The organism is Mycobacteroides franklinii, assembly GCF_002013895.1.
Lineage (GTDB): Bacteria > Actinomycetota > Actinomycetes > Mycobacteriales > Mycobacteriaceae > Mycobacterium > Mycobacterium franklinii.
The window spans coordinates 1-81,092 of sequence record NZ_MAFQ01000019.1 but is presented as its reverse complement, the minus strand read 5'-3'; the positions used below and the strand labels follow the sequence as shown (position 1 = coordinate 81,092).

The 81,092-nt window shown below is 63.8% G+C and carries 80 protein-coding genes, 1 tRNA gene and 1 pseudogene; 30 read left to right on the top strand and 52 right to left on the bottom strand.

Annotated elements, in window-relative coordinates; all coding sequences use genetic code 11:
• The coding region (locus B4393_RS25110; RefSeq protein WP_236743247.1) for an S-adenosylmethionine-binding domain-containing protein at positions 1 to 236 on the bottom strand (236 nt) is incomplete at its 3' end.
• Between the two features lie 116 nt (positions 237 to 352).
• Between B4393_RS25110 and B4393_RS25105 the strand changes: the two genes are divergently transcribed.
• The 3 genes from B4393_RS25105 to B4393_RS25095 are packed head-to-tail and all read left to right on the top strand — an operon-like array spanning position 353 to position 2,399.
• Positions 353 to 667, top strand: a complete 315-nt coding sequence (locus B4393_RS25105) for a hypothetical protein (protein WP_078336427.1) — start codon at positions 353 to 355, stop codon at positions 665 to 667.
• On the top strand, positions 664 to 2,007 hold the full coding sequence (locus tag B4393_RS25100; protein WP_078336426.1) for a WXG100 family type VII secretion target: 1,344 nt from the start codon (positions 664 to 666) through the stop codon (positions 2,005 to 2,007). The genes B4393_RS25105 and B4393_RS25100 overlap by 4 nt, the downstream gene beginning before the upstream one ends.
• A complete protein-coding gene (locus B4393_RS25095; protein WP_078336425.1) occupies positions 2,004 to 2,399 on the top strand; it encodes a hypothetical protein in 396 nt (131 codons plus the stop codon). Before B4393_RS25100 ends, B4393_RS25095 begins: the two co-directional genes overlap by 4 nt.
• Here the strand turns inward: B4393_RS25095 and B4393_RS25090 are convergent.
• From B4393_RS25090 to B4393_RS28500, 10 genes are all read right to left on the bottom strand, one after another.
• A complete protein-coding gene (locus B4393_RS25090; RefSeq protein WP_078336424.1) occupies positions 2,396 to 3,340 on the bottom strand; it encodes a DNA adenine methylase in 945 nt (314 codons plus the stop codon). The two genes, B4393_RS25095 and B4393_RS25090, sit on opposite strands and share 4 nt — an antisense overlap.
• Positions 3,341 to 3,351: 11 nt before the next feature.
• Complete coding sequence (locus tag B4393_RS25085) at positions 3,352 to 3,891, bottom strand: hypothetical protein (protein WP_078336423.1); 540 nt, start codon at positions 3,889 to 3,891, stop codon at positions 3,352 to 3,354.
• Positions 3,892 to 3,894: 3 nt separating this feature from the next.
• Positions 3,895 to 4,449 carry a recombinase family protein gene (locus tag B4393_RS25080; protein WP_078336422.1) on the bottom strand — a complete coding sequence of 185 codons (555 nt, stop codon included), beginning with the start codon at positions 4,447 to 4,449 and terminating at the stop codon, positions 3,895 to 3,897.
• A gap of 198 nt (positions 4,450 to 4,647) precedes the next feature.
• Positions 4,648 to 4,965 carry a hypothetical protein gene (locus B4393_RS25075; RefSeq protein ID WP_236743246.1) on the bottom strand — a complete coding sequence of 106 codons (318 nt, stop codon included), beginning with the start codon at positions 4,963 to 4,965 and terminating at the stop codon, positions 4,648 to 4,650.
• A gap of 110 nt (positions 4,966 to 5,075) precedes the next feature.
• On the bottom strand, positions 5,076 to 5,201 hold the full coding sequence (locus B4393_RS28330) for a hypothetical protein (protein ID WP_269087576.1): 126 nt from the start codon (positions 5,199 to 5,201) through the stop codon (positions 5,076 to 5,078).
• Between the two features lie 359 nt (positions 5,202 to 5,560).
• Positions 5,561 to 5,872: a hypothetical protein gene (locus B4393_RS25070; RefSeq protein ID WP_079628497.1), complete on the bottom strand. Its 312-nt coding sequence runs from the start codon at positions 5,870 to 5,872 to the stop codon at positions 5,561 to 5,563.
• The gene (locus tag B4393_RS25065) at positions 5,853 to 6,098 is read right to left on the bottom strand and encodes a hypothetical protein (protein WP_234821310.1); all 246 of its coding nucleotides are present in this window, start codon (positions 6,096 to 6,098) and stop codon (positions 5,853 to 5,855) included. Before B4393_RS25065 ends, B4393_RS25070 begins: the two co-directional genes overlap by 20 nt.
• A 139-nt stretch (positions 6,099 to 6,237) precedes the next feature.
• Positions 6,238 to 6,960, bottom strand: a complete 723-nt coding sequence (locus B4393_RS25060) for a hypothetical protein (RefSeq protein ID WP_078336420.1) — start codon at positions 6,958 to 6,960, stop codon at positions 6,238 to 6,240.
• A gap of 122 nt (positions 6,961 to 7,082) precedes the next feature.
• Positions 7,083 to 7,412 carry a hypothetical protein gene (locus tag B4393_RS25055; protein ID WP_078336419.1) on the bottom strand — a complete coding sequence of 110 codons (330 nt, stop codon included), beginning with the start codon at positions 7,410 to 7,412 and terminating at the stop codon, positions 7,083 to 7,085.
• Positions 7,412 to 7,603 carry a helix-turn-helix transcriptional regulator gene (locus B4393_RS28500; RefSeq protein WP_078336418.1) on the bottom strand — a complete coding sequence of 64 codons (192 nt, stop codon included), beginning with the start codon at positions 7,601 to 7,603 and terminating at the stop codon, positions 7,412 to 7,414. The genes B4393_RS25055 and B4393_RS28500 overlap by 1 nt, the downstream gene beginning before the upstream one ends.
• Positions 7,604 to 7,734: 131 nt before the next feature.
• Here B4393_RS28500 and B4393_RS25045 point away from each other — a divergent pair, with 131 nt between their 5' ends.
• Positions 7,735 to 8,292 carry a hypothetical protein gene (locus tag B4393_RS25045; RefSeq protein WP_078336417.1) on the top strand — a complete coding sequence of 186 codons (558 nt, stop codon included), beginning with the start codon at positions 7,735 to 7,737 and terminating at the stop codon, positions 8,290 to 8,292.
• On the top strand, positions 8,285 to 9,514 hold the full coding sequence (locus B4393_RS25040; protein ID WP_078314901.1) for a site-specific integrase: 1,230 nt from the start codon (positions 8,285 to 8,287) through the stop codon (positions 9,512 to 9,514). Before B4393_RS25045 ends, B4393_RS25040 begins: the two co-directional genes overlap by 8 nt.
• Before the next feature lie 67 nt (positions 9,515 to 9,581).
• On the opposite strand, the gene B4393_RS25035 is transcribed toward B4393_RS25040, so the two are convergent.
• From B4393_RS25035 to B4393_RS25025, 3 genes are all read right to left on the bottom strand, one after another.
• Positions 9,582 to 9,655: transfer RNA gene (locus tag B4393_RS25035), tRNA-Met, on the bottom strand.
• Positions 9,656 to 9,787: 132 nt separating this feature from the next.
• Entirely contained in the window at positions 9,788 to 12,757 is a 2,970-nt protein-coding gene (locus B4393_RS25030) for a UPF0182 family protein (RefSeq protein WP_078336416.1), read from the bottom strand.
• Between the two features lie 128 nt (positions 12,758 to 12,885).
• Complete coding sequence (locus B4393_RS25025; RefSeq protein WP_078336415.1) at positions 12,886 to 13,920, bottom strand: YlbL family protein; 1,035 nt, start codon at positions 13,918 to 13,920, stop codon at positions 12,886 to 12,888.
• Between the two features lie 62 nt (positions 13,921 to 13,982).
• Here B4393_RS25025 and B4393_RS25020 point away from each other — a divergent pair, with 62 nt between their 5' ends.
• From B4393_RS25020 to B4393_RS24995, 6 genes are all read left to right on the top strand, one after another.
• Positions 13,983 to 14,399, top strand: coding sequence for a thiol-disulfide oxidoreductase DCC family protein (locus B4393_RS25020; protein WP_078336414.1), 417 nt, complete (start codon positions 13,983 to 13,985; stop codon positions 14,397 to 14,399).
• 93 nt (positions 14,400 to 14,492) lie between these two features.
• Complete coding sequence (locus B4393_RS25015; protein WP_078336413.1) at positions 14,493 to 15,866, top strand: zinc-dependent metalloprotease; 1,374 nt, start codon at positions 14,493 to 14,495, stop codon at positions 15,864 to 15,866.
• A gap of 90 nt (positions 15,867 to 15,956) precedes the next feature.
• Positions 15,957 to 16,829, top strand: a complete 873-nt coding sequence (locus B4393_RS25010) for a hypothetical protein (RefSeq protein ID WP_078336412.1) — start codon at positions 15,957 to 15,959, stop codon at positions 16,827 to 16,829.
• A 55-nt stretch (positions 16,830 to 16,884) separates the two neighbouring features.
• A complete protein-coding gene (locus B4393_RS25005; protein ID WP_078336411.1) occupies positions 16,885 to 18,234 on the top strand; it encodes an ABC1 kinase family protein in 1,350 nt (449 codons plus the stop codon).
• 56 nt (positions 18,235 to 18,290) lie between these two features.
• Positions 18,291 to 19,622, top strand: coding sequence for an ABC1 kinase family protein (locus B4393_RS25000; protein WP_078336410.1), 1,332 nt, complete (start codon positions 18,291 to 18,293; stop codon positions 19,620 to 19,622).
• Positions 19,623 to 19,685: 63 nt separating this feature from the next.
• Positions 19,686 to 21,035: an ABC1 kinase family protein gene (locus B4393_RS24995; RefSeq protein WP_078336409.1), complete on the top strand. Its 1,350-nt coding sequence runs from the start codon at positions 19,686 to 19,688 to the stop codon at positions 21,033 to 21,035.
• 76 nt (positions 21,036 to 21,111) lie between these two features.
• On the opposite strand, the gene B4393_RS24990 is transcribed toward B4393_RS24995, so the two are convergent.
• From B4393_RS24990 to B4393_RS24975, 4 genes are all read right to left on the bottom strand, one after another.
• Entirely contained in the window at positions 21,112 to 21,396 is a 285-nt protein-coding gene (locus B4393_RS24990; RefSeq protein WP_070938755.1) for a WhiB family transcriptional regulator, read from the bottom strand.
• 169 nt (positions 21,397 to 21,565) lie between these two features.
• Positions 21,566 to 21,781: a hypothetical protein gene (locus B4393_RS24985; RefSeq protein WP_078336432.1), complete on the bottom strand. Its 216-nt coding sequence runs from the start codon at positions 21,779 to 21,781 to the stop codon at positions 21,566 to 21,568.
• A gap of 161 nt (positions 21,782 to 21,942) precedes the next feature.
• Positions 21,943 to 22,767, bottom strand: a complete 825-nt coding sequence (locus B4393_RS24980; RefSeq protein ID WP_078336408.1) for a dienelactone hydrolase family protein — start codon at positions 22,765 to 22,767, stop codon at positions 21,943 to 21,945.
• A gap of 55 nt (positions 22,768 to 22,822) precedes the next feature.
• Positions 22,823 to 24,892, bottom strand: coding sequence for an ATP-dependent DNA helicase UvrD2 (locus B4393_RS24975; protein WP_078336407.1), 2,070 nt, complete (start codon positions 24,890 to 24,892; stop codon positions 22,823 to 22,825).
• 90 nt (positions 24,893 to 24,982) lie between these two features.
• On the opposite strand from B4393_RS24975, the gene B4393_RS24970 reads away from it, so the two are divergent.
• On the top strand, positions 24,983 to 25,255 hold the full coding sequence (locus B4393_RS24970; protein ID WP_078336406.1) for a mycoredoxin: 273 nt from the start codon (positions 24,983 to 24,985) through the stop codon (positions 25,253 to 25,255).
• 3 nt (positions 25,256 to 25,258) lie between these two features.
• On the opposite strand, the gene nudC is transcribed toward B4393_RS24970, so the two are convergent.
• From nudC to B4393_RS24950, 4 genes are all read right to left on the bottom strand, one after another.
• Positions 25,259 to 26,191 carry an NAD(+) diphosphatase gene (nudC, locus tag B4393_RS24965; RefSeq protein ID WP_078336405.1) on the bottom strand — a complete coding sequence of 311 codons (933 nt, stop codon included), beginning with the start codon at positions 26,189 to 26,191 and terminating at the stop codon, positions 25,259 to 25,261.
• Between the two features lies 1 nt (position 26,192).
• Positions 26,193 to 27,278, bottom strand: a complete 1,086-nt coding sequence (locus B4393_RS24960; RefSeq protein ID WP_070938750.1) for a potassium channel family protein — start codon at positions 27,276 to 27,278, stop codon at positions 26,193 to 26,195.
• Positions 27,279 to 27,383: 105 nt separating this feature from the next.
• Positions 27,384 to 30,623: an ATP-dependent helicase gene (locus B4393_RS24955; protein ID WP_078336404.1), complete on the bottom strand. Its 3,240-nt coding sequence runs from the start codon at positions 30,621 to 30,623 to the stop codon at positions 27,384 to 27,386.
• The gene (locus B4393_RS24950; RefSeq protein ID WP_078336403.1) at positions 30,620 to 33,796 is read right to left on the bottom strand and encodes an ATP-dependent DNA helicase; all 3,177 of its coding nucleotides are present in this window, start codon (positions 33,794 to 33,796) and stop codon (positions 30,620 to 30,622) included. Before B4393_RS24950 ends, B4393_RS24955 begins: the two co-directional genes overlap by 4 nt.
• A gap of 90 nt (positions 33,797 to 33,886) precedes the next feature.
• Between B4393_RS24950 and B4393_RS24945 the strand changes: the two genes are divergently transcribed.
• Entirely contained in the window at positions 33,887 to 34,669 is a 783-nt protein-coding gene (locus B4393_RS24945; RefSeq protein ID WP_078336402.1) for an alpha/beta fold hydrolase, read from the top strand.
• A gap of 2 nt (positions 34,670 to 34,671) precedes the next feature.
• The gene (locus B4393_RS24940) at positions 34,672 to 34,968 is read left to right on the top strand and encodes an MGMT family protein (RefSeq protein ID WP_070938746.1); all 297 of its coding nucleotides are present in this window, start codon (positions 34,672 to 34,674) and stop codon (positions 34,966 to 34,968) included.
• On the opposite strand, the gene B4393_RS24935 is transcribed toward B4393_RS24940, so the two are convergent.
• The 8 genes from B4393_RS24935 to B4393_RS24900 form a co-directional block, all read right to left on the bottom strand.
• Complete coding sequence (locus B4393_RS24935; RefSeq protein ID WP_078336401.1) at positions 34,942 to 35,640, bottom strand: sirohydrochlorin chelatase; 699 nt, start codon at positions 35,638 to 35,640, stop codon at positions 34,942 to 34,944. The genes B4393_RS24940 and B4393_RS24935 overlap by 27 nt on opposite strands.
• Entirely contained in the window at positions 35,633 to 36,835 is a 1,203-nt protein-coding gene (locus B4393_RS24930) for a uroporphyrinogen-III synthase (RefSeq protein ID WP_078336400.1), read from the bottom strand. Before B4393_RS24930 ends, B4393_RS24935 begins: the two co-directional genes overlap by 8 nt.
• Complete coding sequence (gene nirD, locus B4393_RS24925; RefSeq protein WP_070938743.1) at positions 36,777 to 37,130, bottom strand: nitrite reductase small subunit NirD; 354 nt, start codon at positions 37,128 to 37,130, stop codon at positions 36,777 to 36,779. Before nirD ends, B4393_RS24930 begins: the two co-directional genes overlap by 59 nt.
• A gap of 129 nt (positions 37,131 to 37,259) precedes the next feature.
• The gene (nirB, locus tag B4393_RS24920; RefSeq protein ID WP_078336431.1) at positions 37,260 to 39,773 is read right to left on the bottom strand and encodes a nitrite reductase large subunit NirB; all 2,514 of its coding nucleotides are present in this window, start codon (positions 39,771 to 39,773) and stop codon (positions 37,260 to 37,262) included.
• Positions 39,774 to 39,778: 5 nt separating this feature from the next.
• A complete protein-coding gene (locus B4393_RS24915) occupies positions 39,779 to 41,230 on the bottom strand; it encodes a nitrate/nitrite transporter (RefSeq protein ID WP_078336399.1) in 1,452 nt (483 codons plus the stop codon).
• A gap of 139 nt (positions 41,231 to 41,369) precedes the next feature.
• A complete protein-coding gene (locus tag B4393_RS24910; protein WP_070938740.1) occupies positions 41,370 to 42,224 on the bottom strand; it encodes a TIGR02569 family protein in 855 nt (284 codons plus the stop codon).
• A gap of 111 nt (positions 42,225 to 42,335) precedes the next feature.
• On the bottom strand, positions 42,336 to 43,502 hold the full coding sequence (gene moeZ, locus B4393_RS24905; protein ID WP_191988874.1) for an adenylyltransferase/sulfurtransferase MoeZ: 1,167 nt from the start codon (positions 43,500 to 43,502) through the stop codon (positions 42,336 to 42,338).
• A 93-nt stretch (positions 43,503 to 43,595) separates the two neighbouring features.
• A complete protein-coding gene (locus B4393_RS24900) occupies positions 43,596 to 44,639 on the bottom strand; it encodes a DUF3152 domain-containing protein (protein WP_078336430.1) in 1,044 nt (347 codons plus the stop codon).
• A gap of 210 nt (positions 44,640 to 44,849) precedes the next feature.
• Here B4393_RS24900 and B4393_RS24895 point away from each other — a divergent pair, with 210 nt between their 5' ends.
• Positions 44,850 to 45,536: a TetR/AcrR family transcriptional regulator gene (locus tag B4393_RS24895; RefSeq protein WP_070938738.1), complete on the top strand. Its 687-nt coding sequence runs from the start codon at positions 44,850 to 44,852 to the stop codon at positions 45,534 to 45,536.
• Here the strand turns inward: B4393_RS24895 and B4393_RS24890 are convergent.
• Positions 45,533 to 45,757, bottom strand: coding sequence for a DUF3107 domain-containing protein (locus tag B4393_RS24890; RefSeq protein ID WP_070938737.1), 225 nt, complete (start codon positions 45,755 to 45,757; stop codon positions 45,533 to 45,535). The genes B4393_RS24895 and B4393_RS24890 overlap by 4 nt on opposite strands.
• A 156-nt stretch (positions 45,758 to 45,913) precedes the next feature.
• Between B4393_RS24890 and B4393_RS24885 the strand changes: the two genes are divergently transcribed.
• Positions 45,914 to 46,645 (top strand): MmpS family transport accessory protein, encoded by a 732-nt coding sequence (locus B4393_RS24885; protein ID WP_070938736.1) that lies wholly within the window; start codon positions 45,914 to 45,916, stop codon positions 46,643 to 46,645.
• Positions 46,646 to 46,660: 15 nt separating this feature from the next.
• Here B4393_RS24885 and B4393_RS24880 read toward each other — a convergent pair whose 3' ends face one another.
• Positions 46,661 to 47,305, bottom strand: a complete 645-nt coding sequence (locus tag B4393_RS24880) for a hypothetical protein (protein ID WP_078336397.1) — start codon at positions 47,303 to 47,305, stop codon at positions 46,661 to 46,663.
• Between the two features lie 9 nt (positions 47,306 to 47,314).
• Positions 47,315 to 48,022: a ferritin-like fold-containing protein gene (locus tag B4393_RS24875; RefSeq protein WP_078336396.1), complete on the bottom strand. Its 708-nt coding sequence runs from the start codon at positions 48,020 to 48,022 to the stop codon at positions 47,315 to 47,317.
• A gap of 266 nt (positions 48,023 to 48,288) precedes the next feature.
• Between B4393_RS24875 and B4393_RS24870 the strand changes: the two genes are divergently transcribed.
• A complete protein-coding gene (locus B4393_RS24870; protein WP_078336395.1) occupies positions 48,289 to 49,746 on the top strand; it encodes a DEAD/DEAH box helicase in 1,458 nt (485 codons plus the stop codon).
• On the top strand, positions 49,743 to 50,963 hold the full coding sequence (locus B4393_RS24865) for an Rv3212 family protein (RefSeq protein WP_078336394.1): 1,221 nt from the start codon (positions 49,743 to 49,745) through the stop codon (positions 50,961 to 50,963). Before B4393_RS24870 ends, B4393_RS24865 begins: the two co-directional genes overlap by 4 nt.
• On the opposite strand, the gene B4393_RS24860 is transcribed toward B4393_RS24865, so the two are convergent.
• Complete coding sequence (locus tag B4393_RS24860) at positions 50,940 to 51,890, bottom strand: gamma-glutamyl-gamma-aminobutyrate hydrolase family protein (protein WP_078336393.1); 951 nt, start codon at positions 51,888 to 51,890, stop codon at positions 50,940 to 50,942. The genes B4393_RS24865 and B4393_RS24860 overlap by 24 nt on opposite strands.
• Before the next feature lie 330 nt (positions 51,891 to 52,220).
• Entirely contained in the window at positions 52,221 to 53,009 is a 789-nt protein-coding gene (locus B4393_RS24850; protein ID WP_078336391.1) for a ParA family protein, read from the bottom strand.
• A gap of 102 nt (positions 53,010 to 53,111) precedes the next feature.
• Between B4393_RS24850 and B4393_RS24845 the strand changes: the two genes are divergently transcribed.
• The 3 genes from B4393_RS24845 to B4393_RS24835 are packed head-to-tail and all read left to right on the top strand — an operon-like array spanning position 53,112 to position 55,345.
• Positions 53,112 to 53,756 (top strand): acid phosphatase, encoded by a 645-nt coding sequence (locus tag B4393_RS24845; protein WP_269087575.1) that lies wholly within the window; start codon positions 53,112 to 53,114, stop codon positions 53,754 to 53,756.
• A gap of 1 nt (position 53,757) precedes the next feature.
• The gene (locus B4393_RS24840; RefSeq protein ID WP_078336389.1) at positions 53,758 to 54,867 is read left to right on the top strand and encodes an isochorismate synthase; all 1,110 of its coding nucleotides are present in this window, start codon (positions 53,758 to 53,760) and stop codon (positions 54,865 to 54,867) included.
• Entirely contained in the window at positions 54,860 to 55,345 is a 486-nt protein-coding gene (locus B4393_RS24835; protein WP_078336388.1) for a GNAT family N-acetyltransferase, read from the top strand. The genes B4393_RS24840 and B4393_RS24835 overlap by 8 nt, the downstream gene beginning before the upstream one ends.
• A gap of 2 nt (positions 55,346 to 55,347) precedes the next feature.
• On the opposite strand, the gene B4393_RS24830 is transcribed toward B4393_RS24835, so the two are convergent.
• Positions 55,348 to 55,755 (bottom strand): hypothetical protein, encoded by a 408-nt coding sequence (locus B4393_RS24830; RefSeq protein ID WP_078336387.1) that lies wholly within the window; start codon positions 55,753 to 55,755, stop codon positions 55,348 to 55,350.
• Positions 55,756 to 55,831: 76 nt separating this feature from the next.
• Between B4393_RS24830 and B4393_RS24825 the strand changes: the two are divergent.
• Both B4393_RS24825 and B4393_RS24820 read left to right on the top strand, forming a co-directional pair.
• Positions 55,832 to 56,584, top strand: a pseudogene (locus tag B4393_RS24825) (diacylglycerol/lipid kinase family protein); the annotation flags it as partial.
• A 21-nt stretch (positions 56,585 to 56,605) separates the two neighbouring features.
• Positions 56,606 to 58,045 carry a recombinase family protein gene (locus B4393_RS24820; protein ID WP_023870415.1) on the top strand — a complete coding sequence of 480 codons (1,440 nt, stop codon included), beginning with the start codon at positions 56,606 to 56,608 and terminating at the stop codon, positions 58,043 to 58,045.
• Between the two features lie 238 nt (positions 58,046 to 58,283).
• On the opposite strand, the gene B4393_RS24815 is transcribed toward B4393_RS24820, so the two are convergent.
• The 4 genes from B4393_RS24815 to B4393_RS24800 form a co-directional block, all read right to left on the bottom strand.
• Positions 58,284 to 58,778: a hypothetical protein gene (locus B4393_RS24815; RefSeq protein WP_023870416.1), complete on the bottom strand. Its 495-nt coding sequence runs from the start codon at positions 58,776 to 58,778 to the stop codon at positions 58,284 to 58,286.
• Positions 58,779 to 58,797: 19 nt separating this feature from the next.
• A complete protein-coding gene (locus B4393_RS24810) occupies positions 58,798 to 59,898 on the bottom strand; it encodes a helix-turn-helix domain-containing protein (protein ID WP_023870417.1) in 1,101 nt (366 codons plus the stop codon).
• Between the two features lie 147 nt (positions 59,899 to 60,045).
• Positions 60,046 to 61,635: an SIR2 family protein gene (locus B4393_RS24805; RefSeq protein WP_033720768.1), complete on the bottom strand. Its 1,590-nt coding sequence runs from the start codon at positions 61,633 to 61,635 to the stop codon at positions 60,046 to 60,048.
• A gap of 145 nt (positions 61,636 to 61,780) precedes the next feature.
• Positions 61,781 to 61,984 (bottom strand): three-helix bundle dimerization domain-containing protein, encoded by a 204-nt coding sequence (locus B4393_RS24800; protein ID WP_078336429.1) that lies wholly within the window; start codon positions 61,982 to 61,984, stop codon positions 61,781 to 61,783.
• Between the two features lie 131 nt (positions 61,985 to 62,115).
• Between B4393_RS24800 and B4393_RS24795 the strand changes: the two genes are divergently transcribed.
• Positions 62,116 to 62,478 (top strand): hypothetical protein, encoded by a 363-nt coding sequence (locus B4393_RS24795; RefSeq protein WP_023870420.1) that lies wholly within the window; start codon positions 62,116 to 62,118, stop codon positions 62,476 to 62,478.
• Positions 62,479 to 62,871: 393 nt separating this feature from the next.
• Here B4393_RS24795 and B4393_RS27900 read toward each other — a convergent pair whose 3' ends face one another.
• The 4 genes from B4393_RS27900 to B4393_RS24780 form a co-directional block, all read right to left on the bottom strand.
• The gene (locus B4393_RS27900) at positions 62,872 to 63,036 is read right to left on the bottom strand and encodes a hypothetical protein (protein ID WP_023870421.1); all 165 of its coding nucleotides are present in this window, start codon (positions 63,034 to 63,036) and stop codon (positions 62,872 to 62,874) included.
• Positions 63,029 to 64,570, bottom strand: coding sequence for a replication initiator (locus B4393_RS24790; protein ID WP_074243904.1), 1,542 nt, complete (start codon positions 64,568 to 64,570; stop codon positions 63,029 to 63,031). Before B4393_RS24790 ends, B4393_RS27900 begins: the two co-directional genes overlap by 8 nt.
• Complete coding sequence (locus B4393_RS24785) at positions 64,527 to 65,981, bottom strand: FtsK/SpoIIIE domain-containing protein (protein WP_033720764.1); 1,455 nt, start codon at positions 65,979 to 65,981, stop codon at positions 64,527 to 64,529. Before B4393_RS24785 ends, B4393_RS24790 begins: the two co-directional genes overlap by 44 nt.
• 94 nt (positions 65,982 to 66,075) lie before the next feature.
• Positions 66,076 to 66,420, bottom strand: coding sequence for a hypothetical protein (locus B4393_RS24780; protein ID WP_023870424.1), 345 nt, complete (start codon positions 66,418 to 66,420; stop codon positions 66,076 to 66,078).
• A gap of 255 nt (positions 66,421 to 66,675) precedes the next feature.
• On the opposite strand from B4393_RS24780, the gene B4393_RS24775 reads away from it, so the two are divergent.
• Both B4393_RS24775 and B4393_RS24770 read left to right on the top strand, forming a co-directional pair.
• Positions 66,676 to 67,476 (top strand): XRE family transcriptional regulator, encoded by an 801-nt coding sequence (locus B4393_RS24775; protein WP_033720763.1) that lies wholly within the window; start codon positions 66,676 to 66,678, stop codon positions 67,474 to 67,476.
• Positions 67,477 to 67,484: 8 nt separating this feature from the next.
• Positions 67,485 to 67,952 (top strand): NUDIX hydrolase, encoded by a 468-nt coding sequence (locus tag B4393_RS24770; RefSeq protein WP_023870426.1) that lies wholly within the window; start codon positions 67,485 to 67,487, stop codon positions 67,950 to 67,952.
• 20 nt (positions 67,953 to 67,972) lie between these two features.
• Here the strand turns inward: B4393_RS24770 and B4393_RS24765 are convergent, their stop codons facing one another.
• Positions 67,973 to 68,506, bottom strand: coding sequence for an HD domain-containing protein (locus B4393_RS24765; protein ID WP_031354460.1), 534 nt, complete (start codon positions 68,504 to 68,506; stop codon positions 67,973 to 67,975).
• Between the two features lie 559 nt (positions 68,507 to 69,065).
• Between B4393_RS24765 and B4393_RS24760 the strand changes: the two genes are divergently transcribed.
• Together B4393_RS24760 and B4393_RS24755 are read left to right on the top strand one after the other, a co-directional pair.
• Entirely contained in the window at positions 69,066 to 69,707 is a 642-nt protein-coding gene (locus B4393_RS24760; RefSeq protein WP_031354461.1) for an RNA polymerase sigma factor, read from the top strand.
• The gene (locus B4393_RS24755) at positions 69,704 to 69,937 is read left to right on the top strand and encodes a zf-HC2 domain-containing protein (RefSeq protein WP_023870429.1); all 234 of its coding nucleotides are present in this window, start codon (positions 69,704 to 69,706) and stop codon (positions 69,935 to 69,937) included. The genes B4393_RS24760 and B4393_RS24755 overlap by 4 nt, the downstream gene beginning before the upstream one ends.
• Positions 69,938 to 70,759: 822 nt before the next feature.
• Here the strand turns inward: B4393_RS24755 and B4393_RS24750 are convergent.
• From B4393_RS24750 to B4393_RS24740, 3 genes are all read right to left on the bottom strand, one after another.
• Entirely contained in the window at positions 70,760 to 71,077 is a 318-nt protein-coding gene (locus B4393_RS24750) for an OsmC family protein (protein ID WP_236724510.1), read from the bottom strand.
• Between the two features lie 159 nt (positions 71,078 to 71,236).
• On the bottom strand, positions 71,237 to 72,469 hold the full coding sequence (locus tag B4393_RS24745; RefSeq protein ID WP_078336428.1) for an IS256 family transposase: 1,233 nt from the start codon (positions 72,467 to 72,469) through the stop codon (positions 71,237 to 71,239).
• A gap of 107 nt (positions 72,470 to 72,576) precedes the next feature.
• On the bottom strand, positions 72,577 to 73,464 hold the full coding sequence (locus tag B4393_RS24740) for an alpha/beta fold hydrolase (RefSeq protein WP_078336385.1): 888 nt from the start codon (positions 73,462 to 73,464) through the stop codon (positions 72,577 to 72,579).
• Positions 73,465 to 73,781: 317 nt separating this feature from the next.
• Between B4393_RS24740 and B4393_RS24735 the strand changes: the two genes are divergently transcribed.
• The gene (locus tag B4393_RS24735) at positions 73,782 to 74,528 is read left to right on the top strand and encodes an SDR family NAD(P)-dependent oxidoreductase (RefSeq protein ID WP_023870431.1); all 747 of its coding nucleotides are present in this window, start codon (positions 73,782 to 73,784) and stop codon (positions 74,526 to 74,528) included.
• 103 nt (positions 74,529 to 74,631) lie between these two features.
• A complete protein-coding gene (locus B4393_RS24730) occupies positions 74,632 to 75,474 on the top strand; it encodes an LLM class F420-dependent oxidoreductase (protein ID WP_225341763.1) in 843 nt (280 codons plus the stop codon).
• A 1,475-nt stretch (positions 75,475 to 76,949) separates the two neighbouring features.
• Here the strand turns inward: B4393_RS24730 and B4393_RS24725 are convergent.
• From B4393_RS24725 to B4393_RS24710, 4 genes are all read right to left on the bottom strand, one after another.
• Positions 76,950 to 77,738 carry an HAD-IIA family hydrolase gene (locus B4393_RS24725; RefSeq protein WP_031354504.1) on the bottom strand — a complete coding sequence of 263 codons (789 nt, stop codon included), beginning with the start codon at positions 77,736 to 77,738 and terminating at the stop codon, positions 76,950 to 76,952.
• A gap of 313 nt (positions 77,739 to 78,051) precedes the next feature.
• Positions 78,052 to 78,399: an ArsR/SmtB family transcription factor gene (locus B4393_RS24720; RefSeq protein WP_196760141.1), complete on the bottom strand. Its 348-nt coding sequence runs from the start codon at positions 78,397 to 78,399 to the stop codon at positions 78,052 to 78,054.
• A 389-nt stretch (positions 78,400 to 78,788) separates the two neighbouring features.
• Positions 78,789 to 79,913: an alkene reductase gene (locus tag B4393_RS24715; RefSeq protein ID WP_016343720.1), complete on the bottom strand. Its 1,125-nt coding sequence runs from the start codon at positions 79,911 to 79,913 to the stop codon at positions 78,789 to 78,791.
• A gap of 61 nt (positions 79,914 to 79,974) precedes the next feature.
• A partial coding sequence (locus B4393_RS24710; RefSeq protein WP_033720756.1) for an aldehyde dehydrogenase family protein occupies positions 79,975 to 81,092 on the bottom strand: 1,118 nt, incomplete at its 5' end.

The window sequence follows — 81,092 nt, the reverse complement described above, 5'->3', positions numbered from 1 at the left end:
TGCTGCATGACTTTTAGCCCATCGGGCAACATCGCGCTAGGCACCCACAGATAGAGATGCGCGTCCTGCGCGAGGATGGATTGCACGGGCATATCGCAGATGTCGTCGAGCGCCATGGTGGCGTAACGCGGTCTGAGCCCGCTCTCTGGCGACATGCCCGAGCGCCGATTCCCGAACCGCCAGGGCGGGTCGGCCAGCACGCATTTGAAGCCGTCTGGGGTGGTGGGGAGGTGCATGGGGCTAGTTTTCCTGGCGACGATCCCAACGCGGGAGCACGACACACTGCACCAAAAATCGGCCACGGCGTATAGTCCCAGCTTAGTCACACTTCGACCGTCCAGGGGAAAACCAAATGCCTGCTGACAAACTCAGTGTCGTTCCAGCGGATCTCCATGCGTCGGCGGATCACCTCGATATGCACCATGCCGACATCACGCGGAAGCATGCCGCCGCAAACGCCGATATTGAGGATGCTGCACTTGGTTGGATTGGTTCGTCGGGTGCCGCGCTGAAGGCGTTAATCCCCGTGCTGAAAGCGCAGACCAAGGGCCTGACCGACGACTTGGCGGACCACAGTTATGGATTCCGCACTATCGGGCATAACTACTACAACATGGACGAAGACCAGGCCGAGTACATCATGAAGTACGGCATGAGACTCCGGTGACCATTACCTGGGGTGACATCGGCGAGTGGGACGAGAACACCATCAGCGATGTCGCAGCCGGGTTGCGCTCCCGCTCAAAGTCGATACAAGAGGTCAAGGACGGCCTCAAGAACCTTCCGATGATAGCGACGTGGGAAGGCCAAGGAGCAACGGCGGCAAACCAATCGCTGGACAAGATCGCCAAGAACATTATTGAGCAGTCCGCCGCTCACGACGAGTCCGCTGCCGCCATGGAGAAGTCGGCGTTGGAGGTATCCCTCGTCAAGCGGATGAAACAGGCCGCAGAAGACGAAGCCAAGACCGGTCATTTCCTGATAGACCCGCAGACAGGAGCGGTTAGCGCTGACCCTAATTTCGAGAAGCAGAATCCAGACGCCAAGGCGGACATCGAGTCCAAGGTGCGAATGGCACTACAGGCTGCCGATGTGGCAGATGGGGATTTACGTCACGCCGTCAACCTGGCATCCGGCGCGGAAGCAGCATCAGGGCACAAGTACAACGATGAGTCATTCTCATGGACGAACAAGGCCGAGACGGACCGTCAGGCGTTTGAGCATATGTTTGGCCGCGCACCTACTACCCCTGCCGATTTCGCAACCGCCGCAGCACTCAACCCGAACAGCTACGACCCCAAGAACGGCATCGCACAGCCCGAGGTGCGGGTGGCCAAGATTGAACCTCATCCGGGATGGGGCACTGTCCGTACCAATTTCTTTATCCCGCAACGTGAGGTCGCCTACCCGAGCCTATCGAAGGCACAGGGTCACAACCTGGGCGACAATCGCGGATTCGACCCGTATGCCGATCCCGAGCACTCGCGGGTATCGGTACTGGTGGACTACGAGAACGGCGTCATCGTTACTCGTCAGAATCCGTCCGTGGACTCGGTGAGCGGCGAAGCCATGGCAGGGCACCCGTGGGTCACCGCAGGACAGAACACCAACGGCGCGGTCGCTATTGCCTACAGCACCGCCGACCCGTTCTCGCCGGGTGGTGAGGGGCTCGCCAAAGTGACCGGGTACTCGGTGCACGGCCAAGTAGTGATCCAAGGTGGGCCTGATGGAGCGAAGATTGGAGGCAACGTCACACAGTTCCCCGCTGTGGAGGTCTATCACGACAGCCCGAAGGGAGTGACCGATACGGTGTTCACCAACATGCCCGCCAACACAACGTCCTACGGGCCGATGGTGGGTTTGTTGAACACGCAGGGAATTGGCGACGGCGAGCTGTACCGAACCATGGCCAACACGCCGTTGGTGCCACTGGGTACCGTGAATGCGCCGCCAGTGATCACGCCGACAATGCCGGAGCCTCTACACCTACCGGTGGGCGAACGATGACCCGGGAACGCATCAGTGCCTACCTGGGCTACATTCCCGTGGCAGCGGCGCTGCTGTGCATCGTCTACTACCTCGTGTTCACATGTGCGATGCTCTTCAGCTCGGACAGTGGCACTCTCAAGGATCGTGGCGGCGCGGCCCTCGCACTGCTCTGGTTCACGCCGTTCACGCTTGCAGGAAGCTGGTATCTGACGATTCCCGTTGTGCTCGTGCTTGCACTCGGCCTGATGTGGGTGCACGCCAAATTGCCTGGCCGCCTCGCTAACTGGCGTCCACACGGCATCTGGCAGAGCGTGCTGTTCTATGTCCCAGCCGCATACGGCGCGATGGCCGCTTTGGCGCTTGCGGTGCTCACCCTGATTGCCATCCCTAGCACCCTTGCAAGCTACTAACTCTTCCGTGCCCGATGCGCAGCCACGCGGCATGCCCCACTGCACCACGTTCCGCGCGGTCCCCTGCGGGGTCGCGGAACCACCCGTCCGCAGCGTCCGCACAGAGCCTGAAAACCCGTTACATTTGCCTCATTTTCACCCCCGATGTAACGGGTTTTGAGCGCCCGATTGGACCATAAAACTTCCGTCCGCTCGACGCCCTGGACACTGCCCTGCGCGGTCTGTGCGGACAGCTCGACACGGAACCAGTCCCCGTACATCTCGTCATACAACGGACTGTGATACCCCGACAACACGACGGTCGCGCGACACCCCCGCAGCACCTCCCCAAGCTCACGGTGAGCCTTCACACCAGTCATCTCGACCTTGTAGTTGTGTCGCCGCACCGAGCCCAGATAGGGCGGGTCGCAGTACAGCAGCGTGGTCTCGTCGGACCCGTATTTCTCGATAATCTCCACGGCGGGCAGGGATTCCAGGCTTACGTCGCGGATGCGTTCAGACACTGTCTCGATGCGCTGTACATATGAGCGCAACATCCTCCCGTCCACCACCGTGCTCCTCGCGTGCCGCCAACCCGTGTTCGCCAGCGTCCCAGTTCGCCCCTGCACCAGGGCAGACCACACCAGCCGCGCACGCTCCAAATCACTTGAGTCAGAAGGAATGTGCTTAGCGAGGTTGCGTTCCACGCGAGAGTGCGGAGTCAGCATACACACCCGCGCAAGCTCTGTCGGGTTGTCCCGCAACACCTTCCAGAACGTCATCAGATTATGGTCGAGGTCGTTGACCACCTCGTGACGTGCGGGTCGCTTCGCCAGCAGGACAGCCAGGCTCCCCGCGAACGGCTCTACATAACGCCGATGGTCGGGGAACATCGACACGATGCGAGGAGCCAACGAGGTCTTCGCGCCGTAGTACGCGACGGGTGGTTTCACAGCGGTCATGCCCCCGCATATTACCGGAACTCGTTGGGAATACTGGGATTTCCGCACCCGCAATCCACCGAGCGCTCACCAGCGACTTTGTGTTCGTGACACACCACGTACCACGGAGTGTCCGCCTGGTCGGACTCACTCAACCCGTCCCACCAGTCCATCCACTCGTCCACCTGATCCACGGGAATCACGTGGACTTGTCCCACAGGCAGTGGGTGAGGAGTCTCTTCCTGCTCACCCGCGAGGATCCTCGCCACCTCGGATTCTGACATGGGTGACCAAGCCATCGAGTCCATCGACAACAACTCGTCGCTCATTAACAGCTCGTCGATGCGCGCAACGATGTCGTCGGACTGGCCGGGGTTCTCTCCTGCGAGCCACTTCTCAGCCTCGGCAGCCGCCCACCGCAGCTCGGCAGCTGACTCGTAATCCCCACGCTCCGAGCACCATTGCGCGACCTTCCGTGCCAGGTCAGGCGTGAGGGTCTGCTCTCTCATCGTGCGGAACAGCGACCAGCCGCCCGTGACGACGACCCACTCACCGACCACCGCCGCCCTCACGGGTCAGCCCGCCTCCCCCAACACTCGATATAGCGTGCTCCGTCCGACTCCGAGTGTCCGAGCCACGTCACCGACTCGATGTCCAGCGGACACAAGCGTTTTCGCCTGCTCGACCTGTCCCGCTGACATCGCCGTTGGACGCCCAATCTTGGCTCCCCGCAACCGAGCCGCAGCCAAACCAGCTTGGGTTCGTTCGATAATCAGGCTTCTCTCGAACTCCGCGAGAGCCCCGAACACGCTGAGCACGAGTCGTCCCGACGCCGAGCTGGTGTCGATGCTCTCGGTGAGGCTTCGAAGGTGAACTCCCCTGGCGGACAAGGACTCCATAAGTTCCAGGAGATTCTTGAGGGAGCGGGCTAGTCTGTCCAATCTCCACACGACGAGGGTGTCACCCTCGCGCAACACTTCCAGACAGCGGTCAAGTTCGGGTCGGCTCGACACCGACCCGCTGATCCCCTCGTCCGTGAAGATGCGTTCCACCCCGGCCGCGTGAAGTGCGTCGAGCTGCAAGCCCACGGACTGCTCGACGGTGGAAACCCGCGCATAGCCAATTAGCATGCCCTGAAACCCTCCGAACCCCGACTTATGGGAATCACTCTGTGGGACAAGGTTTCGGGACGGTGAATGTCATGGTCGGAGTAACACGACCTCTCGACGGCGAGCTGTCCTGGAACCGAACGGTTCTGAGACATCACGAGACTGGTGTAGAGGGCGGCAATGGTGAGTCGCTCGTCGGGGGTCAATGGGGCTTCGGCGTCAGGCATCGGACTCCACTCCCTCGACGTACTGATTCACCAATCTCGCCCAGCACCAACGCAACTCCCCCACCGCCGCTTCCCGTGCGACATCGGCGCACATGACCAGCACGGGATCCTGGGAGTCGGTGGTGTGACGGGACTGGATGACCTTGGCAGCACCGAGTACGCGAGACCACCCGACTGTCAGTTCCATCCACGCCTCGGGATGGTCGGATGCCGAGCACCGTTGGGCGTCGGGGCCATGGGCGTGTTGCGGCTCATCGAACAGTTCGGCGAGAGCCATCAGACGGGTTCGGGCTGTGGGTGTTTCGGACATACCTTGACGCTAGAACCACTGGGCGGGAAGGGCAATCGAGGATGGTGCACGTCCCCGGGCATGAAGAAACCCCCGGAGAAAAGTGGGCTCCGGGGGTTTCTAGTGGACGATCACGCGGCGAGATGGCGCAGCTCGAAATCGACTCCCATCCGCATCAAGGCTTCGACCAGACGGACGAGGACCGCGTTGGGCTGCTCGCACGCCGAACACGATGTTCCGCAGGTGTTTTCGGGCATCAGTGCGCTCCCTCTGCGAGTTCCTCTTCCCATCGACTCAAATCTTCAAGCTCCTCGTCCAATCGACATTCGGAACATACGATCGTTGAGTCGGCAACTTCCACCATGTCTCTCTCGTCACATTCGTCACCGCACCTTGGACAGTTCCGCATCGCACGACATTCGGAACATACGATCGTTGAGTCGGCAACTTCCACCATGTCTCTCTCGTCACATTCGTCACCGCACCTTGGACATTCCAGCATCACATTTCTCCTTTCTTCTTGTGCACCAACCTTTTTCGGTACACCCCGTGGATGCTGGGGTCACGAACCCCTTGTGCCGCACCCCGTTGTCGAGTCGGCAACACCCTCCCCCTCTCAATCCATGGACAGGAAGGCATCGACCGCCTGCGACCACGCCTCGCGCGTGTGCGCCTCGGCAGCGTCGGTGATTCGCCGACCGGCGGCGAGAACCCCGGCGTCCCCACCATCTCGTACCACCGAGCGGCGGACATGGCTCAAGAACAGCAGCTCGTCGATCAGCTCCCGGTGGCGCTGGGTCAGCACGTCCCAGCCCTCCGGAGCACCGTGGAGCTGGGGTAGGTCGGCTGGCTCAAAACCCCGGCCGGGGAGCGTCAGTGCAGCGAGTAGGTCGCTCCTCGTCGGCACCTCAGAGACGGTGGCGGTCATTCGATTTCCTTTCTTCCTGTGCGCCAACGGTTGCTGGCACATCGACTCCCATTTCATCGAGCACCTCGACCAGCTTGCCGTCTGCGGTATCGGCACCGGCAGGTCGTCCAGCGCCACCTAATCGCTTAGGCACCCACGGCGCGGTGGGGTACCAGCCTTCCGCGTCGAGCTGTCGGTCGAGCGGCTTCCCACACGTGATGCAGGTGTTATCATCTTTCTCGGTCATCTCGTTCCTTTCTTGACCTAACCCCGCCCTGCAACGGCGGGGTTTTCTTTTGTGCGCCAACGGTTGCCGACGCATCGCGGGTGTCGAGGTCGCGAACCCCGCGTGCCACACCCGATGGGTCGGCAGCACCCTGCCCCGGTCAGGCCGAGACCTGCACGGTTTCGAGAGCCTGATCCACCAGCCGCTGAGCCTCCGGCCCCGTCGTCGTGCGGGTCAACGAGCTGGCCAGCGCCCCGATCACCGCGAGAGTGTCCGGACGCGAGGTGTTGCGCAACGAGGTACACCTCCTCCAGCGCCGCAGAGCGTCGAACACGTACCCGGTGCGAGCCGACTTGCGCTTCACGGCAGCCCGCAGGTGCGCGGGCGTCACGTCCGACAGCAGGTCGATGTCCTCTTGCGGCGCGAGGTGCTTCAGAAGACGCTCATGCCCGTGTGCTCCGGCAAGCTCGTACCCGCCCTGATGGGAACGCATCACACGTTCAGCCCGCTCCTCGTCGCGTCCCCGGTACAACACTTCAGCCAAGCTGCCCGCTTTGCGCAGCACGTCGCGGATGTCGCTGCTGTAAGCATCACCCGAGACGAAATACCTTGCAGTGCTGGGTGTTCTGCCGTTGCTCGCATATTTGTTGTCTACCCATTTGCGATACTCGACAGCAACGTACTCGTGCGCATTCTTGCCCTGCTGCTCCAACAAGTCTTCGATGATGGCGCTAGCTTCACTGCGCGTGAAGTCGCCGTGCGCGGCGTTCCAGCCGCTCAGCCGCACGCGCGTGATGCCCACAACATCTGAAATATGCTGGCAGTTAGCGAGCTTCAAGATGTACGCCTTCTGCGCGTCCGTCGCCGGTGTCGTGTCGGTCATGTGTGCTACCTTCTTTCTTGAGAGAGTTGATTACTTCTGGAGCCCGCCGCTAGCGCGGCGGGTTTTCTCATTGGGGCGGTGCCCCGTCCCCCGATCCCGCGCCGTTGCGGGGTCGGGAAGTCTTAGAAAATCAAGTTGGCTGGCGGGTTCAGCGCCATTCGAATCCTGTCGAGCAGGGCCTCTTCGACACGGGCGCTGGACGGCACTGTGCCGCGCAACCACGCCTCCAAGGCCGTGCGGTAGACGAACTCAACCTCACCCAGCGTGGCTTCGTGAACTTGCAAGGTGCCCAGCACTTCTCGCACTGCTGGAACTGCGGCAGCCCAGAGGCTCAAGGAGTCGCCGTACGGGTCGGCGGAGGTGCCGGGATTCTCGGCCCGCGCGGACACGATCAGCTCGTGGAGCCGAGTGGTCGCGATGTCGAGGTCGAGGGAGTTGGGCTGGTTGGGCATCAGACCACCCCCTCAAACACCGACCGCTCGTACGCCTCGACATCGGCCAAGCGATACATAACTCGCTTGCCGAACCGTCGGCCTGCGGGTCCGCGCCCCTGGACAGACCAGTTATCAAGTGTCCGTGGGCTCATGTTCCACCGTTCGGCCAGCTCAGAGCGGGTAACAAACGGGGTCTCTGGTACTTCCATCGTCCTCAGCCTTTGTGTTGTCACACTATTTTAGTGTCTATTGCCGTGTATACACACCACACTACCATGTGACTTCACGTCGTCAACCCCCATTCGCACGTAAATTCACAACATGCGGTACTCTGCTGTTCATGTCGTGGCAACAGGAGCAGACGAACCGAGTTGGACAGGCGGTCCGCGCGCTGCGCGGAACTCGCAGCGTTGCGTGGCTCAGCGATGAAACAGAAAAACTCGGATGCAGGGTGACTAAAGCCCTCATTACCGACATGGAAATCGGACGCAGAAAATACGTCGCCGTGCACGAAATATCGCTTCTCGCAGCGGTTCTCGGGGTCACACCCGCTGTTCTGCTGACCTGGGGAGACATGCCAGACGGCGAGGTGGAGGTGCTTCCCGACCGTCGTGCACGCGCCGAACTCGTGGCCGACTGGTGGGGTGGTGAGTTGATGGGCGACTTGATACCCGCTGGCAAGGGGCTCCCCCGTGATCAGGACACCAGTGAACTAATGCACCTCACCCGGCAGCGACGCGACACCAAGAAGCTGCTCTTCCGCGCTCAGCTACGGACGATTGAAGACACCACCCCGCTGGACAAGCGGCTCATGGCGGAACTCCGGGAACGACTGGAGAGCTTGGAGAAGCGCATCGGGGAGCTGCACGACAAGATAAACGGGAAGGCTGATGGCTAGACCGAGACTCAAGATTGGCACGCGCGGGAATATCAAGAGGACGCAGCTCGCCACGAACACCTGGAAAGCGCACTGCTACTACAGGGGTCTCGACGGCGAACGGAAGCAAGCAGAACGCTCAACACCTGTAGGCGCTAAGGACAAACACGGCGCTGCGGCTGAGGCGGCGTTGGAGGAATACCTCCGGGAACTACTCGGCGGCGGCTCGGGCGGTGACGGCGAAGAGTCCAGTCGCGGCACCCTCGTCTCAGTCCTGCTGGAACGTCACCTGCAGGCCCTGATGGCGGCGGAGAAGGCACCGCGCACCATCGACACGTACAAGCTGCGGGTGAAGCACTGGAACTCGGTGGCGAGCGGCATCACCGTGGGCGACTGCACACCAGGGCGGCTGAACCGCCACATCGAACAAGTGCGGAAAGCACATGGGGACACCGACGCCAAGCAACTCCGCTCGTTGCTCGGTTTCGCCCTTGACTACGCGGTAAACGACGGTGTGCTCGACGCGAACCCCGCACGGGCGACGAAGACCCCGCCGACCAAGAAGAAGCCGAAGGACAACGGGGCGCAGCCCATCGACCAGACCGTTCTCCCCGTGGTGTTGAAAGCACTGCTGGAATCGGAGGTGTGCCGAAAGAAGGACGTTACCGACCCCATTCTGATGCACCTGGCGACGGGGCTGCGCGTGTCCGAAGTCCTCGGCTTTCTGTGGGCAGAGTTCGACCCCGACGCGGCGACCATCACCAGCACAGGGCGTATCGTCCGCCAGGGCGGCGTCGGCCTGCTGCGAACACCGACTGAGAGCAGCTCCAAGGGCACCCCCGACGTGATCCACCTGCCGCCGTTCGCCGTGGCTGCGCTGCTCACCCGTTCCCAGGATGAGCGCCCTAACAAGCTCGGCTTAATCTTCCCATCCTCGGTGGGCACGATGCGAGACCCGAACGGGTTCGCGCGCCAGTGGCGTGAAGTGCGCGGCGAGCTGGAGCACCTCGCGGACACGACGGGGCACAGCTTCCGTAAGACGCTCTCCGACCTCGCAGCGGACAAATCAGGCGACCCCCGTGTGGCGGCTGACGTGCTCGGACACCGCGACGTGGCTACGACGCTTCGGCATTACCTATCGCGTGGACGCCAGCACCCCGAGGTGGCTCAGTGGATTGAGAAGGCGGTCACCGGAGAAAGCGCCACAACTTCGGAAGTCGGCGTAGACGTAAGTACCGAGTAAATAACGGATGGGGTTCTTGAAAATGAAGCAGGTCAGAGGGAAAATACCCTCTGACCTGCTTACCTAGTAGCGGGGACAGGATTTGAACCTGCGACCTCTGGGTTATGAGCCCAGCGAGCTACCGAGCTGCTCCACCCCGCGGTGGTGAATATCAGGTTACCGGGCGCAGTGCGCTGGCGCCAAATCGTTTACCTGGCCTGCACGTTCTCGACATCCGTCGGCGTCTTTGTCCCTGCCACTTGCGCTTTCACACAGTGGCAGGGACCAGCCTTCCTACTTGGCCTGTGTGAACTTCGTCATCGCGTCGTCGAGGCTCTTGAGAGCCTGCCCGTACCGCGCGAAGTCCCCACTCTTCTGAGCGTCCTTCACCTCGCCAATGGCCCGCTGAACCTCCTGCAGCGCGCCTGCCTTCGCCGCGGACAGCTCCGACGACCCGCTGACTGGCGGCAGCGCCACCGGAGGCACCACAGGGACGTTCTGGCCACTCGGTGGCGGCGGCACGACGGAGCCCGGCTCCACGGCCGGCGCAGTCGCCGTGGCGCCCGCACCGGGCCCGAACACCATGTCCAATGCATCCCTGACCGTGGTCGCATAGCCGACCTTGCCGTTGTAGTACATGCCGACACGGATCAGCCGGGGATACGAGGACTGATCACCCTGGCCTGGAGAGGCATACAGCGGTTCGACGAACAACAGTCCGCCGTTGGCCACCGGCAAGGTCAACAGGTTGCCCCACCGCAGGATGTTCTGGTTCTTGATGATGCCGACATGCGAGGACACCTGGTTGTCGGTGGTGATCGCATTGTTGACCAGCTTCGGGCCCTGCACCGTTCCGGGAACCGTCAAAACGGTGATCTTGCCGTAGGTTTCAGGATCGGAACTGGCACTGACATAGGCCGCCAAGAAGTCACGCTGGAACCTGTTGAGCGCGCTGGTCAACTGGAATGACGCCGAATTATCGTTCTTCGTAATGTCTTTCGCAACGATGTAGTACGGCGGCTGTGACCCGGTGGGCGCATTCGGGTCATCGGGCACCTGCCAGAAATCACTGGTCGAGAAGAACGTCACCGGGTCATTGACGTGGTAACGCGCCAGCAGCGTCCGCTGCACCTTGAACAGATCCTCCGGGTAGCGCAGGTGCCGGGCGAGATCGGGCGAGATATCGCTCTTGGGTTTCACCGTTCCCGGGAAGATCTTCATCCACGCCTTGAGCACAGGGTCCTTCTCGTCCTGCTGATACAGGGTCACGGTGCCGTCATACGCGTCTACCGTCGCCTTGACCGAGTTCCGGATGTAGGACACCTGCTGGTTGGGCAGTGCTCCCCCGGTCTTGCCGACCTGGCTGTCAAAAGTGGCTTCCGACAACGATGTCTGCTGCGAGTAGGGGTAGTTGTCCAGCGTGGTGTAGCCGTCCACAACCCACACCATGCGCTTGTCCACGATGGCCGGGTAGGTCCCGCTGTCGACGGTGAGCCACGGGGCCACCGCCTCCACCCGTCTGCTCGGATCGCGGTTGAACAGGATCTTGCTGTTGTCCCCAATCACATTGGAGAACAGGAAGTTCCGCTCGGCGTACTTGAGGCCGAAAACCGTACGTGCCAGCGCACCGCCGACCGGAACCCCGCCGGTACCGGTGTAGGTGCTGTTCTTGGTTCCGGCGTTGTTCTCGTAGTCGTACTCACGGTCGTTGCCGTTCTTACCGACGATCGCGTAGTCGTTGGTATCGCTGGCGATGATCGGGCCGTAGTAGACACGCGGCTGAGCCAGCGGCGCCGGGCCGTCGGACAGAATCTTGCCGTTGTCGTCGACGGCGTTCACCAGGAACTCCGGGTAGCCGCCATTCTCGTCCGGCTTATCGGCCACTCCGCGAACGGTGTTGGCCGGGGCGGCGATGAATCCATTGCCGTGGGTGTACACGGTGTGCCGGTTGATCCAGTCCCGCTGGTTGTCACGGAGTTTGGCCGGATCGAGCTCGCGAGCGGCGACCACGTAGTCGCGCAGCGAACCGCCCTTGTCCTGATACCGGTCGATCGACAACGAATCGGGGAAGGCGTAGAAGTTCTTGCCCTGCTGCAACTGTGTGAAGGCGGGGCTGATGATATTCGGGTCCAGAACCCGGATGTTGGCGATGGTGGACCGGTCGGCGGCGACCTGCTTGGCCAGCTGTTCACTGCCGGTGGGCGCCGAGGCCGTACCGCTGTAGTCCCGATAGGTCACGACATCATCGGTCAAGCCATACGCGTCGCGCGTCGCCTTGATGCTGCGCGCAATGTATTCGCTCTCTTTCTGCGCCGCATTGGGTTTGACGCTGAACTGTTCAACGATGAGCGGCCACCCGGCGCCGACCACCAATGAGGACAGCAGCAGCAGCGCCAATCCGATGGCGGGAATCCGCAGATCCTTCAACACCAGCGCCGAGAACACCGCGACCGCGCAGATCACCGCGATGGCCAACAGGATGAGCTTGGCGGGCAGCACCGCGTTGATATCGGTGTAGCCGGCGCCGGTGAACGGCTTGCCGGCCCGCGTGTGCGAGAGCAGCTCGTAGCGATCGAGCCAATACGCGGCAACCTTGAGTAGCACCAGGATTCCGGCGAAGGTCACCAGCTGGATGCGGGCCGGGCGTGACAGGGTGCCGGAACGCCCGGACAGCCGGATACCACCAAAGATGTAGTGCACCAAGCCGTTGACGATCAGCGCGATGGACGCCGCGATGAACAGGTAGGTCAACACGAATCGGTAGAACGGCAAATCGAACGCGAAGAAGCCAAGATCCAATCCGAACTGCGGATCTTTGATACCGAAGTCCCCGCCCTCCAGGAACAGCTGCACGGGCATCCAATAGCTTTGGGCCACAACGCCGGCCAGCACCCCAATGAGCACGGGAACGCCAATGAGGAAGAGCCGAACCCGCGACAGGATCAGTGCCCGGTACTGCGCCAGCGCGTCGCCCGGCCCCTTGGCGGGCACGAACACGGGCCGCGCCCGGTAAGCCAGCCCGAAGCCCGCGAAAACCACGGCACCGACCAGGGTTCCGACGATCAGGAACAACGCGAGCCGCGTGAGCAGCACGGTGGTGAATACGCCGCGGAATCCGAGCTCACCGAACCACAGCCAGTTGATGTACGTGTCGACCAGGCGCGGCCCGATCAACAACAACACCACGATGACCAACGATGCGGCGACCAGTCGCCGGCTTCGTCGGGTCAGTCGTGGCAGAGCCCCATTTGGCCGCATTCCCACGTCGCTACGCTCCTCGTCGAGTGTCTACTGAGAGTGTCGAACCGCTCAATATTCGCTAAAGAAAACCCAGGCCCCACTGTAGCCGCAGAAGGGCCGGGCCTGTCTTGCATCAATTGTGCTGAGGTTCGCTAACAACTGGGCGGTTGATCACCGCGATTGAGCGCGTTGAGTCCGTCAACCGCCTCGGTCAAGGTGCCGACCTTCACCAGCGTGAGCCCCTGCCCACCGTCGGTCTTGGCTTCGGCGCAGTTGGCCGCGGGCACCAAAAACACCGTCGCTCCAGCGTCTTTGGCGGCAAACATCTTGTGCGTGATGCCCCCGATGGGACCCACCTTGCCTTCGGCGTCGATTGTTCCCGTACCGGCGACGAACTTTCCGCCATCAAGCTCACCGGGCGTCAGCTTGTCGATCACCGCGAGGCTGAACATCAAGCCGGCAGAAGGGCCGCCGATGTTGGCCAGATTGAAGTCGATGGTGAACGGCGCCCACGGCGCCTGCACCACGCCCACACCCAGGAATCCGTAGTCACGATCCCCGTTCTTGCCGAGCGTGATTTTCACCGTTTCCGTCTTGTCGCTCCCCTGCGGATTCTTGCGCTTGTAGTCCAGCGTGACCACATCGCCCGGCTTGGTCAGCTTGAGCTGTCCGGTGAATTGGTCGAGTGTCGCCACCGGGTGCCCGTTCACGGCGGTGACGGCGTCGTTCTCCTGCAGCTTGCCCTTCGACGGCCCGTCATCGCTGATGGTCAGGACGGTTACCGCGGTGGGATATTTGAGGTATCCGAGTGCCGCGAACTCCGCGCTCTCCTCCGACTTCTTGAATTCAAGGTCGTTGTCCTTGTCCACCTGATCCTTGGACCGATCCGGCGGATACACCACATCCCGCGGCACCAGCTGCTCGCTACCGCTCGCCCACAACCGCAGCGCGTCGGCCAACGTCAGCCCGTCCCGCTGCGAGACCGTCGTCATGTTGAGGTGACCGGACACCGGATCGACCTTGGTGCCCTTGATGTCCACCACTTCCTTGCCCTGGACCTGCCCGAGGGTGTTGAAGGTGGGGCCCGGTCCCAGGGATACGAACGGCACGGCGATCACCGACATCAACAGCCCGAAGACAACAATCGGGATCAGCGCGACCAGCAACGTCGCAACGCGGCGATTCATGCCTGCACCCTATGGCAACCGGCGATCGGCACCCCGCCGGTAGTCTCCAGGGCGGAGGTTCAATGAGCGAGCAAGCCCCTGTCCTGCTGTACGACGGCGTCTGTGCACTGTGCAACGGAGCGGTCAAGAAGATCCTGCGCGACGACCAGATTGGGACCATGCGGTTCGCGGCGCTCGACAGCGAGTACGGCACCCACGTGATCGAGCGGCACCCCGAACTCGCCGGCGTCGATTCCTTCGTGATCGTCGACAACCCGGGCGGTTCCGCCGAACGAATTCACATCCGCTCCGACGCCGTGCTCCGCGTCATGGACTACCTGGGCGGGACCCGACGCGCCGCCCTCATCGCGCGCCTGGTGCCGCGTCCGGTGCGCGATGGGCTGTATCGGCTGGTGGCCCGCACCCGATACCGGATCTTCGGCCGCTACGACACCTGTCCGGTGCCCCCGCCCGAGGTCCGGGCACGCTTCCTGGCCTGATCCACCGCTACCCGATACACACACAAGGAGCGCGTTCGGCCCATTACGCCGTCAGCGTGATCCGGCCGCGTCTACCAGCGGTACCGTAGAGATATGGCCGACGTACCCTTTGGATTCGCTGCTGGCGACGACTCCGACCGTGAGCGGGGCGATGCCGGTCGCGGCGCCTCGGGCTCAGGTTCGTCGGGCGCAGACCCGTTCGGCTTCGGATCTGGTGGATTCAATCCCGCCGATCTGGGCCGGATCTTCACGCAGCTAGGACAGATGTTCAGCGGTGCAGCCGCCAGCGCATCCAGTGGCCAGCCCGCGGGCCCGGTCAACTACGACATCGCCCGGCAACTTGCCTCGAGTTCAATCGGTTTCGTCGCTCCCATCACCGAGGGCACCACATCGGCCATCACCGACGCGGTGCACCTGGCCGACACGTGGCTCGACGGTGCCACCGCATTACCCGCCGGCGCCACCCGAACCGCGGCCTGGACCGCGACGGACTGGGTAGATAACACGTTGGAGAACTGGAAGCGGCTCGTTGACCCCGTGGCCGAACAGATTTCGGGCATGTGGGCGGAGAACCTCCCGGAAGAGGCCAAGGGCATGGCCGGTCCGCTGTTGGGCATGATGACGCAGATGGGTGGCATGGCCTTCGGATCCCAGCTCGGCCAAGCCCTCGGGCAGCTGTCCCGAGAGGTGTTGACCTCCACCGACATCGGGCTGCCCTTGGGCCCGCGCGGAACTGCCGCGCTACTCCCGGGAGCCATCGAGACGTTCTCGGAGGGCCTGGAGCAGTCCAAGGCAGAGATCATGACGTTCCTGGCCGCTCGAGAAGCCGCCCATCATCGGCTGTTCAGCGGGGTGGGCTGGCTGACCATCCGGCTGATGGACACCGTCGAGCAGTACGCCAAGGGCATCTCGATCGACATGAGCGCCATCGAGGAGGCCGCGCGCGGTTTCAATCCCGCCTCGCTGGGCGATCCGTCCGATATGGAACAGATTCTGTCCCAAGGCATTTTCGAACCGAAGACCACACCGCAGCAGGAGCAGGCCCTGGAGCGCCTCGAAACACTGCTGGCCCTGGTCGAGGGCTGGGTGCAGACCGTGGTGACCGATGCGCTCGGCGAACGCATCCCGGCAACCGCGGCCCTCAGCGAGACATTGCGCAGGCGCCGCGCCACCGGCGGGCCGGCCGAGCAGACCTTCAGCACCCTGGTAGGCCTGGAGCTGCGGCCACGCAAGCTGCGCGAGGCGGCAGATCTGTGGCGCAGGCTGACCGACGCCGTCGGCATCGACAAGCGCGACGCGGTCTGGGCACACCCCGATCTGATGCCCGACGCCAGCGATCTGGACAATCCGGCGGCGTTCATCGACCGCATCATCGGCGGTGACTCCGATGCCGTCGATGACCCGATCGCGCAGATCGAGAAGCTCGATTCGGACTCTGACAACAAGCAGGAAAACCCAGAAGACTGAGAAACCCACCGCGCGTGCACTAGGCGCTGGTCACAGCCCGAACCGGGCTGTGGATAAACGGTTTTCAAAGGCCTGCCACGCACGCTGGATATGCCACAGTGGGTCATGTCCAGCGAGCCGACGTTCACCCTCGACCCGGCCCGTCCCGTGCTGCCCCGGCCCGACGACGGGGTTCAGATCGGCTGGATGCCGCGCCACGCGGTAATCGTGCGCCCCGGAGCGGGCGCCCCTGCCCACGCGGTGCGGAAGCTACTGAGCTCCCTGAGCGATGAACTCACCTGGGGCCAGATCCTTAATCTCCAGTGTGTCAGGGACTTTGGCGATGCCGATGATATCCGGTCGCTGCTGGACGAATTGGTCGATGCCGGAGCCGTCATCCGTCGCACCCGGCCCGCGGCACATGCATCACCGATGATTCGGCTCGTCGGCCGCGGCCCGCTGTCCGACACCCTCGCCGAAGCACTGCGACATACGTCCGCACGCATCCAGCACACGACCCATTCGACACATGGAAAATCCTGGCACCACGTGGATTTGGCCATCCTGGCCGATGACCTGATCGCCGATACCCGCTTGCTGCGGATGTTGACCGACGCCGAGGTGCCGCACCTGTCGGTCCGCGCGCGCGACGGCACCGGCCTCATCGGGCCCATGGTCCTGCCGGGCATCACCAGCTGTCTGGAATGCGCCGACCGCCATCGCCACGACCGCGACGAGCAGTGGCCCGCGGTCGCTGCGCAGCTCACCGGAACCGTCGGCGTCGCCGCTCCGGCCACCGTGTTGGGCACCGTCGCGGTGGCGCTGGCACAGATCGATCGGGTGCTGTCGGCGATGCGCGGGCAAGCGCCCGGACCGCTGGTCACACTCAACACAACGCTCGAACTCGACCTGGCCACCCACGCGTTGACCGCACGCCACTGGACGGCTCACCCGCTGTGCCCATGTGGCGCCTACTTCACCTGAAATTGACGAAGCACCACCTTTTGTTAACTTCATCACGACCGGGCATGATGTGTACATGGCAGAGATTCGTCGTGGCCGCGCCGCGCGCGCCGCAAAACTCGCATCGCTCCCGGCCGGAATAGCGGGCCGCGCCGCACTCGGTGTCGGGAAACGATTGGCCGGGAAGTCCAAAGACGAAGTCAATGCCGAACTCGTCGAGAAGGCCGCCGAACAGCTGTTCCAGGTACTCGGCGAACTCAAGGGCGCGGCCATGAAGATCGGCCAGATGCTCTCGGTGATGGAAGCCGCCATTCCGCCCGAATTCGGCGAGCCCTACCGCGAAGCACTCACCAAACTGCAAAGCGACGCTCCCCCGCTGGCGGCCGACAAGGTGCACCGCGTCCTCGATGCCCAACTGGGCACCAAATGGCGGGAACGCTTCCAGTCCTTCGACGACAAGCCCGTCGCCTCGGCCAGCATCGGCCAGGTGCACAAGGCCGTCTGGAAGGACGGCCGCGTCGTCGCGGTCAAGGTGCAGTATCCGGGCGCCGATGAAGCCGTGCGCTCCGATCTCAAGACCATTCAGCGGCTCTCGTCGTTGTTCAAACAGGTGGCCCCGGGTGCCGATATCAAGGGCATCGTCGACGAACTCATCGAGCGCACCGAGGAAGAACTCGACTACCGCATCGAGGCCACCAACCAGCGCACCTTCGTCAAAGCCTTCAAGGATGACCCCGAGTTCTACGTGCCCTCGGTCATCGCCTCCTCCCCCAAGGTGATCATCACCGAATGGATGCAAGGCCGGAAGCTCTCGGAAATCATCGCCGGCGGCACGGAGGAAGAGCGCAGTAGATGCGCTCATTTCCTGCTGGAGTTCAGCATCAGCTCCCCTTACCGCTGCGGACTGCTGCACGCCGACACCCACCCCGGAAACTTCATGTTGTTGGAGGACGGCCGGTTCGGCGTCATGGACTTCGGTGCCTGCGCCTCGCACGAGGGCGGCCTGCCCGCGGGCTTCGGACCGATCCTGCGTCTGGCCCGCGACGAGAAGTGGGAAGAGCTGACCGAGGTGCTGCGCTCGGAGGGCTTCATTCCGCCCAGCGCCACCTCCGTCTCGCACGAGGAGGTCAACTCGTACCTGGAGCCGTACATCGAGCCGCTCAACTACGACACATTCCACTTCAGCCGTAAGTGGCTGCAGCGTCTGACCGCCAAGGCCACCGATTTCCGTAGCGAAGAGTTCCTCGAGTCCTTCAAGACCAGCCGACAGATGAACCTGCCGCCGAACTACCTGATGTTCTTCCGGGTCCTCGGCGGCCTGATCGGTATCGCCGCGCAGCTTGATGCCCCGGTCGATTACGCGGCCATCATCGACAAATGGGTTCCCGGTTTCCATGAAGACAGCAAGTCCCCGGCGGCCACCTAGACCGACAGGAAAACCTGCGTTGTCAGAATCACGCCGGCCCCGGCATGATGTAACGCATGGCTGAGATCCGTCGTGGCCGCGCCGCGCGCGCCGCAAAACTCGCATCGCTACCGGCAGGCATCGCCGGTCGCGCCGCACTCGGCGTCGGGAAACGTCTGACCGGCAAGTCCAAGGACGAGGTCAACGCCGAGATGATGGACAAGGCCGCCGAACAGCTGTTCCAGGTACTCGGCGAACTCAAGGGCGCGGCCATGAAACTCGGGCAGGCGCTGTCGGTGTTCGAAGCCGCCATTCCCCCGGCCTTCGCCGAACCCTTCCGAGACGCCCTGACCAAACTGCAAAGCGACGCCCCGCCGCTGGCCGCTGACAAGGTGCACCGCGTCCTCGATGCGCAGCTCGGCACCAAATGGCGGGAACGCTTCCAGTCCTTCGACGACAAGCCCGTCGCCTCGGCCAGCATCGGCCAGGTGCACCGCGCTGTCTGGAGCGACGGTCGCGTGGTCGCGGTCAAGGTGCAGTACCCGGGCGCCGATGAAGCCGTGCGCTCCGATCTCAAGACCATGCAGCGGCTGGCCTCGCTGTTCAAGCAGATCGTGCCCGGCGCGGATGTCAAAAGCATCATCGACGAACTCATCGAACGCACCGAGGAAGAACTCGACTACCGCATCGAGGCCACCAACCAACGCGCCTTCGCCAAGGCCTTCAAGGGCGACCCCGAGTTCTACGTGCCCTCGGTCATCGCCTCCGCGCCCAAGGTCGTCATCAGCGAATGGATGCAGGGCCGCAAGCTCTCCGAAATCATCAGCGGCGGAACCGAAGACGAACGCAACGAGTGCGGACGGCTGCTGCTGAAATTCACCGTCAGCTCCCCCTACCGCTGCGGGCTGCTACACGCCGACACCCACCCCGGAAACTTCATGCTGCTGCCGGATGGGCGGCTCGGCGTCATGGACTTCGGCGCCTGCGCCACCCACGAAGGCGGGTTCCCTCCCAACCTGGGACCCATCTGGCGTTTAGAGCGGGACGGAATGTGGGATGAGCTCATCCCCCTCATGCGCGAGGAAGGATTCATCCCCCCGCGCACCGACGTGTCGCCCGAGGACATCGACGAATATCTCAAGCCGTTCATCGATCCGCTCAAATCCGACGAGTTCCACTTCACCCGGAAATGGATGCAGCGCGTCGCCGCCAAATCCAGTGACGTGCGCGGGGCCCAATTCCAAACCGGCCGCCATCTTGACCTGCCACCCGTGTACCTCATGATGTTCCGGGTCCTCGGCAGCCTGTCCGGCATTCTGGCCCAGCTCGACGCGACAGTGCCCTACGCACGAATCATCGGCGACTGGGTTCCCGGTTTTCGGATGGACGAGCCCGTCGCCGCCAGCTAGCGACGGCTAGCATTCCGAGAAGACGTGGGGGCAACGGCGCCACACGCATAGATATGAGGTGACATGGCAGATATTCGCCGCGGCGGACTCAGCCGAATGACCAAACTGGCAAGCCTGCCCGCAGGCATGGCCGGGCGCGCGGTCCTCGGGGTTGGCAAACGGTTGACCGGAACATCGGCCGACGAGGTCAACGCCGAACTCCTGGAGAAGGCAGCCGACGAGCTGTTCAATGTGCTCGGAGAACTCAAGGGCGGCGCCATGAAGGTGGGTCAGGCCCTCTCGGTGATGGAGGCGGCGATACCGCCGCAGTTCGCCGATCCGTTCCGCGAGGCCCTGGTCAAGCTGCAGAGCGAGGCCCCGCCGCTGCCTGCGGCGAAGGTACATCGTGTGCTCGACGCGCAGCTCGGCACCAAATGGCGGGAACGCTTTCAGTTCTTCGATGACGCCCCCGTCGCCTCGGCCAGCATCGGTCAGGTACACAAAGGCATCTGGAAGGACGGCCGCGAGGTCGCCGTCAAAATCCAGTACCCCGGCGCCGACGACGCGCTGCGCGCAGACCTCAAGCTCATTCAGCGGATGACGCCGTTGGCCAAACAGATTGCGCCCAAAGCAGATATCGACAGGCTCGTCGCCGAGATCAGCGACCGCATCGAGGCCGAACTGGATTACCGCCAGGAGGCGGCCAACCAGCGCGCCTTCGCGAAGGCATTCACCAACGACCCGAAATTCTTCGTACCTGCGGTTGTCGCCAGCGCGCCCAAGGTCATCATCGCCGAATGGATGGAGGGGCGTCGGATCTCGAAGATCATCTCCGAGGGCACCCGCGAGGAGCGGGACTCCGCGGGCGCTCTGATGCTCGAATTCACGGTGAAGTCACCGGAGATGGTTGGTCTGGTACACGCCGACCCGCACCCGGGAAACTTCATGCTGCTGCCCGACGGCCGTTTCGGCATCATCGATTTCGGGGCGGTCTCCGAGCACCCCGGCGGCATTCCGCCGGAATTCGGTGAGGTGCTGTGCTGGGCGCGGGACGAGCAGTGGGATCAGGTGATCCGGCTGATCAAGCAGCTCGGGTTCATGCCGCCGGAGGTAGAACTGTCCGGGAATCAAGTGATGGATTACATCAGGCCGCTGTGGCCCTATGTGGATCCGTTGCGCTCCGGCGAATTCCACTTCACCCGTGAATGGTTCCAGCAGGCCGCGGTGGCCTCCACCGATCTGTTGGATGAGGGATTCGCGGACCGGTTCAAGTTGGCACGCCAGATGACAGTGCCGCCGGGTTATGTCATGCTGCTGCGCACACTCGGCGGAATGATCGGCGTGCTGGTGCAACTCGGTGCCCACGTGAACTATGCGGCGATCGCCGAGGAATGGATGCCGGGCTTCTTCGCACCCCACGCGAAAACTGTCTAAACACAATGCTCCCCATCGCACAATGGCGATGGGGAGCATTGGTTATCGAGGCCTGCGGCATCCGCGATATGCCGCGTCATGCCGCGGCGGTGTCTGCGTCAGGCAGTGAGTCCTTGCGCGGACGTCCACGGGGCCGCTTGCGCGCCACGATGGAACCCTGCTCCAAGATCTCGCCACCCCACACGCCCCACGGCTCTGCGCGATCCAGCGCAGCGGCCAGGCACTGCGACCGGATCGGGCAGTCCGCGCACAGCGCCTTCGCCCGCTCCAGGTCGGCGGGGCTTTCCGCGAACCACAGGTCCGCATCCGCGACATGGCACGGCAGCGCGAGTCTTCGGGCCTCCACTTCGACGGTCATCATGTGTCCGTTCACCTGCTTCCTCTTCGGTTCCTGTAAAACTGCTGATCTCGTATCGGTGTCTTATCGATCGAGATCCGGAACCACGTCTGAGGTTTTGAGGCTCAAACAAATGTGGCCACGGATCCCGGTGGTGTCGGGTCCGTGGCCTGGGAGGCGGTTGTGGGGCTACCTAGATGTATCCCCTATTCACGGACGCGACATACGCGGCGGCTGCGGCGGCGGCGCGGTGCTTAATCGCAGGAGCCGAGCCAGCCAGCGACATGGCAGCTACCGCCGGCTTAACGGCGGTAGGCGTCTGGAGCGACGGCGGAGCGATCGGCAACACGACAAAGGCACCATGGGCATCACGCCACAAGGTGTCTCCGCAATTCATGGGTGTGTTCATTTCGCTCCTCCTTCCGTCTACTCGCACGTGAACAGGTCTATGTGGAATCCTCACGAATTCCTGACGCCCAGAGTAAAAGGTCGCCCATTCGGTTGACAAGTTATTTTTGACCTGCGGCAATACTTCGAAACCAGTTTTGTCGAACTGGCATCTTTTTCGCTTTACACGGATGTCAGCAGTCGCGAGCGGAACAGGTCCAGCACCTGGTCCAGCGCAGCGCGGGTGGGCTGGCCGGGCTCATCGATGAGATGTTCGGTGACCACCGAGTGCGGCGGCATCGGTGAATCCGGGTTGGCGACTCCGCCGGACAATTCGATGCCGATGAACGCATCGCCTAGCTCGTCCCTGAGGAACTGGAACCGTTCGGCCGGCACCAGCTTGTCGCTGGTGAACCGCATGCCGAGCACCTTGAGCCCGTCGTGTTGGCAGCGATGCTTGACCTTGGCCAGGTCCGACGGCGAGATATCGATGTTGTACCGGGCCTTCTTGCTGAGGCCGACGGGCATCGACGGCTGCGACAGCACGGGTGCCAGCAGGCGGTCGTCGGCGGCCATGGCCAGCGCGTATCCACCCGTAAAACACATGCCGATGGCGCCCACCCCGGGGCCGCCGTTGCGCTCATGTTCGTTCTGGGCCAGCGCGCGCAGCCAGTTGATCACCGGCGAGGTCTTCCCCGTCGCCAGCACCGTGAATTCGCGGCTCACACAGCCACGGAACATCGAGGACGCCATGTAGGTGGCGGTGCGCAACCAGCCGCCGTCCTTGGGGTCGGGGTTCTGCCCCGGATTCCCGAAGAGATGCGGCATGACGGCGGTGCAGCCGATATCGGCGACCTTGCGCGCGAAGTCGGCGACCTTGGGAGTTATCCCGGGCATCTCGGCGATGACGATCACCGCCGGTCCGCTGCCCTTTCGCAACACGATCTTGGTCTCGCCCTCATGAGTGAAGGTGCCTGCTTCGAAATCGCGGAGGTCATCGTCGGCCATGGGGCGAGCCTAGGACGAGATCACGATCCGCGCTAGACACGTGTTGAACAAGGGATCACGAGGATCGGGCACGCACCAAACGCAGCACGTCAGGGCCGTATTGCTCCAGCTTGCGCGCACCGATCCCGGGAATCGCAACGAGGGCGGCATCGTCGCCGGGAAGCAGTTCGGCGATGGCGATCAAGGTGTTGTCGGTGAACACCACGAACGCCGGCACCTTCATCTCCTTGGCCGTCTGGAGCCGCCAGTCCTTCAGTGCGGTAAGAAGTTCCTCATCGATATCGGATGGGCAGCTCTCGCAGCGCCGCAGCAGCACCGCGGCCGGAGTGCTGAGCGACGCATTGCAGATGCGGCAGCGTGCACCATTTCCCCGGCGGCGCGGCGTGGCCGCCGCGGGAAGCTGTGCACTCGGGGCGATTCCGTTGAGGAATCGGGAGTGCTTGCGCGACTTGCGACCACCGGCCGCCCGCGCGAGTGCCCAGCTGAGGCTCACATGCACACGCGCGCGGGTGATTCCGACGTACAGCAGGCGGCGCTCTTCCTCCACCGGTTCGATATCGCCGGACCGCGACAGGGCATGGGAGATGGGCAGGGTGCCGTCGGCCAGCCCGACCAGGAACACCGCATCCCATTCCAGACCCTTGGCCGCATGCAGCGAGGCCAGCGTTACGCCTTGCACAGTGGGTGGGTGGCGCGCCTCGGCCCGTACCCGTAATTCACGGACCAGACCGGGCAGATCCAGTTCCGGCTGACGGGCGCACTCCTCCTCGGCGAGCTCGACAAGGGCACGCAGCGATTCCCAGCGCTCACGCGCCTGGGTACCGTGTGGCTCCTCCGCGGACAATCCCAGCGGTTCCAAGACTTCCCGAACCTGTTGCGGTACGGGCAATTCTGCGGACTCGCGGTCCGCCGCACGCTGCAGGGCGACCAGCGACTGGCGCACCTCCTGGCGCGTGAAGAAGCCTTCGCCGCCACGCACCTGGAACGGTATGCCGGCCTCGGTGAGCGCCTCTTCATAGACCTCGGACTGCGCGTTGATTCGGTACAGCACCGCGATCTCCGATGCCGGCATTCCGGATTCGATCAATCCCGCAATGGATTTCGCCGCAGACTTGGCCTCCGCGGCCTCGTCGTCATGTTCGGAGAACCGCGGGGCGGGCCCTGCCGGCCGCTGGCCGACAAGCTGGAGCTTGCTGCCCGCGACCCGGCCCTGCGCCGCGGAGATCAGCCGGTTGGCCAGCGAAACCACTTGCGGTGTCGAGCGGTAGTCACGTTCCAGACGGACCACCGTCGCGTCGGGAAAACGGCGGGAGAAGCCGAGTAAGTACTGCGGAGTGGCCCCGGTGAACGAATAGATGGTCTGGTTGGCATCGCCCACCACCGTCAGGTCATCGCGAGGGCCGAGCCACGCGTCGAGTACCCGCTGCTGCAACGGGGTGACATCCTGATATTCGTCGACGACGAAACAGCGGTAGCGGTCCCGGAACTCGTCGGCGACGGCCTCCGAATTCTCGATGGCCGCAGCGGTATGCAGCAGTAAGTCGTCAAAATCGAGCAGCGTGGACCCGTCGGGCCGGGCCTTGAGTTTCTCGTAGCCCGCATAGACCTTGGCGACCTGTTCAGCCGGAACCGGCGCGTCCCTGCCGAACTTGGCCGCGGCCGCCGGGTAGGCCTCCGGGCTGATCAAAGATGCCTTGGCCCACTCGATTTCACCGGCGAGGTCACGCACGGTATCGGTGGTGGTGCTCAGTTTCGCGCGATTCGCAGCTTGCGCCACGAGGGTGAACTTGCTGTCGATCAACTCCCAGCGGGTGTCGCCGACCAGCCGCGGCCAGAAGTATCGGAGCTGGCGCAGCCCGGCGGCGTGGAAGGTGACGGCCTGCGCGGACCCGACGCCCAGGTCGCGTAGTCGGCCCCGCATCTCCCCCGCCGCCCGCTGCGTGAATGTGACCGCCAGGATCTGACCGGCCGCGACATGGCCGGATTCGACCAAGTGGGCGATGCGATGGGTGATGGTGCGTGTCTTACCGGTTCCAGCGCCCGCGAGCACACAGACCGGGCCGCGCGGCGCGGTGACGGCGGCGCGCTGCTCGTCGTCGAGACCATCAAGGAGAGAGCGCGCCACCGGGCCATCCTCTCAGCAACCGCCGACAACGCCCGGCCCCCACCCCGCTGTTGACAGATCTCACACCCCGAAGGAACACTCCGGCGGGGTATGACGTTGAATGCCGATGTGACTACCGCGAGCGATTCCGGCCTGACCATGTACTCCACCACGTGGTGCGGCTACTGCCGTCGACTCGAGACGCAGCTGAAGGCAGCCGGTATCGACTACACCAAGGTCGACATCGAAGAGGACCCGGCAGCGGCCGACTATGTCAGAGGAGTCAACGGAGGCAACCAGACGGTGCCGACCGTGAAGTTCCCCGATGGCAGCGCACTGACCAATCCGTCGCTGACCCAGGTGAAGGCCAAGCTCGGCGTTTAGTCCTTACCTACGGTCTTCCCGCGGCTCGTCCCCGGCGTACGCCCAGGATTCGACGATCTCCCGGGCGATGGAAATCGACCCCGGCAGCATCAGCCGGGAGTCGGATGGCGTGGTCCAATCCCCCAGTTCGAGTGCCGCGCGCACCTCATCACGCGTGAACCAATCGGCCTCGGCGATTTCACCGTCGTTGAACGAGAACGGCTGCGACGGGTCACCGATCGCGTGGAAGCCCAACATGATGGACCGCGGGAAGGGCCAGGGCTGGCTGCCCAGGTACTGCACATCGGTGACCTCGAGGCCGACTTCTTCGGCGATCTCGCGGGCCACGCACGCCTCCAGCGATTCGCCGGCCTCGACGAACCCTGCCAGCAGCGAGAACATCCGCTCCGGCCAGAACTTCTGACGGCCAAGCACTGCGCGATCGCCGCCGTCGTGCACCAGGCAGATGACGGCAGGGTCCGTACGCGGGAATTCCTCCTGCCCGGTGGTCGAGTTGACCCGAACCCAACCGCCCTTGGCGGGAGTGGTGGGCGATCCGTCGACAGGGCTGTAGCCGGCACTGTCATGCCAGGACAACATGGCCATCGCCGTGGCCAGCAGCGCCGCACTGGTGTCGTCGAACAACTGGCCGGAACGGCGCAAATCCAGCAGCGGCGCGCTGTCGTCGTCGAGCTCGGCGCGCACGGCCCACACGTGGCGGCCGCCCGGGATGCGCCCAAGAAACACGGCGTGCTCGGGCGGCTGATCCCCTGAGCGGGCGGCATCCTCCAGGACCACCTGCCCGTCGACGATGTTCACGCGGCCGCGAACGTCCAAGGTGATCAAACCCGCCTCTGACCAGCCCTTGGCCAATTCCTCTGGGTTTGAACGCAATTCGTCGGCGCGATCCAGCCCGACGCGCGAGAGCAAGGGAACGTTGCGAAGACGGAAGGTCATGTCACGCTCCGGCGTTGCGGACGTAGAGCAGACGATCGGTTGCCTCGATGGAATCCACCTCGGGAGCGTCCACCCGGTGCAGGGTGCCATCACGCACCACACCCAGGACGATGTCCGAGAGGTGGCGTGGCGAGCCGCCGACCTCGCTGCGCTCCACCTCGCGTTCGGCGATCGCGAACCCTGCCTCCGGGGTCAACAGGTCCTCGATCATCTCGACGACCCGCGGTGTGGTGGTGGCGATGCCGAGGAGCCGACCCGCTGTTTCGGAGGACACCACGACCGAGTCGGCGCCCGATTGGCGCAGCAGGTGCACATTCTCGGCCTCGCGGATCGCGGCGACGATCTTGGCGTTGGGGGCAAGTTCACGGGCGGTGAGCGTGACGAGCACCGAGGTGTCGTCGCGGTTGGCGGCCACGATGATCGACTTGGCGTTCTGCACACCAGCGAGTCGCAGCACATCGGATTTGGTGGCGCTGCCTCGCACCGTCACCAGGTCGGCGGAGGCCGCGGCATCCAGGGCCATCTGGTCTTCATCGACGACCACGATTTCGGACGGAGCGGCGCCGTCGGAGAGCATCGCCTGCACGGCGGTCTTCCCCTTGGTGCCGTATCCGACGACAACGGTGTGGTTGCGCACGCGGGCCCTCCATCGCTGGATCTTCAGTGCTTGACGCGAACGTTCGGTGAGCGCTTCCACCGTGGTGCCGACCAGAACAATCAGGAACAGCAGCCGCAGCGGCGTGATCACAAGGATGTTCACCAGCCGCGCACCCTCGGTATACGGGGTGATATCGCCGTAACCGGTGGTCGAAAGCGAGACGGTGGCGTAATAGAAGCAGTCCAGGAAGCTGAGCGGGTCGCTCTCCTCCGGAGTGGACGCGACATCGCGGTAGCCGCTGCGATCCGCGTACACCACGAGCACGGCCGCGAAGAGTGTTCCCAGCGCTATCAGGATGCGCTTGCCGATCGCTCGCCATGGGCTGGCCGTATTTTCGGGGATACGCAGAACACCGACCAATGCATGGTCTGGCTGTGCGGTCAGCGTCTCATCGAGGCCGCGAAACCGCTGGCGGAACTTACCTGCCATACGCCGATCGCGTCCGACTCACCGGTTGCACGGGTGTCAATCTACTCATATGGCGGCCGTGGTTCGCGTTGGCTGGCGACATACCGGCAAAAGTTTGGGCAGATATCAATCTCGAGTCAGCTCTGCGAGCTCCTCCGCGTGCGGCAATTCGGGCAGTTCGGCCGGGGCCACCGTGCGACCCGTACGCACGTAGTGGAACACCGCGCTCACCCGTGAGGGATCGATTCCCTGCAATGCCGCCCACGCGTGCCGGTACACGGCCAGCTGCACCGCGGCGGCCTCCATCTCGGCGCCCGACGGCTCGTGACCGGTCTTCCAGTCCACGACTGTCCAGGTGCCCTCTGTACTGCCATCGGGTCCGAACACTGCATCGATCCGTCCACGCACGACCGTGCCGGCGACAGAAATCTCGAACGGCACCTCCAGTTCGGCGGGGGTTCGGTCCGCCCACTCCGAATCGAGGAACGCCGACTGCAGCGCCGCCAAATCCTCGGCATCCTCGAAACTCCCGTAACCGTCGCCAGGCAGATCTTCGAAATCGATGAGCCGCACCGACCCGTAGTGACGCTGCACCCAGGAATGGAAGGCGGTGCCGCGACGAGCTTCCAGGTCCGGACGGGTGGGTCTCGGGCGCGCCAGCCGGCGCGCGAGGGCCTGCGGATCGTGACGCAGCTCCACCAGGCTTGTCACCGAAAGGTGCTGAGGAAGAGTCAAATCCGGACGTCGATGGGCCAGCTCGCGTTCGCGCAGCAGCGCGTCGACATCGGCGCCCCACCCGTCCGGATCGTCCTCGTCGGCTTCGGTCAGCGAGGCCGTACCGGCGAGCGCATCGCGCACCAGCTGCGCACCCGCCTCAAGTCCACCGCGTCTACCCGCAAGCGGGTCGGCCGGCCATCGCGCTTCAACTGTCTGATCGAGCATGGGATTGCGTTCACCCGCCGCCGGCTCGGTAGCCCACTGCTCGACAGTTCCACACGGAATGCCTTCGGCAGCGGCGGCTTCGATGACATCACGCAGTTCGATCAAAAAGTCCGACGGCCCCTTCGGTTTGAGTCCGGTTTGGCCCCAATGGTGTCCCGAGACGAAAAGCTGCTCGGCCGAACGGGTAACCGCCACGTACAGCAGCCTGCGCTCCTCATCGATCCGGCGAGTGGCCAGGCTGTCCTTGTGCCGCGCGATCGCGTCGGAGAGCTGTTTGCGGTTGGTGATGCCCTCGGTGTCCAGCTGTGGAACTCCGAAACGATCCCCCTGGGTGGCGCGATCACCGCGCACCAACGGCGGAAGTTCCGTGGCACTCGTCAACCAGGTCGGCGCGGCCACACCCGACGGGAACACTCCGGCACTCAGATGCGGAACGGCGACGACATCCCATTCCAGCCCCTTGGCCGAATGTACGGTCAGAATTTGGACTCGCCCCGGGCTAGTCGCCACTTCCACAGGTGCGAGGCCTTTTTCGATCTCCCACGCGGCGTCCAGGTATTGCAGGAATGCGGCGACCACCCCCACCGGATCGCCCTGATCGGCGGCCTCGGCGAATCCTGCGGCCACGTCGGTGAAGGCACGCAGCTGGTCCAAGCCGCCGCTGCGTTGCGCCGCGACAAGCTCGACATCCAGTGCCAGCACCCGCTGCACCTCGGCGATCAGGTCGGTGAGCGGCATACCGAGGCGCGCGCGCAACGCGGACAATTCCCGCCGCAGCGCGCCCAGGCGCGCCCAGCCTTCCGGCGAGTACTCATCGGGTGTGCCGGGATCGCTGATGGCGTCCGCCAAGCACGGAACGTCGGCCTCTTCCCCGATGTCCTCGCCGGTCTTCCCCGATCCGCCGCGACCGAATCCCGTCGCCCGCCGCCACAGCACCACCAGATCGTGGGCGCCAAGGCGCCACCGGGGGCCGGTCAACACTCGCAGGGCGGCCGGGCCGGCCGTCGGGTCGGCGACAAGGCGCAGCATCGCCACGGTATCGGCGACCTCCGGAAGACCAAGCAGGCCGGTCAATCCGACTACCTCAACCGGAACACCTTGTGCAACAAGGGCTTCTGCCATGGGAGCGGCATCACTGTTCCGCCTGACCAGCACCGCCGAGGCTGGTGGGCGATTTCCCTCGCGATGCGCCTGCTGGTACACCGAGGCAAGTTGTGTCGCAACCCATTCCCGTTCGGCAGCCACGTCACCGAGCAGTGCACAGGCGATGTGGCCGGAGGTGGCGTCCGGCCGAGGGCGCAGCGGCCGCACCGCTACCGAACGCCGGCGCGCCTCCTCCGACACGGCGTTGGCCAGGTGCAGGGCTTCGGGCGGATTGCGCCAGCTGGTACGCAATTCCTTTGTCGGCGCCGGTGATCCGTCCGGCAGCGGAAAGTCGGTGGTGAAACGGGGCAGATTGGTCGCCGATGCGCCACGCCAGCCGTAGATGGATTGGATCGGATCACCCACGGCGGTCAACGCCAATTCGGGGTCGACACCCCGACCGAACAAGGACGACAACAAGATGCGCTGGGCATGTCCGGTGTCTTGGTACTCATCGAGCAGCACCACCCGATAGCGATCCCGCTGAGTCTGTCCCACCACAGGATGATCCGCGGCTAGGCGAGCCGACAACGACATCTGTGCACCAAAATCGAGAACCCCGCGGGCACGCATCAGCGCAATCAGCTGCTCCACGATCGCGAGGAGCTGCGTGCGCTCATGCTGTGTTTCCACCAATCGCAGCAGCCACGCGCTCGGGCCGCCCTCCCGCTGACGCGGGCCGGGAGGCAGGGTGTGAATCAACTGTTCCAGCTCGTCATGCGAGGACAGCAGGTCGGTGGTGTCCACCAAATGCTCGGAGAGCTGGCCGGCCAGCGCCAGCACCTGAGCCGTGACGGCACCGGGCGTCTTCTCGGTATCCAGATCCCCATCGAAATCGCAGACCAATCGGAAAGCCATCTGCCACAACTGTGTTTCGGTCAGCAGACGCGCATTGGGCTCCATGGGCAGCAACAGCCCATGCTCGCGGAGCAATGTTCCGGCATATGCGTGATAGGTGGCGATGACGGGATCGGGTTCGTCGGCGCTGACCGGTGCCATGATCCCGCTGCCCGCCAATCGGGCGAGCCGCGACCTGACGCGTCGCAACAACTGACCCGCCGCCTTACGGGTGAAGGTGAGCCCGAGCACCTGGGCGGGCGTGGCATAGCCATTGGCCACCAACCACACCACCCGGGCGGCCATGGTCTCGGTCTTGCCCGCGCCAGCACCCGCGATCACCACCATCGGACCGGGGGGCGCCCCGATGACGGCAGCCTGCTCATCGGTCGGCTCGAACAGTCCCAAGGCCTTCGACAATTCAGCTGGCGAGTAAGCGCTCACGACTGACACACTGCCTGCCCATCGGTCTGCGCGGGGCAGCAGGTCCTCAGCGGGCAATGCCCACAGCCATCGTTGACTCGTGCGACGAAGACCGGACCTTGCGTGTTGGCCGCCGCGCGGTGGATGGTCTCACGCCAGGTGTCCTGGACCTCCGGGGTCAACGGATCCTGATGGCGTTGGGTGGCACCGACATCGAGGTTGGGCTTGGCGATGTACACCAAGCGGCCGCCACCGGGTTCACCCGCGGGTTGACCGTCGATAAGCCCCTCGGCGGCAGCCACCTGATATGCGGCGAGCTGAGCGTGTTGTTGCGCATCGTCTTTGGTGGCGGGACTCTTCCCGGTCTTGATGTCGATGACGACGGGGCGCCCCTCCGCATCCCGTTCCAACCGGTCGATGCGACCGACCAGTCGCACCTGCGGGTGACCATCGCGCGAAAGAACTCCATCGACACCGATCTCGCGACCGACCTCGGTGAGTTCACCACGAGTCGATGCACGCCAGGAGGTGAACGCCTCCAAAAGCTCCTGATGCCGGGCCAGCTCGTTGCGCGCGTACCACTGCGATTCGAACGGCATTGATTCCCAGGCCTTGTCGAGCTCGCGACGCATCGTGTCCGGATCTGCGGAGTGCACGCCGACAAGCTCATGGACCAATGTGCCCAGCGCCCGGCGCGGATCGGTGAGGTCGGTGCCACCGTGCCGTTCCAGCAGCCAGCGCAGCGGACATGCCATGAGTGTCTCGACATTGGAAGGCGACAAACGGATCGGACCGTCCTCGGCTTGCCACAGCGGCTGCTCACTGCTGACATCGGCAAGCCCGTACCAGGTTTCCGGATTCGCACCGGGCACTCCGGCGTCCGCGAGCCGGGCCAGCTGTCGGGCCGCGCCGCGGCGGCGAGTTTCACTCACCTCTCCGTGTGCGGCAGTGACGACGGCGCGCAGTTCGCCGACGAGGTTCGCGGCGGTCAGCGCTCGCGATTCCATTGTGCCCGGACGGTATTCGGGCATCACCCATTCCGGATGGGCCACCATGAGTTCGGTGAGGAAACGTGACGCCATCGCGGGTCCGCCGCCCATGTCGGTGTTCTCATTGTCGACGGCCGTAACCAGAACTCGGCGCGCCGCTCGCCCCACGGCCAGCAGCAGCAGGCGGCGTTCCTCGGCGAGTGCGACGGCCGCTCCGTCGACGTGTGCAGCGTGATCAATGTCCGCCAGCACATCCATCAGCTGCTGAGTACGCAGCACCCCGCCCCGCACCGCGGTGTTGGGCCACAGTCCTTCCTGGACACCGGGGATCGCGACCACATCCCACTGCCTGCCCACGGCAGCATGCGCGCTGACAATGGCGACGGCATCGGGTTCGAGTCGCGTCGCGCGCTGACCGGCCAGCGCCAATGACCGGATGTGGTCGATCAGACCCGTCACGCCGATACCCGGTGTGCGCGCCACATGCTCGGAGGCAAGGTCAAATAGCGCCGACACGGCATCGAGATCCCGATCGGCCTGGGCACCCAGCGGACCTCCGCGTTGCGATAACCCATCCCAGCGCCGCTGCAGACCGGACCGAGTCCACGCCGACCACAGCACGTCCAGGACGCTGGCCCCGGCGGCTATGGCCTCACGAGCGGCCGCGATCACTGCGCGCACGCGTCGCAGCGGAGCAGCCTGGATGTCCGTGAGTGCTGCCAAGTGGGTGTCATCGGCGTCGACGAGAACCACACGCAGCAGCTCCGCGCTGCTGCGTTCACCGCCCCGGGCCTCCTCGGCGCGCAGCAGTTGGCGTCGTAACCGCCTCAGCGCCACGGGATCAACCCGCCCGAACGGACCGGTTACCAGTGTCGCCGCGTCCTCGTCGTGCACATCCCCCTGAGCGGCAGAGACCGCGAGCAGCAGCGCATGCACGGCGGGAACCGCAGCCACCGGCCCGTCGTGCGACTCCGCGTGCACGGGAACTCCTGCCGATTGCAGGGCACGGCGCAGGGCCGCACCGCTGCGCGGGACCGACCGGACAATCACCGCCATCTGCGACCACGGCACACCGTCGATCAAATGCGATCGGCGCAGGAGGTCGACGATCAGCGACGCTTCGACGGTTTCGGTGGGCACCGAGGCAAGACGAACAGCGGCCGCGGGGTTCTCCGCCCCGTGGATGACCCGTGCCGGAGAGCTGCCGGGCAGCCGCTGGGCTACCGCGTTGGCAAGCTCGGCGACGGGTGCGGCGCAGCGGTGCGAACCCTGGAGTTCGATCATCGTGGCGCTGCTGTCGGCACCAATCTGCAACAGCTGTGTATCGGCACCACGGAACCCGAACACAGTTTGATTGGGGTCGCCGGCGATGACACAGACGCCGGCCCTTTCGGCCAGCAGCCGCACCAGCAGCGCCGCCTGTGGGTCGAGATGCTGGGAATCGTCCACCAGGAGAAGATCGATGCGATCGCGTTCCATCGCAAGAATTTCCGGCTCGATGGCGAAGGTCTCCAACGCCGATCCGACGAGCTCGGCGGCACCGAGCGCGGGCACCGTGGCCTGCGGAGCCGCCATACCCACCGCGGACCGCAGCAGCATGACCTCCTCGTACTCTCGCGCAAGATCGGCGACCCCAATCCACTCCGGACGACTGTGCCGCCGTCCGATCGCACGTAGCTCCTTGGCATCCACGCCACGCTCGGTGCACCGTGCCATCAGATCGCGCACGCCGGTGGCGAAGCCGGCCGTGGTCAACGCCGGCCGCAGCGATGCGGGCCATGAGCCACTGTTGTCTTCAGCATTGCCGCACAACAATTCCCGCACAATGCTGTCTTGCTCGGCTGCGGTGATCAGGCGCGGTGGCGGATTGCCCTGACGGGCGGCGTGCGCAGCGAGCACGGCGAAGGCGTACGAATGCACCGTGCGGACCATGGGTTCACGAATCGCGACGGCGGCAGCGCGTTCAAACACCGCAGCCGAGACCCTGTTACGCAGATCGGCGCTCGCCCGGTGGGAACCGGTGAGCACAAGAATGGACCCCGGGCTCACGCCGGCAGCGGTGTGGGCGGCCACGATATCGACCAGCAGGCTCGTCTTGCCGGTTCCGCTACCACCGACCACCACGAATCGGCCTTTACCGGCAGGGTCCAGCAGTTCTGCCGCCGCGCCGTCCCAGGATCGGGTCGAAAGCGGCGGCGTCGGCATGTGCAGATCACAGCACGAGGGTCCGACAAGTGGATCTGACCTGGCGATCCCCCGCAACGATCACCCGAGGATCGTGGCAGGATTCCGCGAGTGACACCGACGCTGAAGACCCACCGATACGGACCCGATGAACCGGCACGCCTGCTGGCGTTGCATGGACTCACCGGGCATGGCAGACGCTGGGCGCCGCTGTTCGACGAACACCTCACCGATGTGTCCGCCGTGGCACCGGACCTGCTGGGGCACGGACACTCCCCCGCGACCGCGCCGTGGTCCTTGGAAGCACACGCCGATGCGGTCGCGGCCGTGCTCGACGAAGCGCAGACCGGGCCCATCGTGGTGGTGGCACACTCGTTTGGAGGCGCCACCGCGTTGCACCTCGCGGCACGCAGGCCCGACCTGGTGAAGTCGCTGGTACTGCTGGACCCGGCAATCGGATTGGACGGCGACTGGATGCGGCAGATTGCCGACCAGATGGTGGCCTACCCGGACTACACCGACCGCGCCGAGGCCAAGTCGGACAAGGTCGCAGGGGCGTGGTCGGACGTACCGGATCACGTCATCGAAGCCGAACTGGACGAGCACCTGATCCCGTTGCCAAACGGCCGATGGGGCTGGCGGATGAATCTGCCCGCCGTGGTCACCGCGTGGAGCGAGCTGGCCCGCGATATTTCGCTACCCGCCAACATCATTCGTGTCACCCTGCTACGCGCCACGCGCACCTCGCCCGCCTATGTGACATCCGAACTTCTGGATGCTCTGCGGGCCACGCTCGGCGACCGGTTCGAGCTGATCGACATCGACTGCGATCACATGGTGTCGCAATCCCGACCCACCGAGACCGCCGCCGCGATACGGTCACACCTGGAGTAATCATGGCGACCGTCACCGAGGAACAAGTCGAGCTCGTGCGCTCACTGGTCGCGTCCATACCGGCCGGGCGAGTGGCCACATACGGTGATATCGCAGACGCCGCAGGACTTTCCAGCGCACGGATCGTGGGCTGGATCATGCGCACCGACTCGGCGGATCTGCCCTGGCATCGCGTCATCGGCGCGAGCGGGCGCCCCGCACCGCACATCCGGACCCGTCAGCTCGAACTGCTCAGGGCCGAGGGCGTACTCGCCGTGGACGGTCGGATCGCGCTACGCGATGTCCGCCACGGCTTCTAGCGCACCCACCACCGCCGCAGCCGAGGCGAAGCGCCGCACCATCAGATTCACGATCTCGGGATGTACACCCAGCGGTTGTGCGACACCGTCGGCACCGGCGTCGGTGAGGCGTTCCTGAAACAGCCCATGCGCCAACAGGTACGACGCGATGAAGACGCGCCGACCGGTCGCGCGCAGTTCCGCGACCATGTCGGACACTCGCGGCTCCCCCGTCGCGATGTAGCCCACCTTCACGGGGCCGGTGTGGCGTGCCAACATGCTGGCCGCGGTGTGGACCTCATGGCGGGCACCGGGATCCGAAGATCCTGCCGCAGCGAGCACTACCGCATCACCACGGCACCACCCGGCCTCGCGCAACCGCTCCGTCATGACCGTGGCCAACACCGGATCGGGCCCCAACGTTTTCGTAACGGCCACGTCGGGATGTCCACTCAGCTCAATGTGCTGCGGAATATCGTGGTGCACATGGTATCCCGATGCCAGAAAGGCCGGAAGCAACACCGCGGGGCCATCGATCGTCGAGAGCACCTCTGACGGGGTCGGACCCAGCACATCGACGAAGGCGGTCCGCACCGAACCGACACGTCTCGACACCGCCTCCGCGAGAGCGGCGATGTTCTCTACACCGGCGACAGAGCGGGTTCCGTGAGCGACCAGTACCAGCTCAGCCATGACATTCCCCAATCATGGTCGGATCGATCGCCAACCGGTAACCCCGCTTCACCACTGTCTGAATCACTTTCGGCGCACCGAGGGCAGCCCGTAGACGGGTCATCGCCGTCTCGACGGCATGGGTGTCGTCTCCGCCTCCAGGCAGCGCGGCCAACAGGTCCTCGCGGGACACCACCTGGCCGGGACGCACCATCAGCCGCTTCATCAGCGCCATACCCGCCGGGGATATCTGTCGTGTTTCGCCGTCGACCGCGATCCCGCAGCTGCGCACACTGACGATATGCCCGCCCGCGTGGAAACGTGGCGCCCTCCTGGTCAATTCGTCGGCGATGTGCCTGGCCAACGCGCCCAATCGCGCCCGTTCAGGCTGCGTCGTCGGGACGGCCAGCACCTCCAGCGGCGCAGCCGTCACCGGCCCGACACACAGCGGTGCGACCCTGGCCCGCAGCGCGGCCAACAACTCATCCAATCGGCCGGTTGCCTTGGCACGGCCAAGCATCGAGGCCACCGCGGGAGCGCTCGTGAAACTGATCCCGTCCAGCTCCGCATTGATCGCCATGGAGATCATCCGGTCCATCGGCCGCTGATCCTCCGGAGGTTCCCAGCGGTACACCGGCACCCGGATCACCTGTGCACCAGCGATTGTCAGCGCCTCGCATAGATCGGCGATGGGTTCCCATTCGGTAGCGGCACCATGAAGTTGCACGGCGATACGCCGACCCTCGACACCCTCTTCGAGCAGGCGATCCAGAACTTCCGCCGACGACTCCGATGCGGGCGACCACTCTTCACGCAGCCCCGCTTGACGGATCGCTCCGGTGGCCTTGGGTCCGCGGGCCACCAAACGTCCGGACTCCAACGCAGACCTGAGACTGTCGGCCACACCCCATTCGTCGGCGGCCTCGATCCAGCCGCGGAAGCCGATTCCGGTGGTGGCCACCGTCAGATCGGGCGGGTTGGCAATGACCAGTTCGGTGGCCTGCCGAAGCTCCGCATCGTCGGCCAACGGGATGATGCGGATGGCCGCGGCATACACAATGGCAGCCCCGCGGCGCTCCAAAAGCGCGATCAGTTCTTCCGAACGGCGCGCAGCAGTGACACCGATCGTGAACCCGTCGAGCCGACGCTCTTGCTCGTTACGCGGCGACCGCGTTCCGGTGTCGGCTCCTGAGCATTCCGATTTCGACGTTTCCATTGATCACCCGCACCTCGAAGACTGGCAACCGGCGCGACGCATCATCGAGGCAACGCCCGTCAATAAGCGAGAACACCTGCTTGAGCAGTGGCGATGCCACTGTCGGCTCCCCGCCACGGTCACCGGTCAAACCGCGCGACATGACGGCGGCCTGACCGTATGGATCGATGTTACCGACCGCGTAAAGCTCCCCACTGGGCAGCAGAAACAAGGCGGCCTGCACATCATCCGGAAGGAGAACCGCAGCACCCCGGCCCGGGGTGAGCGAATCCACCGCACAGACCGTCGACCACACGTATTGGTACCGCCTCAGTCGAGGGCGAGCGTCCACGATTGTCATCTCCGGCCTTTCTACTCGGTGTTTCTACCTGATATGTCATGTGTACCCGGCTTGTGTTACCCGGGCATTACCGCGGTCCGCGCGTCATGTTGCGGACTCCGTCACAGACCGGAATCCGGGGGTACCCAGCAACACCGGAACCTTCCGTGGCCCGCTCTCGTCGAACGCTATCGTCGAATCCAGCTCATCCGGCGCGTTCACGAACGACACGAAGCGGCGCAGCTTGTCCGGGTCGGCCAGAACTGCCGCCCATTCGTCCTCATACCCCTCGACATGGCGCGCCATCGCGGCTTCCAGTTCGTCGGCGATGCCGAGCGAGTCCTCGCACACCACTGCCCGGATGTGGTCCAGACCGCCCTCAATGGCCTCCTGCCAGGGCGCGGTGCGCTGCAGCCGGTCCGCGGTACGAATGTAGAACATCAAGTACCTGTCGATGTACTTGATCAATGTCTCCGAATCCAGATCGCCGGCAAGCAACTTCGCGTGCACAGGAGTCGCTCCGCCGTTGCCGCCGACGTACAGGTTCCAGCCGTTCTCGGTGGCGATGACGCCGATGTCCTTACCACGTGCCTCGGCGCATTCCCGCGCGCACCCGGATACACCCATCTTCAGCTTGTGTGGGGAACGCAAACCGCGGTAGCGCAATTCGAGTTCGACGGCCATGCCCACCGAATCCTGGACCCCGTACCGGCACCACGTCGATCCCACGCAGCTCTTCACCGTGCGCAGCGACTTGCCGTACGCCTGACCGGATTCCATGCCCGCATCGATGAGGCGCTTCCAGATCAGTGGGAGCTGTTCTACCCGGGCACCGAACAGATCGATGCGCTGCCCGCCGGTGATCTTGGTGTACAGCCCGAATTCCTGGGCCACTTCACCGATCACGATGAGTTTCTCCGGAGTCACCTCACCACCCGGGAGGCGCGGCACCACCGAATAGGTGCCGTTCTTCTGCATATTGGCCAGGAAGTGATCGTTAGTGTCCTGCAGCGCGGCCTGCTCCCCTTCCAGGATGTGATCGCTGGATGTGGAGGCCAGAATGGACGCGACGGTGGGCTTGCAGATATCGCAGCCGGTACCGGTGCCGTGCTTGGCGATCAGCTCGGAGAAGGTCCGGATGCCGGTCACCTGCACCACCTGGAACAGCTCGGCACGCGACTGCATGAAGTGCTCGCACAGCGCCTTGGACTGCTCGATGCCCTGGGCGGCCAGAATCTGCTTGAGCATGGGAATGCAGCTACCGCAGGAGGTTCCGGCACAGGTCGCCGCCTTGAGAGCGGGCACATCGGTTGCGCCGTCACAGATGGCACCGCAGATCGTCCCCTTGGTGACCGCGTTGCACGAGCAGATCTGCGCATCGTCGGGCAGCGCGCCCACCCCGATTTCCGCACCGGCGGGCGCGATGAGCGAGGCCGGATCTGCCGGCAGCTCCCGGCCGAGCATGGGCCGCAAGGTGCCGTAGGCGCTGGCGTCACCGACGAGGATGCCGCCCAACAGGGTTCGCGCATCATCGGACACCACGAGCTTGGCGTAGGTGCCCTTGGTGGCGTCGTTGAACACGACCTCCAGCGCGCCGTCGGAGGCGGCGTGGGCGTCGCCGAAGCTGGCGACGTCCACCCCGAGCAGCTTGAGCTTGGTAGACAGGTCGGCGCCCGGGAATTCGGCGTCGCCGCCGAGCAGCCGGTCCGCGACGATCTCGGCCGTGGTATATCCGGGCGCGACCAGTCCGTAGCAGCGGCCCTCGATGGCCGCGACCTCACCGATCGCGTAGATGTGCAGATCGCTTGTCTGGCAGCCACGGTCGGTGAAAATTCCGCCGCGTTCAGCCAGTTCTAGTCCGCATTCGCGGGCCAGCTCGTCGCGTGGCCGAATGCCCGCCGAGAACACCAGCACCGAAGCGTCGATCGCCGATCCGTCCGACAGCTGAACGGAGAGCGACCCGTCCTCCGCCGTCTCGATGGCCTGCGTGGACACACTGGTGTGCACCGTAAGTCCCAGATCGGTCACCAGCCGGGTCAACAGGGCACCACCGCCCTCGTCGACCTGCAGGTGCATCAGTCGCGGATTCAGCTCCACAACATGCGGCGCCAAACCCATGAGGCGCAACGCATTCGCCGCCTCCAGCCCCAGCAGCCCGCCGCCGATGACGACACCCGCGCTGCCCGGAGACTTGTCCGCGGCAGCCTTGATGGCGTCGAGATCATCCATGGTGCGATAGACGAAGCAGCCGTCGGCGTCGCCGCCCGGTACCGGCGGCACAAAGGGGTAGGACCCCGTGGCCATGACGAGCGCGTCATAGTCCAGCACGGTGCCCGCTGCTGTCGTGACGGTCTGGTTCACCCGGTCGATACCCACCACCCGATCCCCCAGGTGCAGTGTCACCATGGGATCGTCGGCGTAGTCATTTCCGGTGAGCGCCAGCGTGTCCCGGTTCCAGCTGTCGATGTACGAGGACAGCGCCACCCGGTCGTAGGCGGCGTCGGTTTCCTCGCCGAGAACGGTGACCTGCCACTGATCGGTGGCATCGCGTTCACGCAGGACCTGGACGAATCGGTGACCGACCATTCCGTGGCCGATGACAACAGCTTTCTTGTTCATGAGTTTCACACCGCCACTTCATTTTTCGCACTGATGCTGGGCGTCGCCACCACAGCCTCGCCGACGGGGCGACGCACGTACGCGTACCAGGTGACCAGGGCGCAGACGACATAGAATGCGAGGAAAACCCAGAAGGCCATGGTCGCCGACTTGGCGGCGCTGAGGTACGAGGCGCGGAGCACCAGGTTGATGGCGACACCGCCCAGTGCGCCGATCGCTCCGGCCACCCCGATCAACGCACCCGACATGGTCCGCGACCAGGTCTCGTCGTGCCCGGCACTGCGCGCCTTCGCCGCGAAAACCGACGGAATCATCTTGTAGACCGAGCCATTGCCGATTCCGGAGACGATGAACAAGACGATGAATCCGGTGACGTAGGCGGTCATGATGGCTCCGGAGGGCGCACCGCCCGCGCGGTCGCTCACCGTTCCCGCCGCCACCAGAATTCCGGCACCGAAAATCATCGCAACGAATGCGTACAGCGAGATCGTGCCGCCACCGGTGCGGTCCGACAGCCAACCGCCAAACGGACGGGCGAGCGAGCCGAGCAGCGGTCCGATGAAGGCGATCTGGGCGGCGTGCAGTGAGGCCTGCGCCGCGGCCTGAGCCGGGGTCAAGCCACTGTGCGCCAGCCCGGCAAGGAAGTTGAGCTGCAGCACCTGACCGAACGCGAAGCTGAACCCGATGAAGGAACCGAATGTGCCGATGTAGAGGAAGGCGATGATCCACGAGTCCCGGAACTTCATCACGTCGATCAGCGAGCGCCCATCGGTCTTCTGGTTGGCCAGGTTGTCCATGAACAGTGCCGCACCCACGGCAGCGAACGCGATCAACACGAGGTAGATGGCGGCCACCCAATGCGGTGAGCGGTTCCCGACGGTGGCGATGACCAGCAGGCCGATGACCTGGATCACTGGCACTCCGATGTTCCCGCCGCCGGCGTTGAGGCCAAGGGCCCAGCCCTTGAACCGTTGCGGGTAGAAGGCGTTGATATTGGTCATCGAGGAGGCGAAGTTTCCGCCGCCTAATCCAGCGACCGCAGCAACGATCATGAAGGTGGTGTACGAGGTCTCGGGGTGCGCCATGAAATACAGCGTCAGCGAGGTGGGGACCGCCAGCACCAGGGCGCTGAAGACGGTCCAGTTGCGACCGCCGAACCAGGCGGTGGCGAAGGTGTACGGCAAGCGCAATACCGCGCCTACCAGTGTCGGCATGGCCACCAGGAAGAACTTTCCAGCGGCGTCGATGTGATAGACGTTCTGCGGCATGAACAAGACCATCACCGACCAGATGGACCACACCGAGAACCCGACGTGCTCGGCCACCACCGACCAGATCAGGTTGCGCCGCGCGACTTTCGCGCCACCGTTGTCCCAGGCGACGACGTCCTCGGGATCCCAGTTCTCAATCCAGCGTCCGCGCCGTGCAATTGGGGCTGCTGCCGTTTTGTTCGCCATGCAAGCAAGGTAGGAAAATCTTGTTGCGGCGGCGCTGCTGGCGATGACCGAGCCATCACATCTCGCTCACATCAGTCTGTCATGTGAGCGTGAGCAGAGTGTGCTCTACGTCACGCAGACGCTCACGCTCGGCGAGGAACTAGAGGGTCAGACGCACCAGAGCCGCGGTCCGTGCCAGCCCCGGGAAGGACTGCGACGAGGAACGCGGATGCAGAGCATGCACGGCCAATCGGAAGATCAACGCCCGCAACAGCATCTGGGGCCACTCCGGCAGTGTCGCCCAACGTTCGATGAGACCGTCATCGGCATCGCCCCACGACAGCGCATCCACCACGGCAACACCGGCCGCCCAGGAGGCGGGACGCCAGTACGGCGTGATATCGGTGATGCCGGGTGCGGCGGCACCCGCGAAAAGCACAGTGCCGTAAAGGTCTCCGTGCACCAGCTGCGGCGGGCTCTTGGTGGGCCGGCGCAGGCTCGCCAATTGGTTGATCAGGTCGATGGATCGCTGACCGTCGGGTGAACCGGGCGATACCCGGGCCGCCGAAGGCCACGACTGCAGCGGCCGGTCTTCCCAGGCCGCGCGATCGGCGGCGATGAACACGTCGACATCAGCCCACGGCGCCACCGGAGGCTGAGTCAGGAATCGGGGACGCTCCAGCTTGGAGGTGGCCTCATGGAGGCGCACCGACAGCGATACGACCTCGTCATGCCGGGGCTCGGGCGCGCCGGCGACGAATGTGTCCGCGCGCCAACCCGATACGACATACCGTCCATCGGTGGAGCGGACCGGTCGCGCCAGCCGTACCCCGTCGACGAACAGAGTGTCGCGCACCTTGGCCGACCACGCAGCACGCGCATGGTCCGCTACCAGGGACAACACCACTTCACCGCAGCGCCAGCCGCCCTCCCAAGTGGGGCCGAGCTGGACTGGCTTGACGCCGCTGAGCCCGTAAGTCGCGAGCACGTGCTCGGGTGGGCGGTCCACTGTCACGCGGGATACGTTACCGCCTGCAATGAACTGGGTTGTGTTCGCTCGGTGTTCGTGTCGGCGGTCACAGGGAGTTAGTCCCGCGATATGTGACTGTTGCTGTTCTCGAACCGATCAGTACATGACCATGTCGGGGTCCACCTGCTTGGCCCAGGCGGCGATGCCGCCCTGCAGGTGCACCGCGTCCGCGAAACCGGCCTTCTTCACGGCCACAAGCGCCTCTGCCGACCTAATCCCCGTCTTGCAGTACAGCACCGCCTGACGGTCCTGCGGCAGCTTGGCGAGGCCGTCGCCCGACTCGAGGGTCGACTTGGGAACCAGCTCGGCACCGTCGATGTGGACGATGTCCCACTCGACCGGTTCACGCACGTCGATCAACGCCACCTTCTTATCGGCGTCGAGCAATTCGCGCAGCTCACGGGGGGTGATAGTGGAATCGGCGACGGCGGCGGAGGCCTCATCGCTGATCACGCCGCAGAACGCGTCGTAGTCGATGAGCTCGGTGATCTCGGGCGTCGCCGGGTCCTTGCGGATCTTGATGGTGCGGTACGTCATGTCGAGCGCGTCGTACACCGTGAGCCGGCCGAGCAGCGAGTCACCGATTCCGGTGATCAGCTTGATGGCCTCGGTGCCCATCACCGAAGCAATAGAGGCGCACAGGATGCCCAGCACGCCGCCCTCCGCGCAGGAGGGCACCATGCCCGGAGGCGGCGGCTCGGGGTAAAGATCGCGGTAATTCAGGCCGAGCCCGTCGGGCGCGTCCTCCCAGAAAACCGATACCTGGCCCTCGAAACGGTAGATGGAACCCCACACATATGGCTTGTGCGCGAGCACCGCAGCATCGTTGACCAAGTAGCGGGTCGCGAAGTTGTCGGTGCCGTCCAGGATCAGGTCGTACTGCTGGAACAGGTTGACCGCGTTATCCGGCTCCAACCGCAGCTCGTGGAGTCGCACCTCGACAAGCGGGTTGATCTCCAACACCGAATCCCGCGCGCTCTGAGCCTTGGACCTGCCGATATCGGACTGGCCGTGGATGATCTGACGCTGCAGGTTGGACTCGTCGACCACGTCGAACTCGACGATGCCGATGGTGCCGACGCCCGCGGCGGCGAGGTAGAGCAGCGTCGGGGATCCAAGGCCCCCGGCGCCGATGACGAGCACCTTGGCGTTCTTGAGGCGTTTCTGCCCGTCCACGCCAAGGTCGGGAATGATGAGATGCCGGCTGTACCGGGCGACTTCTTCGCGGGTCAGTTCCGCGGCGGGACTTACCAACGGCGGCAATGTGGGCACCGTGACTCCTGGGGTGGTGTGAGGGCTACAGCTGCATCAACAGTATCGGGATGCCAACCCTTCCCGGGGTCAGGACCGGGGCCGCTACGGAATCGGATACGGCCAGGGGTTGGTGCGGCAGGTCTTACCGTCGGGCTTGATCGAGTCGGGATCGAACTTCGCCGCGACGTCATTGCTGGTGCTGAACGTCTGCTGCATCATCACCGGCGCCAACTGTTGGTCTTGCTCGCAGGGCTCGTGGCTGCGGTAGCCGATGGCATGGCCGACCTCGTGGTTGATGACGTACTGGCGATAGGAGGTGATGTCGCCCTGGAACGGGACCGCGCCGCGCACCCAGCGCGCCTCGTTGATGAAAACACGCTGCTCGCCGTTCTCGCCATAACGCGGGTTGTAACACGAGGATTCGAGTTGAATCTCGTACCCACAACCTTCACGGACGGTGTCCGGCGAGGTCAGCGAGATACGAAAATCTGGGGTGCCGGAATCGACTCGGATGAAGGCGAATTGGGGGTTGTGTGTCCAGCTCTTCTGGCTGGCCAAGGTCTGCGTAGCCATCCGCGCGAATGCCTCATCGCCACCGAAACCCATTGTGTCGATGCCGTCCTCGACCTCGATGGTGTACGAGAAGACCTTTGCGGCGCCCTGTCCGACCTGGGGCGTGGTGCCCGGCACAATGTGCCACGTCCTTGCGCCCTGAGCAGTGAAGGGTTCCCCTTCCGGCAGCACCCCGTCGGGCAGGCTCGCATCGAATTGCGTGAGGCCCTTCGGCGGCGCGCCAATGATGGCGTCGCCCAGTGCGCCGATAGAGGGCGGATCGGCCACCGGCTCGTTAGGACCGTCGGCACCGCCGTGGACATGGTCACGCTGTGTGACGGTTTGGTAGCCAACGAAAACAGTCAGCGCGACCAGCAGCGGGATGGCGTAGGCGCGCCATCCATACGTGGAGATGAAACGTCCGAGCCAGGTCTGCTTGCGCCAGCGTTCGCGGTCGCGCCGATCAGAGCGGACTCGTCCACTGCCCTCGGCGAGCGGATCGCGCTGGGCGCGCAGCGGCTCATAGCGTTCGGCGGATTCCTGTACCGACAGTCGACTCATTGATGAGCCGACCGGGCGAAGGGAGTCGTCCAAGGTTTCTGGCATGGACCTACGATTATGCGCCCATTGGTGCCGGTCGTAGGTCACGCAGCAAGAATGGCATAGCGACAGGCCATCCCGCCTCGGGCACGCCGCCAGGCGCCAGGAGTACTGTCTGTAGTTCGGGTTTAAGCGGATTGAATTGCCGCTTGAGTGAGATGGCGTAGGCGACCATGTAGTCGTGTGCGCGCAGAGGATAAGGACATGCGTGATCTTGCGAATCTGGCCGGGCGTCGGGGCGCGGTGAACTCGACGGTGGCGACGCAGGATTCAACTCAGGGAAACACACGACGTGGTGGGCGACTGCCTCGCGACGAGCGGCGCGGCCAGTTGGTCGGGTCTGCCAGCGAGATATTCGTCGACCGCGGCTACCACGCCGCCGGCATGGACGAGATCGCCGAACGCGCGGGCGTAAGTAAACCCGTTCTTTACCAACACTTTCCGAGCAAGCTGGAGCTGTACCTGGCCGTGCTGAACAAGCACGCCGACAATCTGGTCTCCAGTGTGCGGCAGGCGCTACGCACCACCACCGACAACCGTCAGCGGCTACGCGCGGCAGTGATGGCATTCTTCGATTTCGTCGAGCACGACAGCCAGGGCTACCGCCTGATCTTCGAGAACGATCTCGTGGGCGTCCCTCAGGTCACCGAGCGGGTCGAGGGCGCCATCAGCGCCTGCACCGATGCGGTATTCGACCTGGTTAGCCACGATTCCGGGCTGGATCCCCACCATGCCCGCATGGTGGCCGTCGGCCTGGTGGGGATCAGCCAGGTCAGCGCGCGGTACTGGCTGGACAATGAGAAGCCCATCTCCAAAGACGACGCCGTCAATGCGACCGTCGGATTCGCCTGGGGCGGGCTCTCACACGTGCCGCTTCAGCCGCTGGGCTAGCCGCTGAAGCCGACGCGACGCGCGTCAGCCACGCCGATTTCCACGTAGGCGATCCGGGCTGCCGCGATCAGGTACTTGCGCCCCTTCTGGTCGGTGAGTTGCAGCACATCCGACTCCTTGGCCAGCGCCGCCGATACGACCTTCTCGACGTCAGCCGGGGCCTGATCGCTAGAAATGACCAGCTCGCGCGGGCTATCTGTGACACCGATCTTGATCTCCACCAGGGTACCTTCCAGGTCATTGAGCGTGTACTGCAGAGGTTAGCCGACGCCGTCTGGGCCGACACACCTCGCATGATCGCAGCCGACCGTTAGTCACAGCAGTAACATCTGTACCAGGTTTAACATTTGACATGGGGCTGAGAGGAAGCGCTGATAATGGTCGGTTATCGCGGAGATTCTCGGTACTCGCACGACTACGAGCCCCACGACGATCCGTACAACTCCGAGACTGCCCCGCAGTACACGGAGTACTCGGGTCTTGACGAGGACTTCGAGTACAGGCCGCCGGGTTCCAACGAGAACTGGAAATGGGTCGCGTCGATAGCCGGGGCCGTGTTCGCGATCGCCGTGATCGCGACGGCAGTCGTGCTCAGCGGCGGCAACGACAAACCACCCGCTGCCGCGGTCACCACGCCCGTGCCTTCGCTGACACCGGTGACGACGACTCCCCCTCCGCCGCCTCCGTCCGCGACGTCGTCCGCGAAACCCTCCACGACCACCGTGACGAGCACGCCCGTGCAGGAAACGCCGACCGTGGAGCCCTCCACGGAGGCACCCCCGCCCGAGCCGCCCCCGTCCAACCCGATGCTGCCGCCGGAAGGCCAGCGGCCCATCACACCTGCGGCGTTCGCGTACTACGTGACCGGCAACCAGACCCCGGGTGATCTGCTGACGATCACCTACACCGATGGCAACGGCGTGACCCGCACGGTGCTCGGCGCCTCCCTGCCATGGACGATGATCGTCACCCCGAGTCCCGGAATCACCGGTGGTTCGATCACCGCGACGAGCTTCGCCAGCCAGGTCAACTGCTCGATCACCAACAGCGCGAACCAGATGCTGGCGGTGCAGAGCAACAACGGCATCATCGCCCGCTGCGCCAAGTAGACGGCCCCGCCTGTTTCACGAATCTGACTCCGCGGTCCCACAATCGATGTGGCTCGCAATGTAGGGGTACTGCGAATGCTCGCCCCAATACTGGAGCGCGGCGGGCGTCCCGGCGCGAGCATCGGTGACCTCCCGCGGATCGACAGCCCACCCGAAAGGAAACGGGTGGCTGCTGAAGGTGTAGCCCGCGATGTACCGACACATCGCGGCGTCATCACCGACCGGCAACACGTTCTCGTAGTTCTCGCCCTTACCGTGTCGACGGCGACTCCACTCACCGGTGTCCGCGTCCCGGCTGATGTGCTCGGAATAGTCACTGTCGTACCAGTCCCAGCTCGTGGACGTGAACGTCGCGGATTGACTGAGCAACCCCACGTCGACAAGCAGCGCCGACAGACCGTGCGGGGTCCAGTCGACGGGGAATCGGGCGAAAAGTACGACCCGCAGAACCGTCCGGCACGGGTACGGCTGCGTGCATGATGAACACCGCGCACCGTCTCGATCCGGGGAATGTTCATCGATCGTCATCGCCAGCAGGAAGTGGTGGAGCGACACAGACTCACCGGGACGCTTCGCCTGGTGCAAGAACAACAACAGCAACCGCCAGAACCGGCGCGCAGAAGCACCATCCGCGAACGGCGGTATCGGCACGTCGCCCATTCCCAGCCCCTACCCCAGCCCGAGGACAGCCATCCGCTCGGCATGGGCGCTCTGCAGCCGCTCAAAGAACTCGTTGAGGTTGCCCAGACCGGCACCACCGGACAGCACGAGGTCCGCGAGCTCGTCGTGCTGGGCCAGCACATGCTGTGCCTGGGTGATGGCCTCGCCGAGCAGGCGGCGCCCCCACAGGGTGAGCCGATTGCGCTGCTGCGAGTTGTCCTTGACCGCGCCACGCACCTGCGCGATGACGAACTCCGAGTGTCCCGTCGTGCCCAACACCGACTTGAGCACCGCCGCTGACTCGCCCGGCAGCGAGTCGACAACCTCGCCATAGAAATCGGCGGCCAACGAGTCACCGATGTACGTCTTGACCATGGCCTCCAACCAGGTGCGCGGCAGGGTCAGCGAGTGGTAGTTCTCGAGCGTCTTGACGTACGGCTCCATGGCCGCCAGTACGTCAACCCCCTTGGCCTCCATCGCATCCCGAAGCACCTCGTAGTGACGCATCTGCGAGGCGGCCATGCTGGCGATGGCGATCTTGCTCGCCAAGTCAGGTGCCATCTTGGACTCGTCGGTCAACCGGTAGAAGGCCGCGACCTCGCCGTACGCGATCACCGCGAACAGCTGATTGACACCAGGAGGATCGACGTCCGTCGATGAGGCCCCCGCAGGCGGGAGGGAACCCCAGCTTGCGCGAAGTGAATCGGGCTCAGTCATGCCTGGAACTCTAGTCGGGCCCCCGGTCGAGGACACCGATCCGCGCGGCAAACCATGGCGAATCGGAAAATCGCAGCTCACCCGCTACCATGGAGGCGGGACTACCGCCCTGACCATGAAGTACACAGGAGTTCTCCCACAGGAAATGTGCGTGCACGTGCCGCCTTCGCCGATTAACGCGAGCCCGGCCCCTTGGAATCTTTAGGAATCCGACCTACCGATCGTGCGCGCTGAGCGAAAAACACGAAAGGCACGTACCCAAAACCATGAGCCATATCGAACACACCTTTGCCCAACTCGGCGTCCGCGACGAGATAGTCCGGGCCCTCAGCGAGGTCGGGATAGAGCATCCGTTCGCCATCCAGGAACTCACCCTGCCCCTCGCTCTCGCCGGATCGGACCTCATCGGCCAGGCCCGTACCGGTATGGGAAAGACCTACGCATTCGGCGTACCGCTGCTGCACCGCATCGCCACCGGTGTCGAGGACCGGCCGCTGAACGGCACCCCCCGCGCCCTGGTCGTCGTGCCTACGCGCGAGTTGTGCATCCAGGTCTTCGATGACCTCACCAAGGCTGCCAAGTACCTGTCGGCGGGCGACCGTGACTTCAGCGTCGTCTCCATCTACGGCGGCCGGCCGTACGAGGCACAGATCGCATCGCTTCGCGCCGGTGCTGACGTCGTCATCGGCACCCCCGGACGTCTGCTGGATCTCGCCCAACAGGGACACCTGCAATTGGGTGGTCTGGCCATGCTGGTTCTGGATGAGGCCGACGAGATGCTGGATCTGGGCTTCCTACCCGATATCGAGCGGATTCTGGCGCTGGCACCATCGGCAGAGTCGGGTCGCCAGTCGATGCTGTTCTCGGCGACCATGCCCGATGCGATCATCACACTGGCCCGTACCTTCATGAATCGCCCGACCCATATCCGGGCCGAGGCTCCTCATTCATCATCGGTGCACGACTCGACCGAACAGTTCGTGTACCGGGCACACGCCCTGGACAAGATCGAGTTGGTCAGCCGCATCCTCCAGGCGGATGGCCGGGGCGCCACCATGGTGTTCACCCGTACCAAGCGGACCGCACAGAAGGTTTCCGACGAGCTGGCCGAGCGCGGTTTCGCTGTCGGTGCCGTGCACGGCGACCTTGGTCAGATCGCCCGCGAAAAGGCCCTGACCTCCTTCCGCTCCGGAGAGATCAACGTGCTGGTCGCCACCGACGTGGCCGCGCGCGGCATCGACATCGACGATGTCACCCACGTCATCAACTACCAGTGCCCCGAGGACGACAAGACCTACGTGCACCGCATTGGACGCACGGGGCGCGCCGGGCGCACCGGCATCGCGGTCACTCTCGTCGACTGGGACGACATCGCACGCTGGCAGCTGATCGACAAGGCGCTCGGCCTCGCCGTGCCCGATCCCGACGAAACCTATTCCACCTCACCGCATTTGTTCACCGAGCTGAACATCCCGACCGATGTCACCGGTTCCGTCGGTGAGAAGTTCTCCGGCGGCCCGAAGCGCCGCGCACCGCGGGCCGAGCGCGCCGAGGGCGACAAGCCCAAGCGCACCCGCACCCGGCGCCGCACGCGCGCCGGTGAGCCCGCCGAGGGTTCAGCCACCGAAGCACCAGCTCCGGTGGCCACCGCTGACGGAGACCAGGCTGCTCCTGCCCGCCGTCGTAGGCGGCGGCGCCCGGCCGCGACCACCGCCTCGGCGTGATCGCACCGGAGCGGCGCACCCGGGCCGACATCATTGCCGCGGCGGTGATTGCCGTCGTGGTCGCCGTCACCGGCACAACGATCTGGTGGACCAGCGATGCCCGCGCCACCGTCAGCCACCCCGCCGCCGGGGACATCAAACGTCCGATGAGCGCCAGCCGGGTCCCCGACTCGGTGCGCGAGCTGTGGTCGACCGCGAGTGCGGCCACCAAAGGCCCCGTCATCGCCAGTGGTGCGATCGTCAGCGCCGACGGGCACGATGTGGTGGCCCACGATCCGGTGACCGGTGCGCAGCTGTGGTCGTACGCCCGACGCAACCGCGATCTGTGCGGCGCGATCGGCTTCATCGATGATGCGGTGGCGGTCTATCGCGACGCACGCGGATGCGGTCAGGTCACCATGATCGACGGGCAGACCGGCCGCCGAGGCCCGTTGCGCAGCAGTCCCAATGACCCGAAGGTGTCGCTGTCGACCGACGGCACCTATGTGTTGGCGCTCGGCAGCACCCGGCTCGAACTGTGGCGTTCGGACATGGTGCGCACCCTCGAGTACGGACGGGTTGTCGCACCCTTGAATCCCAACAGTCAGCCCCGGGTGGACTGCACGCTGAAGTCGGGCGCGGTCGGGGCGAGCGTGCTCGCGGTGCTGGAAACCTGCCCCCAGGACCCCACGTTGCGGCTGACATTGCAGAAGCCGACGCCCAAGGACAACGACAAGCCGGAGGAGCTCTACTCGGCGGTGTTGCCCGGGGTGGAACGCGGTTCCGCGGCCAAGGTGCTCGCGGTCGCGGACACCCGCTCGGCCGTCTACCTGCCGGGCACCCGCAACGAGCTGGTGGTGTTCGACGACCGCGGGATGCGTGTCGGCGCGACGGTGCTGCCGGGCGAGATTGCCCAGACCAATGCCGCCGCCCAAGCCGGTGATGTCATCACATGGTGGACGGGCAATCAGGTGCTGGTGCTCAGCGCCTCCGACCTGTCCTACAGATTCGTGCTGCCCACCACCAAAAGGCCCCTAGGGCCGGGCACGAACATGGCCGGTGAGCTCGTCGTCCCCGTCGAGGGCGGCATCGACGTCTTCAACATGACCACCGGCGAGTTCCGCAAGTCCCTTGCGGTGCAGCGTGACCTGGCCGACGAGAAGAGCCCCGTCATCAGCGCCGTCGTCGGCAACACATTGGTGGAGCAACGCGGTTCACGAATCTTCGCGCTGGGCTGACAGGGCGCCCCGACCCGACTGCGCCACCGCATCCGCGAACGCCTTGAAGGGCGCCTGCTGAAGGCGTTTGGGCACTCCCGGAGCCTCCGGGTGCCACTGGATCGCAAGGACCCATCCGGTTTCCGATTCGAAGGCCTCGATGACACCGTCGTCGGCCCATGCCGTCGTCACCAGGCCCGCTCCCAGGGATGCCACTGCTTGATGGTGAGCGGACGCGACGACGAGTTCGTCGGCTCCGTGCGCGGCACGCACGCGGGTATCAGGCGCGAGATGCACCGGGTGCCAAGAGAACACCGCTGCACCGTGGTCCACCGACCCTGCAGCCAGATCCACCTGCAGATCTCCGCCGTAGGCGACGTTGAGCACCTGGGCGCCACGGCAGATGCCCAGTATCGGTAGCTGTGCATCGCGCGCCCTGGCGGTCAACGTGAAGTCCAGGTGATCCTGCTCGTCGTTGACGTCGTACACGGCCGCCGTCGATGTGCAGCCGTACCGATGCGGATTGACGTCTCCCCCGCCGGGCAACAGCACACCGCCCACACCTTCTAGCGGGTAGTCCGGATCATCCGTGACGATCGGTGTGAGCCCGACATCCTCGGCCAGCGCCACGATCAGGTCGAACAGGCGGTTCGCCGCCACGATCCGTGGGTCCGCGCCGGTCGACAGTCTCCGGGGCACCACGACGGCCAAAGGATCGGTCATCGTCAGAAGTATCCACTGTTGGGCGGGAGTGTGCCGTTCACGACGTAATCGCCCGTCGCCCATACCTTGTAGGCAAGGGGGTTGTGGCTGGCTACCGTCCGCGCGTTCCGCCAACTGCGCCTTGGCCACCTCTATCGCGGCGGCGCCGATCGCCGTCTGGTCATCGATCCGGCCGTCATCCACCACGCCATCGCGCGTGCGCGCGGGACGCGTCTTGTTGCACACACACCAAATTGCATCGCGGTGAACATATTTGGCGATTCTCAGGGCAACGGCCCCTAGGTACAACTGAAGAAATGTCTTGACTGTGCGCCAAACGATGATCCTCGAGCACCAGCGAGATCTCATTCTCGTACACGAGAACCGATTCCAAAGTCGTTGCACCGCTGGCCGCCAGGCGCTGACCGAACCCATCCCAATCATCGTGCAATTCCACGTCTTAGCGATCGGCCGAGATGATCGCATGCTCCTCGTAACTCTCCGCGCTGCAAGCGCGCGGAATGAGGCGATTCAGATCCACGGTTAGCGTCAATCTGAATCGAACGCGCAGTGAATTCAGTCGGCGGGCGGGGTGAAGGTCGGCATGGCCTTGCCGCTCTTCCAGTGCTTCACCAGGCTCTGCGCCAGCTCGCGATAGGCCAGCGCACCCTTGTTCTTGCGGCCCGCCAGCACCGAGGCACCCGAGGCACTCGCCTCGGCGAACCGCACAGTCCTGGGGATCGGCGGAGCCAGCACCGGGAGCTCGTAGCGATCTGCCACGTCCAACAGCACATCGCGACTGTGCGTGGTCCGTGAGTCGTACAGCGTGGGCAGCGCGCCCAGCAGCGTCAGCCCGGGATTGGTGATCTGCTGAACATCGGTGACCGTCCGCAGGAACTGGCCGACACCACGATGCGCCAGTGTCTCGCACTGCAGTGGCACCATCACCGAGTCGGCCGCCGTCAAACCATTCAGTGTCAGCACGCCCAGCGAGGGCGGGCAGTCGATGATCACCACATCGAACTCGTCGCCCAGCGATTCGAGCGCTCGTTTCAGCGCGTATTCGCGGCCCGCGCGCATCAACAGCATCGCCTCGGCACCGGCCAGGTCGATATTCGCAGGCAGTAGCGTCAGATCTTCACTGGTAGTAAGCAGCGCTTCCTTGATATCAGCCTGCCCCAGCAGCACCTCGTGCACCGAGAGCCCCAACCGGTCCGGATCCTGTCCCAGCGAGAACGTCAGGCAGCCCTGCGGATCGAGGTCGACCAGCAGAACCTTCTTACCGGCCTGCGCCAACGCCGCACCCAGCGACGCGACCGTCGTGGTCTTGGCCACCCCACCCTTTTGATTGGCTACCGCCAGCACCCGCGATGAGCCGCTTGGGCGAAGAACGTCCCGGTTAGTCACGCCCACATACTGGCATGCCGAACACAATCACGACGGAAGTCGGTACGGCACAATCAACCTGTGTCTGCCCCCATTCCCGATGGTCTTCGCGCGAGCGGCTCATCCCAGCACCGAATGTTGTTGCTACGTCACGGCGAAACCGAGTGGTCAAAAATCGGCAGACATACCGGACGCACCGACCTTGATCTCACCGAAATCGGTCGCGCCCAGGCTGTTGCGGCCCGCGAGGTGCTCAAGGATCTCGATCTGAATGACCCGCTGGTGCTGAGCAGCCCTCGCCGACGCGCGATTCAGACGGCCGAATTGGCCGGACTGAACGTCGCCGAGGTCTGGGACGATCTGGCCGAATGGGATTACGGCGCCTACGAGGGCCTGACCACGCCACAGATCCGCATGAACGACCCGGGCTGGCTGGTCTGGACGCACGGCTGCCCCGGCGGCGAGTCCGTGGCACAGGTACAGGCCCGAGCCGACCGGGTGATCGCGAAGATCACCACTGACCTCGCCCAACGCGATGTACTGCTGGTGGGCCATGGCCACTTCTCGCGCGCTCTGATGACCCGGTGGATCGATCTGCCTCTCGAAGAGGGCACTCGACTCGGCATGGCCACGGCCTCCGTCGCCGTGGGCGGTCATGAGCACGGCCAGCGCCAGGTGGCCGCGCTTGGCCTGACCGGGTATCAGCACCCGGTACCGTCAAGCTGACATGACGGCCACCAACTCCCCCGCGCACCCACATTTCGTGATGTCGCGGGCGACCGATGCGCTGTACGCATATGGCCGGGACACCACCTACGACGACGTCTCCAACGCGGCGGAGGCCTTGCGCAGCGGTCGTCATCACATGCTGGTTGGCGCCCTTCCTTTTGACACCACCGAACCCGCCGCGCTGACGGTTCCGGTCACGGTTCAACGCGGACAGCCGCAAGAGTTCTACGGCACCATGCCGAATATCCATGTGACGCAACAGATACCGGAGCCTTCCGAGCATCTGCGGAGGGTCACCGAGGCGGTCGAGGTGCTCCGCGACAGCCGCGCAGGGCTATCCAAGGTTGTCCTGGCACGCGTGCTGGAACTGCGGGCCGACGCGCCCGTGGACCCGTTGGTACTGACACATCGGTTGATCCGAAACGACCCCGATGCCAACAGCTTTTGCGTGGACCTCTCCCCAGCCGGTGACCGATTCCGCGGGCACACCATGGTGGGCTGCAGTCCAGAATTGTTGGTGGAACGCCGCGGGGACATGGTGATCTGTCATCCCTTCGCCGGTTCCGCCCCGCGATCCAAGGACCCGTCTCTGGATCGGCGGACAGGCGAAGACCTGGCGGGCTCACACAAGAACCGTCACGAGCACTCCGTGGTGATCGATCAGCTGCGTGAGGATCTCGCGTCCTTGTGCGTCGACGTGCAGGTGCCGCCGGAACCGACGCTGAGCCGTACCGCCGCGCTCTGGCATCTGAGCACCGCCATCAGCGCCCGCTTACGTCAAAGCTCAACCACGGCACTTGATTTAGCCCTGGCCTTGCATCCCACTCCCGCGGTGTGCGGCACCCCCACCAAGGGGGCGGCCGACCTGATCGCGCGCATCGAGGGCGATCGGGGATTCTATGCGGGCGCGGTTGGCTGGTGCGACGGCAACGGGGACGGTCGGTGGGCCGTCTCGATCCGTTGTGCCGAACTGTCCGCCGACCGCACCGCGATCCGCGCTTACGCCGGCGGCGGACTCGTCGCAGAATCGGACCCCCAAGACGAATTATCCGAGACCACCGTCAAATTCCGGACCGTATTGGCAGGGTTAGGAGCCGAGATTGAGTAACACCCAGATTCGCCGCGCTACCGAAGCCGACGTGCCCGCCATCGTCGGACTCATCGAGGATCTCGCGGAGTACGAGAACGCGCGCGAGGAGTGCCTCATCGCCCCGGAACAACTGCGCACGGCGCTATTCGGCTCGAATCCAGCCCTTTTCGCACACGTCGCCGAGGCCGATGGCGTGGTCTGCGGTACCGCGGTGTGGTTCCTGAATTTCTCGACCTGGACCGGACACCATGGCATCTACCTTGAGGATCTGTACGTCAAGCCCGAGCAGCGCGGTACCGGGCTAGGCAAGGCGTTGTTGTCGGCGCTGGCCGCCGAATGCGTAGCCAACGGCTATACCCGGCTGGATTGGGCTGTTCTGGACTGGAATACACCGTCCATCAAGTTCTACGACTCGATCGGCGCCAATCCACAATCGGATTGGATTACCTACCGGCTGCAAGGCCCGGCCTTGGCGGAGCTGGCCTCGGACCGCTGACGCTAGTCCGATTGGTCGGTATCGACCTCGTCACCACTGGCCCACATCTGAGCGGTGGGACTGAACAAGAACACCAGCGCGGCGACCGCGACAATCGCAATGGGTACGCCCAGAGCGAGCCGATGCGACCCCACGGCCGCGTACCAGGCCACGGGTAGCAGCAGCAGCTGCATCATCACCGCGATCCCCCGGCCCCAGCGCTTCCCCGCGACAAGCGCGAGGCCGGCCGCGAGCACGGCGGTACCGAATATGGCGAACCACGCGGCCGTTCCGTACCCGTTGACCACATGCTGATCGGCGCCGCTGGCCGCTCGCACCACCAGGACCAGCGCGATCACCAATCCCACCGCACCTTCGCCGGCAACGATCATTCCGGCGCGGCGAACAGTGTTCGGAACAGCTGTGGTCACCGGGCAAGCCTATGTGGCCTCATCCCGGCGGTGATGAGCAGCTTGCGTGAAGAACATCCGACTAGGCTCATGCCCCGTGCGTGCGGTCCTCATCGTGAATCCCAATGCCACCTCGACAACGGCGGCCGGGCGTGACCTGTTGGCTCATGCGCTGGAAAGTCGTGTCCACCTACAGGTTCTGCACACCGACCATCGCGGACACGCCAGCGAGCTGGCCCGTCGCGCGGCCGACGAGGGGGCGGCGGTCATCGTTGTGCACGGTGGCGACGGCACGGTCAGCGAAGTGGTGAACGGGCTACTTGGCCAGCCTGGCCACCCAGCGCCGGGTCCACTGCCCGCGATCGCGGTGGTGCCTGGCGGTTCTGCCAATGTGTTCGCCCGAACGCTGGGCATGTCGGCCGACCCCGCTCAGGCCACCAATCAAGTGGTCGATCTGCTCGACGAACATCGCCGCGAGCAGCGGCGATGGCGCCGCATCGCCCTTGGGCACTGCGGCGAACGCTGGTTCATCTTCAACGCGGGAATGGGCCTGGACGGCGAGGTGGTCGCCGCGATGGAGGCCCACCGCAACAAGGGCAAGCAAGTCACCGCAGGGCGCTACGTCACCCGCGCGGTATTGAGTTTCTTTCGCGCCGCCCGGCGCCAGCCGACGCTCACCGTTGAGCTGCCCGGCCATGAGCCGCAGCCGGGTGTCCACTTCGCCTTCATCAGCAATTCCAACCCCTGGACGTACGCCGACGAGCGGGCCATTTGGACCAATCCGGGCACGGGATTCGAGAGCGGCCTGGGCGTCTTCGCGTCCAAGAGCATGAACGTGCTCGCGAAGCTCAAATGTCGCTAAACTACCCTCATGGCGAAACCGAGAACTCCCGGTCAACGCGTCGGGGTGCGGTCGGCGGCGATCTACGCCCGGATCTCCGCCGATGTGGAGGGCACCGGGCTGGGAGTGGCACGTCAGTTGGAGGACTGCCGCAAGCTCGCCGCTGATCGGGGCTGGCAGGTCGGCGATGAGTACGTCGACAACGATGTATCGGCCTACTCGGGCAAGCCGCGTCGCGAGTACGCCCGGATGTTGGATGACCTGAAATCCGGTGCGCGTGATGCGGTGATCGTCTACAACCTCGACCGTCTGCATCGTCGCCCGGTCGAGTTGGAAGACTTCGTCACCCTGTGTGAAGTGGCGGGCGTGCGCGATGTCGCCACCGTGACCGCCGACATCGATCTCGGCAACGATGACGGGTTGTTCATGGCCCGGATTTTCGCCGCGTTCGCCGCCAAAGAATCCGGCCGCAAATCCGCGCGTATCCGCCGCAAAATGCTGCAGAACGCCGAACAAGGATTGCCGCACGGCCCAGCGCGGCCGTTCGGCTACGAACCCGACAAAATCACCCTCCGCCCCGACGAAGCGAAAGTCGTTCGGGAGATGGTGGACCGCTACCTGGCCGGGGCATCGATCCGATCGTTGACGATTTGGCTCAACGACACCGGGATCGCCCCGCCCGCGTCCACGTCGTGGCAGACCACCACCGTCCGCCACATCCTGGCCTCAGGACGGATTGCCGGGTTGCGCGAGCATCACGGGGAGGTGATCGGTCCCGCGGCGTGGCCGGCGATCATCACCCCCGCCGAGCGGGACCGCATCCTCGCCCGGATGACTGCCCGCTCAGTGACCAAGACCCGCGCCCCACGCACCTACCTACTGTCTGGGATGCTGCGCTGCGGACGCTGCGGGAACCGCTTGTTTTCCCAAGCCCGCCACAACAATCCAACCAACCGAGTCCGCCGCTACGTCTGCCTCAAAGGCCCCGACCACGGCGGCTGCGGCCGACTCACCGTGGTCGCGCAACCAGTCGAAGAACTGTTGACTGACGCGGTACTGACCCGACTGGACTCCCCGCAGCTCGCCGACGCCCTGAACGGGAAAGCCAGAGTCGACGCTGATGTCGCCGCGCTCGCTGCGCAGCTAGAAGCCGACCAGGCCCGCCTCGACGAGCTCGCCGCACTCTATGCCGAGGGCGCGGTGACCGCACGGGAATGGATCGCTGCCCGCGACCCCATCACCAACCGCATCACCCAAACCCGCCGCGACATCGCAAAAGCCACCGACACCAGCTCAATAGTGGACCTCGTGGGCACCGGCAACGCGCTACGCGGCCAATGGGACGGCCTCGACATCGACCGCCAACAAGCCATCATCAAATCAGTACTCGACCACGCCGTCATCGCACCCGGCACCCCCGGCTCCCGCGGCCTCGACATCAACCGCGTCCAGCCAGTTTGGCGTGTGTAGATCGCGCTTCTGTCGCGCAGGCACGACTGTCGCAAACTGTTCCAGATTGGACCCGTGTGACAATCCGGCTGGTGTCCGACTTGCTATTTCGTCGTTCATGCCAGGCGTCCTGGTCAACGGCGACAGGCGCTGCCGACTTAGCATCGGATCACAGAGGGCGCACTGTGCAGATCAGTCCTGGCGACCGGTGCGCCATGATCAGCCATGAGTGACACCTGACCGGCAGTGTGAAACCGGGTCACCTGAACAGCTCAGCGCCGGATCTCACGGGCAGGCGCATATCTGTGGCGAGTAGGGCATCGATCAGAGCGATAGTCTGGTTTTGGTCTCGGTCGAAGATCTCGGTGTGAGCTTGCGCGACCAGCCGCATCGTATCGATGAACGGTATGTGGCGCAGTTTCGCTTGTTCCACTGCCGCGCGTTCATCGAGAACTGCAACCAGTCCACGATGTTTGGCACAGGCGATGACGGCGCACTCGCCCATGTGCTCACCAGTGCCGCCCCCAAGCACCACTTTGACGTGCAGTGCTGTCCATTGTTCGTCGTCATTCATGAATATCCGCTCTGCCCACGCTGCCGAATCCACAGAAGGCACACCAGGATGGAGGTTTCTTGCCTTGTCGATCTCCACTTCGACCTCGCGCGGCACCAGCACGATGCCCTGAGGAGCCAAGCGCTCAAGGACACCGCTGTGACCGGCGCGGCAGAAATGGGTGAATGTGCTGGTGTCCATCACCCATTGCGCGGCGGGGTCAGTCCCCACCGACCGCGAACAGCGTTCGTAGGCTGGCGAGAGATTCCGTTTCCCGCTCTGGAAGATCGTCGCGGGTCATCGTTGCGCGAAGCAGTTCGATTGTCCTGGCGGCGGTCAATCGACCGGATGTGTAGCCCTCTACACATGCGGCGGCGAACCCTGGTGAAAGATAAGGGCATTTCGGTTCGTCGTCCCAGGATAGTTCCAGCCGAACGTAATCCCCGTGGCGGGGTTCATGGTCCAGTAGAGACTGAAACACCTCATATGAAATGAGGTCCAGGTTCTTTAACTGACCGACCGCCGCCTTCCAGCTCAGCCGAAACTGTGCTCCGACAGCGAGTGCACGGTCACGGGTGCTCCATTCGCTGTGTTCGTTCCAGACCTTTACCACTCCTGCACGAGGAGCGAGGAAGTGGATGGCGAATGACATGATCATCTTCTCGTGATCATCACCTGGTGACCCGTCATAGGCGTCGCCACACAGCCAGTGCCCGAGTTCATGCGCGAGGGTCATACGCCGTCGACCAGAGCGAACGTGCCCGTTGACAACGGCAACCGCCACGCCGTGGCTGACCTCAACGCACCCACCGTCAGGTCCGTTCTCGCCCAGCGACGCCGCATAGGTGTACAGCCCCAATCGTTCGCACACGTGCGCGAGGTGGTGTACGGGCTCATTGCCGATATCGAGCTGGTCTCGGACGTGCCTCGCCAATTGCTCGGCATCCTGGTGAGTGTGCGGGGTACGTGCCTCCTGGTCCCGCTTGACGGGATGAAGCAGGCCCATGTCGAGCAGCGTCCGCGTATCGCTGGCGAACAACTCGATCTCGTCGTCGAGGGCCCGCGAGGTCTCATCGGGTCGGGCGCTGTCTGACCGGCGGCTGACCACTGCTGGCAGCGGCTCGTTGACGAAGAAGGCGAGCGGACGCCTCAGCGCCTCTGCGATGGCGACCATCTCGGTCATGGCGAGTTTGCGTTCGCCCTTCTCGGCACGAACCAGCGCCGTGCGCTCCATGTCGACCAGCTCAGCGAGTTTGCTCTGAGGGATGCCCGCGTCTTCTCGCGCTCGGGCAACACGGTGTCCAAGCGTTACGTGGTCCATGTGTGCGATTTTCACACATGAAGGTCGGAGTGTCGATACCGGGCCCTCTACCTGCGGAATTACGCGGCTGTAGTTCCCAGCCCAACGACACCACTGCCGCAGAACCATGGGAGATGGTCACGGTCTCCGGAGCCGGCGAGATCGGACTCACGCAGCGGTCCAGTCCGCCTTGGGACCGTACTTGAGTAGGTCGTAGATGCACACCGCCTTCGTGAACTGTGAGGTCATTTTGCCGTCCTCGTCGGTGTATTCATTCTCACATTCGATTAGGAAGTTCTTGAGCACCCGAGGCTCTATTGCGGTGTGCGCGAACGCCCCGAAGTGTGCCAGCACCTCATCGGTCGTGCAGTACTGGATCATCCCCTTGAGCGACTTATGTGTCTGCGCAAGAGTTTTCGCCTTGCGCATAATGCTGGTGCTGGGCCGCAGGTTGCTGGTGTCCTGAATGCGTTTCAGCAACTTTGGTGAGATGTCCTGGTCGTCCTTGATGTGCCCGCTGGTGTCGAGATACCCCGCCGCCCTCAGATACTTGTACATCGGGAAATTGCCGGCACGACTCATCATCTCGGGCAGCGTCATCTTCACCACGAAGTCAGAATCGAATTCCGCTGTCTCGTGCAGCACGTCGTGGCAGAGATCCTGGCGGGCGACCATCTTGTATCCACGCTTCTGAACCGCGGCAATAACTCCCACTCCGACGACGAACTCTGCATCGTCGTCAACAACTGCGTCGAGGTCGGTCACGTGCAGGAGCCTGTCCTGAGCCTCACTGTCGAGTACGAGCTTGTACAGTTTCTCCTTGATCTGGCGCAGGGTCCGCCTCGGAATCTTCTGATCGAGAGCGGCTAGGACATCGAAGATCGCCTGGAAGTCGGGCACGGTGATCGCGCGAACGGGCACGTTGTGGGCATTGGCACCAATAACCGTCGGCACCATCGAATGCTGGCTACCTTCCTGCCAGTTCACGAACAGCAACCGATCCTGCAACCGCGACATGTGCTCGTCGGTGAGACAACTGGCAAGACTTCCAAGGATCGACTGGACGTTGCTGTCGGTCATGCTGTAGCCGATGAAGATCACCGGATGCTCGGCGAAGAACGTCAGGAGCTTCGCCGCGAGGTAGGCGTTGCGGTCGCGAAACACTGCGTAGTCGGACTCTGTGATGACTAAACTGTTCGGGTCGTCCAGACTGCCGTGGATCTTGTAAATCTCGGCGATTCCAGTCGGATCGGAGAAGACAAGCTCATCCTGCCCGACGAACACACGATAGTCGGGGAAGACCGTCTCAAGGAACGGGTCGTAGTTCGTCGTGATGATCGCGTCGACCTTGGCGTTACGCAGTGCATCGACCTCTGACCTCAGCGCTCTGGGAATCGAACTCTTTAAACCTATGTCCTTCAGAACCTCGGCGACATAGATCTTGAGCGCGCTGTCGGGTCGAATCAGCTTGTCGGAGTGCTTATTCCGCAGCGGCTTCTCCTTGGCAGTCCACAGCCTGTCCTTGAGCGGCTCCACGAGTAGCTCGGCAATCTTCGGCAGGTCTTCGCTGGCGGTCGACCTGTAGTAACTGAACTCACGGTCGGTCATGCCTGCCAGCATTTCCAGCAGTGACTGCCAGTCCGGCATGTTGAGATATCGCCGCGAAACCCCCGACCCAGCGAACAGGATCGGCGCAGCGGCGAAGCGCGCGAGATGCGCAGCAAGGTCGCTGCGGAACTTGTCATCGAACCCTGCCACTGATCACCTTCCGATTGACGGCAACGTCAACCGGCAGAGTATCGCGGCCGTTGCTGTTAACTGGGCTAAATAGGTGTAAGCGATCAGAGTCCGCATGGCTCCGCCCCCGGTCTTGACGGCAGGGGGCGACTCGACCCAAGCGGAATTAGGCGCTGGTTGCCATGTGATGCTGTGCAAGATGGCTGCGCGCGTGCTTCTCGACGAACAGCGGAACGAAATCTCGAATCGGACTCGCATCAAACCGAGCGTGAGCCTTACGGACCGCAGCATCAACATCCGCCAACGTGACCCCGGGAAACTCCTGGATCAGTCTGCGCTCAACCTCGGCCAACACCGTCTGCTCGGCAATCTCGATCATCGGCCACCAGGATCCATGTCCAGTCCGATCGCCGTCAACCAACAGAACTATGAACCTCAGACGGCCGGCGAAGGTAGTCCGCTGGCACACCAGGTCACCGCAGAAGTGACACGATAATCCTCATGACCGATCCGAATGTCGCTCAGGCCGCGCTGCTGATCACCGCCATCAACGAGCAGCTTCGCGACATGACACGGAGGCTGGCGGTCGCCGAGCGTGAAGGGGCCTGCGGGCACCACCCGGCACGGGCACAAGAGATGCGCTCGGTCACCGCCGAGCTTCGCCGCGACATCGACCGGGCCCAGTTCCTCATCACGCGGCTACGCCACCGCTTCCCCGAAGTCGACGTCTACGCGCCGACTACGGCGGCGGACGGGACGGAAGGTGAGGTGCCGATCACCGAAGCCGCTCGCAGTGACAATGCCCGGAATCGGGCACCAAACAGCTCGACGAGCAGCGACGTGCGCCGAGTCATCGCAGGCTGAACCGCAGCACTTACTGCCCTCAATAGTGCGGCCGGCAGGTCGTCTCCCAGGGATATACCGCCCTCAGATTCGCGGCGAGAACAGCTGACGCCCAGCGTCACAGATCGACGTCGGTTTCCACTCTCCCCGACGACTCCTGATGTCGCCGCCGGACCGAGACCATCGATAAAGCACTACATCGACGACAACAACAACCGTCCCCTCGTCTTCTCTGGTCGCAGGCGACGGTGCGGGTCGTGACGGGTGATGTCAAGGCTCGAACCGTGGTTCGCCCGCACGCGGCGCTGGCGTTGACATCACCCGTCACAACTCAGCTTGGAGTTCTTGCATCCAGGAGAAGAACAGTGCCATATAGGCGCTTCGTCATGCTCGGCGGGATCGACTACTCGTGGTTTACCGCAGCAACATCGCGATGTCAGCCAGCACGGTGGGGTTGGTGACGGCAACCGATACCTGTTGGCGTTCGCACGATTCCGTGAGCCATTCGGTGAACTCTTCACGGCTGTACGATCTTTCGTCTCGGACATTCTTGGCGGTGTGGGGTTGTGGGCTAACCATCGAGCACCTCGACAGGAGCGCCACGGCGGGGCTGTCTTGCCTCGCGCGCGGTATGACGCTGCTGGATGCGGCGTAGTGAGGCGCTGATGATCAGTGTGCGTTCGCCGAGGCTCGCGTGCCCCGCGCGGTCGAATTCCCACGCGACCAGATCGTCATCGTCAACAGCGCCGCTGGAACCCCTATACGGTCTCTGATCAGGGTGTTGTGCAGTGCTCTTCGATTGTTGTTTGCGGGTCCAGGTGGCGCGCCGTTGCCGTAGGGCGGTCATGGTGGTGGAGTAGCGGCGGGACTTGGAGGTGATGTGACCGCGGAACCCGAGAGTGTGCAGCCACCGTCTGATCCCGCTGAGTCCTTTGTCGGCGAGCGCGCTGATGGTGGTCAGGATGGCACGCACATGCTCGGACACGTCCAGGTCGCCGATCGCTTCGGTGGAGAGGCGTCGTGCGCTGATTCCGAGGTCGGCCAGGGACTTGGTGACGTACTTGGCGAGATAGCGCGCCACCCGCCTCCCTGACAGTGACCCGGCGATACCTGAATTCTGCTCAGCCGAACCCGTTTTCTCGGGAGCCGAGGATGCGGTGAGGGGTTGGGTGTCGATCTGCGTACCGAACCTGATCCTCCGCACGGCGCTGTCGGTGGTGGGATCGGTCAGGGCGAGCGTCACGGTGCGGGCCGCGTGCTCGATGATGGCGGCAAGTTTGGTTGCACTGGTGGGTGATTCCCAATCGGTCTGATCCGGGTCGTCACCGTTCTCGTGCGGATCGAGGCGGATCAGGGCGTGGATGTGCGGGATGGCGCGGACTTGCAGTTCAATGATTTTGATGAAGCTGACCCGCACCCCGTCCGGATCCACACCTGTGGCTTTCAGTTCTTTGTGTAGGGCGCGTCGCAGGGTGATGGTGAAGCGGCGCCACAGTTCAGGTAGGTGCCAGGTGAACAGCACATGCCCGACGTAGTCGTAGCACTCGCTACAGAGCGGCTGACCGACACGGCCTTCGCCATGATCATGGACGGTGCTGCACCACAACGGTTTTCCATGAGGGCAGCGGCGATAGCCACCGATGCGGTGATGATCCCGACACACGCCGCGCTTGCCGTCGCCACCGCGTGTGGCCGCATGAACGGCCCCGTAGCTGGGGGCGGTAAGGGTGAGGAACACTTGCGGCCGGTCGGCCACCGTGATGGGCATGCCGTGATGCCCGCCCGCGGCGCCGGCATGGACGAGTTGCCAGGTGTCGCGAGCGTAGAGGTCCGAGCAGGAGGGGCAGATGTGGGCGCGGCGATTATTGCACCGCGTCCACACCACCCGATCCCGCCTGTATTCATCGGCACCGACGAGTTGGATGGGGTGGGCGCAGAATCCAACTGATTCGGCTCGCCGCCACCATGATTCGAACCCCATCGAAGATGCTCGGCGCACCATCTGCTCGACCACCTTCGCCGTGTCGACCGTGTCCGGCACCCCGGGCAGGGCGAGCTGGCCCAGGTAATCAACGCTGTTCACTGTTGCCCTCACCCGAAGTGTGGCCGGCATCGGTGGCGCGTGGCCGGCGGGTGCTGCTTGCTCGGCTGGTGGGGCGGCGGAAGCGGCGCGCGAGGGTGGTGATGTCGTGGTCGGTGACGTGGAAGGCCCGCACCCGCTGCGGCTGAGCGGTGCCGTCGATCAGCATGTACCCGACACCCGGGGCGGTGTCGGGGATCCGGTCGCATTCCGCCCCGGCGTCACGGGCTCCTTGCCCGAGGACCATGGTGGTTTGGGTGGCTTCGGTCAGCCGCAACCCGATCCGCACGGTGAACAGCTGCCGCACCGGCAGGGTGTCTTTGGCCGGGTCTTGCACCGCGGCCACCACACTGATCCCCACTGCGCGGCCTTGGGAGAGCAGCAGGCCGAGGAGTTGTTCAATTTCGGTGCGGACCTTGCGGTCGGTCACATACGCAGTCAACGCGGCGATCTCATCGATCACCACTACAAACAACGGCTCAGCCGATGTCGGGGTGTGTAGCCGGGTGTGGCCACGCAGCCGGTTGGCCCGTGCGTGCATCACCGTCACGAGTTGGCGGAGGAGTTCCAGGGTGGTGTCGGTGGCGTCGTGGGTGAACACCGTGAACATCGGTGCCCCGGCGCCCAGTTCCATGCCGCCTTTGGGATCGATGACACACAACCGCACCAGCCCGGTTTTCACCGCTGGGGCGATCCCGGCAATCAGCGACCACAACACCGAGCCTTTCCCGGCGCCGGTGGCTCCCGCGATCAGCACATGATGGCCGAGCAGCGGTAGCTGCCAGCTGTGGCGGGTTTCGGTGATCCCCACCGGCACGGCCCCCAGATCCACCGGGGTCACCGCGGTGGGTATCGGCAGACCAATGGGTTCGGCGAGCACATCCCCGCGCATCAACGTGATCTTCAGTTCGCCGGGGGCGGTCGCGCGGATGGTGATCCGGTCGGCGCGCCACGCGGCGGCCAACGCATCGGATTGCTTGTGCCAGTCGGCCGTCGATTGGCCGGTGACGATCCGCACCGCCAACACATCGGTGGTTCTGCCGATGCGCACGTAGCGCAGTGTGGGTGTGAGGGTGCGTTCGCCGAGGCGGGCGGCCAGGCCGTGCAGGGTGCATGTCGATTCCCAGCTGCGGGTGTAGCGCGACCAGGTCAGCCACCGTCGGCGTACCGGTTCGGTCACCCAGCCGCGAAACGAGCCTCGATCGAGCCACGCCCAGCCTGCATACGCGACGCTCGGTGCGAGCGCGCAGACTAGGCCCGCACGCGGGCCATGGGTGATGCCGAGTGCGAGGCTGGCGATGATGGGGAGGCTGATGGCCGGGAACAGCGCCGCCCACCACAGCAGATATCCGGCCGCGGTGAACAGAGACATGACCAGATCCCCGAACCAGTCATCATCATTATTCTGCTCAGTGTTGTTGGTGTTCCTATTGTTTAATGCCATGTCAGGTGCCCTTCGTGAGCGAAATGGTCGGCAGGAGTTCCCCGGGGGTGGGGCGCGACGATCTGCTCAACGCGCGCCCCAACCCGCTCAGCGGTTATTTCTGCGGACGGGCCTGCTCACTCGACCCAGCACCGTTCGGGGTGGTGGGGCTGATCGCGTCGGCTCGGAACGCCACACCACTGCGATCGCCTTGTGCCCATGGGATGGCCACCAACCCCGACACTGAGACTGGTTGCGTGACTGTCACTTTCGGGTCACCTGCGACGGTGACGTTGAGGACTTCACCGCCGGTGTCATCCAACGCCAGCACCTGGGTGGCAAACAGCGGCACCCCGGTGGCGGTGTCGACTTTCGGGCTGCCGGTCTCGAAGTTCAGCCTTGGCTCAGCCGCACGGGTGACGATGAACCGGGTTCCTGACGTATCGATTCTCAAACGCATTGTCCTACTGGTCCTTTCATGATCTGCTTGCACCCGTTTCGAATGCTGGGCACAGTTCACGTGGACACCGGGGACGTAGCGAGGGACATTTACAGGCATTGCCGACACGGCCTCGGACGTTTCAGACACGACCGAGACACACCAGCGGACGTCGCACGGGCATTACCGTCACGGAGTGGCGACGGACCCATGGCAAACTAGGAACCACGCGTAGAGGATGGACAGAATCGACACGGGAAGATGTGCGCTGACACGATGGACGATCACGACGATGCTGAGGCCGTGACGATCCCCAACGAGCGCCTCGCACAGCGGCTACGGGCCAAGGGCCTATCCCACGCACGGTTCGCCACTGCCGTGGGTGTGGATATCAAGACAGTGCGACGCTGGCTGGCCGACAGTGACTACAAGGTCCGAGAACACAACGCCCACCGGGCCGCCGATGTGCTCGACTGCACCCCGTACGACCTGTGGCCCAACCAATACCCGCCCTCCACTGCGCACCCACTGGCGACAACGTCATCGGGTGGGCCGTTCACCGCGACGCTGTATGCCAGCCGCACCCAGCTACCGATCACCGCATGGCAGCAGCATTTCGCCGACGCCACCACCAGCATCGACATCCTCGTCCTGGCCGCCACGTTCCTCTTCGACACCCTCGACGGATTCCTCGACACCCTCCTCGGCGCCGCCGCCCGCGGCGTTGCAGTGCGATTTCTCGTTGGTAACCCCGACACCGCCACCACGATCCTGCGCGGTCAAGACGAGGGGATCGGTGAAGCCGTCATCGCCCGATGCCGCACCTCCGTCGAACTGCTCACCCCCCACGCCGGCACCCCAGGACTGAACATCCGCACCCACGACACCACGCTCTACACGTCGATCTTCCGCGTCGACGATGCGATGATCGTCAACTTCCACATCTACGGCTCACCCGGACGCAACAACCCCGTCCTCGTGCTATCGCGCCACCACGAACCCCGCCTCTGGGCCACCCTCGAACAGGCCTTCACCCAGGTATGGGACAACGCCACACCCCTGACCGCGAAAGGCTGAACCCATCGATGCGCACCGACTACTACAACGACCCCAACGCCCCGCAGCCCAACAGTGTCGTCCCCTCGGCTTCGGCCATCGTCACTGACGAACAGGGACGCATCCTGCTCATCAAACGCCGCGACAACACCCTGTGGGCGCTACCCGGCGGTGGACACGACATCGGCGAAACCATCGCCGATACCGCGGTACGCGAGGTCAAAGAAGAAACCGGGCTTGACGTCGAAGTCACCGGACTGGTCGGTGTCTACACCAACCCGCAGCACGTGGTCGCGTTCTCCGATGGTGAAGTCCGCCAACAGTTCTCGCTGTCCTTCACCACCAAGGTGCTCGGCGGAACCCTGGCGATCGACGATGAAAGCACCGAAATCGCCTGGACCCATCCCGACGACATGACCGGCCTGGACATGCACCCATCGATGCGGCTGCGCATCGACCACTACCTGCAACACCGCGACGCTCCCTACCTCGGCTGATCCGCGAGCAGTAAGGGCGGCTACTTCCAGGCGCGTACCCGTCCTACTGTCGCCAGCAACTCGTCGCGACCTGCGTCGACCGCCCGGTGCACCGGATCCTCGGGCCCGTAGCGCGCTAACACGTCGCTCAGGCGATCCTGCGGAGGTATCGGTAACCCGTCAGGTCCGGTCGTGAGATCGCAAAAGGTCAACGCATCCAGAACATCGCTGGGTGGATCGCCGAACGCCGATAAACCCGACACGCCTCGCTCAGCAGCCTCCGCGAGCGCACCGGTGTGAAACGCCACCAACGACGCGACCAATTCCCCAAAACCCGCCCACCGGGCAAACTTCGCGCCGTCGAGAGGATGAAACTCGGTTTGGCGCACCGACGGTGCGTAGCCGATATCGTGCAGCCACGCCGCCGCCACCAAGCAGTCCGCTGTGTCCGCATCGAAACGTCGACTCAACCGCTCGGCAGCCGCCGCGACACCCCGCACATGCGCCAACCGCGGCAACCCAGCCAGCCGTGCCTCCGCCTCTCGCCGTGCACGCTGCGTCAGAACCCCGCTCACAACCGCCAGCCTACGAGTCCCACCGCCACTGTGCAGGCCCATAGCTGATGGCCGTTGCAGCATTCGTCTCCGAAGCCCGTAGAAATCCGGCGGCTACCTGCGGGCTTCGCTACGCTCGCTCTGCTCCCGTCCGCTGGCGCTCCCGTCCGCGCCGCTCCCTACGCTTCGCCCTCCGTCCGCCGCCAACACCAGCCCGCGCAGACATCCAGTGCCCGCATCTCAATGCCCACCACACCCTGGCAGCACGACCAGCCTCACTGTCCTCGCCCCCGCCGCATCGAGACGCCGCGCGCAGCAGGCGCGACCGATGCCCGCCTGACCGCCTTGACCTGCGGTGTGATAACTTTCCTTACTGCTATCAAGGACGAGACCACGCGGCGCATCGTCCGGCCGAACTGTACATGTATTTCACCAAATCGTTCGAGAGCGCAGGCCTGCCGAAATGTAGGCAATTCGGCTCGCACCCGATTGGGAATCCCGGTCAATAGAGGTATGACGGGTATGGCTGAGCCGTCGGTAGCGCCATCGCTATACCGGTAGGTACAGTCGCTGAGTGACCATGACCGCAGCCACGGTTTCGGAAGACGAGGGCGCTTTGGTCGCTGCACTTCGCGCCGGCGACCATCGAGCTTTTGCTCGGTTGGTCGATCGTCACACTCCGGCGATGCTGCGGGTGGCACGTGGCTACGTGCCGAGTGAGCAGCATGCCGAGGACGTCGTGCAGGAGACGTGGATCGCGCTCCTCAAGGGCTTGGACAGATTCGAGGGACGGTCGTCCCTACGTACTTGGCTTTTTACGGTTCTTGTCAATATCGCCAAGACTAGAGGGCTCAAGGAACGCAGGCACGTCGACACTCAGATCAAAGCGTTCACCGGCGGCACAGTTGACCCCGAGCGGTTCCGTGCTGCTGGCGACGAGCTACCCGGGCACTGGAAGGCGGAGGAGACACCGACTCCTTTCCCGGACACCCCTGAGGGCTCGGCTCTCAGCAGAGAACTCACCGACGTCGCCAAGCGCAATCTCGATACCTTGCCTGAGCGTCAGCGCATTGTCGTGACGATGCGCGACATGCTCGGTCTCGATTCCGATGAGGTCTGTGCACTACTCGAGATCAGCGCTGCGAACCAGCGGGTATTGCTTCATCGTGGCCGTGCGGTCATTCGAGAGGCTCTCGAAAATTACCTGAAAGATGCGTCGTGAACCCACTCGATTGCAACGAGCTCGTCGAAATTGTCACTGCCTATCTGGACGGCTCACTCGACCTCGAAACGCGGGCGCGCTTCGACGAGCACCTGCTCGAATGCGACGGATGCGATAACTACCTGCAGCAGTTTCGGGTCACTATCAGCACGGTCGGCCGGATCCGTGAAAGCGAGTTGGCACCGGAATTCCGCGCGCAACTACTTGAGGCTTTCAAGGATTGGCGGTGACGCCCTTTTACAACCACAGAGTGCCACCTGCGGGCCAAATGAAGCAGTCCCGGCGCCTGGCAAGCACGCGCGATCGTGCGGGGATGGCGCCACAGTTGTTGGTAGGCGCTATTTGACTCGGGCATCGGCTTGCGAAGGTCGCAGCGGGCTTCGTCCCGAGTAACTTGACCAAACCTATTCGTGCGCAACTATTTGCATGCTTACGCTCTTGGTCAGCGGCATTGGTGTATGGTGAGCCTCCCCGGTTTCAGTGGACACCCGAGATAGCGGGGCACGGGGTTCCGCTGGGAGGATGTGGGTATGTCCAGGACTCGTCGGTCGTTCACGGCGGAGTTCAAGGCTCAGGCCGCTCGGCGGGCGATTGATGGTGGCCCAGCCGGTCGCCGAGATCGGCCGGGAGCTCAATGTTCACGAGCACCTGTTACGTAAATGGGTGGCGGCCGAAAGGCTCCGGGACGGCGCTGCCACCGATGCGCACAGGGTTCCACCGGATGGTGGCTGACCGCGATCGAGCGTGCCGAGTTGGCACCCGGTTCCGTACGGGGATCGCCGAGAAGGAACGCGATATCGCGTTCGTGAGAAAAGTATCGGCGTACTTTGCGGCACAGCAACGCAGTCGTTTCGAGCTCATCGCCGCGGGGTTCGGGCTACCTGTGGGCGGTTCCGGCGCACCACGGTGCCCGGTCGGATGCGCATTCGCGCAAACTATCCTGTCACCACTTCTGTACCGGACATTAATCCGCACGACGCCAACGGGACGCAATGGGCTCATGCGATGAAGCGTTCGCGGCCCATGATCCGCGCTTCGGGCTCGTGGGTGACTCAGCGGTCGCCGATGATCGAGGATGCTGGTGAAAGCTGGGAATGATTACTGTCACGGAGTCGCCCGGTGGTGCGAATGTCCACTTCGGAGCGGAGAGTGCGGTGCACTGGACACCTGCTGGCGATCTCCATGAGCCTGTCGCGTTGGATGGCGCTCAGTGGTCCCTGCAACATAATGTGGCGTTCAATGCGATCGATGAACCCTTTCGTTTTGTCGAGCTCGGCACAGTCCTGCGCGTGGACACGGGAATGGCGGGCATCGACAACCACGCTTTCCAGTGGCCATCGTTTGCGTTCGGCGTACATCCTGATCGTCATCGACGTACAGGCTCCCAACGCGGCGAGCAATAGGTCGTACGGGGTGGGGCCCATGTCGTCGCTGATCGGACGAGGTTCATCCGCAACAAGGCGGTGCGAGCCGGGCTTGTCAAGATAACTGTGTAAGTAGTTGCGGCCGTTTCGGTTTGGTGGGTCTCTTTAGAGCGGGAGTCGGTCGGGGAATTGGATGGCGAAGGCGTTGAGCGCTTCGGTCCAGCGGTAGGTTCCTGATCCTGGGTTTGATCCTCGTTTCTGGTTGATGTTGCGGATGGCCAGATACAGCAGCTTGAGCGCTGCGGCATCGGAGGGGAACGAGCCGCGGGCTTTGGTGACTTTGCGCAGCTGGTAATTCAGCGACTCGATGGCGTTGGTGGTGTAGATGATCTTGCGGATCTCGACCGGGAACGCCAGGAACGGCACGAACTCGGTCCAGGCCCGGTCCCAGACCGCGACCGCCCCCGGGGATTTGGTCTTCCATTCGGCCCGGAAGTCCTCCAGGGCCAGTTTGGCGGCCTCTTCGGTGGCCGCGGTGTAGATCGGGCGCAGCGCAGCGGCCATCTTCTTACGGTCGGTGTAGGAGGCATAGCGCATGCTGGCCCGCAGCAGATGCACCACGCAGGTCTGGATGATGGCCGCCGGCCAGACCGCGGTGATCGATTCCGGGAGCCCGGTCAGCCCGTCACAACAGACGAACAACGCATCCCGGCAGCCCCGGTTACGCAGCTCGGTGAGCACTCCGTGCCAGAACTTGGCGCCCTCGGTCTGCTGGATCCAGACCCCCAGGACCTGCTTGATCCCATCGACGTCGACCCCGATCACCACGTGGGCGGCCTTGTTGGCCACCACGCCGCCGTCGCGGATCTTGAGCCGGATCGCGTCGATGTAGAGGATTGGATACACCGGATCGACCGGCCGGGACTGCCACGCGGCGATCTCATCGGCCACCACGTCGGTCACCCGCGAAATCGTGGCCGCCGAGACCGTGGCGCCGTAGACCTCGCCCAGGTGCTCGGTGATGTCGCGAGTGCTCATGCCACGGGCGTACAGCGACAAGATCATGTCTTCGACCTGGCCCAGGCGGCGTTTGCGTTTGGGCACGATCTGCGGGTCGAAAGTGCCGTTGCGGTCGCGTGGGACCTCCAGATCTACCGGGCCGGCGGTGGTCAGCACGGTCTTGCGGCCGTGGCCGTTACGGGAGTTGCCCGAGCCGTTGCCAGCCGGATCCCCGTGCTCGTAGCCGAGGTGATCGGCGATCTCGACATCGAGGGCACGTTCGAGCACGGACTTGGTGATCTGGGCCAACAAGCCATCAGGGCCGTCGATCGGGGTGCCAGAAGCCTCGGCATCGGCCAACAGCGCATCCACAGCAGCCGCCGGCAAGACCTGCGCCAGCTTCGCGGCAGCCTCATCGGCAGACGATTCAGAACGAGACAAAGCGATTCACTCCTGTCCGGTGGCCAGCATGCCTGACCACCATTCAGGCCCAACCACTTACACAGTCAATGAGACACGCCCTGCGAGCCGACCGTGATGTCCTGGGTGAGACTTCCCGCATCACCCCGCTCTGCGACCCGTACGACACCGTCGTCACTAGGCGGAGGGCCGCTGCGAGTCAGAGCTGTGCTCGCATGGTGCTTCAGGTAACGGCCAGCCCAGGCAGCTATCACAGTAGCGGCGTACTCGGCGTCGTCGCGGCAGCTGAGCAGATGATCAGCGCCGTCAAGTGCGACAAAGGATTTAGGGTGCCGCGCGATGTCGAAGATCTCTCGGGCATTGTCGACTGAGACCACCTGGTCGGTCGGCGAGTGCAACACTAGGAGTGCAGCGTCGGCCGCTCGGATACGTTCCCGCTGGGGCTGTGCTGCGATGTCGTCGAGGAACTGCCGCTGCAGACGGAACTCGCGACCGGCGATAGATATAGTCGCCTCACCTGCCGCGATGTCGTCGCGTGACTGGCGCAGCAGGCCCGCTACGTGACCGGGATCTGCCGGTGTACCAATAACGGCAATGGCATTGACATCATTGATTCGCGACGCCGCCGCAAGCACCGCAGCCCCACCGAGGGAGTGCCCAATCAGCATCGTTGGCGCACCGTGGCTCGCTCGCATGAAGTCGGCTGCACACACCAAGTCATCGACATTGGAACTGAATCCTGTCGCGGCGAAGTCGCCCTCGGAGTCCCCCAACCCCGTGAAGTCGAAGCGTAGGACGCCGATACCACTGCCGGTGAGGGCACGAGAGATTCGCGCCGCAGCCGAGTTGTCTTTTCCACAGGTAAAGCAGTGCGCGAATACCGCCCACGTCGTGGGCGGCTGTTCTGGAGTCTCCAGCCGCCCAGACAGCGAACCGCTACTGCCAGCGAACGTCACGCGTTCTGAATTGCTCATCGGGACGACCTCCTCATCGCTAGAACTGGCCGGATGTGTCAGTCCGCCCGCGGTGTCCAGTTCGCGGTGGGCGGGGTCGTAAGCCCGACGAACGCAATACTTGTCCTTCCACTCGGGATCGGCTTGCCAGCAGACCCTGCACACACGGGTGCTCCAGCGCGAGCATCGCCACGCTGAACCCTATAGCACTCTGCGGGACGGCCGAGACTTGTAACGCTTGACCGTCGTCCGCACACTCATTAGTCGCACGTGATAGTACGAAGAAAACCTTGGCCGCGGCACACAATCCGGTCGACCATAAGAAAGCAGGATGAACGATGGCTGTCCAACTGTCCGAGGCACGCGTTCTCATCACCGGCGGAACTAGCGGAATCGGGCGGGCTGTTGCCGTCTCTCTGGCTAGTCACGGTGCCGTAGTGGCAGTGTCAGGCCGGAACGCGGAGCGTGGGCAACAGGTAGTAGGAGAGATCGAGTCCACGGGCGGCAAGGCCGAGTTTCTCAGCAGTGACCTGCACGACGCCGAATCCGCGAGGCTGCTCGCTGCTGAGGCTGTTACACGGCTCGGCCATATCGACGTGCTGGTGAACAACGCCGGCGTCTATCCGTTCGGACCAACCGAATCGATGACCGAAGAAGATTTCACCGCGGTGTTCAATCTCAACGTTCGCGTTCCGTTCTTCTTGGTAGCCGAACTAGCCCCCAAGATGGCCGAACGCGGCAATGGCGTGATCGTCAATGTCACTACGATGGTCGCCGAGTACGGAAACGTCGGAACCAGTCTGTACGGCGCCAGCAAAGCTGCGGTCGTATCCCTCACCAAAACGTGGGCAGCCGAGTACGGACCGCGGGGCATACGGGTCAACGCGGTCAGTCCAGGACCGACATTCACCGAAGGCACCGCAGCTATGGGTGAGGGGCTTCGCAGGCTGGTTGGCCCTGCTCCCGCGGGCCGTCCCGCGCAGGCTGAAGAAATCGCCAACTCGATTGTGTTCTTGGCGAGCGACCAAGCCAGCTACATCCACGGGGTCACCCTCGCTGTAGATGGCGGCCGCACCGCCGTCTGAACACCGGCTAACCGCACAGTCCATGCTGCCATCAATTCCGATCACACGGGAGCCGAATGCAGCGTGCATCGATTAATAAGTGTCCTGCTCATCCCATTGAAATATGAGGTATATCAATATGTCTAGCCGTCGGAACCTGCCTATTCGCGTCGGTGTGCAGCTGTGGCCAGGAGACACCCCTGACTACCGCACCTGGCGCGACGCAGTGATCACCGCTGAACAACTCGGCGTAGACGCAATCTTCGGCTACGACCATTTCCATAAACCCGCAACCGCCCCGACCTCCGACGGGTTGCCCGAGCTCCTACCCGTGCAGCCCGACGTCAATAATTTCGAAGGCTGGACGTCGCTGGCCTCATGGGGCGAGATCACCTCACGCGCCGAGATCGGCTTGCTCGTAACTGGTGTCGGTTACCGCAATCCGGATCTTCTCGCTGACATGGCCCGCACAGTCGATCACATCAGCGATGGCCGCCTGATTCTGGGGATTGGATCCGGTTGGTATGAAAAGGATTACGTCGTTTACGGTTATGAGTACGGTACCGTCAAGTCACGGATGGACCTATTCGAGCGCAGCCTGAAACGCATAAGCGAGCGGCTCGACAAACTGATACCGGCTCCGACACGCAGCATCCCGATTCTCATCGGCGGCATGGGGGTGCGCCGCACGCTGCCTTTGGTGGCACGGTACGCCGACATCTGGCATACGTTCGCCAGCCCCGCCGAGTACCGGCGTAAGAATGCACTGCTTGGCGAGTTGGCACAGGTAGTAGGGCGCGATGAGTCGGCGATTGAACGCGCAGTGCACTGGACAGGCCGCGCCGACGCCGACGCATTTGCGAGTATGGGGGTAACGTTCTTTACCACTGAAATCCACCCGGATGCAGACGGATTCGACTTTCGCGAACTCAAAGATATGATCCACTGGCGCGATACATACAGCTAGACTGGGTCAGCTCACCGCGACCCTCGCGGGCCGCCCGTGTCCGCGCTACCCAGCGTGCCCTCATACGCGCTCAGGTCACGAGCAACCTGGGCGATCCGGCTTACCCGTTTCTTCGACGATCTGGACCGCACCCTCACGGAACTCCTAGTCGTACTTCTTCCGTTTCTCTGGCATCTCGACCCCTATTGTCGATGCCTCCACGCTCTCGGGGAACTTCACCGAGCTAGTCCGCCGGCAATCTGGGCATCTACCCGGTCACCCTTCTCAGTGGACCAAGCAAAACGACATCGAACACCAAGTGCGCCAAGGTGTCCCGACGAGGGAGCCCCCGCACCAAGTCGGTCCCTGATACGGCTGACCGGCATCTACACTTGCCCGGACCAGAGTGGCTCCAACGTCCACTGCGGTGCGGTCACAGTCGATTATCTGGTCAGCCCCTGCTACAGCATCTCGTTCCAAATAAGTTGCAGGTCAATGCTATATGTCCAACACCGCAGCATCGAAGGCTGTTGCACTGCTGCGCTGTCATCGACAGGGTCAGTCGCAGCATCGTCGGCTGACCGATAGCCTCGAAGGCGATTGCCACCTTGGTGGTCAAATCATTAGACATGGCCATCAGCGACGGCCGCCCAGCCTCAGGCATGTCCTTGCTGATCACGAAACACCCTCCACTTCACGGGTTTCGGATGAAAGATCCGGGTGGCTAGACTGGGTCTGTCGTTTGGATCGATTGGGATGACCTTGGCAGTCTCTTGGGCACGCTCAGCAGCCGAATGTGAATCCGCAGGGCACCATTGCCTTGACGGCTGGCTCAGCGAACGGAGTGCGAGGTTCAGAAGGAGCCGTCGTCTTGGTCGTCGTCTCGCCGAGTGTCATTCTGATGCTGGGCGATTCAGCTCCAGCATCGCTAGCAGAATCCTCAGCTGTCGCCGTTGCGGCGAATACTATCGCAGCGACGCACGCCGACCCGGCAAGTAGCAGCTGGGCGACTTTCGCTGGGCGCCGCGTCAGTTGCGGCCCTCGCAGATTAATTGCCGATCGGAGCGTCACTCCTACGATTCTAATCCAGATATCGCGATATCGCTATATCTAGGAAGGTGGTATTAGGGCGTCTTAGTCTCGATTTCCGTCCAAGGCGATGGTCGCCGGACTCCGGGTCGCAGTTGACGGGGTCAGGCTTGTGGGCGGGTCGCGGTTGCTGGTCTCGTGGCGCCGGGTGGGACGGGCTTCCCAGTGCCAGAGGGCCTTTCGGTTGATCGGTCATAGGCGGTCCAGTGTGGGCCGAAGGCGCCGCGGGGCGCTCTCAGCCGAACTGACGGTGGGCCAGCGGTTTGCTCATCGCTGACCAGGCCCGCTTGGATGGCGTGGCGGTGCGCGGGGTGGATGAGCACGTCTGGCGGCACGGGCCGTAAAGCCGCGTACACCGGTTACTGCCACACTCACAGCGCAGGCACCGTCGTACGGCTAGATGGCTATCAGTGCTGGTGCTCGTTGCGCGTTAGCCAAGCGGGCATGTCAACGATGGAGTCCAGAGTGGTTTCTGCGGGATGTGTCTGGGTAAGGTCGATTTGGTCGGCATACATGCCGGTGCGTACCTGGATTGTGTGTGCGCCTACCGCGTTTCCCATGGCAATATCGTTGGCGGGTTGGTCGCCGATCAGCCAGAGTGCGTTCGGCTTGACGGGCACGCTCGCTGCGGCGGATCGCAGAAATTCTGGTGATGGTTTGCCGAGGAGTTTGCTGGTGACGCCGGTGGCGTGCTCAAGCGCTGCCGTGATCGCACCGGTGTCGATATGGTTGCCGTCGGGGCGTTTTCGATACTTCCCTCTTTGGAGTGCTATAAGGGTCGCACCGCGCTCGAGAGCGCGAAACGCCAAGTCGAGTAGCTGATGCGTTAGCGTGTCGTGAGTGTTGCCGACGACGACATGGGTGATCGCACCGCCGGCGTGGCGGTAGGGGGCAAATGTCGGAAGCAAGGCGCTTGACACCACCGGCAATACGTTGATCCGGCCGCGCGTTGCTTCAAAGAGTTGCAGGGCAGCGGATACGGGGGTGAAAACTTCGCCGACACGAACGTCGAATCCGCGCTCGCGCAGTGTTTCTTGGAGGGTCTGTGGTGGCACAGTATCGGTGTTGGTGAGAAAACGGAGCGTGCAACCCATGTTTCGGAGTCTTGTCACAGCCTCAGGCGCGCCGGGAACGAGCTCGTCACCAACGTATAGCGTACCGTCCAGGTCGCTGAATACGACAGGCGTTGGCGTCATCGATACTCCGCGAAATGACTGACCTGCCGCATGTGCCGGATGTATCGAGAACGTTCGGGAAGAGCGATTGGGGCGGCGCCGATCTGTTTGTCAGAACTTGGTGACATAGTGGAGTTGCCTCTGTAACGGTATGGCGTTGACGTGGATGCCGGGCTGGGCTGCGCGAAGCAATATCAAGCCGTCTCAGTTAATGATGGTAGCCCCGCGTCCTTGCGTGTTCAGTTAAAAGTGAAATGACGGCTGTAGCTTTTACCGCAGGCTATTACCTGGCTGGCTCGTGCTCAGTTGGTCAGCGAAGGAGAGCGCGCAGCGGTTAAATCAGCGCATTCAAGGCTTCCAGCAGCGACTCAATATTCTTTTCGTGCCTTTTGTAGTACGTCCAGGGCCCGATACGTCGGGAGGTTACCAATTGCGCGCGTTGCAGAACTGCCATATATGACGACACTGTCGACTGTGATAAGCCGACATGCTTTTGAATGATACTCACGCACACGCCGACTTCTTGTGGATCGATATCCTGTTCGGGAAAATTTTTTCGCGGATCCTTGAGCCAACTGAGTATCGTTAATCGGGTAGGGTTATCGAGGGCTTTCAATGCCTCGTTGACATCAATACTTATTGAATTCTGGGAATTAGTACGTTCAGGTGAAGTGCTCAGCATTTTATGATCCCTTTCGTGGTCATGCTACGCGGGTGGGCCGCCGATCTGACGGATGTTGCACAGTAGTTAGTAAACGTGGGCCTACATCCAGTGGCGGCGTTGCTAGTTCGACACACCGGGAGCTGGAGAACGGACATGTTGCGGATCCTGTCGTGTATAGGGACTAGCGTACCTGCGAGTTTGTGCCGATGCGCTGGGTAGTTGGCCAGAACGCTGCGCGGCCCATCGGTGATCGTCGTCGGCGCATGTCGTACCTCGTTGGCGGCTTCGCGGTTGGGTCCGCATGAAACGTTTCTCGTAGGCGGTTCGGCTGGGCCGCGGAGCGTCCGAGGTGCGACTCGTCTTGCCGTGCAGCCTGATCGACTGCACGGCAAGACGTGGTTCGGTTACTAGCTACGGTAGGTGGGGTAATCGGTGTAGCCTTTCTCGGTGCCGCCGTACATGGTGCTCGGGTCCGGGGTGTTGAGCGGCCAGTCGTTGGCGATCCGTTCGGGCAGGTCTGGGTTGGCGATGAACGGTCGGCCGAAGGCGATCAAGTCGGCCCAGCCAGCCTCAATGGCACGGACTGCGCGTTCGGCGGTGTACTTGCCCGCCAGTAGGATGGTTCCGCTGAAGTTTTCGCGCACTGCGACACGGAAGCTTTCCGGCATTTCGGGAGCGTTGTCCCAGTCGGCCTCAGCCAACGACACATATGCGATGCCAACCTCTTCGAGGATCTTTACCGCCTCGATGTAGGTCTCATGGGGGTCATCTTCAACCAGGCCAAGGTAGACACGGTCTTCGCCAGTAGTGGTGAACAATGGCGAAAACCGCACACCCAGACGGTCTTTACCGACGACGCCGGCAACTGCCTCGACCACCTCGCGCAGGAACCGGAGGCGATTCTGCAGGGAACCGCCGTATTCGTCGTTGCGGTGGTTGGTATGGGTGGACATGAACTGGTTGACCAAGTACCCGTTGGCTGAGTGGATTTCCACCCCGTCGAATCCGGCGTCGAGAGCATTGCGCGCGGCGTCGGCGTAGAGCTGCACGACGTCTTTGACCTCGCCGGTCGTCAGAGCCCGCGGCGGCGACGGCGGCGCCAGCGCTCCGGCTCCCGGGCCCGTTTCCACGAAAACCTTCACGGCGTCCGCGGTGATGGCCGACGGGGCGACCGGTGCGCCGGCGTCGGGCTGCAACGAGGTGTGCGACACCCGTCCCACATGCCAGAGCTGGTTGAAGATCACCCCACCGGCGGTGTGAACCGCATCGGTGACTTTGCGCCAACCCGCAACCTGTTCAAGGTTGTGGATCCCGGGTGTCCAGGCGTAGCCCTGCCCGCGCGGTTCGATCTGCGTACCTTCGGTCACCATGAACCCGGCGCCACTGCGCTGCGTGTAGTAATCCGCCATGAGTTCGTTGGGTACGTTGCCGGGCTGCGAACTGCGCGAACGGGTCAACGGGGGAAGAACGATGCGATTCTTGACCTCATAGGGGCCGAGCTTGGTAGCGGTGAACAGCACTGAGTCTTTCATTTCTTTTCTTTCCGGTGTTGGTGTGATGGTTTAAATCTTGTGCAGCGATGGGATACGCGATTTAGAACAGTCCGCGCGGAGCTTCGTTCATGCTCACGTAGATGTTCTTCTTGTGGGTGTACGCGTCAAGCATGGATTTGTAGGCTTCGCGGCCCAGGCCGGATTTCTTGTAGCCCCCGAAAGGTGCATGCGCAGGGATCTCATGGGCGGTGTTCACCCACATCCGACCGGTCTCCACCGCGCGTGCCACGCGAAGTGCACGGTTGATGTCTTGGGTCCACACTGTGCCGGCGAGTCCGTATTCTGAGTCGTTGGCCAAGGCGATAACTTCATCCTCGTCCTTGAATGGGATAACAACGAGAACGGGGCCGAAGATCTCTTCCGATGCAACGCGCATATCGTTGCGCACATCGACCAATATTGTCGGCTCGACAAAGAATCCGGAATCGTAGTCCCCGCCAGTGAGCCGGCGACCACCCGTCAAAACCGTGGCACCTTCAGCACGACCGGTTTCTACATAGCCCAACACGCGCTCCAGCTGGGCTTTGCTGATCAACGAGCCCACCTGGGTGTCTGGTGAGAGGGGATCCCCCACGCGGGCCGTGGTGAACTTGGCTTTTAGTTCGTCGATAAAACGGTCGTAGATCGACTCGTGAATGAAGAGGCGAGCTCCGGATTCGCAGGCTTGGCCTTGATTCCATAGAATCGCCAGGGCTGCCCCCTCGACGGCCTTGTCCCAATTCGCGTCGGGGAAAACGATATTCGCCGATTTGCCGCCCAGCTCCAGCGTTGCTGGTACCAGTCTTTTGGCTGCGGCTTCGGCGACGGTGTAGCCGACTCGGGTGGAACCGGTGAATGCCAGCTTCTGTACCGTCGGGTGATCCAGCACGGCCTGGCCGGCAACCGGCCCTGTGCCGGTGACGATGTTGACGACACCGGGGGGAAGAACTTGCGCGAAAATCTTTGCCAGTTCGGAAATGCTGACCGGCGTCATCTCCGATGGCTTGATCACCACGGTGTTCCCTGTGGCGATTGCCGGGGCAATCTTCCAGGCTGCCATCAACAACGGAAAGTTCCAGGGGATCACCTGACCAACCACACCAAGCGGTTCGCTCAGCACGAGGCTGAGGGTCTGTTCATCAAGCACGGCCGCCTCGTCTGAGTGACTGCGAATCACTT

Bases quoted from the DNA above. Each gene is read 5' to 3' on its own strand.
- B4393_RS25105 (WP_078336427.1), top strand. From the start codon at position 353: ATGCCTGCTGACAAACTCAGTGTCGTTCCAGCGGATCTCCATGCGTCG.
- B4393_RS25095 (WP_078336425.1), top strand. From the start codon at position 2,004: ATGACCCGGGAACGCATCAGTGCCTACCTGGGCTACATTCCCGTGGCA.
- B4393_RS25090 (WP_078336424.1), bottom strand. From the start codon at position 3,340: ATGACCGCTGTGAAACCACCCGTCGCGTACTACGGCGCGAAGACCTCG.
- B4393_RS25080 (WP_078336422.1), bottom strand. From the start codon at position 4,449: ATGCTAATTGGCTATGCGCGGGTTTCCACCGTCGAGCAGTCCGTGGGC.
- B4393_RS25075 (WP_236743246.1), bottom strand. From the start codon at position 4,965: ATGTCCGAAACACCCACAGCCCGAACCCGTCTGATGGCTCTCGCCGAA.
- B4393_RS28330 (WP_269087576.1), bottom strand. From the start codon at position 5,201: ATGCCCGAAAACACCTGCGGAACATCGTGTTCGGCGTGCGAGCAGCCC.
- B4393_RS25070 (WP_079628497.1), bottom strand. From the start codon at position 5,872: ATGACCGCCACCGTCTCTGAGGTGCCGACGAGGAGCGACCTACTCGCT.
- B4393_RS25065 (WP_234821310.1), bottom strand. From the start codon at position 6,098: ATGACCGAGAAAGATGATAACACCTGCATCACGTGTGGGAAGCCGCTC.
- B4393_RS25060 (WP_078336420.1), bottom strand. From the start codon at position 6,960: ATGACCGACACGACACCGGCGACGGACGCGCAGAAGGCGTACATCTTG.
- B4393_RS25055 (WP_078336419.1), bottom strand. From the start codon at position 7,412: ATGCCCAACCAGCCCAACTCCCTCGACCTCGACATCGCGACCACTCGG.
- B4393_RS28500 (WP_078336418.1), bottom strand. From the start codon at position 7,603: ATGGAAGTACCAGAGACCCCGTTTGTTACCCGCTCTGAGCTGGCCGAA.
- B4393_RS25045 (WP_078336417.1), top strand. From the start codon at position 7,735: ATGTCGTGGCAACAGGAGCAGACGAACCGAGTTGGACAGGCGGTCCGC.
- B4393_RS25040 (WP_078314901.1), top strand. From the start codon at position 8,285: ATGGCTAGACCGAGACTCAAGATTGGCACGCGCGGGAATATCAAGAGG.
- B4393_RS25025 (WP_078336415.1), bottom strand. From the start codon at position 13,920: ATGAATCGCCGCGTTGCGACGTTGCTGGTCGCGCTGATCCCGATTGTT.
- B4393_RS25020 (WP_078336414.1), top strand. From the start codon at position 13,983: ATGAGCGAGCAAGCCCCTGTCCTGCTGTACGACGGCGTCTGTGCACTG.
- B4393_RS25015 (WP_078336413.1), top strand. From the start codon at position 14,493: ATGGCCGACGTACCCTTTGGATTCGCTGCTGGCGACGACTCCGACCGT.
- B4393_RS25010 (WP_078336412.1), top strand. From the start codon at position 15,957: ATGCCACAGTGGGTCATGTCCAGCGAGCCGACGTTCACCCTCGACCCG.
- B4393_RS25005 (WP_078336411.1), top strand. From the start codon at position 16,885: ATGGCAGAGATTCGTCGTGGCCGCGCCGCGCGCGCCGCAAAACTCGCA.
- B4393_RS25000 (WP_078336410.1), top strand. From the start codon at position 18,291: ATGGCTGAGATCCGTCGTGGCCGCGCCGCGCGCGCCGCAAAACTCGCA.
- B4393_RS24995 (WP_078336409.1), top strand. From the start codon at position 19,686: ATGGCAGATATTCGCCGCGGCGGACTCAGCCGAATGACCAAACTGGCA.
- B4393_RS24990 (WP_070938755.1), bottom strand. From the start codon at position 21,396: ATGATGACCGTCGAAGTGGAGGCCCGAAGACTCGCGCTGCCGTGCCAT.
- B4393_RS24985 (WP_078336432.1), bottom strand. From the start codon at position 21,781: ATGAACACACCCATGAATTGCGGAGACACCTTGTGGCGTGATGCCCAT.
- B4393_RS24980 (WP_078336408.1), bottom strand. From the start codon at position 22,767: ATGGCCGACGATGACCTCCGCGATTTCGAAGCAGGCACCTTCACTCAT.
- B4393_RS24970 (WP_078336406.1), top strand. From the start codon at position 24,983: ATGACGTTGAATGCCGATGTGACTACCGCGAGCGATTCCGGCCTGACC.
- nudC (WP_078336405.1), bottom strand. From the start codon at position 26,191: ATGACCTTCCGTCTTCGCAACGTTCCCTTGCTCTCGCGCGTCGGGCTG.
- B4393_RS24960 (WP_070938750.1), bottom strand. From the start codon at position 27,278: ATGGCAGGTAAGTTCCGCCAGCGGTTTCGCGGCCTCGATGAGACGCTG.
- B4393_RS24950 (WP_078336403.1), bottom strand. From the start codon at position 33,796: ATGCCGACGCCGCCGCTTTCGACCCGATCCTGGGACGGCGCGGCGGCA.
- B4393_RS24940 (WP_070938746.1), top strand. From the start codon at position 34,672: ATGGCGACCGTCACCGAGGAACAAGTCGAGCTCGTGCGCTCACTGGTC.
- B4393_RS24935 (WP_078336401.1), bottom strand. From the start codon at position 35,640: ATGGCTGAGCTGGTACTGGTCGCTCACGGAACCCGCTCTGTCGCCGGT.
- B4393_RS24930 (WP_078336400.1), bottom strand. From the start codon at position 36,835: ATGGAAACGTCGAAATCGGAATGCTCAGGAGCCGACACCGGAACGCGG.
- nirB (WP_078336431.1), bottom strand. From the start codon at position 39,773: ATGAACAAGAAAGCTGTTGTCATCGGCCACGGAATGGTCGGTCACCGA.
- B4393_RS24915 (WP_078336399.1), bottom strand. From the start codon at position 41,230: ATGGCGAACAAAACGGCAGCAGCCCCAATTGCACGGCGCGGACGCTGG.
- B4393_RS24895 (WP_070938738.1), top strand. From the start codon at position 44,850: ATGCGTGATCTTGCGAATCTGGCCGGGCGTCGGGGCGCGGTGAACTCG.
- B4393_RS24885 (WP_070938736.1), top strand. From the start codon at position 45,914: ATGGTCGGTTATCGCGGAGATTCTCGGTACTCGCACGACTACGAGCCC.
- B4393_RS24880 (WP_078336397.1), bottom strand. From the start codon at position 47,305: ATGGGCGACGTGCCGATACCGCCGTTCGCGGATGGTGCTTCTGCGCGC.
- B4393_RS24875 (WP_078336396.1), bottom strand. From the start codon at position 48,022: ATGACTGAGCCCGATTCACTTCGCGCAAGCTGGGGTTCCCTCCCGCCT.
- B4393_RS24870 (WP_078336395.1), top strand. From the start codon at position 48,289: ATGAGCCATATCGAACACACCTTTGCCCAACTCGGCGTCCGCGACGAG.
- B4393_RS24840 (WP_078336389.1), top strand. From the start codon at position 53,758: ATGACGGCCACCAACTCCCCCGCGCACCCACATTTCGTGATGTCGCGG.
- B4393_RS24820 (WP_023870415.1), top strand. From the start codon at position 56,606: ATGGCGAAACCGAGAACTCCCGGTCAACGCGTCGGGGTGCGGTCGGCG.
- B4393_RS24815 (WP_023870416.1), bottom strand. From the start codon at position 58,778: ATGGACACCAGCACATTCACCCATTTCTGCCGCGCCGGTCACAGCGGT.
- B4393_RS24810 (WP_023870417.1), bottom strand. From the start codon at position 59,898: ATGGACCACGTAACGCTTGGACACCGTGTTGCCCGAGCGCGAGAAGAC.
- B4393_RS24795 (WP_023870420.1), top strand. From the start codon at position 62,116: ATGACCGATCCGAATGTCGCTCAGGCCGCGCTGCTGATCACCGCCATC.
- B4393_RS27900 (WP_023870421.1), bottom strand. From the start codon at position 63,036: ATGGTTAGCCCACAACCCCACACCGCCAAGAATGTCCGAGACGAAAGA.
- B4393_RS24790 (WP_074243904.1), bottom strand. From the start codon at position 64,570: ATGCCGGCCACACTTCGGGTGAGGGCAACAGTGAACAGCGTTGATTAC.
- B4393_RS24785 (WP_033720764.1), bottom strand. From the start codon at position 65,981: ATGGCATTAAACAATAGGAACACCAACAACACTGAGCAGAATAATGAT.
- B4393_RS24780 (WP_023870424.1), bottom strand. From the start codon at position 66,420: ATGCGTTTGAGAATCGATACGTCAGGAACCCGGTTCATCGTCACCCGT.
- B4393_RS24775 (WP_033720763.1), top strand. From the start codon at position 66,676: ATGGACGATCACGACGATGCTGAGGCCGTGACGATCCCCAACGAGCGC.
- B4393_RS24770 (WP_023870426.1), top strand. From the start codon at position 67,485: ATGCGCACCGACTACTACAACGACCCCAACGCCCCGCAGCCCAACAGT.
- B4393_RS24760 (WP_031354461.1), top strand. From the start codon at position 69,066: ATGACCGCAGCCACGGTTTCGGAAGACGAGGGCGCTTTGGTCGCTGCA.
- B4393_RS24750 (WP_236724510.1), bottom strand. From the start codon at position 71,077: ATGACGATCAGGATGTACGCCGAACGCAAACGATGGCCACTGGAAAGC.
- B4393_RS24740 (WP_078336385.1), bottom strand. From the start codon at position 73,464: ATGAGCAATTCAGAACGCGTGACGTTCGCTGGCAGTAGCGGTTCGCTG.
- B4393_RS24735 (WP_023870431.1), top strand. From the start codon at position 73,782: ATGGCTGTCCAACTGTCCGAGGCACGCGTTCTCATCACCGGCGGAACT.
- B4393_RS24730 (WP_225341763.1), top strand. From the start codon at position 74,632: ATGAGGTATATCAATATGTCTAGCCGTCGGAACCTGCCTATTCGCGTC.
- B4393_RS24725 (WP_031354504.1), bottom strand. From the start codon at position 77,738: ATGACGCCAACGCCTGTCGTATTCAGCGACCTGGACGGTACGCTATAC.
- B4393_RS24720 (WP_196760141.1), bottom strand. From the start codon at position 78,399: ATGCTGAGCACTTCACCTGAACGTACTAATTCCCAGAATTCAATAAGT.
- B4393_RS24715 (WP_016343720.1), bottom strand. From the start codon at position 79,913: ATGAAAGACTCAGTGCTGTTCACCGCTACCAAGCTCGGCCCCTATGAG.